Source organism: Actinomycetota bacterium, from assembly GCA_035765775.1.
Lineage (GTDB): Bacteria > Actinomycetota > CADDZG01 > JAHWKV01 > JAOPZY01 > DASTWV01.
Map to the genome: position 1 here is coordinate 1 of DASTWV010000026.1, position 113,057 is coordinate 113,057.

General features: G+C 71.2%; 110 protein-coding genes, 1 tRNA gene and 1 pseudogene (1 of these 112 running past the window's edge). 45 read left to right on the forward strand and 67 right to left on the reverse strand.

Annotated features, from left to right (window positions below; translation table 11 throughout):
• Together VFW71_05160 and VFW71_05165 are read right to left on the reverse strand one after the other, a co-directional pair.
• On the reverse strand, positions 1–382 hold a 382-nt coding region (locus VFW71_05160; GenBank protein ID HEU5002152.1), incomplete at its 3' end, for a hypothetical protein.
• Positions 383–755: 373 nt separating this feature from the next.
• Positions 756–2,183, reverse strand: a complete 1,428-nt coding sequence (locus VFW71_05165) for a trypsin-like peptidase domain-containing protein (GenBank protein ID HEU5002153.1) — start codon at positions 2,181–2,183, stop codon at positions 756–758.
• Between the two features lie 445 nt (positions 2,184–2,628).
• Between VFW71_05165 and VFW71_05170 the strand changes: the two genes are divergently transcribed.
• The 8 genes from VFW71_05170 to VFW71_05205 all read left to right on the forward strand — a co-directional run bounded on the left by VFW71_05170 (position 2,629) and on the right by VFW71_05205 (position 15,590).
• The gene (locus tag VFW71_05170) at positions 2,629–3,135 is read left to right on the forward strand and encodes a MarR family transcriptional regulator (GenBank protein HEU5002154.1); all 507 of its coding nucleotides are present in this window, start codon (positions 2,629–2,631) and stop codon (positions 3,133–3,135) included.
• Positions 3,136–4,821 carry a chloride channel protein gene (locus tag VFW71_05175; GenBank protein ID HEU5002155.1) on the forward strand — a complete coding sequence of 562 codons (1,686 nt, stop codon included), beginning with the start codon at positions 3,136–3,138 and terminating at the stop codon, positions 4,819–4,821.
• 114 nt (positions 4,822–4,935) lie between these two features.
• Entirely contained in the window at positions 4,936–6,582 is a 1,647-nt protein-coding gene (gene murJ, locus VFW71_05180; protein HEU5002156.1) for a murein biosynthesis integral membrane protein MurJ, read from the forward strand.
• 401 nt (positions 6,583–6,983) lie between these two features.
• The gene (locus VFW71_05185) at positions 6,984–9,770 is read left to right on the forward strand and encodes a hypothetical protein (protein ID HEU5002157.1); all 2,787 of its coding nucleotides are present in this window, start codon (positions 6,984–6,986) and stop codon (positions 9,768–9,770) included.
• 111 nt (positions 9,771–9,881) lie between these two features.
• A complete protein-coding gene (locus VFW71_05190; protein HEU5002158.1) occupies positions 9,882–10,910 on the forward strand; it encodes a GNAT family N-acetyltransferase in 1,029 nt (342 codons plus the stop codon).
• A 201-nt stretch (positions 10,911–11,111) separates the two neighbouring features.
• Complete coding sequence (locus VFW71_05195) at positions 11,112–14,099, forward strand: AAA family ATPase (GenBank protein ID HEU5002159.1); 2,988 nt, start codon at positions 11,112–11,114, stop codon at positions 14,097–14,099.
• Positions 14,100–14,263: 164 nt separating this feature from the next.
• A complete protein-coding gene (locus tag VFW71_05200; protein ID HEU5002160.1) occupies positions 14,264–15,025 on the forward strand; it encodes a DUF5995 family protein in 762 nt (253 codons plus the stop codon).
• A gap of 64 nt (positions 15,026–15,089) precedes the next feature.
• On the forward strand, positions 15,090–15,590 hold the full coding sequence (locus tag VFW71_05205) for a hypothetical protein (GenBank protein HEU5002161.1): 501 nt from the start codon (positions 15,090–15,092) through the stop codon (positions 15,588–15,590).
• Between the two features lie 49 nt (positions 15,591–15,639).
• Here VFW71_05205 and VFW71_05210 read toward each other — a convergent pair whose 3' ends face one another.
• A complete protein-coding gene (locus tag VFW71_05210) occupies positions 15,640–16,167 on the reverse strand; it encodes a hypothetical protein (GenBank protein ID HEU5002162.1) in 528 nt (175 codons plus the stop codon).
• A 141-nt stretch (positions 16,168–16,308) separates the two neighbouring features.
• The gene (locus VFW71_05215; protein ID HEU5002163.1) at positions 16,309–16,731 is read right to left on the reverse strand and encodes a metalloregulator ArsR/SmtB family transcription factor; all 423 of its coding nucleotides are present in this window, start codon (positions 16,729–16,731) and stop codon (positions 16,309–16,311) included.
• A gap of 124 nt (positions 16,732–16,855) precedes the next feature.
• Between VFW71_05215 and VFW71_05220 the strand changes: the two genes are divergently transcribed.
• From VFW71_05220 to arsM, 5 genes are all read left to right on the forward strand, one after another.
• The gene (locus VFW71_05220; protein ID HEU5002164.1) at positions 16,856–17,743 is read left to right on the forward strand and encodes an IS1595 family transposase; all 888 of its coding nucleotides are present in this window, start codon (positions 16,856–16,858) and stop codon (positions 17,741–17,743) included.
• Positions 17,744–17,864: 121 nt separating this feature from the next.
• The gene (locus VFW71_05225; protein HEU5002165.1) at positions 17,865–18,674 is read left to right on the forward strand and encodes a hypothetical protein; all 810 of its coding nucleotides are present in this window, start codon (positions 17,865–17,867) and stop codon (positions 18,672–18,674) included.
• Positions 18,675–18,804: 130 nt separating this feature from the next.
• Complete coding sequence (locus VFW71_05230) at positions 18,805–19,566, forward strand: MIP/aquaporin family protein (protein HEU5002166.1); 762 nt, start codon at positions 18,805–18,807, stop codon at positions 19,564–19,566.
• 50 nt (positions 19,567–19,616) lie between these two features.
• On the forward strand, positions 19,617–20,051 hold the full coding sequence (locus tag VFW71_05235; GenBank protein HEU5002167.1) for an arsenate reductase ArsC: 435 nt from the start codon (positions 19,617–19,619) through the stop codon (positions 20,049–20,051).
• Positions 20,044–20,811: an arsenite methyltransferase gene (gene arsM, locus VFW71_05240; GenBank protein ID HEU5002168.1), complete on the forward strand. Its 768-nt coding sequence runs from the start codon at positions 20,044–20,046 to the stop codon at positions 20,809–20,811. Before VFW71_05235 ends, arsM begins: the two co-directional genes overlap by 8 nt.
• Here the strand turns inward: arsM and VFW71_05245 are convergent.
• From VFW71_05245 to VFW71_05255, 3 genes are all read right to left on the reverse strand, one after another.
• Positions 20,795–21,172, reverse strand: coding sequence for a hypothetical protein (locus tag VFW71_05245; protein ID HEU5002169.1), 378 nt, complete (start codon positions 21,170–21,172; stop codon positions 20,795–20,797). The genes arsM and VFW71_05245 overlap by 17 nt on opposite strands.
• A 20-nt stretch (positions 21,173–21,192) precedes the next feature.
• Positions 21,193–22,911 carry a carbamoyltransferase C-terminal domain-containing protein gene (locus VFW71_05250; protein ID HEU5002170.1) on the reverse strand — a complete coding sequence of 573 codons (1,719 nt, stop codon included), beginning with the start codon at positions 22,909–22,911 and terminating at the stop codon, positions 21,193–21,195.
• A gap of 64 nt (positions 22,912–22,975) precedes the next feature.
• Positions 22,976–24,379: a cytochrome P450 gene (locus tag VFW71_05255; protein HEU5002171.1), complete on the reverse strand. Its 1,404-nt coding sequence runs from the start codon at positions 24,377–24,379 to the stop codon at positions 22,976–22,978.
• 103 nt (positions 24,380–24,482) lie between these two features.
• On the opposite strand from VFW71_05255, the gene VFW71_05260 reads away from it, so the two are divergent.
• From VFW71_05260 to VFW71_05270, 3 genes are read left to right on the forward strand one after another with little or no spacing between them, the layout of a single operon-like run.
• Positions 24,483–25,175 carry a metal-dependent transcriptional regulator gene (locus tag VFW71_05260; protein ID HEU5002172.1) on the forward strand — a complete coding sequence of 231 codons (693 nt, stop codon included), beginning with the start codon at positions 24,483–24,485 and terminating at the stop codon, positions 25,173–25,175.
• The gene (locus VFW71_05265) at positions 25,168–26,529 is read left to right on the forward strand and encodes a divalent metal cation transporter (protein HEU5002173.1); all 1,362 of its coding nucleotides are present in this window, start codon (positions 25,168–25,170) and stop codon (positions 26,527–26,529) included. Before VFW71_05260 ends, VFW71_05265 begins: the two co-directional genes overlap by 8 nt.
• Complete coding sequence (locus VFW71_05270) at positions 26,526–26,768, forward strand: hypothetical protein (GenBank protein HEU5002174.1); 243 nt, start codon at positions 26,526–26,528, stop codon at positions 26,766–26,768. The genes VFW71_05265 and VFW71_05270 overlap by 4 nt, the downstream gene beginning before the upstream one ends.
• Positions 26,769–26,787: 19 nt before the next feature.
• Here the strand turns inward: VFW71_05270 and VFW71_05275 are convergent, their stop codons facing one another.
• Positions 26,788–28,920 carry a hypothetical protein gene (locus VFW71_05275; GenBank protein ID HEU5002175.1) on the reverse strand — a complete coding sequence of 711 codons (2,133 nt, stop codon included), beginning with the start codon at positions 28,918–28,920 and terminating at the stop codon, positions 26,788–26,790.
• Between the two features lie 605 nt (positions 28,921–29,525).
• Here VFW71_05275 and VFW71_05280 point away from each other — a divergent pair.
• Positions 29,526–29,732 (forward strand): HypC/HybG/HupF family hydrogenase formation chaperone, encoded by a 207-nt coding sequence (locus tag VFW71_05280; protein HEU5002176.1) that lies wholly within the window; start codon positions 29,526–29,528, stop codon positions 29,730–29,732.
• 79 nt (positions 29,733–29,811) lie between these two features.
• Here VFW71_05280 and VFW71_05285 read toward each other — a convergent pair whose 3' ends face one another.
• Complete coding sequence (locus VFW71_05285; protein HEU5002177.1) at positions 29,812–30,465, reverse strand: response regulator transcription factor; 654 nt, start codon at positions 30,463–30,465, stop codon at positions 29,812–29,814.
• Positions 30,462–32,162, reverse strand: coding sequence for a GAF domain-containing sensor histidine kinase (locus VFW71_05290; GenBank protein ID HEU5002178.1), 1,701 nt, complete (start codon positions 32,160–32,162; stop codon positions 30,462–30,464). The genes VFW71_05285 and VFW71_05290 overlap by 4 nt, the downstream gene beginning before the upstream one ends.
• A 552-nt stretch (positions 32,163–32,714) precedes the next feature.
• On the opposite strand from VFW71_05290, the gene VFW71_05295 reads away from it, so the two are divergent.
• The 12 genes from VFW71_05295 (at position 32,715) to VFW71_05350 (ending at position 44,269) form a co-directional block, all read left to right on the forward strand.
• Positions 32,715–33,794 carry a hydrogenase expression protein HypE gene (locus tag VFW71_05295; GenBank protein ID HEU5002179.1) on the forward strand — a complete coding sequence of 360 codons (1,080 nt, stop codon included), beginning with the start codon at positions 32,715–32,717 and terminating at the stop codon, positions 33,792–33,794.
• A gap of 43 nt (positions 33,795–33,837) precedes the next feature.
• Positions 33,838–35,607 (forward strand): nickel-dependent hydrogenase large subunit, encoded by a 1,770-nt coding sequence (locus VFW71_05300; GenBank protein HEU5002180.1) that lies wholly within the window; start codon positions 33,838–33,840, stop codon positions 35,605–35,607.
• Between the two features lie 155 nt (positions 35,608–35,762).
• Positions 35,763–36,698, forward strand: coding sequence for a NifU family protein (locus VFW71_05305; GenBank protein ID HEU5002181.1), 936 nt, complete (start codon positions 35,763–35,765; stop codon positions 36,696–36,698).
• A gap of 17 nt (positions 36,699–36,715) precedes the next feature.
• A complete protein-coding gene (locus VFW71_05310) occupies positions 36,716–37,501 on the forward strand; it encodes a DUF5947 family protein (GenBank protein ID HEU5002182.1) in 786 nt (261 codons plus the stop codon).
• Position 37,502: 1 nt separating this feature from the next.
• Positions 37,503–38,189, forward strand: a complete 687-nt coding sequence (locus tag VFW71_05315) for a DUF6084 family protein (protein ID HEU5002183.1) — start codon at positions 37,503–37,505, stop codon at positions 38,187–38,189.
• Positions 38,182–39,726, forward strand: a complete 1,545-nt coding sequence (locus tag VFW71_05320; protein ID HEU5002184.1) for a hypothetical protein — start codon at positions 38,182–38,184, stop codon at positions 39,724–39,726. The genes VFW71_05315 and VFW71_05320 overlap by 8 nt, the downstream gene beginning before the upstream one ends.
• Positions 39,723–40,274: a hydrogenase maturation protease gene (locus VFW71_05325; GenBank protein HEU5002185.1), complete on the forward strand. Its 552-nt coding sequence runs from the start codon at positions 39,723–39,725 to the stop codon at positions 40,272–40,274. Before VFW71_05320 ends, VFW71_05325 begins: the two co-directional genes overlap by 4 nt.
• A gap of 227 nt (positions 40,275–40,501) precedes the next feature.
• On the forward strand, positions 40,502–40,783 hold the full coding sequence (locus VFW71_05330) for a hypothetical protein (protein HEU5002186.1): 282 nt from the start codon (positions 40,502–40,504) through the stop codon (positions 40,781–40,783).
• A gap of 152 nt (positions 40,784–40,935) precedes the next feature.
• Entirely contained in the window at positions 40,936–41,205 is a 270-nt protein-coding gene (locus VFW71_05335) for a HypC/HybG/HupF family hydrogenase formation chaperone (protein HEU5002187.1), read from the forward strand.
• Between the two features lie 19 nt (positions 41,206–41,224).
• Complete coding sequence (hypD, locus tag VFW71_05340) at positions 41,225–42,352, forward strand: hydrogenase formation protein HypD (GenBank protein ID HEU5002188.1); 1,128 nt, start codon at positions 41,225–41,227, stop codon at positions 42,350–42,352.
• Positions 42,349–43,587 (forward strand): hydrogenase expression/formation protein HypE, encoded by a 1,239-nt coding sequence (hypE, locus tag VFW71_05345; GenBank protein ID HEU5002189.1) that lies wholly within the window; start codon positions 42,349–42,351, stop codon positions 43,585–43,587. Before hypD ends, hypE begins: the two co-directional genes overlap by 4 nt.
• Before the next feature lie 49 nt (positions 43,588–43,636).
• A complete protein-coding gene (locus VFW71_05350; GenBank protein HEU5002190.1) occupies positions 43,637–44,269 on the forward strand; it encodes a hypothetical protein in 633 nt (210 codons plus the stop codon).
• A 57-nt stretch (positions 44,270–44,326) separates the two neighbouring features.
• Here VFW71_05350 and hypB read toward each other — a convergent pair whose 3' ends face one another.
• The 5 genes from hypB to VFW71_05375 form a co-directional block, all read right to left on the reverse strand.
• Complete coding sequence (gene hypB / locus VFW71_05355; protein HEU5002191.1) at positions 44,327–45,094, reverse strand: hydrogenase nickel incorporation protein HypB; 768 nt, start codon at positions 45,092–45,094, stop codon at positions 44,327–44,329.
• 2 nt (positions 45,095–45,096) lie between these two features.
• Positions 45,097–45,429 carry a hydrogenase maturation nickel metallochaperone HypA gene (gene hypA, locus VFW71_05360; protein HEU5002192.1) on the reverse strand — a complete coding sequence of 111 codons (333 nt, stop codon included), beginning with the start codon at positions 45,427–45,429 and terminating at the stop codon, positions 45,097–45,099.
• Positions 45,430–45,431: 2 nt separating this feature from the next.
• A complete protein-coding gene (locus VFW71_05365) occupies positions 45,432–46,592 on the reverse strand; it encodes a hypothetical protein (GenBank protein HEU5002193.1) in 1,161 nt (386 codons plus the stop codon).
• Between the two features lie 28 nt (positions 46,593–46,620).
• Positions 46,621–46,926, reverse strand: coding sequence for a hypothetical protein (locus tag VFW71_05370; protein ID HEU5002194.1), 306 nt, complete (start codon positions 46,924–46,926; stop codon positions 46,621–46,623).
• 111 nt (positions 46,927–47,037) lie between these two features.
• Positions 47,038–47,892, reverse strand: coding sequence for a hypothetical protein (locus VFW71_05375; GenBank protein ID HEU5002195.1), 855 nt, complete (start codon positions 47,890–47,892; stop codon positions 47,038–47,040).
• A 96-nt stretch (positions 47,893–47,988) separates the two neighbouring features.
• Here VFW71_05375 and VFW71_05380 point away from each other — a divergent pair, with 96 nt between their 5' ends.
• Positions 47,989–49,179, forward strand: a complete 1,191-nt coding sequence (locus VFW71_05380) for a VIT1/CCC1 transporter family protein (protein HEU5002196.1) — start codon at positions 47,989–47,991, stop codon at positions 49,177–49,179.
• 37 nt (positions 49,180–49,216) lie between these two features.
• On the opposite strand, the gene VFW71_05385 is transcribed toward VFW71_05380, so the two are convergent.
• Complete coding sequence (locus VFW71_05385; GenBank protein ID HEU5002197.1) at positions 49,217–49,609, reverse strand: MauE/DoxX family redox-associated membrane protein; 393 nt, start codon at positions 49,607–49,609, stop codon at positions 49,217–49,219.
• Positions 49,610–49,698: 89 nt separating this feature from the next.
• On the opposite strand from VFW71_05385, the gene VFW71_05390 reads away from it, so the two are divergent.
• The gene (locus VFW71_05390; protein ID HEU5002198.1) at positions 49,699–49,905 is read left to right on the forward strand and encodes a hypothetical protein; all 207 of its coding nucleotides are present in this window, start codon (positions 49,699–49,701) and stop codon (positions 49,903–49,905) included.
• An 83-nt stretch (positions 49,906–49,988) separates the two neighbouring features.
• On the opposite strand, the gene VFW71_05395 is transcribed toward VFW71_05390, so the two are convergent.
• The 4 genes from VFW71_05395 to VFW71_05410 form a co-directional block, all read right to left on the reverse strand.
• A complete protein-coding gene (locus tag VFW71_05395) occupies positions 49,989–51,173 on the reverse strand; it encodes a S8 family serine peptidase (protein HEU5002199.1) in 1,185 nt (394 codons plus the stop codon).
• 230 nt (positions 51,174–51,403) lie between these two features.
• On the reverse strand, positions 51,404–53,515 hold the full coding sequence (locus tag VFW71_05400; protein HEU5002200.1) for a fibronectin type III domain-containing protein: 2,112 nt from the start codon (positions 53,513–53,515) through the stop codon (positions 51,404–51,406).
• Between the two features lie 159 nt (positions 53,516–53,674).
• Positions 53,675–55,912: an IPT/TIG domain-containing protein gene (locus VFW71_05405; GenBank protein HEU5002201.1), complete on the reverse strand. Its 2,238-nt coding sequence runs from the start codon at positions 55,910–55,912 to the stop codon at positions 53,675–53,677.
• A 403-nt stretch (positions 55,913–56,315) separates the two neighbouring features.
• Complete coding sequence (locus tag VFW71_05410) at positions 56,316–56,993, reverse strand: hypothetical protein (protein HEU5002202.1); 678 nt, start codon at positions 56,991–56,993, stop codon at positions 56,316–56,318.
• Between the two features lie 72 nt (positions 56,994–57,065).
• On the opposite strand from VFW71_05410, the gene VFW71_05415 reads away from it, so the two are divergent.
• Genes VFW71_05415 through VFW71_05425 form a run of 3 tightly spaced genes read left to right on the forward strand, consistent with a single transcriptional unit; the run spans position 57,066 to position 59,211 of the window.
• Positions 57,066–58,625, forward strand: a complete 1,560-nt coding sequence (locus VFW71_05415) for an ATP-dependent DNA ligase (protein HEU5002203.1) — start codon at positions 57,066–57,068, stop codon at positions 58,623–58,625.
• Between the two features lie 57 nt (positions 58,626–58,682).
• Entirely contained in the window at positions 58,683–58,925 is a 243-nt protein-coding gene (locus VFW71_05420; GenBank protein HEU5002204.1) for a DUF2630 family protein, read from the forward strand.
• Positions 58,926–58,932: 7 nt separating this feature from the next.
• Positions 58,933–59,211, forward strand: coding sequence for a UBP-type zinc finger domain-containing protein (locus VFW71_05425; GenBank protein HEU5002205.1), 279 nt, complete (start codon positions 58,933–58,935; stop codon positions 59,209–59,211).
• Between the two features lie 18 nt (positions 59,212–59,229).
• Here VFW71_05425 and VFW71_05430 read toward each other — a convergent pair whose 3' ends face one another.
• Both VFW71_05430 and VFW71_05435 read right to left on the reverse strand, forming a co-directional pair.
• Complete coding sequence (locus tag VFW71_05430; GenBank protein ID HEU5002206.1) at positions 59,230–60,372, reverse strand: glycosyltransferase family 4 protein; 1,143 nt, start codon at positions 60,370–60,372, stop codon at positions 59,230–59,232.
• The gene (locus VFW71_05435) at positions 60,369–61,475 is read right to left on the reverse strand and encodes a lysylphosphatidylglycerol synthase transmembrane domain-containing protein (GenBank protein HEU5002207.1); all 1,107 of its coding nucleotides are present in this window, start codon (positions 61,473–61,475) and stop codon (positions 60,369–60,371) included. Before VFW71_05435 ends, VFW71_05430 begins: the two co-directional genes overlap by 4 nt.
• A 566-nt stretch (positions 61,476–62,041) precedes the next feature.
• Between VFW71_05435 and VFW71_05440 the strand changes: the two genes are divergently transcribed.
• The 4 genes from VFW71_05440 (at position 62,042) to VFW71_05455 (ending at position 65,325) form a co-directional block, all read left to right on the forward strand.
• Entirely contained in the window at positions 62,042–62,695 is a 654-nt protein-coding gene (locus VFW71_05440; GenBank protein HEU5002208.1) for an MOSC domain-containing protein, read from the forward strand.
• A gap of 28 nt (positions 62,696–62,723) precedes the next feature.
• Positions 62,724–62,990, forward strand: a complete 267-nt coding sequence (locus VFW71_05445) for a hypothetical protein (protein ID HEU5002209.1) — start codon at positions 62,724–62,726, stop codon at positions 62,988–62,990.
• A 301-nt stretch (positions 62,991–63,291) separates the two neighbouring features.
• Positions 63,292–64,854, forward strand: a complete 1,563-nt coding sequence (locus VFW71_05450; protein ID HEU5002210.1) for an O-antigen ligase family protein — start codon at positions 63,292–63,294, stop codon at positions 64,852–64,854.
• A 3-nt stretch (positions 64,855–64,857) separates the two neighbouring features.
• Positions 64,858–65,325, forward strand: coding sequence for a hypothetical protein (locus VFW71_05455; protein HEU5002211.1), 468 nt, complete (start codon positions 64,858–64,860; stop codon positions 65,323–65,325).
• Positions 65,326–65,441: 116 nt separating this feature from the next.
• Here the strand turns inward: VFW71_05455 and VFW71_05460 are convergent, their stop codons facing one another.
• The 19 genes from VFW71_05460 to whiG form a co-directional block, all read right to left on the reverse strand.
• Positions 65,442–65,783 (reverse strand): hypothetical protein, encoded by a 342-nt coding sequence (locus tag VFW71_05460; protein ID HEU5002212.1) that lies wholly within the window; start codon positions 65,781–65,783, stop codon positions 65,442–65,444.
• Positions 65,784–65,863: 80 nt separating this feature from the next.
• A complete protein-coding gene (locus VFW71_05465) occupies positions 65,864–66,067 on the reverse strand; it encodes a DUF3565 domain-containing protein (GenBank protein HEU5002213.1) in 204 nt (67 codons plus the stop codon).
• A 51-nt stretch (positions 66,068–66,118) separates the two neighbouring features.
• Positions 66,119–67,027, reverse strand: a complete 909-nt coding sequence (locus VFW71_05470) for a DMT family transporter (GenBank protein ID HEU5002214.1) — start codon at positions 67,025–67,027, stop codon at positions 66,119–66,121.
• A gap of 99 nt (positions 67,028–67,126) precedes the next feature.
• Positions 67,127–67,825 (reverse strand): putative 2OG-Fe(II) oxygenase, encoded by a 699-nt coding sequence (locus tag VFW71_05475; protein HEU5002215.1) that lies wholly within the window; start codon positions 67,823–67,825, stop codon positions 67,127–67,129.
• 167 nt (positions 67,826–67,992) lie between these two features.
• Positions 67,993–68,077, reverse strand: a tRNA-Leu gene (locus VFW71_05480).
• A 56-nt stretch (positions 68,078–68,133) separates the two neighbouring features.
• A complete protein-coding gene (locus VFW71_05485; GenBank protein ID HEU5002216.1) occupies positions 68,134–69,759 on the reverse strand; it encodes an ABC transporter substrate-binding protein in 1,626 nt (541 codons plus the stop codon).
• Positions 69,760–69,773: 14 nt separating this feature from the next.
• Complete coding sequence (locus tag VFW71_05490; GenBank protein HEU5002217.1) at positions 69,774–71,447, reverse strand: ABC transporter substrate-binding protein; 1,674 nt, start codon at positions 71,445–71,447, stop codon at positions 69,774–69,776.
• A 97-nt stretch (positions 71,448–71,544) separates the two neighbouring features.
• Positions 71,545–71,781 (reverse strand): preprotein translocase subunit SecG, encoded by a 237-nt coding sequence (gene secG / locus VFW71_05495; protein HEU5002218.1) that lies wholly within the window; start codon positions 71,779–71,781, stop codon positions 71,545–71,547.
• Between the two features lie 78 nt (positions 71,782–71,859).
• Positions 71,860–72,630 (reverse strand): triose-phosphate isomerase, encoded by a 771-nt coding sequence (tpiA, locus tag VFW71_05500; protein ID HEU5002219.1) that lies wholly within the window; start codon positions 72,628–72,630, stop codon positions 71,860–71,862.
• Positions 72,631–72,655: 25 nt separating this feature from the next.
• On the reverse strand, positions 72,656–73,846 hold the full coding sequence (locus VFW71_05505; protein HEU5002220.1) for a phosphoglycerate kinase: 1,191 nt from the start codon (positions 73,844–73,846) through the stop codon (positions 72,656–72,658).
• A 73-nt stretch (positions 73,847–73,919) separates the two neighbouring features.
• Positions 73,920–74,942, reverse strand: coding sequence for a type I glyceraldehyde-3-phosphate dehydrogenase (gene gap / locus VFW71_05510; GenBank protein HEU5002221.1), 1,023 nt, complete (start codon positions 74,940–74,942; stop codon positions 73,920–73,922).
• Between the two features lie 304 nt (positions 74,943–75,246).
• Positions 75,247–76,530, reverse strand: a complete 1,284-nt coding sequence (locus tag VFW71_05515; GenBank protein HEU5002222.1) for a M50 family metallopeptidase — start codon at positions 76,528–76,530, stop codon at positions 75,247–75,249.
• Positions 76,527–77,699, reverse strand: a complete 1,173-nt coding sequence (dxr, locus tag VFW71_05520; protein HEU5002223.1) for a 1-deoxy-D-xylulose-5-phosphate reductoisomerase — start codon at positions 77,697–77,699, stop codon at positions 76,527–76,529. Before dxr ends, VFW71_05515 begins: the two co-directional genes overlap by 4 nt.
• A 23-nt stretch (positions 77,700–77,722) precedes the next feature.
• Positions 77,723–78,640: a phosphatidate cytidylyltransferase gene (locus VFW71_05525; protein ID HEU5002224.1), complete on the reverse strand. Its 918-nt coding sequence runs from the start codon at positions 78,638–78,640 to the stop codon at positions 77,723–77,725.
• A 7-nt stretch (positions 78,641–78,647) separates the two neighbouring features.
• A complete protein-coding gene (gene frr, locus VFW71_05530) occupies positions 78,648–79,220 on the reverse strand; it encodes a ribosome recycling factor (protein HEU5002225.1) in 573 nt (190 codons plus the stop codon).
• 58 nt (positions 79,221–79,278) lie between these two features.
• Positions 79,279–79,983, reverse strand: a complete 705-nt coding sequence (pyrH, locus tag VFW71_05535; protein ID HEU5002226.1) for a UMP kinase — start codon at positions 79,981–79,983, stop codon at positions 79,279–79,281.
• 29 nt (positions 79,984–80,012) lie between these two features.
• Positions 80,013–80,615, reverse strand: a complete 603-nt coding sequence (gene tsf, locus VFW71_05540) for an elongation factor Ts (protein ID HEU5002227.1) — start codon at positions 80,613–80,615, stop codon at positions 80,013–80,015.
• 65 nt (positions 80,616–80,680) lie between these two features.
• Positions 80,681–81,661, reverse strand: coding sequence for a 30S ribosomal protein S2 (gene rpsB / locus VFW71_05545; GenBank protein ID HEU5002228.1), 981 nt, complete (start codon positions 81,659–81,661; stop codon positions 80,681–80,683).
• 148 nt (positions 81,662–81,809) lie between these two features.
• Positions 81,810–82,658 carry an RNA polymerase sigma factor WhiG gene (gene whiG, locus VFW71_05550; protein HEU5002229.1) on the reverse strand — a complete coding sequence of 283 codons (849 nt, stop codon included), beginning with the start codon at positions 82,656–82,658 and terminating at the stop codon, positions 81,810–81,812.
• Between the two features lie 280 nt (positions 82,659–82,938).
• Between whiG and VFW71_05555 the strand changes: the two genes are divergently transcribed.
• Positions 82,939–85,740, forward strand: a complete 2,802-nt coding sequence (locus VFW71_05555) for an HD domain-containing phosphohydrolase (protein HEU5002230.1) — start codon at positions 82,939–82,941, stop codon at positions 85,738–85,740.
• Positions 85,741–85,806: 66 nt separating this feature from the next.
• Here the strand turns inward: VFW71_05555 and VFW71_05560 are convergent, their stop codons facing one another.
• From VFW71_05560 to VFW71_05580, 5 genes are all read right to left on the reverse strand, one after another.
• Entirely contained in the window at positions 85,807–86,892 is a 1,086-nt protein-coding gene (locus VFW71_05560; GenBank protein ID HEU5002231.1) for an aldo/keto reductase, read from the reverse strand.
• A gap of 10 nt (positions 86,893–86,902) precedes the next feature.
• The gene (dprA, locus tag VFW71_05565; GenBank protein HEU5002232.1) at positions 86,903–87,853 is read right to left on the reverse strand and encodes a DNA-processing protein DprA; all 951 of its coding nucleotides are present in this window, start codon (positions 87,851–87,853) and stop codon (positions 86,903–86,905) included.
• Between the two features lie 5 nt (positions 87,854–87,858).
• Positions 87,859–89,391 (reverse strand): YifB family Mg chelatase-like AAA ATPase, encoded by a 1,533-nt coding sequence (locus tag VFW71_05570; GenBank protein HEU5002233.1) that lies wholly within the window; start codon positions 89,389–89,391, stop codon positions 87,859–87,861.
• Positions 89,392–89,679: 288 nt separating this feature from the next.
• Positions 89,680–90,645: a hypothetical protein gene (locus VFW71_05575; protein ID HEU5002234.1), complete on the reverse strand. Its 966-nt coding sequence runs from the start codon at positions 90,643–90,645 to the stop codon at positions 89,680–89,682.
• 25 nt (positions 90,646–90,670) lie between these two features.
• Entirely contained in the window at positions 90,671–91,021 is a 351-nt protein-coding gene (locus VFW71_05580; protein HEU5002235.1) for a YraN family protein, read from the reverse strand.
• 23 nt (positions 91,022–91,044) lie between these two features.
• Between VFW71_05580 and clpS the strand changes: the two genes are divergently transcribed.
• Together clpS and VFW71_05590 are read left to right on the forward strand one after the other, a co-directional pair.
• Entirely contained in the window at positions 91,045–91,347 is a 303-nt protein-coding gene (gene clpS / locus VFW71_05585; GenBank protein HEU5002236.1) for an ATP-dependent Clp protease adapter ClpS, read from the forward strand.
• A gap of 28 nt (positions 91,348–91,375) precedes the next feature.
• The gene (locus VFW71_05590; GenBank protein HEU5002237.1) at positions 91,376–91,843 is read left to right on the forward strand and encodes a DUF2017 family protein; all 468 of its coding nucleotides are present in this window, start codon (positions 91,376–91,378) and stop codon (positions 91,841–91,843) included.
• Between the two features lie 38 nt (positions 91,844–91,881).
• Here the strand turns inward: VFW71_05590 and VFW71_05595 are convergent, their stop codons facing one another.
• The 8 genes and pseudogenes from VFW71_05595 to rpsP all read right to left on the reverse strand — a co-directional run bounded on the left by VFW71_05595 (position 91,882) and on the right by rpsP (position 96,014).
• The gene (locus VFW71_05595; GenBank protein HEU5002238.1) at positions 91,882–92,205 is read right to left on the reverse strand and encodes a DUF2469 domain-containing protein; all 324 of its coding nucleotides are present in this window, start codon (positions 92,203–92,205) and stop codon (positions 91,882–91,884) included.
• 10 nt (positions 92,206–92,215) lie between these two features.
• Entirely contained in the window at positions 92,216–92,962 is a 747-nt protein-coding gene (locus tag VFW71_05600; GenBank protein ID HEU5002239.1) for a ribonuclease HII, read from the reverse strand.
• Between the two features lie 71 nt (positions 92,963–93,033).
• Entirely contained in the window at positions 93,034–93,705 is a 672-nt protein-coding gene (gene lepB, locus VFW71_05605; GenBank protein ID HEU5002240.1) for a signal peptidase I, read from the reverse strand.
• Positions 93,706–93,723: 18 nt separating this feature from the next.
• A complete protein-coding gene (rplS, locus tag VFW71_05610; protein ID HEU5002241.1) occupies positions 93,724–94,071 on the reverse strand; it encodes a 50S ribosomal protein L19 in 348 nt (115 codons plus the stop codon).
• A 159-nt stretch (positions 94,072–94,230) separates the two neighbouring features.
• A complete protein-coding gene (gene trmD / locus VFW71_05615; protein ID HEU5002242.1) occupies positions 94,231–94,965 on the reverse strand; it encodes a tRNA (guanosine(37)-N1)-methyltransferase TrmD in 735 nt (244 codons plus the stop codon).
• Between the two features lie 13 nt (positions 94,966–94,978).
• Positions 94,979–95,476 (reverse strand): annotated as a pseudogene (gene rimM, locus VFW71_05620) (ribosome maturation factor RimM).
• A gap of 22 nt (positions 95,477–95,498) precedes the next feature.
• Positions 95,499–95,735, reverse strand: coding sequence for a KH domain-containing protein (locus VFW71_05625; protein ID HEU5002243.1), 237 nt, complete (start codon positions 95,733–95,735; stop codon positions 95,499–95,501).
• A gap of 24 nt (positions 95,736–95,759) precedes the next feature.
• Positions 95,760–96,014 carry a 30S ribosomal protein S16 gene (gene rpsP, locus VFW71_05630; protein HEU5002244.1) on the reverse strand — a complete coding sequence of 85 codons (255 nt, stop codon included), beginning with the start codon at positions 96,012–96,014 and terminating at the stop codon, positions 95,760–95,762.
• A 35-nt stretch (positions 96,015–96,049) separates the two neighbouring features.
• On the opposite strand from rpsP, the gene VFW71_05635 reads away from it, so the two are divergent.
• Complete coding sequence (locus tag VFW71_05635) at positions 96,050–97,006, forward strand: hypothetical protein (protein HEU5002245.1); 957 nt, start codon at positions 96,050–96,052, stop codon at positions 97,004–97,006.
• 13 nt (positions 97,007–97,019) lie between these two features.
• Here the strand turns inward: VFW71_05635 and ffh are convergent, their stop codons facing one another.
• The 3 genes from ffh to smc form a co-directional block, all read right to left on the reverse strand.
• Complete coding sequence (gene ffh / locus VFW71_05640; protein HEU5002246.1) at positions 97,020–98,366, reverse strand: signal recognition particle protein; 1,347 nt, start codon at positions 98,364–98,366, stop codon at positions 97,020–97,022.
• A 62-nt stretch (positions 98,367–98,428) separates the two neighbouring features.
• A complete protein-coding gene (gene ftsY / locus VFW71_05645) occupies positions 98,429–99,256 on the reverse strand; it encodes a signal recognition particle-docking protein FtsY (protein ID HEU5002247.1) in 828 nt (275 codons plus the stop codon).
• A gap of 400 nt (positions 99,257–99,656) precedes the next feature.
• Positions 99,657–103,199, reverse strand: a complete 3,543-nt coding sequence (gene smc, locus VFW71_05650; GenBank protein HEU5002248.1) for a chromosome segregation protein SMC — start codon at positions 103,197–103,199, stop codon at positions 99,657–99,659.
• A gap of 90 nt (positions 103,200–103,289) precedes the next feature.
• On the opposite strand from smc, the gene VFW71_05655 reads away from it, so the two are divergent.
• Positions 103,290–104,489 carry a 2,3-bisphosphoglycerate-independent phosphoglycerate mutase gene (locus VFW71_05655; GenBank protein HEU5002249.1) on the forward strand — a complete coding sequence of 400 codons (1,200 nt, stop codon included), beginning with the start codon at positions 103,290–103,292 and terminating at the stop codon, positions 104,487–104,489.
• Here VFW71_05655 and VFW71_05660 read toward each other — a convergent pair.
• From VFW71_05660 to recG, 9 genes are all read right to left on the reverse strand, one after another.
• Positions 104,473–105,171: an alpha/beta family hydrolase gene (locus VFW71_05660; protein HEU5002250.1), complete on the reverse strand. Its 699-nt coding sequence runs from the start codon at positions 105,169–105,171 to the stop codon at positions 104,473–104,475. The genes VFW71_05655 and VFW71_05660 overlap by 17 nt on opposite strands.
• Positions 105,172–105,181: 10 nt before the next feature.
• The gene (gene mutM, locus VFW71_05665) at positions 105,182–106,027 is read right to left on the reverse strand and encodes a bifunctional DNA-formamidopyrimidine glycosylase/DNA-(apurinic or apyrimidinic site) lyase (protein ID HEU5002251.1); all 846 of its coding nucleotides are present in this window, start codon (positions 106,025–106,027) and stop codon (positions 105,182–105,184) included.
• 150 nt (positions 106,028–106,177) lie between these two features.
• Positions 106,178–106,939, reverse strand: a complete 762-nt coding sequence (gene rnc, locus VFW71_05670; protein HEU5002252.1) for a ribonuclease III — start codon at positions 106,937–106,939, stop codon at positions 106,178–106,180.
• A gap of 1 nt (position 106,940) precedes the next feature.
• Positions 106,941–107,117 carry a 50S ribosomal protein L32 gene (gene rpmF / locus VFW71_05675; protein ID HEU5002253.1) on the reverse strand — a complete coding sequence of 59 codons (177 nt, stop codon included), beginning with the start codon at positions 107,115–107,117 and terminating at the stop codon, positions 106,941–106,943.
• 2 nt (positions 107,118–107,119) lie between these two features.
• Positions 107,120–107,671, reverse strand: a complete 552-nt coding sequence (locus tag VFW71_05680) for a DUF177 domain-containing protein (GenBank protein HEU5002254.1) — start codon at positions 107,669–107,671, stop codon at positions 107,120–107,122.
• A gap of 54 nt (positions 107,672–107,725) precedes the next feature.
• The gene (locus tag VFW71_05685) at positions 107,726–108,292 is read right to left on the reverse strand and encodes a hypothetical protein (GenBank protein HEU5002255.1); all 567 of its coding nucleotides are present in this window, start codon (positions 108,290–108,292) and stop codon (positions 107,726–107,728) included.
• 41 nt (positions 108,293–108,333) lie between these two features.
• Positions 108,334–108,825, reverse strand: a complete 492-nt coding sequence (gene coaD, locus VFW71_05690; protein ID HEU5002256.1) for a pantetheine-phosphate adenylyltransferase — start codon at positions 108,823–108,825, stop codon at positions 108,334–108,336.
• The gene (gene rsmD / locus VFW71_05695; GenBank protein ID HEU5002257.1) at positions 108,822–109,556 is read right to left on the reverse strand and encodes a 16S rRNA (guanine(966)-N(2))-methyltransferase RsmD; all 735 of its coding nucleotides are present in this window, start codon (positions 109,554–109,556) and stop codon (positions 108,822–108,824) included. The genes coaD and rsmD overlap by 4 nt, the downstream gene beginning before the upstream one ends.
• Entirely contained in the window at positions 109,483–111,753 is a 2,271-nt protein-coding gene (recG, locus tag VFW71_05700) for an ATP-dependent DNA helicase RecG (GenBank protein HEU5002258.1), read from the reverse strand. Before recG ends, rsmD begins: the two co-directional genes overlap by 74 nt.
• 21 nt (positions 111,754–111,774) lie before the next feature.
• Here recG and rpmB point away from each other — a divergent pair, with 21 nt between their 5' ends.
• Entirely contained in the window at positions 111,775–111,966 is a 192-nt protein-coding gene (gene rpmB / locus VFW71_05705; GenBank protein ID HEU5002259.1) for a 50S ribosomal protein L28, read from the forward strand.
• 33 nt (positions 111,967–111,999) lie between these two features.
• Here the strand turns inward: rpmB and VFW71_05710 are convergent, their stop codons facing one another.
• Complete coding sequence (locus VFW71_05710; GenBank protein HEU5002260.1) at positions 112,000–112,497, reverse strand: hypothetical protein; 498 nt, start codon at positions 112,495–112,497, stop codon at positions 112,000–112,002.
• A 93-nt stretch (positions 112,498–112,590) separates the two neighbouring features.
• Here VFW71_05710 and VFW71_05715 point away from each other — a divergent pair, with 93 nt between their 5' ends.
• A protein-coding gene (locus VFW71_05715; GenBank protein HEU5002261.1) for a hypothetical protein crosses the window boundary here: on the forward strand, positions 112,591–113,057 show its 5' portion. It continues 124 nt past the right edge of the window; the window shows 467 of its 591 coding nt (coding positions 1–467); the start codon lies at positions 112,591–112,593; the stop codon falls past the right edge of the window.

The following is a 113,057-nucleotide window of genomic DNA, read 5'->3' on the forward strand; positions in this document are numbered from 1 at the left end:
TCACGCACCGGGGGGCGACCCGGTGCACCTGGGCCAGGCGGCGCAGGCCGGTGGTGGTCATCTCCTCGGGGGAGACCAGCACCACGTCGGGTGCCTCGGCCACCACCTGCTCGACCACCTGGGTGGGGTGGTCCACCAGGATCACCTTGGGCTCCGGGGACTGCTGGCGTGCCGCCCGCTCGATGTCGTGGGAGAAGGTTCCCTTGCGGTCCACGACCAGGATCTTCATCGGCCCGGTCACCATGGGTGGCGGCCCGTCGCCGGCGGCGCGGTCGGTCCAGTGCACGTCGTGCCAGGGCACCGGTTCGGCGACGGACCAGTGGCGGGCGAACAACCCCCGGCCCCCGCTGTGGTTGTGGTCGTTGTGGTCGTCGTTGTGCATTTCCCGCACGCCTCCTCGACCCACCCGAAATTGACCGCCGACAATGACTGACCTGATGGCCTCGGCGTATGCCGCACCCGCCGAGAGGACTCTCACTGGGAAATATCGGAACCCCGCCAGCGGGCCTGCATAGTCGCTTCGAACCGTCTTTCACAGCCCCATGTGCGGGCAGGGGTGCCCCATTTGCGGGAGGCCGGGGTGGCCCGGGGGAGGCGCACGGCTAACCCGCCCGGCCCGGCCCGGAACCGCTGGGCACGCAGCCCCGCCGCGGACGCGCCGGAGCCCCGGTCGGCCTCGACCGCGGGAGGGGCGGGAGGCCGGTGCCGGGGCTCCGGGCGTTGTTCGGGGCGATCCGGGCTGGTGCTGGGAAGGTCTAGTTCACCGGCCCCGTCCCCAGGGTGATGTGCGCCGAGTGGCTCCTGGCCGTGCCGTCGGTCCAGCTGACGTTCACCGAATCGCCCGGATGGTGCGCCTGCAGCGCCGACGTGAGGTCGCTCGCCGAGTCGATCGTCTTGCCGTCGGCCGAGGTGATGGTGTCACCCGCCTGGATGCCCGCCGAGGCTGCCGGCGTCCCGGAGAGGACCTGCTGGACCAGGGCTCCGCCGCTGCTCCCGGAGACCTCGACGCCGAGGAACCCGGCCTCACCGATATGCACCGAGCCGGACGTCTTCCCGGACTCGATCTGGTGGGCGATCGACAGGGCCGTGTTGATGGGGATGGCGAACGACACGCCGCCGGCGGCGTTGAAGCGGAAGTTCTGCGAGGCGGCGGTGTCCATCCCGATGACCTTGCCGGCCGAGTTCACGAGCGGGCCGCCCGAGTCGCCGGGCTGCAGCGGGGCGCTGGTCTGGATCAGCCCGCTCAGCTGCTCGGAGTTGCCGCCGTAGTCGTCCGAGGCGGTGATGGCCTGGTTCAGCTGCTGCACCTGGCCCTCGACCACGCTGGGCGTCCCGCCCTGGCCGAGGGCGTTGCCGATGGCGACCACGCTGTCGCTCACCGCGACCTTGTTGGAGTCGCCCAGCGCGATGGTCTTCAGCCCCGACGCGTTCGCCATCTTGATGATGGCGACGTCATCGGACGGGTCCGTGCCCAGCACCTTGGCGCTGTAGGACTGGCCCGTGGTGACCACCGTCACCCGGATGCTCGTCGCCCCGCTCACCACGTGGTTGTTCGTGAGCACCTCGCCGTCGGCGCTCAGGATCATGCCGGTGCCGGCCGCGGTGCCCTGCTGGTAGCCGAGCACGGTGTTGACGTCCACCACCCCGGGATCGACCTTGGCCGCCAGGGCGAGGGCCTGGGCGGAGGCGGTGCCGTTCTGGGTGACCTGGCCGCCGTTGCCCCCGCCGAAGATGTTGCCGAACGGGTTCCGGTTGTTGGCTGACGGCGTCGTGGTTTGCCGGGTGGCGAGGCTGATGCCGAGGACTGCTGCCACGAACAGCGCCACGGCGGTGAGCGCCGCGGTCCAGGCGTGCCGGCTCCTGCGGGGGGGCGGGCCGCCCGGCTGGCCCCACGGCGGCTGGCCGTAGGGATAGCCCGGGCCGCCATAGCCGCCGTATCCGCCGCCGTAGCCCCCGCGGTACTGCTCCCCGTAGGGGGGCGGGTAGCCCGAGGGATTCCGGTAGGGAGACCCGTAGCCGGGGCCCGGGCCGTACGGGGATCCGTAGGGCGGGGCCGCCGGGTATCCCGGCGCCGGAGGCTGACCCTGGCCGCCCCCTCCCATCGGGCCGGGCGGGGTGGGCGGGGTGGGCGGACCCGCCGGGGTGGGCGGGGGCAGCTGGTGCGGGGCCCACGCCGCCGGCACCGGCCACGTCCAGGCACCGGCCCCGCCCGGTGGAGGGACCTGCGGCCCCGGAGTGGGCGCCGCGGGCTGGGGTGCCGGATCGCCGGGACCCGCATCCCGGGGACCACTCGGCCTGTCCATGGGCTGGGTCTGCGCGCCCCACCCGGCCCACGGTCCGGGAGCGGGCGTGGGCTCGGTACGGTCGCCCTCCCCCGCCGGATTGAACCCCGGTCGGGGCGGAGGCGTCCACACGGGGCCCGTGGGGGGAGTGTCGTGGTCCATTGCCATCTCCATTGTTCCCGGCCCGCAGCACCTGATCGGGGTCGCTGAGCCGCTCGTGGCCGTCTCGGACTTCGTCGATCACCAGTGAAGCGCACGGACCGCAGCGTTACCTTTGGTTTTCCTGTTGATTTCCTGAGAACACATCGGCCAGGCCCGCGCCACCTATAATTGCCGCCGACAATCTTTGTCGAGAGCAATTCTGGGGGGCGCCGTCGACACCGATGAGGAGACGCTGGTCAGCGCGGTGCTGGTCGCCTCCCGGGTCCTCGTCGCCGTCGCTGCGCGGTCGCTGGCTGCGGCACCGGCTGACATTACCCTGGCGCAGTACCGGGTCCTGGTGGTCCTCGCTTCCCGCGGGCCGCAATTCCCCACCGCGCTGGCCGGGGAGCTCCGCTCCTCCCCGTCGTCGATCACCCGCCTGTGCGACCGCCTGGAAGCCAAGGGCCTGCTGACCCGGGCGTCGGCGCCGGACAACCGCAAGCAGGTGGTCCTGGCCATCTCGGCGGCCGGGAAGCGGGTGGTTGATGCCGTGACCCGGGTGCGCCGAGCGGAGATCGCCGGCCTGGTGGCGGCGGTGGTCCCGGGCCGCCGGGGCGCGGTGGTGGCCGCCCTGAACGATCTGGCGGCCGCCGCCGGTGAGGTGCCGGACCACTCGTGGAGCCCCTCATGGGCAATCGGTTGGGAAGCCTGAGTGGGCGTCGCCGCCCGGGCGGAGCAGCTCCGGGCACTGGGCCGGCGCGGCCGGCTGGTGCTGGTCATTGCCGGGCTGACCGGCGGCGCCACCGGCCTGGCGGTGGCGGGCTTCGAATGGGTGACGCGCGACGCCCTCTTCGGCCTCCTGGCGCACCAGGCGGTCGCGGTGCGGGTCCTGGCTCCCCTGGCCGGGCTCCTGGTGGCCGCCGGCGCTCTCCAGTGGATTGCCAAGAACCCGTCGCCCGCCACTGCGGACGAGTACATCCGCAACGTGCACGAGGTGGGCCGGCGCATGGACCTCCGGCCGCTCCCCGGGCGCATCCTGGCCAGCATCGCCACGCTGGGCTCCGGGGGATCGATGGGCTACGAGGGACCGTCGATCTACCTGGGTGCGGGCATCGGCTCCGCCCTGCAGGCCCGGTTCAGCCGGATGTTCTCCCGCGACGACGCCAAGGTGCTCCTGGTGGCGGGGGCTGCCGCCGGCGTGTCCGCCATCTTCCGGGCGCCGGCCACCGGGCTGGTCTTCGCCCTCGAGGTGCCCTTCCAGGAGGGCTTCGGCCGGCGCCACCTGCTCCCGGCGGGTGTGGCGGCGGCGACCAGCTACCTCGTCTACGCCGCCTTCTACGGCACCGCGCCCCTCATCCCGGTCAGCGGCTCACCCCCCTTCAACCTCACCGACCTCCTGGGCGCCGTCGTTCTCGGAGCGGTCTGCGGGTTGGCGGCCCGGTGGTTCGCGCGGGCCCTGGTGGGGGCCAAGCACATCGCCTCGCGATGGAACCCCTGGGCCCGGGCGCTCGCCGGGGGGCTGGGCCTGGCGGCCTCGGCCAGCCTCGCCTACGCGGTCTTCGGGTCGCCGTACACCCTGGGGGCGGGCTACGACAACCTCGACTGGGCCTTCAACCCGCACCGGGCGGTCGCCCTCGTGGTGGGACTCCTGCTGCTCCGGGGCGCCGCCACGGTCCTGACCGTTGCCGGCGGGGGTTCGGGGGGGCTGTTCATCCCGCTGGTGATCGAGGGCGCCCTGGTCGGGCGCAGCATCGGGGGTCTCTTCCGGACCTCGTCCACCGCCAGCAACTTCTTCCCGCTCATCGGCGTGTCCGCCTTCCTGGGCGCGGGCTACCGGGTGCCCCTGGCCGCGGTGGTCTTCGCCGCCGAGGCGACCGGCCGGCCGGGCTTCATCGTCCCCGGGCTCCTCGCTGCAGTCGTGGCGCAGCTGTTCGTCGGGTCGGCATCAGTCTCCCCCTTCCAGATGGCGGCGCAGGCGGGACACCTGGAGCGGCGCTTCCCGCTCCCCATCGCCAGCGTCCTGAACCGTGACATCGCCAGCACGCCCCCGGACACCACGCTGGAGGAGTTCGTCAAGGTCCACGCCCTCCGCCGCCGGGAGCACGCCGTGCCGGTGCTGGACGCCGGCGGCACCTACCGCGGCATGGTGCGGGTTGAGGAGGTGATCGAAACCCCGAAGGAGGACTGGCCGACCGTCACCGTAGCCGACCGTATGCGCACCGACTTCCCGGTCGCCGAACCCACCTGGCGGCTCCGGGACGCTCTCCGGGCGATGGAGCAGGCGGACGTCGACCTGTTGCCGGTGGTGGAGCAGGGACGTTTCATCGGCGTGGTAACCACCGCCGAGATCTTGAAGCTCGACGACATCCTGAAGATGACCACCGGCGAGGAGACCTGAGAGCCAAAAGACGAGATCTGAGGCCGCGTCGGGTTCCGGCCCATCCAAGCGCCGCATGGGGAAGCTGTCGCGGATTTCCCGGACTGCTCCCCGCTTCCCGGTAGCCTTTCCAGCATGACGCAGCGGAGGGCTCGCCCGCCCGGGCGGGGGCGCGGGGACCCGCTGGCCGCCACCCGCGGCATGGCACTGGGCACCCTGGCATCCCGCGGCACCGGTTTCATCCGCACCCTGGTCATCGCGGCCGCCATCGGCACGACGGTCGGGGACGCCTACAACATCGCCAACACGATCCCCAACATCATCTACGAGCTCCTGCTGGGCGGCGTGTTGACCAGCGTGGTGGTCCCGCTGATCGTGTCCGCCGCCAAGCGGGACGGCGACCGGGGGGAGGCGTACGCCCAGCGCCTTCTGACCCTGGTTGTGGTGGGCCTGGCGGCGGCGAGCGTCCTGGGCGTGGCCTTCGCCCCCCTGATCAGCCGGGCCTACTTCGGCAGCGGTCCGGAGGTCGCCCGGCGAGTGGCCCTCGCCACAGTGTTCGCCCGCTTCCTGCTCCCCCAGATCCTCTTTTACGGGGTGGGAGCCCTCCTCGGGGCGATCCTCAACGTGCGGGGGAGCTTCGCCCCCCCGATGTGGGCACCGGTCCTCAACAACATCGTGGTGATCCTCACCGGGGGGCTTTTCATCGCGGTGACGAGCGTGGCCGGGGTGCAGGCGGGCCGGCTCACCGCAGGGCAGGAGTTCCTGCTGGCCGGCGGCACAACCCTGGGCATCGTGGCGCAGACCGTGGCCCTCCTGCCCGCCCTGCGGCAGGTACGGTTCCGGATCCGGCTGCGCTGGGACCTGCGCGGGGTGGGGCTCGCCCAGGCCGGCCGGCTCGCCGGGTGGGTCTTCGTCTACGTGCTGGCGAACCAGGCGGCCTACCTGGGCATCACCCGGCTGGCGGCGCACAGCAGCTACGGCGGGGCGGGCGGTGGCGTCTACAGCATCTACACCTACGCCTTCATCCTGGCGCTCCTGCCCCACTCGGTGGTGGCGGTGTCGGTGATCACGGCCCTCCTGCCCCGGATGAGCGCCAGCGCCGCCGAGGGCCGCCACCAGGCCGTGGCCGACGACCTGGCCCACGGCATCAAACTCTCCGCCGTCGTCCTGGTGCCGGCTGCACTGGCCTCGATCGCCCTCGGCCCCCTCATCGGCACCGTCCTGTTCGCCCACCACGCCAACAGCCTCTCGACCGGCCGGCTCATCGGCGCCACGCTGGCCGGGTACGCGGTCAGCCTCGTCCCGTTCTCGGCGTTCCAGCTCCAACTGCGGGCGTTCTACGCCCTGCACGACACCCGCACCCCGGCACTGGTCAACATCGCCCTGGCGGCCATCAACTTGGCGGTGGACGGCGTCCTGTTCCTCGCCCTGCCCCCTCGGGAGCAGGTGGTGGGGCTGGCCCTCGGGTACTCCGCCTCCTACATCGCCGGCTATGCCTGGTTCTCGGTCGTGCTCCGCCGCCGGCTGGGCCGCCGCCCGCAGGCCCGGGTGGGGCGCACCCTGGTCCGGCTGACCCTGGCCGCCGGGGTGGCGGCGGTTCCCGCCTACCTGCTGGCGAGAATGGTCACCACCGTGATGGGCCTCGGGATCATGGGATCCCTGCTGGGCATCGGCGCCGGGCTGGCGGTCGGGACGCCCGCCTACCTGGCGGTCGTCGAGCGCATGCGCATCCCCGAGCTCGCCGAAGTGAGCGATCTGGCCCGGGCGCGGTGGCGGCCCTAATCGGCGGGTTCACCAGTTGCCTTGAGGCCTGAGCGTCCGATGAAGGAACTTTAACGGGAGATGTGGGGTCCGAACGGGATAACTTGGCCAACGAGCCACATCGCGGTTCATGTCCTGCTTTCGGACCGGTATGGCGGTGTGAGATGGTTGGGTCCGACGTGCTGGGCCGAGTCCGGCTAGGGTCACCGACGCATCGCCGGGGGGCAGCGTGCTGGTAGAGGCTGTACGAAGCAAACGAAACATCCGTCCGGGGGCAACGCCCCCATCCCCCGCGTCACCGTGGACACCGGTCGCGCGCGGGCTGTCCGTATCAGCCATCTGAGTCATGGGTCTGTATTCAACGGTCTGATCTACAGGGAGGGGTCGATCCAATGGGGCGTCACCGCATCGAGGGGGGAACCGTGAGGAGAAAAGCACTCGGCATCCTGCTGCCCGTCTGCGTCATCGCCGGTGCCGTGGTGGGTGGTGGCCTCTTCATGGCGACCGCGGGCGCGGCCCAGCCCACGCCGACGTTCCACCAGTGCCCGAGCGTGGGCTTCGACACCGGGTGCCAGATCCTCATCTGGATCGACGCCACCGGCACCGTCCACTTCCTCACCGATCCCGCCCAGCCCACCTTCAACGGTAGCGAGGACACGCTGATCGGGGTCCAGAACGACTCGAACTCGACCCTCGGAGCCATCACGCTGCAGGGTACCGGGACCGACTCCCAAGGCAACGCGGTGGGCGACTTCGCCTTCGACCAGGACGGCGTGTGCTCCGGCGACAACGAGTCGGGCAACTCCGGCTTCGTGGCGCCCCCGGCGGACTGCCCCTACGACCCGTCGGGCTACGCCGGGCCGAACAACACCTTCACGAACATCACCACCGTGACGACGACTGCAGATCAGGGCACCGTGCAGTTCAAGGTCGCCATCATCCCGGGGGGCAGCACCTACTTCTCGCTCGAGGGCAACATCAACACCGCCAACCTCCACGTCATCAAGGCCTCCCCCACCCTGACCACCAGCACGCCTTCCACGGCGGCTTTCGGCTCCACCCTGGGTGACACGGCCACGCTGAGCGGGGCCACCACCCCCACCGGCAGCGTGGTCTTCTCGCTCTACGGCCCCAATGACCCGCACTGCACCGGCGCCACCGCCTACACCAACACCGTGCCGGTCGGCAACGGCACCAACCTCGCCTCGGGAAACACCGGCACCAACCTGGCGCCGGGGCTCTACGAATGGGTCGCCACCTACGCCGGTGACGTGAACAACAACCAGGCCACCAGCGGGTGCGGCAACGAGCCGGTCACCGTCGGGCAGGCGACCCCGACGCTGTCCACCAACGCCACGGTCAGCGTCACGGCCGGCAGCGCCATCTCGGACGCCGCCGTGCTGGGCGGCGGCTCGTCGCCGACCGGCGCCATCACGTTCGCCGCCTTCGGCCCGAACAACAACTCCTGCACCGGCACGGCCGCCTACACCTCGGTCTCGGTGACCGTCACCGGCGACAACACCTACCACTCGTCGCCCGCCTTCGTCCCCACCGCCCCCGGCACCTACCAGTGGGTGGCGACGTACAGCGGCGACGTCACCAACACGATGGTCACCGACCCGTGCGGCTCGGCCAACGAGTCCAGCATGGTGATGATGGCGGCCCTCGCCAACCCGACCGTCACCACGACGGCCCATGGCGCCGGAGCCATCGGCGGGACGATCAGCGACACCGCCTACCTTGCGGGGGGCAACAACCCGACCGGCTCGATCTCCTTCAAGGTCTACGGCCCGGGCGACACCTCGTGCAGCACTTCGCTGGCCACCCTGGCGGCGACCGTCAACGGCAACGGGACCTACCAGTCGGGCCCCTACTCGCCCACGGCCGTTGGTACCTACCGCTTCGTCGCCACCTACGCCGGCGACAACGCCAACAACCCGGCGCATACCGGGTGCTCTGACCGGGGCGAAGCGGTGACGATCATCAAGGCTCACCCCAGCCTCACGACCACGGCGTCGCTCAACGGCACCAGCACCACCGACGTGGGCCACCTCACCGGAGGGTTCAACCCCACCGGCATGATCCACTTCAAGCTCTACGGGCCCAACCCGACCACCTGCACCCAGTCGATGGGCGGTTCGGACAACACCGTGAGCGGCAACGGCAACTACACCTCGTCGCCGGTCAGCGTGACGGCCCCGGGCACCTACACCTGGACCGCCACCTACAGCGGGGACAACAACAACGACGCCACCACGGTCACCGGGTGCGGCACTGACCCGAATGAGACGGTCAACCTCAACAAGGCCCGGGTCACCATCACCACCCAGGCGTCGAAGAGCGTCGCCGTGGGGGACAACATCCACGACACCGCAACCATCTCCGGCGGCAACAACCCGGGCGGCACGCTGCAGTTCGCTCTCTACGGTCCGGGCGACACCAACTGCAGCCAGGCTCCCTACTACACGCCGCAGCCCGTGCCCGTGAACGGCGACGGCAGCAACTACTCCTCGGGCGACTACACCGCAGCGGTCGGTGGCACGTACCGCTGGGTGGTCACCTACAGCGGCGACGGCGCCAACCTGCCGGCGATCAGCCCGTGCAACGCCCCCAACGAGTCCGTGGTGGTGGTGCCGACGATCATGACCGGGCGCTCCTACGCACTGCAGGCGCAGGTCAACCTGCTGGGCATCCTCGGCGTGGACATCCCCCCGGTGGCCGACACCGGCCACATCGAGACGCCCGACGCCTCCCAGACCGCACCGTGCACCGTGGTCACTACCGGCCTCATCCAGGCCAGCGTGCTCTGCGGCAGCGTGGTGACCTCCACCCGGCCCGAGGACCACTCGGTGGCACAGGCCCACGTGGCGAACGTGACCATCCACCTGGGTCAGATCGTCAACATCCTCAACCTGGGTGACATCACCGCCGACGTGATCGACACCACGTCGACCACCAGCTGCGACGGCTCCCATGGCGAGATGACCGTCGCCAACCTGCGCATCGGCGGCGTCCTGCACGCCCTGGTGACCGTGGCGCCGAACACCGGCATCGAGATCGAGCCGGGCATCGAGCTGGAGCTGAACGAGCAGAACCCGGTGCCCGGCGGCCTGCAGGTCAACGGTTTGCACCTGTCGATCGACCTGCTGGGTATCAGGGCCGATGTGGTCATCGCCTCCGCCACGAGCGACATCCACAACTGCCCGTAGGCACCACCGTGTAGGCAGTCCGAGGGCCGCCCTTCCGGGGGCGGCCCTCCGGTTTTGTGGGGCCTCTTCCCCTTCCGGCTCCACTGTCTTTCCCCTGCGGTAGCGTGCGGTATGGACGAGGTTGAGCGCCGCCACCTGGAGCGCACCCTGGCTGGCGCCGAGGCCGCCCTGGTGCGCTTCGGGACGGTCACCCAGCACAAATCCCGTTGGCGGATAGCCGCCACCCTGTGCACCAAGGGGGTGACTCTCGTGCAGCTGGGCCGCTACGAGGAGGGCCTGGCGGTGTGCTCGGAGGTGCTGGCCCGCTACGGGACCGCCGACGAGGCGCCTACCCGGGCGTTGCTGGCCGGGGCCCTGCGCTACCGGCGTGCCGCCCTGGCCGGACTCGGGCGCACCGAGGACGAGGTGGCGGCGTGCGACGAGACCGTCGCCCGCTTCGGCGAAGCAACGGACCCGATCCTGCGCGACCAGGCGGCCGCCGCCCTGGTGGACAAGGGTGACCTGCTGGCCGCTGCCGGCCAGGAGGCCGGTGCGGCGACCGCCTGGCGGCAGGCCCTCCAGCGCTACAGATCGGCAGGCGACGCCACCCCCGAGCTGGGCCCCGCGCTCGAGCATGCCCGGCGCCGGTTGGCTGCGCTGCCGGTGGACCTGCGCCCGTGCCGTCCCGACGACGAGGAGGCGGCGGCCGCGCTCATCATCCGGGCATTCGAGGAGTTCCGGCCCGAGATCAGCCAGCAGTTCTGGGAGCGGTTCGTCGCCGGGGCACACCAGCAGGCCACCCGGCCGCGGGGCACCGAGCTCGTCGTCGCCGAGCAGGCGGGGACGCTGCTCGGTGCGGTGACCTACTGCCCGGCGGGGGGCAGGTACGGCGGGGCGTCCTGGCCCGCCGTGTGGAGCGCCATCCGGCTGCTGGGCGTCGACCCCAGCGCCCGCGGGCTGGGCGTGGGGCGGCTCCTGGCGGCCTGGTGCGTGGCCCGGGCCCGGGAGCTGGGCGATGAGGCGATCGGCCTGCACACCTCCGGGTTCATGATTCCCGCCCGGCGGATCTACGAGGCCCTAGGCTTCGAGCGCTGGCCCGACCTGGACGTCACCCCGGAGGGTGCCCCCCCGGCGCTCGCCTACCGCCTGCTGCTGGCCTGACCGCACCGGCTCCGCAGGTTACGTGCGAGATTCGCCGCCATTTTGGCGGTCAAACTCGCAGGAAACGCTCGGGTCCCCGGGCTAGGGCCTACCTCGATCGGGGCGGCGCTCTGCGCCCCAAACCCGACCTGCGCCGGAAACCCGGACACTCCGTATACTTCGCCGCCGAGCGACCGGGATGCTCGGGGAGGAGGGTCCGCGGTGCCGGGACGGCAATCGAGCCCCGAGCTCATCGGGCGGACCGGCGAGCTCGGGCAGTTGGTGCGTGCCCTGGAGCGGGCGTCATCGGGGGCCGGCACCAGTGTCCTGCTGACCGGCGAGTCCGGGGTGGGCAAGACCCGGCTCCTCACCGAGTTCGTCGGCCAGGTGCGTGACCGGGCGACAGTCCTGGCGGGCGCCTGCCTGGATATCGCCGACGGGCCGCCCCCCTACTGGCCCGTCCTGGACGCGCTGGGCACCCTTCCCGAGGCCGTCGGCCTCCCCGGCATCCCGGGTACGGGCGCCCCCGATGTCTCCGTCGATGCCGGGTCCGCGCTGGATGCCGCCGGGCTGCAGCGGGCGCAGGAGCAGCGCTTCGCCCTCCTGCTCGAGGCCCTGCGGGCCGCCGCCCGGCGCCGCCCCGTGGTGCTGGTGATCGAGGACCTGCACTGGTCCGACCGGTCGACCCGGGACCTGCTCACATACCTGGGCGGCCACCTCCCGGGCACCGCGGTGCTCCTGATCCTCAGCTACCGGTCGGACGCGGTGGCCGCCGACCGGAGCCTGGTGACCTGGCTGGGGGAACGGCTGCGCGCCGGCACGGAGTTCATCGATCTTCCCCGCCTGACCCGGCCGGAGGTGACCGCCCAGCTGACCAGCATCCTCGGGGGGCCGCCCAAGCCGGAGATCGCCGACGCAGTCTGGATGGGCTCGGAGGGCAACGCCTTCTTCGCCGAGGAGATCCTGGCCGCCCTGGTCTCGGGCCGCTCCGAGATCCCGGCCACACTGCGCCAGGTGCTCTCCGGCCGCCTCGCCCTGCTGAGCGGCCCGGCGGCGCAGGCACTCGCGATGGTGAGCGCGGCGGGGTCGCCGGTCCGCCACGACCTGCTGGCCGCCATCGGCCTGATGAGCGAGGCCGACCTCCTCAAGGCGACCCGGGAGGCGGTGGAGCACCAGGTCCTCCTGGTGGACAGCCGCACCGGGGGCTACAGCTTCCGCCACGCCCTCCTGCGCGACTCGGTCGACGAGCAGCTGCTCCCGGCGGAGCGCACCACCCTCCACCGGCTGTGCGCCCAGGCGCTGGAGGCCGATCCGCAGCGCGCAGTGGGCTCAGCCCGGGCGGCCATTGCCGCCCACTGGTTCGCCGCCGGGGATCCGGAACGGGCGGTCCCCGCCCTCCTGGAGGCGGCCGCCGAAGCGGAGGCCGGCTCCGGCTTCGCCGAGGCCTGCCTGCTGCTGGAGCGGGCCCTCGGCCTCTGGGACCGGGCGCCGCGGGCCACGGGTGGGCTGGACCACGCCCAGGTGCTGCTGCAGGCGGCCGAGCTGGCCAACCTGGCCGGCGACCACGACCGCGCCGTCCAGCTGGCGGAGCGAGCGATCGACGTGCTGGGCCCCGACCAGCCCTCCGCCCGCTCGGCGGGTGCGTGGGAGCGCCTCGGGCGGTTCCAGTGGGACGCCGGCGCCAGCGAGGACGCCCTGGCCGCCTACCGGCGGGCGGCGGAGCTGACCGCCGCCGACCGGGAGAGCCCGGTCGGCGCCCGGGTGCTGGGTGCCCAGGCGAGCGCCCTCATGCTGGCCGGGCGCTACCAGGAGTCCCAGCCCGCTGCCGAGGAGGCCCTGGCCCTGGCCCGCCGCCTGGGGCTGCGCCGGGAGGAGGGCGAGGTGCTGGCCGTGCTGGGATTCGACCTCGCCTACCTGGGCAACCCGGCGGGCACGTCGCTCCTGCACGACGCCCGGGCGATCGCCGAGGCCGACGGGGACGCGGACGCCATCGCCCGTTCCTTCATCCACCTCGCCCGGCTGCTGTCCGAGCCGCTCAGCCTGTTCGACGAGGCGATCAGCGTCGCCGACGAGGGCATTGCCCGGGCGCGCGACCTCGGCCTGGAGCGGTTCCACGGCGCCGCCCTGCAGGCGCTGGCGGTCAACACCCTCTTCCGGGTCGGGCGCTGGGGGGAGGCGGGCCAGCGCCTCCAGGAGGCCTTCGACCGCAACCCGGAAGGGGCCGCAGCGCTCGACCTGGCGCTGGCCCGGGCCAAGATCTCCATGGCCACCGGCGACTTCGCCGGGGCTGCCGCCGACCTCCGGGCGGTGGCCGCAGGCTCGACCCGGGCGGTGGACCCCCGGTTTCTCGCCCCGGTCCTCACGCTCGAGGCCGGCCTCGCCCTGTTCGAAGGGCGCCTGGACGACGCCCGCCAGGCGGTGGCCGAGGGCATGGCCCGGCTCAGCGCCAGCCAGGAGGTGTGGTTCGCCGGGCCGCTGGTGTGGCACGGGCTCCGGGCGGAGGCCGACCGGGCGCAGCAGGCCCGGGTGCACCGCGCCACCGGCGAGCTGGAGGGTGCCCGGGCGACCGGGCGGGACCTGCTGGAGCGGCTGGGCCGCCTGGCGGCCACCCTCGATCCCGCCGCCCAGACTGTCCACCGCACCGTGGCTGCCTACCAGCTCATGTCCGAGGCGGAGTGGACCCGACTGGAGGGGCGCAGCTCGCCCGACCTGTGGGTCGAGGCGGCGGCCACCTGGGTGGCCCTGGAGCAGCCGTACCCGGCGACCTACGCCGGCTGGCGGCTCGCCGAGGCGTACCTTGCCACCCAGGCCCGCTCGGCGGCCGCAGCCCAGGCGGTGCGGGAGGCCCATGCCCAGGCGGTCGGCCTGGGCGCCGAACCGCTCCGGCGGGAGGTGGAGGCTCTGGCGGCCCGGGCGGGCATCAAGCTGGCCTCCCCCGCGGGCGGAACGCCGCCCGCCCAGAGCATGCCCCCGGCCCGCTCGGATCCCGCAGCCGGATCCCTGGCCCCCCTCACCCCGCGGGAGGTCGAGGTGCTCCGCCTGGTCGCCCGGGCGCACACCAACCGCGAGATCGCCGACCTGCTGTTCATCTCGGTGAAGACCGCCGGGGTCCACGTCTCCCACATCCTCGAGAAGCTGGGGCTGCGCAGCCGGGTGGAGGCCAGCGCCTACGCCCAGCGGGCGGGCCTGCTGGACGACCCGGGCGCCTGAGCCTCACGCCGAAGTAAGGCGTCCCGGCACCGAGAAATACGGCGTTCTCCCGATGTGGCGAGCCCCCCTGCGCTGCGATCCTCATGCATGCCGGATCGATGTTCGATCGAGCCCACATCGAGCCCCACGTGGGGGCCGGATCGTCGAAGAGGGGGGAACGGAAGATGGCACCTCAGCAACTGGTTGGAGCGGTCTTTCCCGCCCCCTCGCCGTACAGCGCCCCGCCCGTCGCCGCGCTGGCCGACGCCATCGGCCGCCTGGAGCAGATCGAGGCCTACGCCGAGACCCACGAGCCCCGGGGCCAGCACGACGGCCTGGCCTGCTTCAGCTCTGTGCTGCACGCGGTGCTCTGCCGGGTGTGGGAGGGCGTGCACATCGGCACCTTCGACCACCCCGAGTTCCTGGCCCAGCTCAGTGTCGTCCTCGCCAACCGGTACTTAGGGGCGCTCCAGGCGAATGTGGTCGCCGCCTCGGCGGTACCTGACGCCTGGTCGGCGCTCTTTGAACGCCGGTCCGACGCCCACGTCACCCAGCTCCAGTTCGCCGCCGCCGGCGTCAACGCCCAGGTCAACTTCGACCTGCCCCTGGCGGTCGTCGACACCTGCGCCCGGCTGGGCTGCTCGCCCGGCTCGGCCCCCGTCCTGGCCGCCTGCCACGAGCTCACCCGGATCTATGCCGAGGAGATGCGGGCCACCAGGACCCGGTTCGAGCACCGCTGGGAGCGCCTCATCGAGCCCGCGGTCCTGGCCCGGGTGACCGCCAAGATCAACGACTGGACGGTCATCGCCGACCGGGCAATCGCTTGCGAGGCCGCCCAGCGGCTGTGGGAGCTGCGCTCGCAGCGCCAGGCCGAGCGGGCGTTCGTCGACCGGTTGGACACCATCGCCGCCGGCCTGAGCCGGGGCGTGCTCATCCCCGTCCTCTAGGCCTTACCTGGGCCTCACCCGACTAGCCCTGACCCAACCCTTCGCCCCGACAAGGAGACCCGCGATGCCCGAGACCCCGGTGGTGTTCCTGGTGACCGACACCGACGTGCTGATGCAGGAGGAGGCCACCAAACTGTGGCGGTCGGTGGGCTCACCTGGTGTCCCGGACCGAGCGGGTGCCGGGGACGTCATCTCCCTGGCTGCCACGCAGCTGCGCGGCCTGCGCCGCGACCAGGCCCGCCGCGTGCACCCCGCGGGGTCCGCCCACCGGAGCGCCGACCGGGCCACCGACGGTCTCCGGCTGGAGATCTATAACCCGCTGACCAGCACCTGGGCTGCGGTCCCGCCGGCAGCCGGGCGGGCCCGGGTGGGCGACGCGTTGTGCTCCCGGCTTCCCGACGGCCGGGTGCTCATCGCCCAGGCTGGGCGGGCGTCCTCGGGGCCGTGTGCGGTGTACGACCCGACAACCGGTCAGTGGTCGACTGCGCCGGGACGGGAGCCGGCTGGACCGCGCCGGAGGGGCAGCGCCGGCCCGTCGGTGATCGCGGTGCGGCGCAGCGAGTAGTCGGGTCTGGGCGTGACGAGGTGCAGGTCCCGGCCGGGGGGGCCGGGGGTCAGTAGGTGGGACGGCGGCGGGTGCGCGGGGGGTCCCCGTCTGCGGGGGGCCTCTGCCAGGGAGCGAAGCGCCCGGTGTTCGGCTGCTGGGGGGCGGCCGGGGCGGCCGGCCCGGACTCCCGGGGTGCACCGCCGCCGCCGACCCGCCTACGGCCCGGGTTCGCCAGGTCACCGCCGGTCTGCGCCATGGGGAACGGGTTGACCGCCGGCCGGGTGGGCTGGGCAGCCGGGGGGGTCCACTGGGTGCCGGCCCCGGTGGCGGTGTCCCGGCGGACCATGCTGCCCAGGGAGCCCGCCGACCCCCGTTGCGCGGCCGTGGGCCCACTCGGGGAGACGGGGCGGGCGCCCGGGTTGTTCCGGGCCAGCTGGCCCTGCAGGCCGGTCAGCCCGTCGGCCACCTTCCGTACCCGCTTGCCCAGGGCCTTGAGCTCCTCGGTGGACATGCGCTCCATCCAGGAGTCGTCCGGCCGCGCGGCCAGGCGCTTCAGTTCCTCGACCTGAGCCAGCAGGCGGTCCATGTCACTCATGCGAAAAAGCCTAACATCTCGCGGTTCATACCCGGCTTCTACCCCGGTTCCTACCCCGGTGCTTTCCTCGAGGTCCGCCGGAGTCGGGATGGACGGGGGCTGCCCGACCCCGGATGTGGCGCAGTGTAGGCACGCGGTGCGTCACCGGGCGGCGCTCGCCGGCGCGCCGGCCTCCGCCAGGGCCGACCGGAGGGCCGCAATCCGGCCGGGTGCCACCCAGTACCAGACCCAGCTTCCCCGCTTCTCCCGCTCCACCAGCCCGGCCTCGTAGAGGACCTTCAGATGGTGGCTCACCGTCGGCTGGGAGCGCCCGAGGGGCTCGACCAGGGCGCAGGCGCACACCTCACCCTCGGGCTGGGCCGCGATCAAGCTGAACAGCCGCAGGCGGGCGGGGTCGGCGAGGGCGGCAAAGCCCCGGGCCAGCCCGGCGGCGTCCGCCTCCTGGAGCGGTGCGGCGAGGATCGAGCAGCAGCCCTCGGCGGACGCGCCCGGGTCGCCGATGACCGGTAGGTGCTTGGCCATGGATTCATATTGACACTGCTCGATGGCCGTGGCAACATCCATATCGACATCGGTGGGAACTATAAAGTTGACGCATGTACTTGTTCCATGTTAATATACACCCATGGGAAAGACAAATCGCAACGACCCGGTACGAGCGAAGTCATCTGAGTCCACGACTTCACTCATGGAATTCGACCGCCAGTTCCCCGACGATGCTGCCTGCCTCGACTGGCTGGTCGGCTACCTCTATCCGGTCGGGGTGCACTGCCCCACGTGCGAGAAGGTCACCAAGCATCACCGGGTGAAGACCCGCACCTGCTTTGCCTGCCAGTTCTGCGGGCACCAGGAGTACCCGATGAAGGGGACGATCTTCGAGGGCTCCTCCACATCCCTCAGGCTGTGGTTCTACGGGATCTACCTGATGGCAAGCACTCGTGGTGGGATCTCCGCCAAGCAACTTGAGCGCGAGCTCGGGGTGTCCTACCCGACCGCGTGGCGAATGTTCAACAAGATCCGCTCGCTGATGGGTCAGGACGCCGATGCCCCCATGGAGGGGACCATCGAGATGGACGAGGCCTACATCGGTGGCAAGCCACGGCTGGGCGACGTGCGCAACAGGCAGGACGCACGCATGTGGGCCGAGAAGAAAGCCAAGGTCTTCGGCATGGTCCAGCGGCAGGGGCAGATCGCGGCGCACGTCGTTCCGAGCACTCGCTCGGCAACGGTCATGGAGCATGTCGAGGCGCGGGTGCTTCCCGGCTCGCTGGTCTACACCGACGAGTCCCCGATCTACACCCGTGCGGTGCCTGCGGCTGGGTACGAGCACCGCCGGGTGCATCACGCGGCCAAGGTCTACGTGGACGGGGACGTGCACACCCAGACCATCGAGGGCTTCTGGGCTCTGTTCAAGGGGGGCCTGACCGGCGTCTACCACTCGGTATCTGAGAAGTACCTCCAGGACTACGTTGACGAGTACGTGTTCCGGTACAACCACCGGAGGGTCAACGTGTTTGAGGCGATTCTTTCCCGGATAGAGAAGGCTCCTGACGCCCCCCCTGGGCCGCCTGCTTGAGCAGGGACTCGAACTCCTCCTTGGTCGGCACGGGGATCTCCAGACCCTTGTCCGTGGTCTGTGAGGGCTCGTCTGGCCTCGTGAGCTTTCGACTTCGTGGCATGGTGCCTCCAGTTTAGTCATGGCACGACTCGGGAGCGTTGATGGGAAGATCGAATGGGCCGAACAGCACTTGGGTGATCTTGAAGCCCAGATCAGGGACTTCCATGGGCGCAAGCCCTATGAAGTCGTCACCCAGCAGCACCCCCAGCAATCGGACCAGAGCCAGATGGTCCTGCGGATCCGCGAGGAGATCCCTGACGCCATTGCTCTTCGAGCCGGAGACATTGCCCACAACCTGCGGTCCGCCCTCGACCACCTTGGATGCCTCGCTGTCAAACGTAACAGCGGGGCCGTTACCAGCGACACCGCGTTTCCTATCCGCCGCCGAGAGGGTACGCCGACGGCCAATGAAACGAAATCCCTCGTGTATAGCAAAGTAAAAGGTGCCTCGGCTGCCGTCATCCAAGAAATGCTCCGCCTGCAGCCATACGAGGAAGGGAACGACGAGAGCCTCTGGGCTCTTAACTACCTCGATATCGTCGACAAGCACCGCATCCTGATCGCTGGCCTTGCAACCCATGAAAGCGTAAACATTGATTTCGGCGCACGGATGCAAGAAACCCTCCGAGGTATCCCCGAGTTTGCTGACTGGCAGGTTCCCAAATTGGTTCTTGGGCTCCGACCGGCTGAGCGCTTTCCGCTCCACGAGGGCTATGTGCTCTATGAAGCTCCCACCGAAGAGGTAGCGAAAGGCAATCCGAGTTTCACGTTTGACATAGCGCTCGGCGAGCCGCAGATCCTTGAAGGAAAGCCCATGCTTCCAGTGCTCACGGACTTGGCGCAAGCGGTCAGAGCCACCGTCGACTTGTTCCGACCGCTTCTGTATTGACCGCTCAGAGGCAGGGTTCATGCCTGCCTCTTGCGCGCGCTGGCCCGGGTTAGGATATCGTTAGTCATCGATATCCTGCCGTACATGTAGGAACTTGATAGTTCCCACATCGGTCGATGCGAGGAGGGACATGCCAACGAGTCGCCAGATCGGCATTGGGCAGCCCCACGCAGGCTCGCCGCTCGCCAGCCGCCTGCTCGCCGAGTTCATCGGCACCGCGCTACTGGTGGCAGCCGTGGTCGGTTCGGGCATCGCCGCCTCGCACCTCTCCCCAGGCGACGTCGGCCTGCAGCTCTTCGAGAACGCGGCGGCCACGGCAGCCGCCCTCGTGGCCATCATCCTGGCGCTGGGCCCGGTCTCCGGGGCGCACCTGAACCCGGTGGTCACCCTGGCCGACCGCTACTTCGGCGGCATCAGCTCCCGGGACGCCGGGGGCTACATCGCTGCCCAGCTCGCCGGTGGCGCGATGGGGTCGGTGGTGGCCAACCTCATGTTCTCGCTGCCGGCAGTCGAGGTGTCGACGAAAGCCCGCAGTTCCGGTGGCCTGTGGTTCGCCGAGGTGGTGGCCACCTTCGGGCTGGTGCTGGTCATCTTCGGGGTGGTGCGCTCCGGGCGGTCGACCGCCGCCCCGTTCGCCGTGGGCGCCTACATCGGCGGGGCCTACTTCTTCACCGCCTCCACCAGCTTCGCCAACCCGGCGGTGACCGTCGCCCGGACCCTGTCCGACACCTTCGCCGGGATCCGCCCCTCGTCCGCTCCCGGGTTCATCGTCGCCCAGCTGATCGGCGCCGCCCTGGCGGTGGTCAGCGTCCGGGTCCTGTACCCGGCCATGGGGCGCAGCGCCGGCGACGTCATCCTCCCGCACGCCGCCGCCGGCGGGGGCCGGGGCTGAACCGTCGGCCCCGGCGACCATCCGCAGCCAACCAGGAAAGGAGCAGGCCAGTGAGCGACACCCCGGAGGTGCTGTTCGTGTGCGTCCACAACGGCGGGCGCTCCCAGATCGCGGCGGGCTTCCTGCAGCACTACGCCGGCGACCGGGTGCGCGTCCGTTCCGGGGGCTCCGCCCCTGAGGATCAGGTCAACCCCCTGGTGGTGGCCGCCATGGCGGAGGCCGGGATCGACATCTCCGCCGAGGTGCCGAAGAAGGTGACCGACGCGGCGGTGGAGGCGGCCGACGTGGTGGTCACCATGGGCTGCGGCGATGCCTGCCCCTTCATCCCCGGCAAACGCTACGAGGACTGGGATCTCAGCGACCCGTCCGGCACGACCATCGAGGAGATTCGCCCCATCCGCGACGACATTGAGTGCCGGGTTATCGCCCTGCTCGACGAACTGGTCGGGGCGCAGACCGGGGAAGGAGCCATCAGCAATGGATGACCGCACTGTGCGGGAGGCAGTCCGAACCCGCTACGCAGAACTCGCCGTGCTGGCCTCCACGCAGGCGGTGAGCTGCTGCGGGGAGGGTGAGGCCTGCTTCGGCACCGCCGGCTACTCCGGCGCCGAGCTGGCCGACCTCCCGGAGGCCGCCGCCCTGGCCTCCCTGGGCTGCGGCAACCCCACCGCCGTGGCCGAGCTGGGCGAGGGCGAGGTGGTCCTGGACCTGGGGTCGGGCGGAGGCATCGACGTCATCCTCTCTGCCCGCCGGGTCGGGCCGGCCGGCAGGGCCTACGGGCTCGACATGACCGACGAGATGCTGGCCCTGGCCCGGGCCAACGCCGCCGAGGCGGGGATCGCCAACGTAGAGTTCCTGAAGGGTCACATCGAGGCCATACCGCTGCCCGACGCCAGCGTGGATGTGGTGATCTCCAACTGCGTCATCAACCTGTCCCCGGACAAGGGCGCCGTGCTGGCCGAGGTGGCCCGGGTGCTGCGCCCCGGGGGCCGCTTCGCCGTCAGCGACGTCATCGCCGATCCCGACCTCGACGAGGCCACCCGGGCGGACATGGCGGCCTGGACCGGCTGCATCGCCGGCGCCCTCACCGCCGACTCCTACCGGGGGCTCCTGGCGGCGGCCGGCCTGGGCGACGTGGAGATCCGGGAGACCCACCGGGTCCACCCGCAGGCGGGCTCGGCCGTCATCCGGGCGCGCAAGCCGGGCGGCGGCCTCCCCGCCCCGCCCGCTACCGGGCGGGCATAAAGCGCAGGCCGCTCCACACATCGTCCACCGAGATGGCCGACACCACCTGCCAGCCCCGGCGGGTCAACCCCTCCCAGCCCCGGTCCCGGGTGAGGTCGGTGGCCACCTTGGCGCTCTGCTTGGGGTAGCAGCACCACAGCACGCCGTTCGGCACCAGGGCGGCGAGGGCCTCGTCCACGTGGCCGGCCAGGCCCGCCTGGTCGGGGCAGAAGAACTGCACCACATCCGCCGGGCCGGCGGGGACGACCTCCGCGCCCTCGGGCAGGCTGCCCAGCCGGTCGGCGTAGCCCAGCGGCGGGTGGACCAGCAGGAGGCTCCCGCCCGGTTTGAGCAGCAGCTTCTCGGGCAGCGTCTTGCTCATCGGCCCGAGGTCAGCCTCGGTCAGCCTGGGTCCGATGGCGGCCCAGCCGTCGGAGCCGGCCGCACCTTTTCCAGGACGTAGTTCCCGATCACCAGGGCGTCCAGGCCGGTGGAGAAGTAGGTGCGCACGGCCTCGCCGGGCGAGCTCACGATGGGTTCGCCCTGGTCATTGAACGAGGTGTTCAGCACCATAGGGACCCCGGTGCGCCGGTGGAACGACTCGATGAGCCGGCGGAACAGCGGGTTGGCGGACTCGGTGACGGTCTGCAGGCGGCCGGTGCCGTCCACATGGGTGATGGCGGGCACCTCCTTCTGGCGTTCCGGACGGACCGGCAGGCAGAGCAGCATGAACGGCGAGGGCGCCACGGGCTCGAACCACTGGGGCGCCTCCTCGGCCAGCACCGAGGGCGCGAACGGCCGGAAGGGCTCCCGGTGTTTCACCTCGGCGTTGATGGTGTCCTTCATGTGGTCCGGCCGGGGGTCGGCCAGGATCGACCGGTTCCCCAAGGCCCGGGGCCCCACCTCGGCCCGCCCCTGGAACCATCCGGTGATCCGGCCCCGAGCCAGCAGCTCGGCGGCGGCGTCGGCCGGGTCCGCCACCTCCCGGTAGGTCAGCTTGCGTTCGTCCAGCGCCCGGCGGATCTGGGCGTCGGTGAAGGCCGGCCCCAGGTAGGCGTGCTCCATCTGCCAGTCCCGGGGCTTGCCGGTGTCGTGGTGCCAGGCGGCGAGCGCGCCCCCGATCGCATTGCCCGCATCGCCGCACGGCGCCGGGATAAAGACCTCGTCGAAGGGGCCGTCCACCAGTAGCCGGGCGTTCATCACCGAGTTCAGGGCCACGCCCCCAGCCAGGCACAGGGATTTGGTGCCGCCCGACTCCCGGTAGGCCCAGCGGGCCAGATGCAGGGCCACCTCCTCGGTGACCGCCTGCACCCCGTAGGCCACATCCTCGTGGTGGGCGGTCAGCGGCTCCCCCGGCGGGCGGGGCGGGCCGAAGCGCGTGAGGAACCGGGGCGAGACCCAGCCCCGCTCGGTGTGCCAGCCCGCCCAGGACAAGTCGATGCGGAAGTCGCCGCCGTCCAGGAGGCGCACCATCGAGCGGAAGTCGTCCAGGTAGGTGGGCCGCCCGAACGACGCCAGGCCCATGGTCTTGCCTTCGTCGTAGTTGGGCTTGAACCCGAGCCACCAGGTGACCGCCGAGTACAGCTCACCCAGGGAGTGGGGGTGGCGCACCTGGTGGATGGTGCGCATGCTCGTGCCCTCGCACAGGAAGGCGGCGGTGGACAGGTAGTCACCGCCCCGGTCGATGCTGAGCGTGACCGCCCGGTCGTAGGGCGAGGTCAGGAACGCCGCCGCCCCGTGGGTGTCATGGTGGCCGAGGAACCGGATCTCCTTGTGGAAGCCGTGCCGCCGGCGAAAGTCCCGCGCCTTCCAGACGTGGCGGCCGTCCACGTAGGTCTGCTTGGCCCAGTGCTTGGCCGAGCGGGGCAGGTGGGGCAGGATGTCGAAGGCCATCCCCCGGGCGTAGTCGAGGGCGGGGCGGTAGTCGAAGGTGACGACGTCGATGTCCGCCATCTCGAGGCCGCCGGTTTCCAGGCACCAGCCGATGGCGAGGTCGGGGAACTTCCAGGTGTGCTTCTCCCGGCTGAGGCGCTCCTCCTCGACGAAGGCCACCACCTGGCCGTCCATCACGAGCGCCGCCGCCGTGTCGTGGGCGAGGCAGTTCAGACCGAGGATGTTCACCGGGCGGCATTCTACGGGCCGGCCCGGGAAGCAGCCGGCGGGCCGGCCCGGAGCACGGCGTCGGTCAGCGCGGGGTGAGGTGCGCCGGCATCGGCTGGTTCGGCCGCAGCGTGATGCCCTGGAACAGCTTCACCTTGCCGTCAACGGTCTTCACGTCGTAGTTGCGCATGAGCAGCGCGGTCACGAAGACCGACTCGAGCATGGAGAAGTACTGCCCGATGCACGCCCGGGGCCCACCGCCGAAGGGGAAGTAGGCATACCGGTGGCGGGCCTTCTCCCGCTCGGGGGTGAAGCGGTCGGGGTCGTAGCGGCCGGGCTCGTCCCAGAACGCCGGGTGGCGGTGGGTCACCCACGGGCTGGGGACCACCACGGCGCCGGCGGGGATGCGGTACCCGCTGATGACGTCGTCGGTGACCGCGGTCCGGGGCGTGCTGTGCGCCGAGGGGTACAGCCGCATGGCCTCCTTGATGGTCTGGGTGGTGTACTGCAGCGCCAGGGCCTGTTCCATGGTCGGCTCACCGTCACCGAGCACCTGGTCGACCTCTTCGTGCACCCGGGCCTGCACCTCGGGGTGGAGGCCCAGCAGGTGGAGCGTGAAGGTCAGCGCCGTGGCGGTGGTCTCATGGCCGGCCATGAGGAAGATGAGGGCCTGGTCGCGCACCTCCTCGTCGCTCAGGCCCTCGCCCCCCTCGGGGTCCTGCGCCCGCAGGAGCATGTTGACCAGGTCATCGCCCCCGGTGGGGTGGGCCCGCCGGGAGGCGATCAGCTCATCGACCACGGCGTAGATGTCTGCCTTGTACGCCGCCGCCTTCCTGTTGGAGGGCAGGGGCCAGTCCTCGGGCACCCGCACGGGCATGACGCCCCGCTCGAACGCCCGCCGGCTCAGGTAGGGAACCGAGTCCTTGAAGACCGGGATCATGTGGTCGACGTCGGTGCCGAACACCGCCCGCCCGACCACCCGCAGCGTGACCCGCGTCATCTCCTCGTGGAGGTCGACCGGGGTGCCAGCCACCTGGGCGGGCCGCCACCGGTCCACGACCGTCTGGGCCTCGTCGGCGATCAGCGGGACGTAGGCCGCCACGCGCTTGTGCGTGAAGAGGGGCTGCACCATGCGCTTCTGGCGCTTCCAGACGTCGCCCTCGCTGGTGAGCAGGCCGTTGCCGAGGAGGTTGCGCACCTCCTCGTATGCCTGATCAGACTTGTCGTAGTTGTCGGCGTTCCCGGCCAGCACCCGCTGGGCGCCTTCGGGGTGGAAGATGCCGAAGGCCTCGAAGGCGTACTTGCCGAACCCGGCGGCCACCCGCACCACGTCGCCGTACTCCAGCATCCCCGAGTGCATGAATCCCACCAGGTCGCGCCGCATCTGGATGGCGGGCCCGAGCAGCGGGAGTCCCTTCGGACCGGGCGCCATCGGTGCCGCCGCGGCATTCGCCTTCTGGATGACCCGGTCCTGCGATTCGACAGCCATGACTTCCTCCTGACGCGTCCATTACATCGCAAACCGCTACATCAGATGGTGTCATATTAGGCCCACGGTCGGGGCGGTGTCAAAAGCCGGCTACAATTTCGGTGTGCCTAAATTTGTTTCCCAGGGTCGCCCAACTTCTCCCGCCCAGGAGGACTACCTGAAGGCCATCTACCGGCTGGCGGGCTTCGCGGGGAGCGCGGCAGTCTCGACCTCGCAACTCGCCGAGGAGCTGACCGTCAGCCCCGGGTCGGTCAGCGAGATGTTCGGCAAGCTCGCTGCCCTGGACCTGGTCACCCATGACCCCTACCGGGGAGCCCGCCTGTCCGCCGCCGGATTGCGCATCGCCATCGAGATGACCCGCCACCACCGGCTCATCGAGACCTACCTGGTGGTCGCCCTCGGGTACGGTTGGGACGAGGTCCACGAAGAGGCCGATCGGCTGGAGCACGCCATCTCCGAGCGGCTGGAGGAGCGCATGTGGCGGGCGCTGGGCGAGCCGGCGTTCGACCCGCACGGAGACCCCATCCCCACCCCGGATTTCGAAGTCCACCAGCCGCCCACCCAGCCGCTGCACGCGGTCCCGACCGGGGCCACGGTCCGTATCAGCCGCATCTCGGACCGGGACCCGGCAAAACTGCGGGCGGTCCAGGCCCTGGGCCTGACCCCTGGGCGCCCGGTGCGCATCGTCCAGGCGAGCCAGTGGGAGAGCCCCGTGGTGGTGGACCGGGAGGGCGAAGCCATCCCGGTTGCGCTCGGCCTTGCCCGCGCCATTTTCGTGGAGGACCGGCGTGGCTGACCTGAAGGACCGCCCCCCGGGCGCCCCGGTGCTCACGCCGGAGGACCTGCGCCGCTCCTCGGACCGCCAGCAGGTCTACGCCGCCCGTCGGGCAGGGCGGCGGGTGGCCCTGCTCTGGTTGCTGGTGGGACCGGGTGTGCTGGTCATGCTGGGCGAGAACGACGGCCCCAGCATGCTGTCCTACGCGGCCAGCGGCGCGACCTACGGCATCGGGTTCTTCTTGCCCTTCATCCTCGTGACCTTCGCCGCCGCGGTCGTCATCCAGGAGATGTCGATGCGGGTGGGGGCCGTGACCCACCGGGGCTACGGCAAGTTGATCTTCGAACGGTTCGGCCCCTTCTGGGGCTGGGTATCGGTGGGCGACGTGGCGGTCACCAACCTGATCACCCTGATCACCGAGCTCATCGCGGTGCGGGTGGGCATGGGGTACTTCGGGGTCCCGCCGGCGGTCGCGGTGGGGGCGGGGCTGGGGCTCGTGGCGCTCAGCGTCGCCGGCGGTCGCTACCGGCGCTGGGAGCGCATCGCCCTCGGGCTGGCCGCCTTCAATCTCCTCTTCGTGGTGGTCGCCGTGCTGGCGCACCCCCACCCGGCGGCGATCGGCCGGGCGCTCGCCACCTGGGGCCCGTTCCCGCACGGATCGCTCCGGGTCTTCCTCCTCCTGCTGGCATCGAATATCGGGGCGACCCTCACGCCCTGGATGCTCTTCTTCCAGCAGAGCGCCGTGGCCGACAAGGGCATGACCCCCCACGACATCCCGCAGGGCCGCATCGACACCCTGATTGGCGGGAGCCTGGCGGCCATCGCCGGCTGCGGCGCGCTCATCGCTGCCTCGGTCCTGTTCGCCCACCACGTCGACACCAGCCACCTCCAGGGCGGAGCGGGCTTCGCCACCGCCCTGCGGCCCCTCATCGGGCCGGCGGGCGCCGGGCTGTTCGCCCTCGGGCTTATCGAAGCCGGCGCACTGGCCACGATGACTATCTCCGCCAGCACCGCCTATGCGCTGGGTGAGGCCATGGCCGGCCCGCACAGCTTCAACCGGCGGCTGTCGGAGGCGAAGGGGTTCTACGGGCTCAACTTCGGCGTCGCGGTATTGGCGGCGGCCATCGTGCTGATCCCGGGTGCCCCCCTGCTCTCCATTACCCTGAACGCCAACCTGCTGGCGGTCGTGCTCCTCCCCGCCGCCCTCGTCTTCCTCCTGCTGCTGGCCAACGACAAGGAACTGATGGGACCGCGGTCCAACCCCCGCTGGCTGAACCTGTCCGGGGGGGCGATCGCCGCCTTCGTGGGCCTGGCGGGCAGCGCCTACGCCATCGTGGCGTTTGTCGATGCGGTCGCCGGCCACGCCGGGCCGTGACCGCCATGCGCCACCTGGAGCCCGAGCACCAGCATCACATCTACGTCGGCGAGCCCGACGAGGACCTCATCGAGGCTCTCGAGCCCGACCAGCTCGTTGAGGCGGTGGACATCCCCGTGCCCCGGCGCACACTCGGGCGCGGCGCAGCCGCCGGGCTGTGGGGCCTGCGGATCCTGCTGCTCGCCGTCGCCGGGATGGTGGTGTACGTCTTCGTGGTGGGAGCCCTGCGCGGCACCTGAGGGCCGGGTCGGGCGCAGGCTACGAGGCGGACTTCGGCGTCGATCGCTTGGCTGCCCGCGGCTTGGCTGCCGTCTGGGCCTTGGGCTTCGTGGAGGCGGCCTTGGGCTTCGCGGAGGCGGCCTTGGGCTTAGCGGCCACTGGCTTCGCTGCGGGCTTGGCCGCCGACTGGGCGCGCGGGGCAGGCTGGGCCGCAGGCTTCCGGCTCCGGGTCGATTTGGCAGCCGGCTTGGCCGCCGAAGATGTGGCCACCGGCTTCGCTGCCGGCTTCGTGGCGCGCCCGGGCGGGCTCGAGCTCTTCGTCGCTGCCTTGGGCTTCGTTGCAGCCCGAGGCTTGGAGGCCGACGTCGCTCCCCGCTTGGGTTTGGCGGCCGCCGATGCAGCAGGCTTGGACGCCGCCTTGGGCTTCGCTGCCACCTTGGGCTTCGCTGCCACCTTGGGCTTCGCTGTTGCTGCAGTTTTCGACGTGGCCCTTCGGGTGGGCTTGGGCCCTGAGGTGACCTTCGGACTCGCCGCGGGCGCGGGGGCTGCAGCGGCCTTCGACCTGGGAGCGGACTTTTGCTGGCGCGCGGCAGAAGTCGCCGCCCCCGTCCGGGCGGCGGCCTTGGGCGCTCGCGGAGCCGCGGTTGGTGTTGCCTTAGACGTTGGCTTTGCCTTCGCTCTCGCTTTCGCCGTTCGCTTGGGCTGCTCCGGAGCGGGCTCGGGCTTTATGAGGTCCGGGGTAGGGCGGGGCGCCGCGGCGGCCGCCCGCTTGGCGGACCGCCCGGGGGCGCGGGCGGGCTTGTCGGCTGAGGCCGACGCGGGTTCGGCGGCCGGGTGGGCGGACGACCCGGCACGACTCCCGAGGACGCCGGGCATCCGCCGGCGCGGTCCTGGTGGCGGAGCCTCGGCCGGTTCGGGGACCACGGTCTCGATCTCGACCACGAGCTGGCCGTCCACCAGCTCGACGGTCTCGACGAGGATCTCGCCGTCCTCCATCTCCACCGCCTCGACCCCGAGGACCTCTACCTCGGGCTCGGCCACCACCTCGTCCACTTCCACCACCAATTCGCCGTCCACCAATTCGACGGTCTCAACAACGATCTCGCCGCCCTCGAGTTCCACCGCCTCCACCGCCAGGATTTCGACCTCCGGCTCGGTCACCGCCGAGGGTGGATCGGTGGCACCCAGGACACTCGGCATGCGGCGCCGGGGGCCGCGGCCGGGGGGCTCCGGCGGCTCGTCGTCGTCGTCTTCCGCCACCGTCACCGACACCTCGTCGATTTCCACCACCAACTGGCCGTCCACCAGTTCGACGGTCTCGACCACCACGTCGCCGTCATCAAGCTCCACGGCTTCCACGCTCAGCACCTCGATCTGGGGCTCGGCCGGGTCGGAGGCACCGGTTCCGCCGGCATCGCCTCCGCCGAGCACGCTGGGCATGCGCCGCCGGGGCGCTCGCCGGGGAGGCTCGGGCTCCGTTGGCTCTTCGGCGGCCTCCAGCACCACGGCGCCGGTCACGACCCCGACCGGGGTGATGTCCGCCAGCGAGACGCCGGCGTATAGGTCCACCGGTTCCGGGCCAGGTGCCGCGGCAGCCTCAGGCCGCGGGTCAGACGCGGGTAGGGACGCGGGTTCGGGGCCGCCGAATCCCAGGACGCTGGCCATCCGGCGCCGGCGCCCGGAGGCCTCAGACTGCGGCGCGGCTGCCGGTGCGCTGGCAGCAGGGGTCTCCGGCTCGGGTGCGGGTTCCTTGGATCCGAGCGAGCTGGCGCCGCGCCGGCGGCGAGCGGGGGCGGGTGGTGCCGGCTCGGGTTCGCTGGCAGCCGCGGCCCCAGCCTTGGCCCCGCCCAGGACGCTGGGCATGGTGTGGCGGCTGGCGGAGACTGGTTCGGGAGCAGGCCGGGAGGGAGTCGGCGGGGCTGCCTTCTCCTGCGGGCTCATGCCACCGAGGATGGCGCGCTGGATGATGACACTGATCACAGGCTGGGCTATGCGGAGGGCCGACGAAGCCACCTTGCGCACCTGCTCGTTCTGCGCCGCCTTGGCCACAAGGGCCTGCACCTCGGGCGACTGTGCCGCCTTGGCGACCACTCTTTGGGCGGCCTGCAGCCCCTCGCCCGACGCTCCAGCTTTGCCGGTGATCCGGTTCACCACATCGGCGAACGACGCCATCTACGACCTCCTCTCTCGGCGCAGCGACACCCTCAGGAAGTCCTACCCGCAGACGCGCACAGGCCCCTCGTCGCAAGGCCGAAGCGCCCAGCAGCGAGGGGCCCGTGCGAAGTGCGGAAGCTACATGTCCCGCAACTGCTTGTAGCGCTGGAAGTCGGGAACCGACTGCATCACCAGCATCGCGACCAGCAGCAACAGAGCTCCTCCAACGACACCTTTCATCTATCGCCTCCTCTCTCGTCCTACCCCGATTGCGAGCTTCCCCTCTGCGGCGAATGCAAACTGTGGATCCCCGGGCGGGCGGCGGAACGCAGGAACGGCGGGAGGGAGCATGCGCCCACCCGGTCGGCAGATCCTGCGAATCGGGTAGCGGCCACTTCCCCTCGCATCTCCCCTGCTCCAACGCTCCCGCGGTGGGCCACTAGTATCTTCCGGCCAGGTCTCGTTTGTCTATGGCCGGCTTTTTGTGGCCCGGCCTCAAGCGTCTACACTCGGAGCCTAGGCCAGGCCGACCAGAGGGAGGCATTGCAATGGCGACCCGTAGCGGCGACGTTCCTTCCGGGCGTGTATCCCTGCCCGTCATCGGCCCGCCCCCTCCCCGCCCGGTGGTGCCCGAGTGCTACGGCGACGTCTGCATCACCTGCTCGGACGAGGCGCTCCCCGTCACCATCGTCGAGCTGCTGGCCGACGAGCTCGCCCGGGTGGACACCGGCCAGAGCGTCGAGGTGGTCAGCGTGGCCCTGGTGGACGCCGGCGTGGGCGACGTGATCCTGGTCCACGCCAAAGAAGCAATCGCCGTCATCAGGGAGTAAGGCGCCCCAGACAAACCCGTAGGGCGCATGCCCGGCCGTCTCGCGTTCGGGGGTAGCCCGGGGCAGACTCCCCCGGATGTCAGGGGTTGAGCGGGCCCAACTCCCGGCGCAGGGCGGCTCGCACCATCTCTGCCTGCGAGTGCAGGCCGAGCTTCTTCATCAGGTTCGAGCGGTGGCTCTCCACCGTGCGGACGCTGATGAACAGACGCTCGGCGATCTGGGCGCTGGTGTAGCCCTGCCCCACCAACGTCAGCACCTCGCGTTCCCGCACCGTGAGGGCGGCATCGTCACTGGGCGCCTGGCCCTTGGCCCGGTGGGCATAGGCATCCACCGCGTGCTGGGAGAGCGGTGGGCTGAGGTAGCGCCTCCCCTGGCACACCTCGCGGATGCCGCGGATCAGCTCGCCGGCCTCCGACTGCTTCAGGACGTAGGCGCCGGCCCCGTTCTGCAAGGCGTCGAGGACATAGGCCTCATTGGCATACATGGACAGTACGACCACCCGGGTGTCGGCCCCCCGCCGGGTGAGCTCGCGGAGGGCGCTCAGGCCCCCGATCCCGGGCATCACGAGGTCCAGCACCAAGACGTCGGGCCGGAGCCTCTCCACCATCGGGCACACCTCGGAGCTGTTGCCGGTCTGGCCCACCACCTGGAAGTCGCCCTCGGCCTCGAGCATGGCGCGCAGGCCCTCCCGGACAACCGGGTGATCCTCGGCCAGGAGCACCGAGAGGCTCATCGGATGGCCCCCACGGTCTCCAGGGCCTCCATCGCCGCCCGCGCCCCCGAGGCCGACGCAGCCGGGTCGGGCGCGGCCAGCAGGCCACCCTGGACAGGCAGGCTGGCGACGACCCGCGTGCCCCGCCCGGGAGACGACTCGATTCGGAACTGGCCGCCCAGCAGCCGGGCCCGCTCCTGCATCCCACGCAGACCGCTGGTGGTGTGCGGGCGGACCGCGCCCGGCTCGAAGCCGATGCCGGAGTCCCGGACCTCGATGTACATCTCCTCGTCCTCGAACAGGCAGCGGACGTGCGCCGTCCCGCTGGCGGCGTGGCGCACCACGTTGTTCAACGCCTCCTGCACGATGCGGTAGGCCGCAGTCTCCACCTCCCAGGAGAAGCGCCGGTCCAGGCCATGGTGGTCCAGCGCCACGTGCAGGCCGGTCTGGGTGGAGAGCACGTGCTCGGTGAGCCACAGGAGTGCGGGGAGCAGCCCGAGGTCGTCCAGCATGGCGGGGCGTAGCGACAGCGAGAAGTCGTGGACCCGGGACACCAGTTCCCCCATCCCGGCCCGCGCTTCCCCGAGGGCGGCCCGGAGATCGGCCGGTGCGCGGTGCTCCAGGCTGGCGAGGCTCAGGGCCAGACCGGTCAAGGCCTGGCCGATCTCGTCGTGCAGCTCCCGGGCAATGCGCCGGCGTTCGGCCTCCTGGGCGGCGACCACCACCCGGGAATGGGCGTCGAGCTCCTCGCGCAGCTCCCGCTCCCGGTCGCCGGCCCGGCGCAGGGCGTCCTGCACCTTCTTGGCGACGATGGCCTCGGCCAGGACGTTGGCGATGGCCTGCAGGAAATGGACGTCGTCCCGGCTGAAGCGCCGGTGCCGGGCGGTGTGGGTGCACAGCACCCCCCACGGCCGGCCCTTGCCGCGGACGATGACGCTCATCCCACTGGCTACCGACCGCTTGACCCACGGGGGCCCGGCGAAGCGGGTCTCGGAGTCGAAGTCCTCCACCACCACCGGCATGTCGGACACCAGGGTGTAGGCGGCCTGGGATGTGAGCCGGAGGTCGATGCCCGGCGACCCGGACTGCTCCTCCCAGCCGACGCCGGCCCGCACGGTGAAGCTCTTGCCGTCCCCCGCGAGCTCCAGGACGCGGGCGAACTCGACCTCCAGCACCCGGGTGATCACGTTGACCGCGGCATCCATGAGGTCGGGCAGCTCGGCGCCCGCCAGGGCCTGCTGGCCGAGGTCGGCCACCGCGGCCTGCTGGAGGGTCCGGGTCTTCAGCTGGCGCTCCGCCCGCTCCTGCTCGGAGCGGTCGGAGAAGATCCCGATGCTCGCCAGCCGGCCAGCGACCTCGATGGTGCCGGCCGCCGCCTCGACGTAGACCCGCTGGCCGCCCTTATGGACCAGCGTCCACTCGAACTCGTGCATGAGCTGGAACTCGAACGGCGGCACCTCGATGCCAGCGCCTTTGTGATCACCGTTCAGGGTGAGATCGCCGCCCCGCGCAACCGGTGGGGGCACTGCGGCGGCCATGCCGGCCAGATGCGCCGGGCGCCGCACGCCCAGCTCCTCCGGGGTGTAGCCAATCATCTGGCTGAACAGCGGGCTGACGTAGATCGGGATCTCGTCGTCCCAGACGACGACGGCGACGCCCAGGTCGCTTAGGACTTTGGGGAGGTTCCCGAGCCAGGAAGGGGTGGCGTCGCCAATCACAGCGGGAAGCTCCGGTGATTGATCCCGCGCGGGCAGGCGGGCTTCCCGATCGATCACCGCCCGTGCCATCGCTTCGTTCGCCCTTCCGCCCGCGCCAGGCCTTCCCGTCGCTCCGGGCGCTGCCCTCTTCGTACTCCTCGCGTGGCTCCCCGTCAAGCGATGCTTGGCTGAGTTGGCGAGATGCACCGAGACGCATGACCAGCGACGGTTTCCTCTCCTTTGCGAGCGGGAATGGACCAACCGACCTGAACGCACTGTAAACGGTCGTGTTCCCTGCGTAGAGATACGGAGACAGATTCAGTAAAGACACGGATAGATCCGGCCACGGGTGGGTTAGAGAATCATCGCGTCGCCCTTTCGCGGGGTGCTTTGCCGTATAGCTCCGAACGGCAACCGCGGCCGGGTGCGGGGTGCATCGCTTGCGAGCCGACGGGGAGGGGGACAGAGTCAGGAAGGCGGGGTTTGTCGAGGAGTTGATCCTCAGATCGCTTCAAGCTCGATCGGGGGCCTGATCCCCACCAGGGGGGTGGCTCCCAGAAGGAGGTGAAGTGGATGGCAGCAGCGGCAAGGCGTGGCAGGGCAGCCCCACCGGCTGAGGCAGAAGCGCCCGTCGTACACATCCTCTGGATGAACGGGGGGCTCTCCTGCGACGGTGACTCGGTGGCGCTCACCGCAGCGACACAGCCGAGCATCGAGGAGATCGTTCTAGGTGCACTCCCCGGGCTTCCCCAGCTGGCAGTGCACTGGCCGCTGATCGATTTCGAGTGTGGACCCCAGGAAGGGGCCGACACATTCATCGAGTGGTTCTACAAGGCGGAGCGTGGCGAGATCGACCCCTTCGTGCTCGTGGTGGAGGGCTCCATCCCCAACGAGGCCATCAAGTCCGAGGGCTACTGGTGCGGGTTCGGCAACAACTTCGAGACCGGCCAGCCCATGACCACCAGCGAATGGCTGGACCGCCTGGCTCCCAAGGCCCTCGCCATCGTGGCGGTCGGCACCTGCGCCACCTACGGCGGCATGCACGCCATGGCCGGCAACCCCACGGGCGCCATGGGCGTCCCCGACTACCTGGGCTGGGGCTGGCGCTCCAAGGCGGGCCTTCCCGTCGTCTGCATCCCGGGTTGCCCGGCGCACGGCGACAACATGTCCGAAACATTCCTGTACCTGCTGTACATGGCCACCGGCCAGGCCCCCATCATCCCGCTGGACGAAGCCCTTCGTCCCCGCTGGCTGTTCGGCGCCACCGTGCACGAGGGCTGCGACCGTGCCGGCTACTACGAGCAGGGTGACTTCGCCACCGAGTACGGCTCACCGAAGTGCCTGGTGAAACTGGGCTGCTGGGGCCCGGTGGTCAAGTGCAACGTCCCGAAGCGGGGCTGGATCAACGGCGTGGGCGGCTGCCCGAACGTCGGCGGCATCTGCATCGGGTGCACCATGCCGGGCTTCCCCGACAAGTTCATGCCGTTCATGGACGAGCCCCCGGGCGCCAAGGTGTCCACCGCGGCCAGTGGGGCCTACGGCGCAGTCATCCGTGGGCTGCGCAGCTTCACCATGAAGACCACCGACACCGAGCCGTCGTGGCGCAAGCCGGGTCCCGACCTGCTCACCGGCGCAACCAAGACCTGGTCGTAGGGCCACCTACACGCACCGACAGCTACGAAGGGAGGCTCCAAGCATGGCAAAAGGCGATGTCGTCGAGATGGTGTGGGACCCAGTAACCCGGATCGTGGGGAGCCTGGGCATCTACACCAAGATCGACTTCTCCCAAGGCAAGGTGCTGGAGTGCTACAGCACTTCATCCATCTTCCGTGGCTACAGCATCTTCATGAAGGGCAAGGACCCTCGGGACGCCCACTTCATCACCAGCCGCATCTGCGGCATCTGTGGTGACAACCACTGCGCGGTGTCCTGCTACAACCAGCAGATGGCCTACGGGATCCACCCCCCGGCCATGGGCGAGTGGATCGTCAACCTGGGCGAGGCCGCGGAGTACATGTTCGACCACAACATCTTCCAGGAGAACCTGGTGGGTGTGGACTACTGCGAGAAGATGGTCGCCGAGACCAACCCCGGCGTCCTGGAGTTGGCCAACAAGACCGAGTCCCCCCACGCCGCCGAGCACGGCTACCGCACCATCGGCGACATCATGCGGTCCCTGAACCCGCTCTCGGGCGAGTTCTACCGGGAGGCCCTGCACGTCAGCCGGTACACCCGGGAGATGTTCTGCCTCATGGAAGGGCGCCACGTCCACCCCTCCACCCTGTACCCCGGAGGCGTCGGCACCGTCCCGACCATCCAGCTGTTCATGGACTACCTCACCCGCCTCATGCGCTACCTCGAGTTCATGAAGAAGGTCGTGCCAATCCACGACGACCTCTTCGACTTCTTCTACGAGGCGATCCCGGGCTACGAGGAAGTCGGCCGGCGGCGCGTGCTGCTGGGCTGCTGGGGCTCCCTCCAGGACCCGAACGTCTGTGACTTCAAGTACGAGAACATGTCCACCTGGGGCGACGCGTGCTTCGTCACCCCCGGCGTCGTGGTCGACGGCAAGCTCGTCACCCACGACCTCGTGAAGATCAACCTGGGCCTGCGCATCCTCCTCGGCTCCTCGTACTACGAGGATTGGGAAGGCAAGGAGGTCTTCGTCAAGAACGACCCCCTGGGCAACCCGGTGGACGTCCGTCACCCGTGGAACCAGCACACCATCCCGAGGCCGCAGAAGCGCGACTTCACCGACAAGTACAGCTGGACCATGTCGCCCCGCTGGTTCGACGGCAAGGACTACCTCGCCCTCGACACCGGTGGTGGCCCCCTGGCCCGCCTGTGGCCGACCGCCCTCGCCGGGCTGGTCAACACGCCCTACGTCAAGTCGACCGGGCACAGCATCACCATCGACTTCCCGAAGACCGCGACCAAGGGCCCGGCCCACTTCGAGTGGGTCATCCCCGAGTGGTCCAACGCCCTCGAGCGCAACCGGGCTCGGACCTACTTCCAGGCCTACTCTGCCGGCCTGGCGCTGTACTTCGTTGAGGAAGCCCTGAAGGAGCTCCGGGCTGGTCACACCCAGACCTGGACCCCGTTCAAGGTGCCGGACGAGGCCATCTCCTGCGGGTTCACCGAGGCGGTCCGGGGCGTGCTCTCCCACCACATGGTCATCCGGGGCGGGAAGATCGCCAACTACCACCCGTACCCCCCGACCCCGTGGAACGGCAGCGTCCGTGACATCTACGGGACCCCGGGACCCTACGAGGACGCGGTGCAGAACACCCCGATCTTCGAGGAGAACGAGCCCGAGAACTTCAAGGGCATCGACATCATGCGGGCCGTCCGTTCCTTCGACCCCTGCCTGCCGTGCGGGGTGCACATGTACCTCGGCGGGGGCGCGGGCAAAGGCAAGGTCGTCCGCCGGATGCACTCGCCTACCGTCCTGCCCCTGGAGCGCTAGGAGCGTCAGGTCAAACGACGAGAGCGGTAAGCTCGACGCACTTCCGAAGCAGCCGGGGGGGCCAACTGGCTCCCCCGGCCCGGCTTCGGGCCACGCGTCGGGTGTACGGGTGAGAGCTACAGGCAGGGAACCCAGCGAACACAAGAGGGAGTGCGATGGCCTCGGGTCAAGGTAACGGTCACAGCAACGTTCGCCAGGTTGGGGACCGCATCGAAGTGCTGCTGGGCGAGCTCCGCTCGTCGGCGTCGCCCGAGGTCTCTACCAAGGTCGAGGAGGTCGTCGGCCTCCTTGTCGAGCTCTACGGGGCCGGGCTGGAGCGGATCCTCGAGGTCGTAAACGAGGACCAGGATGTGGCCACCCCGCTGCTGAAGCGCTTCACCGACGACAAGTTCATCGAGAGCCTCCTGGTGCTGCACGGCATCCACCCGGTGGACGTCGACACCCGGATCGAAACGGCCCTCGACCAGGCCCGGCCCTACCTCGGGTCGCACGCCGGCGGCGTCCAGTACCTGGGCGTCGACGAGCAGGGGGTCGCCCACCTGAAGCTCGAAGGAAGCTGCCACGGCTGCCCGTCTTCGACGGTCACGGTGAAGCTGACGCTCGAGCAAGCCATCGCCGAGGCCGCTCCGGAAGTGCTCCGGGTGGAGGTCGAGGGCGTGGCCGAGGCCCCTACCGGGCCGAGCCAAAATTTGCTGCAGATCCAGACCCGCCCGGGCGGCCCCGTCGATGCCACCGCCGCCGACGCGGCCAGCGCCTGGCTTCCCATCGACGCCGTCGGGCTGCTGCCCGGCGAGAAACGGGTGCAGGTGGTGGAGGGCATGGAGGTCTTCATCTGCTCGGCGGTGGGCAACCTCTACGCCTACCGCAACGCGTGCGCCTCGTGCGGCGCGTCGCTGAAGGACGCCGCCCTGCTGGATGAAGCCTTGCGCTGCTCACGCTGCGGCACGCTCTACAACGTGCGCCTCGCCGGGCGCAGCGTGCACTCCTCAGACAGCTCGGTGGTCCACCTCGACCCGCTGCCGCTCCTGCAGGACCAGCACGAGTGGAAGGTCGCCATCCCGCCGGGCGCCCGCTCGGTGGTCCGCTCCTGAGGGCCCCGGCGGAGAACATGGGCCAGAGCAACGGCAACGCCGGTCCGGCACCGGCTGCCCCCAGCGGGCTGCGCCGGTTCGTCAAGGGCCTCCCTCCGGCGGGCGCCTCCGAGGAGCTGCTGTCCCGGTTCGAGGAGTCCCGCCGCCCGCGCCCCAAGCCGGGAGAGGCATGCGAGATGTGCGCCGCCCCGATCCCCGAGGAGCACGGCCACGTCGTCCACATCGAGAACCGGGAGTTGATGTGCGTCTGCCGCCCGTGCTACCTGCTCTTCGCCAAGGACGGCTCGGGCCAGGGCAAGTACCGCCAGGTCCCCGACCGGTACCTGTTCGATCCGTACTTCGTACTCGACGACGCCCAGTGGGAGGACATCCAGATCCCGGTGTCGATGGCCTTCTTCTTCAACAACTCCACGCTCGACCGCTTCGTGGCCTTCTACCCCAGCCCCGCCGGGGCGACCGAGTCGCTGCTCGACCTGGAAGCCTGGGGCAAGGTCATGGAGGCCAACTCCTCCTTCGAAGGGATCCTGCCCGACGTGGAGGCGCTGCTGCTGCGCAAGGAGGACGACACCTTCGCCGGCTACCTCGTCCCGATCGACAAGGCCTACGAGCTGACCGCCATCGTGCGCATGCACTGGAAGGGCTTCAGCGGCGGCGAGGAGGTCTGGGACGCCATGAACCGATTCTTCGAGGATCTGCGCGGCCGGAGCGCGGTCGTCGGCTGGGGGCCACGCGGGCCACGGCCGGCCGCGGCGGCGGATCCGGCACCGCAGGACGCGGCCCCCGACCACTCTGAGGGCGGGTGAGATGAGTGAACTCGTCTTCGACCTCCTGGGTGTGGAACCAGAGCCATACGCCGCGTCCCCGACGCTCAACTTCGGCCTGCGCATCTCGGAGACCACCGGCATACGGATCCATGCCATCCTCCTGCGCATCCAGATCCGCATCGAGCCGAAGCGGCGCCGCTACTCGCCCGCCGAGGCGGAGCGGCTGCTCGACCTCTTCGGCGAGACCAAACGCTGGGGCGACACGGTGAAGCCGATGCAGTTCGCCTTCGCCGACGCTGCCATCCCCGGTTTTGACGGGTCGATCGAAGTGGACGTCGCGGTCCCCTGCACCTACGACTTCGAGGTGGCCAGCGCCAAGTACTTCCACGCCCTCGACGAGGGCGAGATCCCCCTGCTGATGCTGTTCTCCGGGACGGTGTTCACCAAGGGTGAAGGTGGGTTCGCCGTCGAGCAGGTGCCCTGGCACAAAGAGATCAGCTTCGGGGTGCCGGTGGCCACCTGGGACAAGCTGATGGACCTCTACTTCCCCGGACAGGCCTGGGTGCGCATGCAACGCGAGACCCTGGACGGCCTGCAGCGCTTCAAATCCCACCGGGGCCTCACCGGCTGGGACGAGACCCTGACGGTCCTGCTGGAGGCGGCTGGGGACAGCGGGGCGGGAGCGCCAGGGAAAGCGGAGCCGGAGAGGCCGGTCGTCCATGAGTGACGACGGGGAAGGCCCCGACATCTTCGCCCTGGCGAAGAAGATGGCCGACGCCATCCTCTATGAGGGCTACGTGCTGTATCCCTACCGGGCCTCGGCAGCCAAGAACCAGGTCCGCTGGCAGTTCGGCGTCCTGGCACCGAATGCCTGGAGCCAGTCCGGCGGGCCCGAGCCGTGGGAGCAGCAGGTCCAGCTCCTGGCCGAGCCGGAGGACGGTGCCGTCCTGCAGCTGCGCCTCCGGTTCCTCCAGGTGCAGGCCAAGCGGGTTGAGGAGCGCCGGGGGGACGGCAGCTTCTCGCCGGTGGAGACCCTGACGGTGGGCGGGACCCAGCACATCACCTGGGAAGAGGCCGTCGAGCACCAGCTGGACTACCGCTTCCCCATCGCCGACCTGGCCGCCGACGAGGCCACCATCGCACTGAAGATCGCCGGGGGCGAGGACGCACCCGAGTCGGTCAGCGATGCCGAGGGTGGCGTGGCTGGGCGCATCCTGCGCCGTCGCCAGCAGCTCCAAGGCCTGCTGCGGGTGTCGGCCGAACCGCTGCCCGGGCCCTTCGGCGCCTACCGGCTGAGGCTGCGGATCGAGAACCTCACCCCCTACGACGGTTCGCCCGACGACCGGAGGGCGGCGATGAGCTACTCGTTCATTGCCTGCCACACCCTGTGGGCGCTCACCCCCGCCCGCCACGGCCGCTTCATCTCCCTGCTGGAGCCCCCGGCGTGGGCGAAGGCGGAGGCCCAGGCGTGCGAGAACCTGCACGCCTTCCCGGTGCTGATCGGCGACCGGCAGGCCCGCGACGTCATGTTCGCCTCGCCCATCATCCTGTACGACTGGCCCCAGATCGCCCCGGAGAGCCCGGGCGACCTGTTCGACGGCACCGAGGTGGACGAGTTGCTGAGCCTCAACATCATGACGATGACCGACGAGGAGAAGAAGGAGGCCCGGGCCACCGACCCCCGCGCCAAGGCGATCATCGACCGGGTGGACGCCATGCCGCAGGAGCTGCTCGACCGCCTGCACGGCGCGGTGCGCTACCTGCGCGACGTGACCGGCGAGCTGGACGACATCCCCGAGTTCGGCACCGGTGCCGACGGGCTCCCGGTGTACGGCGAGGAGCGCCCCATGTCTGGGCGCTCCGCCCCCGGCTCCGCGGTCTTCGGACGCGAGTTCGACGACCGGCGGCCCGCCGGCTACCAGAACGCCACGGCGCCGGCCCCCGATCCGGCCCAGCCCTGGTGGGAGCAGGAGGCCAACTTCAAGCCCGACACCGACACCGCCGTCATCAACGGCGTACCGGTGGCGGCCGGGGGCAAGGTGATCCTGCGCCCGGGGACCCGGCGCGCCGACGCCCAGGACATGTTCCTCGCCGGCAAGGTGGCCGACGTCCAGGCGGTGTTCTACGACCTGGAGAACAAGCAGTTCCTGGCGGTGACCCTGGAAGAGGACCCCAACGCCGACCTGCAGGTGGAGAATGGGCGCTTCCTGTACTTCGCCGCCGACGAAGTCGAGCCGGTCGTGTCCGGGGAAGTCCCGGCATGACCGACGCCCCGCGGATCCTGGTCGCCGGCGTCGGCAACATTTTCCTCTCCGACGACGCCTTCGGCTGCGAGGTCATCCGCCGGCTGGGCGAGCACCCGCTCCCCGAGGGGGTCACCGTGGCCGACTTCGGCATCAAGGGGGTGCACCTTGCCTACGAGCTGCTGGAGGGCTACGACGCCGTGGTCATCGTCGACGCCGCCCCGTGCGGCGGCCAGCCGGGCGACCTCTACCTGATCGAGCCGCAGCTCGACGAGGTCGAGGAATCGCCGCTCGTACAGGCGGCCGCCGAGGGCGAGTCCGCCCTGGTGGATGCCCACGGGCTGGAGCCCGACGCCATCTTCGGCATGCTGAAGGCCCTCGGCGGGAGCGTGCGCCGGGCACTGGTCGTCGGCTGCGAGCCGGAGACCGTCGAGGACGGCATGGGGCTCACCCCGGTGGTGGAGGCGGCGGTGGAGCCCACCGTTGCCCGGCTGATTGACATCGTGGGGCGCCTGCACGTCGAGCAGGACGTGGCGCTCACCACGCTCGCCCGGAAGAACCCTTCCTGAAAGACCGCTTCCTGAAGAACCCTAGCCAACGAGAGGAGGAGAACCCATGTTCAAGCTTGTGAAGGCCGCTGTGCTCGCCGGGGCTGCCGCCCTGCTCGTCACGTCGCTCCCGGACATCAAGCGCTACCTGGAACTCAAGAACATGTAACGAAGCTGCAGGTGCAGCCCTCGTCAGACAAAGAGCTGGGCAGACCACGGACCGAGACCGAACAGGAGGGGTAGAAGCTATGGAAGCGCTCGTCGGCTTCGCAATCGGCTACTGGACCGGAACCCGCGACGGGCGGGAGGGCCTGCAGAAGGCCCTGAACGCCCTGGACGCCATCACCAAGTCCGAGCAGTTCAAGTCGCTGGTGAATTCAGGCCTCTCGGTCGGCGGCAACCTCCTGGCGAAGGGCATGCAGAACGCCAACGCCGGCGGCGTGGCCTCCACCGTCAGCCGGGGCGTCGTCGGCGTCGTCGCCCAGCGGGCGGGCAAGGCCCTGGTCGGCGGGCTGCGCCGGGCAGCGTAGGGACGCACGCAGGAGCAGCAACATCGGTCGATTCTCTCCCCGGTCGGTGGGTACGCCAGCCCACTAGGGAAGAGCAGGAGGAGCAGAATGAGCAGCGATCGCCTGCACGCCTGGGTTGATCGCCCGGAGATGGTGGGGAGGAGGGGGACCGTATGTGCCTTGGGATTCCCGGTGAGGTGATCGAGCTCCTGGACCGCAACGACCTGGCGAAAGTGGATGTCAGCGGCGTGCGGCGGAGCATCAACATCGGTCTCCTCGAGAACGAGAACGTGCAGCCCGGCGACTGGGTGCTGATCCACGTCGGCTTCGCTCTGTCCAAAATCGACGAGGACGAGGCGGCCGCCGCGCTCGCCTTCCTCGAGGGCGTTGGCCAGTCCTACACCGACGAGCTCGACGCCCTGGCCCAATCCAGCATCGATTAGACGAAGGGGGTGATGGGCAGTGAGATTTGTTGACGAGTTCCGTGACGCAGAGAAGGCCCAGGCCCTCTCGGCCCAGATCGCCAGCCTGTGCGAGCCGGGCCGCCACTACAGCTTCATGGAGGTATGCGGGGGCCACACGCACACCATCTACAAGCACGGCCTCGAGGACTACCTCCCCGAGAGCATCTCGCTGGTCCACGGCCCGGGCTGCCCGGTGTGCGTGATCCCCATGGGGCGCCTGGACGACGCCATCTACATCGCCGAGCAGCCCGACGTGATCATGACCTCCTTTGGCGACATGATGCGGGTGCCGGGTGGCAAGGGCTCCTTCTTCGACGCCAAGGCCAAGGGGGCCGACATCCGGATGGTGTACTCGCCCCTGGACTCGTTGAAGATCGCCCGGGACAACCCGAACAAGAAGGTGGTCTTCATGGCCATCGGCTTCGAGACCACGGCGCCCTCCACCGCCATGACGGTGCTGCGGGCGAAGGCGGATGGCCTGGAGAATTTCTCGATCTTCTGCAACCACGTCACGATCATCCCGGCGATCAAGGCGATCCTCGACTCGCCCGACATGCGCCTCGACGGCTTCCTCGGGCCGGGCCACGTCTCGACCGTGATCGGCTGCAAGCCCTACGAGTTCATTGCCCGGGACCACAACAAGCCCCTGGTGTGCGCCGGCTTCGAGCCGCTCGACATCCTCGCCTCGGTCTACCAGCTGATGGTCCAGGTCAAAGAGGGCCGCTCCGTGGTGGAGAACCAGTACACCCGGGTGGTCCCCTGGGAAGGCAACCTCAAGGCCCTGCAGGTCATCAACGAGGTCATGGAGCTGCGCCCCTACTTCGAATGGCGGGGCCTGGGCTTCATCTCGCACTCGGCGCTCAAGGTGCGGGACGCCTACAAGCAGTTCGATGCCGAAGAGATCTTCCACATCCCGGGTATCCGGGTGGCTGACCCCAAGGCCTGCCAGTGCGGCGAGGTCCTGAAGGGCGTCATCAAGCCCTGGGAATGCAAGGTCTTCGGGACCGCCTGCACCCCGGAGACGCCCATCGGCACCTGCATGGTGTCCCCTGAGGGCGCCTGTGCCGCCTACTACAACTTCGGGCGGTTCACCCGGGAGCGGGTCAAGGAGGCGACACGGAGGTGACGCCGGACGCGCCGAGCGGCGCATCCGGGCTGTCCGCCCAGGACATGCTCCCGGGCGGCGGCGAGGGCTCCGAGCGCTCGGCGGACTGGGCCGAGGCAGCGGTCGCCGAGGCGGCTGCCCCCGAGGACCACGAGCTGGCGCAGTACGAGCTGGGGGCCAAGACGCTCACCCAGGAGGAGCAGGTGCTCCAGCGGATCGACCGCGCCCGCCGCCGGAAGGCCCGCCTGAAGGAGGAGCGCGTCACCCTGGCGCACGGCGCCGGCGGGAAGGCCACGCACACCCTGATCGACGCCCTCTTCCTGGAGGCGTTCCGCAACCCCATCCTGGAGGCGATGGAGGACCAGGCGACGCTGACGGTCAATGGCACCCGCCTGGCCTTCACCACCGACTCCTTCGTGGTCCACCCGCTGTTCTTCCCGGGCGGCAACATCGGCGACCTGGCGGTGAACGGCACCGTCAACGACCTGGCGGTGTCGGGGGCGCGGCCCCTGGCGCTGTCGGCCGGCTTCATCCTGGAGGAGGGCTTCCCGGTGGCCGACCTCCAGCTCATCGCCTCCTCGATGGCGGCCGCGGCCGCCGCCGCCGGGGTGCAGATCGTCACCGGGGACACCAAGGTGGTGCAGAAGGGCCTGGCCGACGGGTGCTACATCAACACCTCCGGCATCGGGGTCATCGAGCGGGACGTCTCCCTGGGCGCCGCCAACGTCCGGCCGGGCGACGCGGTGCTGGTCTCCGGCCCGATCGGCGACCACGGCATCACCATCATGCTGGCCCGGGGCGAGCTGGACATCGAGTCCGACATCACCTCGGACACCGCCGCGCTCCACGACCTCATCAACACGCTGCTCGATGCCACTTCCGGCGTGCGCTGCATGCGGGATGCCACCCGGGGTGGCGTCGCCACCATCTTGAACGAGGTGGCCCGGGCGTCCAACGTGGCGGTGGTGGTGGACGAGCGGGCGGTGCCCACCCGGGCCGAGGTCCGGGGGGCGAGCGAGATCCTGGGCATCGACCCCCTCTACGTGGCCTGCGAGGGCCGTCTGGTGATCATCGTGGACGGGGCCGAGGCGGACGCCGCCCTGGCGGCGCTGCGCTCCCACCCCCTGGGCGAGGGCTCGGCCATCATCGGCACCGTGAAGGACGACCCTCCCACGCTCGTGCTGCTCAAGACCGAGTTCGGCGGTACCCGGATCGTCGACATGCTCATCGGCGACCCCCTGCCTCGCATCTGCTGACCAGCTCCGCCACAGCCGTTGCCCAGCGGGCGCCGGTAGGATCGAGTCCATGACTCGTTCTGCCGGTGCCCGTTTCGCGGCCGGGCTCCTCGTGGCGCTCCTTGGCCTGGCCGGCTGCTCGGACACGAAGTCCCCCGGGGCCAGTAGCACCACGCCGGCGAGCGCCCCGGCGCCGCCCGGTCCCCTGGTGACCATCACGACGTCGCCGCCCACGGTCGGGAGCCCGGCCCCCAGCCCGGCCCCGACTCCAACCGGCGTTGCTATCGCCAAGGTGGCCCCCAGCCACGCCACCCCGGCGGGCGCCAACGCCGGATTCCTGGACGCCAGCATCAACGGTGACTTCGACACCGCCTGCTCGTACGCCCTGCCGAGCGAGCAGGCGAACTGCCAGACCGTCCTCCCCAAGGGCCAGAACACAACCGTGCAGAACGGGCCGCTCACCCTCGGGAACGTCTTCACCAGCGGCAACCAGGCGTTGGTGACCCTGATCGGCACGATCTGCGCCCCGGGCGTCGGCTGCGTGACCAACACCAACCCCAGCACCGGCCTCCCGGCCAACACCGCCGGCTTCCCCGCCGCCTACCAGGACGCCCTGTCGAACTTCAACCTCACCCAGCCGTGCGAGCAGTCCGGCGGCCAGTGGTACGTGGACCTGGGCGGCGACCAGGGCGTGACGGTCTAGGTCAACGTCACGCACGTCACCGTCAAGGACCGGCGGGCGGCGGGCCGGCCTTACCCCTCAGCGCTGAGCGCGCAGCCAGTCGTACCAGCCCTCCAGGCCGTCGCCCCGGGTGGCCGACACCGACACCACCTCCAGTTTCGGGTTGATCTGGCGGGCGTAGGTGATGCACTGCTCGACGTCGAAGTTCACGTAGGGCACCAGGTCCACCTTGTTGATCACCATCAGCTCCCCCGCCCGGAACATCTGCGGGTACTTGAGCGGCTTGTCGTGGCCCTCGGTCACCGACATGATCACCACCTTGGCCCGCTCCCCCAGGTCGAACAGGGCCGGGCACACGAGATTGCCGACGTTCTCGATCAGCAGGACGGAGCGGTCCTCGGGGGCAAGGACGGACAGGCTTCGGGACACCATGCCGGCATCCAGGTGGCAGCCCGAGCCGGTGTTGATCTGGACCACGCGGGCGCCCGCCGCCTTGATCCGGTTGGCGTCCAAGAGCGTCTCCTGGTCGCCCTCGACGACGGCGAGCGGGAACTCGCCGGACAGGTCCCGGATCGTGCGCTCCAGCAGCGTGGTCTTGCCCGAGCCCGGGGAGCTCATCAGGTTGACGACCAGCATCCCCCGCTCCCGGAACCAGGACCGGTTCTGGTCCGCCAGGGCGTCGTTCTTGGCCAGGATCGCCTGCTCCAAGACGATGGTGCGCCCGGTGGGGTCGGCGTGGACGTGCGGGGCCGCCTCGCCATCGTGGTGGTGGTGGGTGTGTCCCGCGGCGTCCCCGAAGCCGGTGACCACCGCGTCCTCGCTCCCGCATCCGCACGTCGTGCACATGGCTACTCCGCCACCTCCACTTCCTTGATCTTGAGCTGCTCGCCGCCCAGGATCTCCAGGTCGGCGCTGCCACACTCGCACAGGGCGATCATGTCCTCCAGCTCCAGGTCGGCGCCGCACGTACGGCAGCGGGCCCGGCCGGGGATCTCGACGATCTCGAGCTTGGCGCCCTCCAGCGGGGTCCCCTCGCTGCACATCTCGAAGTAGAAGTACACCGATTCGGCCACCACGCCGGACAGCTTCCCGATCTCCAACGTCACCCGCTGGACGCCGCGCTCCCCCACCTTCTCGGTGACGGCGCTGATGACGCTCTCGGTGACCGACAGCTCGTGCACGGCTACTCCGGCTCGCCCAGGGAAGCTGGTGGCGTCACGGACCGGGAGCGCCGGGCGCTGGTGCCGCCGCCGAAGTTGCTGGGTGGCCGGGCGCCCCGGTTCATCGACCAGGTGACCGCCCCCAGGCGGCCCTCCTCGACCTCCTCGGCCCCCCGGTCGGCATAGTCCCGGGCGAGTATCGGCGCCGGGTCCATCCCCTGGTTCATCGCCCGGCACGGCTCCTGGTAGGCGCACCCCGGGCAGTGGGCGGGGCTGGGGTGCGGGTAGATGGGCAGGGTGGGCGACGTCATGTCCCGGGCCTCGGTGGCGATCTGCACACCGCAGGCGGCGAGCTCGGCCCGGGAGCGGGTGATCCGCGTCCGGCGGAAGGCATCGGTCCCCGAGACCGAAACCCGCTCGTCGGGCAGCTGGGCGGCCTGCATGTACAGGCGCCGGCGGCCGGACAGGCCCTCGGCGGCGGGACCTGACGCCACCGGCGATTCGCCCGGGGGAGGCACCGCCGCATCGAGGCGGAGCTCGTTGTAAATGGTCCCTGCGATCTGCATCCCGTAGTAGAAGATCTCCCAGGCCCAGCAGGCCCCCACGCCCCGCTCGTCAAGCAGCAGCTGGTCCAGCTCCTCCCAGCCGCCGTCCACGAGCCGGTGGTCGACGATCCAGTAGGCGTCGTAGGCGTCCACCACCAGCAGGTCAACCCGTCCCTTGTAGTGGATCGCCCCCCGCGGCCCGACCAGGTCGAAGCCCGGGGTGCCCGGCTCCGGGATGTTGGCGTCGAAGTCGGTGTCCACCCGCACCGGGGTGAAGGCGTCCGCCCCGGGTGCCCAGGAGAAGTAGTGCTCCAGCAGCCGCCGGCCCCGCTCCCGGTCCGCCTCCCAGGCGATCTCCTGCTCCGGGGCGACCCCGGCCCGGGCGGCATAGGAGTCCAGCTGCTTGCGCATGGACTTCTCGAAGCCCTCCATGGCGAAGCGCAGCACCAGGGAGCGGTCCCATTCCCACATCCCGGGGAAGTACCAGAGCGCCATGGCGTCGTGGACCGCCCGCTCCAGGTCGTAGACCTGGCGGGGCCGGAGCGGCTCGAGGTTCTGGCGCGAGCGCGAGCCCAGGTCCCACTGCCGCCGGCAGCGTTTGAACGACGGGCGTTCGTCCTCGCGGACCACGTCCTCCATCGCCTTGAGGCCCCCGCTCCCGCCCCGCTCAGTGCAGGTGCGGCCAGGGATCGTTGGGGTCCCACCGGCAGCGGTCGTAGCCGCCGGTCATGGACTCCAACTCCGCCAGCAGGTCGTCGAAGAAGGCGGGAACCTTGTCGGGCTGGTCCACCGGCCACTTGCCCGAGTAGTACATCCAGGCGTCCGGGAAGCCGCCGGGCTCCGGAGTGTCCACCTCGCCGCCCGGGTCGGTACGGGTCCAGTTGTAGTCCTCGCCGCGCCGCTCGATGTAGACGAGGTCACCCGCCTCGGGGCGGGCAGCCATGATGTCGTCGACGAGCTGGGCTCGGTTCACACGCGCATCCTCCCGGCGAAGATCCTGCCCTGCCAGCCTACCCCACGCACTCCCGCTGACGCCCCCCGGCGTGGGCGGCCACAGCGCGTTGCGGTCGATGTGCCTGCGCGCTCATGCTCCGCGCAGCTGGAACGCCACCCCCTGGGCGGTCTCGAAGGGCCCGGCCCGGAACTCCCAGCCCACCCGCGCCAGGCCGGCCACGCCCTCGTCGGTTGCGGTCACGCTCGTCAGCTTGCCGGCGGGCTGGCCGGCCACCAGCAGGTCCTCCCCGGGCGACACCGGCTCGCCGGTCTCCACACCCACCACGACGGTCCGCAACGGTCCGCCCGGCCCCGCCGCCAGCGCCTGCTCCCGCCCCGGGAACGGGCCCTTGGCGGAGTCCACGTAGGCACCGAGACCGGCCTCCGCCGGGAGGTCGCCCTCCACCGCGTCGATGCCCAGCCGGGCCCAGCCATTGTCGATCCGCCACGCCTCGAGGTCGTCGGGCGTGGCCAGCGTGAAGGCCTTGGAGAGCGACGTCACGAACCGGGGATGGTCCTCGGGCAGGCACGTGATGTCGGCGCCCGGGCCGAGGGCGGAGGGCGAGTAGAAGGCCGTGCCCCCGAGGTCGGGCGCCGCCGGGCGGGCGGGGAAGGCGAAGAGGCCGATGCGCGGGCTGCGGTCCTCGAGCTCGACGTCGGCGCTGCCGATTGCCAGGGCCAGGACGTCGACGACGTTGGTGGCCTGGACCGGGTCCTGCACCACCAGGAGGCTGGACCCGGGCACGGCAATGGTGACGTCGGCCAGCAGGCCCCCGGCGGCGTCCAGCAGGAGCGCGCGCTGCGAGCTGCCCGGGCGGAGGTGGTTGAGGTCCGTGGTGGTGAGCCCGTTCAGCCAGCGCACCGCGTCCACCCCGGTGACGGAGATCTTCCGCCACCCGGAGAGGTCGGCGAACGCCTTGGCCTTGGTCAGCGCCTCGAGGATCATGTCGGGCCATCATAAGCTGCGAGATATCCTCTACACGGGGAGGCGTCAGCGGCTTTTGGGAACCTTAGGAAAGAGATCCAGGCGAGGAGCGACTCGGTGAGCGAACGCGAGGGGCCCGACGGGCAGCCGCTGGTGCGCGCCACCCCCGAGGTGACCCGGCGGCTCCTGGACGCCTGGCGGGGCGAGATCGAAGCCCGGGCGGTGTACGAGGCATTGGCCGCCCGGGAGAAGGACGAGCGCCGGGCCAGCGTGCTCCGGCGGATGGCCGGCGGGGAGGCGGGCCACCTCGAGCGGGTGGAGAACCGGATGCGGGCCCTCAACATCCCCATCCCGGACCCCGCCCGCGTGCGGCTGTCCTCCTGGCAGCGCCTGCAGGTCCGGGTCGCCCCGGTCGAGCGGGTGCTCGCCGCCCGCGAGGCCGCCGAGAACGACGAGATCGTCACCGGCTACGGCGAGCCCACCGGCGACCCGGCCACCGACGAGCTCTTCGCATCGATCCGGCGCGACGAGCAGGCGCACGCCCGCCACATCGGGACCCTGTCCGGGGAACTCCCCCCTTCGCTCGGGGGCGGGACGAACCAGCCCAAGCGCCGGCTGGACCAGATCCTCGCCCGCGAGAGCTGGCACCAGCGCGGCTCCGGGTGGATCTCCGGGGCCATCTACGGTGCCAACGACGGCCTGGCGGCGGTCTTCGGCATTGTCTCGGGCGTCTCGGGCGCCACCGGCGGCTCGCACTTCGTGCTGACCGCCGGGCTGGCGGGCGCCCTTGCATCCGCCCTCTCGATGGCCACCGGGGCGTTCCTGGCCGAGCGCTCGATCGCCGAGGTCTCCGCGGCCAACGTCGAGCAGGAGCGCCGGGAGGTCGAGCAGAACCCCGACGAGGAGCGGGAGGAGGTCTCGCTCTACTACCAGCTGAAGGGTCTGAGCGAGGCGGACGCCAACGAGCTGGCGGGCAAGCTCGCCCGCAGTAAGGAGGGCCTCCTGCCCGTCCTCATCGCCGAGGAGCTGGGGGGCGCCCAGGGGGGCGAGAACCCCACGCAGGCGGCGCTGGCCGCCGGGCTCAGCACCGGGCTGGGGGCCATGGTGCCGGTGCTCCCCTTCTTCTGGCTCCACGGCATCACGGCGGTCATCTGGGCCGCCGTCGTCTCCCTGATCGCCCACTTTTTGGTGGGCGCCGCCAAGTCGCTGGTCACGCTGCGCACCTGGTGGTCGGCGGGCTTCGAGATGACGATGGCGGGCGTCATCGTGGGCGGTTGCACCTATGCGGCCGGGCTCCTGTTCCACTGACGCCGCCCGCCGCCGGGCGACCTCCCAGGCATCCGGCTCAGAGCCGGGCCAGCACCACCGCCGCCAGCGCCATCAGGAGTAGGTTCCGGCAGAGGGTCTTCCACCCGATGGTGGCGATGTGCAGGGAACCGAAGCACCGGCAGTCCGGCCGACGGCCCACTGCCATGTTCCAGCCGATGCCCAGGGCGAAGGCCCCGACCAGCCCCAGGGCGGCCCAGGCGGCCCACCAGGCCAGCGGGCCGATCAGCAGGGCCACCCCGATGGCCAGCTCCAGGCCGGGCAGCAGCGTGCCGATGGGGCGGGCGAGCGAGTAGGGCAGACCAAAGTCCACCACCTGCTGGCGGGAGTCGTCGAGATCCTGGAGCTTGCCGATGCCGGCGCCGGCCAGAACGATGGCGAGGAGGATCCGGCACACCAGCACGAGGGTCATGCGCACAGTTTGCCGCAGGCCCGGCCACGGTGCCCTTTCGCGTGCGGGGTAGGATCCCGGGGTTGAAGCCGCCCCCAACGGAGGTCCCGATGCCGACGGAGCACGATTTTGTGGAACGCATCCTCGAGGCATTCTCGTCGCTGCGCAGCCGAGCCGCCTTCGAGGTGATCCAGAACCAGTTCGAAGCCGGCGAGCTCACCTTCATCGTCGACCGGTACGGCATCCGGATCCACCTGGACCAGATCGACCCGGAACCGACGTCCGAGAGCGACACCCTCGAGGAGATGGACATGTAGCACGCGCCGGGGGCGCCGCCGAAGCGACGCCCCCGATCAACCCGAGGCAACCCGAGGCTCGCTGGGAAGCGGCCTGGATCCCGCTAGATCCCGAGTGCGTTGAGCAGTGCCACCAGCGGGTTCGGCGAGGAGGCTGCACCGGCGCCCGACGGGGCCGGTGTGGCAGGCCCGCCGACCGCCTTCGAAAGGTCGAGCAGCCCCGAGCACGCCTGCCCGCAGGCAACGCCCTTGTCCGCCGAGCTGAGGATCTGGGAGACCGCGCCACCCTGGGTGTAGCCCATCGAGAGCAGGTCGGCGACCGCCCCGGTCACGTGCGGGGTGGCCATCGAGGTGCCGGCCAGGGTGGTGTACTGGTTGGTCTTGCCGTTCACCCAGTAGGTCGACATGACGTCGTCTGCCTTGTTGCCGTCGTTGGCGCCACCGGGCGCCACCACTGCCCAGTTGTCGCTGGTGAGCTGGCTGGAGTAGTTGGCGACGGCGCCGGTGGGGCCGGTGGCGCCCACGATGAGGGCGGTGAGGGTCCCGTACGCGGCCGTGGCCCCCAGCAGCTGGCCGAGCAGCCCGCTCCCGACCCCGAACCCGGTGTTGCCGGCGGCCAGCACCGGGACCGCCCCGTGCTGCCAGGCGTAGTTGATGCCGTCCAGCAGTGGCTGCGACAGCCCGGTGGTGCCACCCAGGCCGAGCGGCAGGGTGCCGCCATCTCCAAGGCTGAGGTTGACCACCTGGGCGCCCTTGTTGACCACCCATTCGATGCCCGCCTCGACGTCGGCGTCGGCACCGGCGCCCGTGCCGTCCAGGGCCTTGGCCACCAGCAGCTTGGCGTCCGGGGCCACGCCCGCGATCCCGGTCCCGTTGTTGGTGTCGGCGGCGATGATGCCCGCCACGTGGGTGCCGTGCCCGTTGTCATCCTGGGCGCTGCCCGTGCACTTCGTCGGGTCGGCGTTGGCCCCGATGCAGTTGGTGGAGGCGACCACCTTGCCGGCCAGATCCTGGTGACCCAGGTCGATCCCGGTGTCGACGATGCCCACAGTCACGTTCTTGCCCGTGGCGAAGCTCCATGCGTTCGGCGCCCCGATCTGCTGCAACCCCCACTGCTGCGAGAACAGCGGATCGTTGACTGCGACTGCGGCGAGCGCCGACGGCGGGAGCGCCATGACCAAGCCGAAGACGCTGGCCAGGAGTGCGAGGGCTACCCGGAGCCCGGTGCTGGGTGAGAGACGGACCTGTGCGGCGACACCATGGTGCGCTACCTCGATGCTGTGACCCATCCGGTGCATTCGACCCCCTCAGCCTAGGCCTGAAACCAGCGGACGAATTCTAGCGTAGTTCTTCGGATTTGCGCGTTAGAATCTTCTAAGGGAAAGATGGTCGAGCACGGGTTAACTCCGTGCAACCGGCCGTTAGTCCAAACGAGGCGCCCGAACCCTGCCGACACCCGTGGGGGGGCTTGGGTCACCGGTCCTCCCGGTCCCCACCGCTCCCAACCGGTCTCACCGACTCATCCCGCGGCCCCCACGACCGGCCTGTTGAGCGGCCTGCCGCCCGCCGAGCCCTCGAATGAGGCGTCGCCGTAGTTGAAGATCCCGCCGTCGGAGGCCACCAGCCAGTACCCGGCGCCGTCCGGTGGCACGGCCAGGCCCACGATGGGCCGGTTCAGGTGGATGCTGCCGGCCGAGCCGAGGAACGGGGTCCCGTAGTTGAAGATCCCGCCGTCGGAGGCCACCAGCCAGTACCCAGCCCCTCCGGGGCCGGGAGCCATACCCACGATCGGTTGGTTGAGGTGGATCGCCCCGGCCGACCCGGCGAAGGCCGCGTCGCCGTAGTTGAAGATGCCCCCGTCGCTGGCGACGAGCCAGTACCCGCCGCCGCGGGGAACGGCCGCCATGCCCACGATCGGCTTGTTCAGGTGGATGGCGCCCGCCGAGCCGAAGAACCCGGCATCGCCGTAGTTGAAGATCCCCCCGTCGCTGGCCACCAGCCAGTAGCCCTGGTCGGGATTGCCTGCCGGGGGAGGCCCGCCCGAGGCGACCGGGGTCACGGCACTGGAGGGCGATGACGGCAGGCTGGTGCCCTGGCCGTTGCTGGCCGTGACCGTGAAGGTGTAGGCGGTGCCGTTGGCCAGGCCGGTGACCACGAGGCGGGTCGCCGACGGTCCCACGGTGACCGGCGCCAGCGCCGAAGTCCCGCCATGGGGCGTCACGGTGAAGGCAGTCAGGGCGCTGCCGCCGGTGTCCGCCGGCGGGGTCCAGGTGACGGAGGCGTAGCCGTTCCCCGCCTGGGCGGCCACGTTGGTGGGGGGCGCCGGGACCGCCACCGGGGTGGCCGGGTTGGACGTGGCCGCCGGGCTCGTGCCCAGGCTGTTCGAGGCCACCACCTCGAAGGTGTACGAGGTCCCGTTGGTGAGGCCGTTGATCACGGCCTGGAGGGTGGACCCGCTCACGGTCTGGCTGACCCCGGCCTGCGCCACCCCATTCACCATCGGGATGACGGTGTACGTGCGGGGAGGCCGGGTGGCGGAGGCGTTCCAGGACACCTGGACCGCCCTGTTGCCCGCCGTGGCCACGACCCCGGTGGGGGCGGCGGGCGGCGTGATGCAGTAGACGGTGCCGCGGTCGGGTGACCCTCCCGGGGTGACGAACGAGAAGTCGGCGCTTCCGGGGGCCAGCGTGAGCGCCAGGACGCCGGGCGTGCCCGACTCCTGGTACACCGCCGGGTGGCCGCTCTGGATGGAGTCGGAGGGCGCCCCGCCGGTGCCCACGACGAACTCGGTGAGGCCCTCGGGCAGGTCCGCGACCCCGCCGGTGTTCATCGGCACCAGGTGCTCGTAGTCATGGGCGTGGCCCCCGAGCACGATGGCGGCGTGGGCCTTGTACAGGTCGTTCCAGAACGCAGCGAACTCGGAGTCGTCGCCCAGGTTGGAGTTGGTGAACGCCGGGGTGTGCCAGTAGGCAAGGATGCAACTGTTGGCCGCCGCCGCCAGGCTCTGGCGCAGGAACGTCTCCTCGGCCGAGCCGGTGCCGCAGCCGCCGACCGCGGCGCACTCGCTGTCCAGTGCGATCACGGTCCAGGACCCGACGCTGTACGAGTACCAGTCGCTGCAACTGGTGGCGCGCGACCCGCAGTTCACGCTGCCGGTCTCGTTCGTGCCGGCGTTGGCGCCGCCCGGGAAGTCCCGGGAGAAGTACGAGAAGTAGGCCGGCTGCTGCTGGAGCGGGCCGCTGTCGGTCTCCGCCAGGTCGCCCCAGTCGTAGTACCCCGGCACCGGGCGGGCCACCGCGTTGTAGCCCGCCCAGCCGCTGTTGGCGTACTCCGACTGGTACATCGTGAGCGTGGTGCCGGTGCCCTGGAAGGCGTTCGAGTTCAGCCAGGCGGCGCCCGGGTAGCCCGACGGGTACTGCTCGTCACCCAGCAGTGCCAGGGCGCTGATCGATCCGAGCCCGCCCAGCAGGCCGGCGGTGGTGTCCTGGGCGCACGCGTTGTCGCAGGAGATGTCCCCCGCAGCCACCAGGAGCGGGCCGGAGGCCGCCCGGCCGGCGGCGCCCGGGACCTCGACTGCCGCCGGGGCCAGGAGCAGCCCGGCGCTCAGGAGTACTGCGAGGACGGCGGCCACCCCCGGCCGCCAACGACGGCCAGCGACCACGCCACACCGGGCCTCCACGCGCGCTGTCCCCCCCACCATCGCAGAACCTTCACCGCGCGGGCAGGAGGTTTCCAGCGCCCCGCCCGGCGCTCAGAGGTGATGATACCCAAGGAGGGACAGGGCGAAGCGTTAATTTGCGGAGAAGAGCGCCCCGATCGACGAGAATGTGGAGTTGCTGTCCTGGACGGCAGTCGGCGATATCGAGGCCGATACCGAGGGCTGGGCCACCACCTCGTTGGACCGCAGGTCGTTGCCGTACACGCAGCCCCAGGTGGAGCCGCTTCCGGCGTTGCCCGACACCGCCAAGTAGCCGAAGTAGCCCTCTGCGGTGGAACTCGGATTCAGGGTCGGGAGGGCCGGGCTCCTGCTGGAGCTGCCGTCGTCCACCTCTCCGGTCTTGTCGGCGGTCCACACCGTGGAGCTGCCCTTCGACGAGTGGAAGACCACGGCGTCCAGCGACTCGGCGCTCTCGGGGTCGCTCATCGTCTCGGTGGTGACGGGATTGAAGCTGACATTGACCGTACTGGAACCCGAACTCGTTGCCTCACCCCACCACAGCTCGATCTCGTGGACGCCGTCGTTGGTGAAGTACGAGTCGGCGTTGTGCCAGGAGGAGACGTGGCCGCCGGTGACCCCGCCGACCGAAAACGCCGTATCGGTGGCCCCCGGGAATTTGGTTTCAATCGCCAGCGCGACCAGATCACCGGAGACCGGACTCACATCGGCCTGGATCGACGTCGCGGCGGGCTGGTTGTTGGCATAGATGAAGTCACCGCTCTTCGTGATGGTGGCGGGTGCGGTGCTCGAGTAGGTGAAGTGGTCCGCCCCGCCGGTGGCGCTGGTACCCCCAGGCCCGGTGAGGGTGACGTCGACGGTCCCGTTCGATCCGGCCGGCGACTGGGCGAAGATCTGCGTGCTGGACTGGTCGAGGATCGTCCCGGGCACCGACCCGAACCTGACGCCGTTCACCCCGCTCAGGTTGCTGCCATTGATGGTCACGTAGGTGCCGCCGGCGGTCGAGGCCGTGGAGGGAGCGACCTTGGTGACCGAGGGCGGCGGCACCTGGTAGGTGAACTGGTCCGCCGTCGTGGACGAGCTGGTGCCGTGCGCCGTGGTCACGGTCACGTGCACCGTGCCCGCGCCCTCGACCGGTGAGGTGGCGACAATCTGGGTGCTGGTGTCGCTGGCGATCGTGCCCCCCGTGGTGCCGAACTTGACCGCGGTGGCCCCGGCCAGGTTCTGGCCGGAGATCGTGACTGAGGTGCCGCCGGTGGTCAGCCCGTGGGTCGGCGAGATCCCCGAGACGCTGGGCGCCCCGACGAAGTAGGTGAAACGGTCGGCGCTCCCGGTGCCACTGGTCCCGAACTGCGTGGAGACCGTGATGTCCACGCTGCCCGCTCCCTGCGCCGGGGCGGTGGCCACGATCTGGGAGTCGGCGTCCGAGACGATGGCACCCGCCACTGTCCCGAATCGGACCGCGGTGGCCCCGGCGAGGTGCTGGCCGGTGATGGTCACCGCGGTGCCCCCGGTGGTCGCCCCTCCGGTCGGGGCGACGGAGGTCACCACCGGTGGGACGGGCGGCGAACCCGCCGTTGAGCCGGTCCCGGCCCCTGCTGCGCCCACGATCGGAGCGGCGAGCGTCAGGGCTCCGGCGGATCCCTGGAAGCCGGCGTCGCCGTAGTTGAAGATCCCGCCGTCGCTGGCCACCAGCCAATAGCCGCCGCCGTCCGGGGTGGGGGCCATGCTGACGATCGGCCGGTTCAGGTGGACGGCGCCCGCCGAGCCGTAGAACGGCGTGGAGTAGTTGAAGATGCCACCGTCCGATGCCACCAGCCAGTAGCCCGAGCCGGCGCCGCCCGGGGCCATGCCGACGATGGGCTTGTTGAGATTGATCGCGCCCGCCGAGCCGAAGAACCCGGCGTCGCCGTAGTTGAAGATCCCACCGTCGGAGGCCACCAGCCAGTAGCCCCGGCCATCTGCGGTGGAAGCCATGCCCACGATGGGTTTGTTCAGGTGGATGCCGCCGGCCGAGCCGGAGAACCCGGCGTCGCCGTAGGTGAAGATCCCACCGTCGGAGGCCACCAGCCAGTAGCCGTTCCCATCGGCGGTGGCGGCAAGGCCCACCACGGGCTTGTTCAGGTGGATGGCGCCGGCGGAGCCGAAGAACCCGGCGTCGCCGTAGTTGAAGATCCCGCCGTCGGAGGCCACCAGCCAGTAGCCCTGGCCCGAGGCCGGCGCGGCCCCGGCGGCCGGATCGGCGGCGGGGGTGGTCACTGCGGCGGGAGCTGCCCCGGGCGCGGCGGCCCCGGCGGGGGCTGCCAGGCCGGCCATGCCGGCGGGCAGGAGGACGATGACGCTCGCAGCCAACGCACCCCGCGCCCTCCGCTCGCCCCGAAAGTACCCCGCCGCGCGCCTCAGCCTGCCCATCTCGCTCCTCCAGTCCTCGCGACCAGCCAACGCAGCCCCAGGGCCAGCGTGCCTGCGCCTCCCTACCGGCGTCCCCCTACGTGGTGCCTGCCGGACCGGGATCCTATCGAGCGCTGGCCCACTACTGAGGCATTTCGGTCGCCGTACCCAGTCCTGCCAACCGGTGGCCGTGCCCGAAGCACGCGTGAACTCCCTCCCCAGGGCCCCCCACGGTCCCACGCGCCCGCGGCCACGGTCGCCGACGGTTGCAGTGAATGTCGGCGCGTTGCCCAGGGATCTGAAGCCCTTAAGACGGCAAATCGCGGGCCCTGGCTCAGGCTGGCTCAGGCCGGCTCAGGCTGGCTCAGGCCTGGTCGGGGTCCATGAGCGGCAGGTCCAGGCGCAGGCGGATGCGCTGGGCCGGGCCGAGGTTGGCGTCCAGCCATTCGTGGTTCAGCTCCATGGCGTCGAAGTCCTTCCAGATGCGCTCGTCCCCGGCACAGCTGTACTTCCGGCAGATCCCCGGCCGGTCGGCGTAGACCCCGCAGAACCCGGTGGCCCGGTCGTTGTGCGTGCAGTACCCGTCCCGGTCATGGCGGATCATGTAGGGCCACCCGAGGTCGAAGCGCACCGCCCCGGCGTCCACCTCCCCGCCGGTGAGGGCGAAGTGCAGCTTGCAGCACACCGCGTGGCAGACGTGCATGCGCTCGCCACAGTTGACCTCGCGGGTCGGATCCGGCCGGGCGCCTTCGGCCCGCATGGCGATGGTGGGCCAGGGGACACCCTCCGGCGATCCATCCGGCTCCCCCGCCCCGCCGGGGGCGGGGTCCCCTTCCGGGAGCGCCACCTCCGCGGGCACGACGCCGGCGGCGCGCAGGGTGCCCACCAGGTCATGGAGCTCGCGCTCGATGCGGGTGGAGCGGGCGGCGATGCGCTCGAATGCGGCGTGGGTGAAAAGGCTACCCCGCTCGACCATGCGGTCCAGCTCACCCACCCGGTCGGGCGCCGCATCCGCCGGGGAGGGGGTCACATCATCTGCCATGGGGGGCGTCGGTGTCATCGTCGGGGAGACCTCCTGCGGCCAGTATGACCGCCGGTGGCGGAGAATCGGCACATGGGGACCACGTTGGGGACCACGTTGCTGTCCGACCTCGCCACCACATCGGAGGCGGTGGCGGCCACCCCCGGCCGCCGGGCGAAGATCGGCCTCCTGGCAGCCACCCTCCGCCGCCTGGCCCAGGACGAGGCCGCAGTGGCGGTCGCCTACCTGTCCGGGGCGGTCCCCCAGGGCGCCCTGGGCGTCGGGTGGGCGTCGGTACGCGACCTGCCGCCAGCCCAGTCGGCTCCCCCGTCGGTCACCATCCTCGACTTGGACGCCACCTTCGCCCGGCTGGCGGCCACCGCCGGGACCGGGTCGCAGGCAGCCCGCCGGTCCGAGCTGCACGCCCTCTTCTCCCGGCTGACCTCCTCCGAGCGCCGCTTCGTCCTCGGGCTCCTTTCCGGCGAGCTGCGCCAGGGGGCCCAGGCGGGGGTCGTGACCGAATCGGTGGCCCAGGCGGCCGGGGTGCCAACCGCCGAGCTCCGCCGGGCGCTGCTCCTCGCCGGCGACCTCCCGGCGGTCGCCGGCGCAGCCCTTGCCCACGGGAGCGACGGGCTGCGCCAGTTCCGCCTCGAGGTGCTCCGCCCGCTGAAGCCGATGCTGGCGCAGAGCGTCGCCGACCCGGCCGCCGCCCTTGCCCGCATCTGCCCGGCGGCCGTCGAGTGGAAATTCGACGGCGTGCGCATCCAGGTGCACCGCCTCGACGCCACCGTGCGGGCGTTCAGCCGCACCCTGGCCGACGTGACACCCCGGGTTCCGGAGCTGGTCCGGGCGATCCAGGCCCTCCCCACCGGCTCGCTGATCCTGGACGGGGAGCTGCTCGCGCTGCGCCCCGACGGCCGCCCACGCCCCTTCCAGGAGACGATGAGCCGCTTCGGCACGCAAGAACCCGCAGCAGCCCGACCCGGGCGGATTGCCGGCCCGGTTGCCGGCACCCTGGCGATGGTGTTCTTCGACTGCCTGCACGCCGACGGCGAGGACCTGATCGACCTGCCGGCGGAGGAGCGGTTTGCGGCCCTGCGGGGCCTGGTCCCCGCCGATGTGGTGGTGCCGCACGCCCTCGTGGCCGATGCCCCCGGCGCCGAGGCCTGCCTCGACGCCGCGCTGGCCGCCGGGCACGAAGGCGTGATGGTGAAGGACCCGGCGGCGCCCTACGAGGCCGGCCGGCGGGGAGCGGCCTGGCTCAAGGTCAAACGGGCGCACACGCTGGATCTGGTGGTGCTGGCCGCCGAGTGGGGCCACGGCCGGCGCCGGGGCTGGTTGAGCAACCTGCACCTCGGGGCGCGCGGGCCGGGCGGCACCTTCGTGATGCTGGGCAAGACCTTCAAGGGGATGAGCGACGCCGTGCTGGCCTGGCAGACCGCCGAACTCCTGGCCCGGGAGGTGCGCCGGGACGAATGGACGGTCTACGTGCGCCCCGAGCTGGTGGTCGAGGTCGCCTTCGACGGCATCCAGTCCAGCTCCCGCTACCCGGGCGGCGTGGCCCTCCGCTTTGCCCGCATCAAGGGGTACCGCACCGACAAGCCTGCGGCCGGGGCCGACACCATCGAGACCATCCGCTCCCTCAGCACGTGAACCGGTCAATAATGGACGGACCGACGCAGCGGGACGGGGCGAGGTCCAGGAGGGGGCATGGACGACCAGGAGATCTTCGACCGCATCAATGCCATGGCGCACGAGGAGCACCAGCTCTTCGAGAAGGAGTCCCGGGGCGAGGCAAGCCGGGAGGAGAAGACCAGGCTCGCCGAGCTCGAGGTCGCCCTCGACCAGACCTGGGACCTGCTCCACCAGCGGCGGGCGCGGCGCAGCGCCGGTCTGGACCCCGACCAGGCGCAGGTGCGTGACCCGGGCACGGTCGAGGGGTACCTGGGATGAGCAGCCGATGAGCGACACCGAGCGGCTGGCCTGCACGCACCTCAACCGGATCCAGGAGGTGACGCCCCGGACGACCGGGTGCGAGGAGTGCCTGGCCACCGGGGACCTGTGGGTGCACCTCCGACTGTGCATGACCTGCGGGCACGTGGGCTGCTGCAACAGCTCCCGGAACCGCCACGCCGCCCAGCACTATGCCGAGACCGGGCACCCGGTGATGCGCTCGTTCCAGCGGGGGGAGACCTGGTACTGGTGCTTCGCCGACGAGGTCGAGTTCGAGCTGGAGTAGCGCCGAGGCACGGTCACGTCAGGGCCGTGATGCGGCGGCCGCAGCTTCCAGCCGGGCGAGGTACGACGCCAGCCCGGCGGCCAGGGTGTCATAGGAGAACCGGTCCACCGCCCGGCGGCGGGCCTCGGCCCCCATCCGGGCGCGCAGGTGGGGATCGCCGAGCAGGCGGCCCAGGGCCTCCGCCACCCCCCGGGGATCCTCCGGATGGTCCACGACCAGCCCGGTCTCGCCGTCGGCCACCGCCTCGGGCGCCCCGCCGCTGTTGCCCGCCACCTGGGGCACGGCGCATGCCGCCGCCTCGAGGAAGACGATCCCGAACCCCTCCTGCTCGAGGCCGCCCCAGCGGGTCCGGTTGGGGGCGGCGAACACGTCGGCGCACGCATAGAGGTCCGCCAGCAGGTCATCCGGCACCGACCCCAGGAAGCGCACCGGCGCCCGCTGCCGGCGGGCGCGCTCCTCCAGCCGTTCCCGGTCCCGACCCGTACCAGCGACCGCCACCGTCAGGCCGGAGAAGTCCCGGGACACCCGGGCGGCGGCGTCGATCAGGACATCAGCCCCCTTGCGGGGCACCAGCCGCCCGACGTTGACGACCAGCGGCCCGTCCGGCAGGCCGAACTGCCTGCGGGCAGCCTGGCGGGCCGGCTCCTCGAGAGGCCGGAAGCGCTGGGTATCCACCCCGGGGGGCACGACGGCGAGGTCGAGGTCGCGCCCCGCCGCCCGCTGGACCTCGCTCGCCACCCACGACCCGGCCGCCACCGCCCCCGCCGCCCGGCGCAGCACCCGGCCCACCGGTGCCCGGCTGACCGGCAGGCGGCCCGGCACCGTGATCTCGGCCCCGTGGGCCACGACCGCGTAGGGCCGCCCAAGCCGGGGACCCAGGGCGCCGAGGGGCAGGACCGGGTCCAGGACGACCAGCGCCGAGCCCGTCTCCCCCGCCAGGCGTTGGATCCGGCGTTTCAGGTGCCCGGATGGCCACAGCACCGTGCGGGGTACCCGCTCCACCCGGAAGGGCTGCGACGCGTCGAAGGCGGCGTCGCCCGGGTGCACCGTGGTGAGGACGGAGAAGCTGTCCGGCGGCAGGCGGCGCCACAGCTCCCAGAGGTAATTCTGGATGCCGCCGACCTTGGGGGGGAAGTCGTTGGTGACCAGCAGGTGGGTCACGAATCGACAGCGGTCTCCGCCTGCTCCGGCCGCCCCTCGGGGACGCGGTGGCCGACGCGCAGCGAGAGGTACGACAGGCCCCCGACCGGGATCGGCAGCCAGAAGCTCACCAGCCGGTAGGCGATGACCCCGAGACCGGCGACGTCGTGCGGGGCACCGAAGACGATGAGGGTGGAGGTGAGGACGAACTCCACCACCCCGATGCCGCCCGGCGTCAGGGGGATGACGGCGACGATGTTGCCCAGGGAGTAGCAGATCAGCAGGGCGTCGGGCTGCAGGTGGTAGTGGAAGGCCGCCAGCATCACCCACAGGGCGCCGGCATCCAGGACCCAGTTCAGGGAGGCGAAGCCCACGGCCTGGCCCAGGAGCTTGCGGTTGGCGGCCATGAGCCGGAGCTGGTCCGCCACCCGCTCCACCAGGGCCACCACGGACTCCTCGTCCAGGAACTTGACCCGCCGGCACACCGCGCGCACCACGCGCAGGGACTTCTCCTCGCCCCGGGTGAGCCCGAACACAACGAAGCCAAAGAAGCCCACCAGCACCACGCCGATGAACGCGGCGGCGACGTAGAACACCTTCGGGATGGCCGAGGTGTCCCCGGCCGTGTGGGTGAGCGCCCGCAGCGGGATGGACAGGACCAGGCCCACCCACAGCAGGCTGTTGAGGATGACCGCCGAGCCGATGCTCTGGACCGCCAGGGTCAGGCCGGCATCGCTCTTGCGGACGCCGGCCTCGGTCAGCAGGCGGAAGCCGAGGCCGGTGCCCGCCGCCGACCCGCCCGGGATCACCCGGGTGACCGCCAGCGTGGCCAGGTCCACCCGCAGGATACGGGCGAGGGTGGGCGTGGGGCCGAACTGGGTGAGGACCGACCTCGTCAGCAGGGCGTAGGCAACCAGCGATGCCGCCTCCAGGACCAAGCCGGCGGCGACGAAGCCCAGGTTGATATGGGTGAGGAGGCTGACGTGGCCCTTCTGGGTGCTGAGCTTGACGAGGACGTAGTAGATGAGGACGACGGCGATCGCCACGCCCACGACGCGGCGCAGCATCTTCGGGATCCGGAAGCGGTGATGCCGGCGCTGAGCGGCGGGAGCCGGGGCACTCATGGCGTGGCCTGCGGGTCCGGGAGGGGACGCGTCTCCCCCCGAAAGTCACCGCGCGAGTTCACGGACCGGCACCTCCTCGACGCCCGGCACCAGCCGACCGGCCAACGCCGGGCGGCGACGCCCAGACCATTTCAACACACGGAATTTACCGCGGTGTGGTTTGTCGGCATCCGTCGCCCTGCAGGCTGTCGCCCAGGCTGGTTTTCGACCATGGCGACAGCACAACGCCGGGTGCGCGTCGGGGCCTCGGTGGGGGCCGGGCCCTACCTGCACGCGTGGTACAGCCAGGGGATGTACTACTCCACCAACTATCCCGCGGATGAGGGGTGAGGTCCGATTTCCACCAGCCCGGTCTGGCCGTAGCCGGGCCGTGCGTGCGGTCCCGTGGGGTCAGGCCAGTGGAGCGGGGGATCGGCAGGAAGCGGAGCCGGTCAACGAAGCCCTGCTGCAGGTCCTCGGCCACCGCCGCCGCCGAGCCCATGCCCCGAACAGCATTGAGGAATGCGCGGCCGCCCACCGGTGTTGCTCCCCCCGTAGCCTGCACCGCAGGCGGAGCCGGAGGGACGATGGACACGCAGGCCAGGGCGCGGGTGGTGTCGGTGAACGTGGGCGGGGTCCGGGAGGTCACCTACCGCGGGAAGCCGCGGACGACGGCCATCTGGAAGGACCCGGTCGAGGGCCCGGTCGGCGTGAGCAACGCCGGCGTCGTGGGCGACCGCCAGGCCGACCCCACCGCGCACGGCGGCCCCCGCAAGGCGGTGTACCTCTACGGCACCGACGACCTGGCCTGGTGGGAGGCCGAGCTGGGTGAGCGGGTCGGGCCGGGCACCTTCGGCGAAAATCTCACCGTGGCGGGCGTGGTGATCAATGACGCCCGCATCGGCGAGCAGTGGCGGGTGGGGAGCGCCCTGCTGGAGGTCACCCAGCCCCGCTTTCCGTGCTGGAAGCTCGGGTTCCGCATGGGGGACCCCCGGTTCCCGAAGCGCTTCCTGGAGGCCGGGCGGGCGGGAACTTATGTCACCGTGCTGAGCGAGGGTGCGGTGCAGGCAGGCGACGCCATCGAGGTGGTCACCCGGCCCACGCACCCGGTGACGGTGGGCCTGGTGGCCCACCTGAACCACGCCGACCGGGAACTGGCCCTCCTCCTGCTCCAGGCCGCCGAGGCCGGGATCTCGCTGGACGAGTGGCAGGACCTCCTGGGCCAGGCGGGAGTCGGCTGACCCGGGCGGCGAGCGGCTGCCTGAACCGATGGCCACGCCGGACGAGATCCTCGCCGCCGCCCGGACGGTGGTGCTGGTGGACTGCCCGAGCCGATCGGTCCCGGAGGCCCTGGCTCGCGCCGGCTTCACCGTCGGCGTAAAGGGCGGGGCGGGACCGGCGGACTTCTCGGTCTTCGAGGTCGACGAGGCTCCCGGAGGTCCCGCCAGAGGGGGTCCCGCCACCGGCGAGATCGGCGCAGCGGGAAGTTCCCGCACACTTCCCCGCCTCGCCGAGCCGCAACGGTCCGGTGTCTAGTTCGGATGACCTGCTCTCACGATAATTAAAGAAGACCTGGCATCCAAAAAACCCAACAAACCCCTTGACAGATCCGGCGTCTGCCCCCTAGTGTCGGCTGGCAAGGAGACATCAAGTGCTTCGGCCACCTGCGGGGCCTCTGACCACTCGGGGGCTCTGAGCGTCGCTCATGTGAGCTCACAGGGTACTTCGTCGCATTCTGCCCCGCTTCCACCGTCCCAAACCCGTCCAATAGGAGCTTGGTGGGGATGCGCCACGGGAAGTTCCCCTGGCGCCGGACCGGAGGTCACGCATGGCACATATGGCACCCGTAGATGCAGTGGCACCCATCCACGTGGCGGCCCCGCCGGTCGGCGTGCGACCGGCGCCCGCCGGTGTCGTGCACCCGCCCGGTGCCAGGCGGGCGGCCACCGCCCAAACCGCGCACCTCCCGATCCCCGCCCTCCTGCTCCTGGCGGGCCTTGCCACGGGCGCCGCGGCGCAGGGTGGGTACCACACCGCAGGCCAGATCGGGATGGCGGGCTTCCTCGGTGCCGCGCTGGTCGCCTCAGTTGCCGCCTCGTTCTCCGCCCGCCGCCCGCCTTGGCGGATCCTCTCCGCGGTCCCGGTCCCCGCCGCCGCCACCCTGGCGGCCTGGGCGGTGGTGAGCGGAGCCCGGGCGGGCGACACCCGGGCCGCCCTCTCCATCGTCGGCCTGCTGGCCGGCGTTGCGGCGGTGGTCATCGTGTGCCAAGCCCTGAGCGGCCCGCAACGCGAGCTCCTCGTGTCCGGTGCCGTCGCGGTCGGGGCCCTCGTGGCGCTCACCGGCTGGGCCGGCGTCGCCTTCCGCTCCGCACCCTGGGCTCTGGAGAGCAGCGGGCTGTGGCGGGCCGCCACCACCCTCACCTATGCCAACGCGGCAGCTGGGCTGCTCGTACCCCTGGCCCTGGTGGCGATGGCCGCCTTGTGCGGGGCAGCGCTGCCCAAGCCACCGGTCACCCGTCCCGGCCTGGGGCGGGCCCCCTCTCCCCTGCTGGGCGCCGGCGCGTTCGTGCTCACCCTGGGCGCGGTTGCCACCCTAAGCCGGTTCGGTTTCCTGACGCTTTGCCTGGGCTTCGCCATCCTGGCGGCGCTGCTGGGCCCCGGGCGCTTGGTACGCCATGCCGCGGCCCCGGTCCTGGGAGCCGGCCTGGCGCTCGCCACCCTGCTGCCCTCGGTTCCGGGAGACCACCCCGCCCGGCCGCTTCTGGCGGCTGCCGGGCTCCTTGCCGGGCTCCTCATCGCCGTTGCCGGGCCCGCGCCGGTCGGCCACCTCGGGGAGGCCCTCGGGCGGCGCCGGGCCGCCGTGGCCCTCGTCGCCCTGGGCGTGGTAGCCGCGGGCACCCTGGCGGTGCTGGCTCCCACGCTGCACGCGGTCTCGGCCGTCCGCCTCAATCTGGCGTCGCCCGCCCGGACCCAGTCCACCCAGGCGGCGCTCCGGCTGGCTGCCGGCCACCCGCTCACCGGCGTGGGGCCGGGCAACGCCGGCCTGAGCTGGGCGGGGCCGGGCGGGTCCCGCCTCTTCTCCCGGTACGCCCACGACGAGTACCTCCAGACCCTCGCCGAGTTGGGCGCCATCGGGGCCGGCCTCTTGCTGGTGCTCCTCGTGTCCGCCGCGGGTCAGGTTGCTCGAGGCCGCCGGCTGGTCCCCAGCCGGGCACTGTGGGCCGGTGCGGTCGCCGGTCTCGCCGCCTTCGCCCTGCACAGCGGCGCCGACTTCCTGTGGCACATCCCGGTCATCCCCCTCACGGCAGCACTCCTCATCGGCATCACGGCACCACCCAGAACCACCGCCGTCGCCACTCCGGGTGGCGGTTCCGCCAGTCCCTCGAACCAGGAGGTGTGAACCATGCTTCGACGACGTTGGCTCACCGTCGCAGTGACGCTCGCAGCAGGCACCACCCTCGGCCTTGCCCTCCCGCACCTGGGTGCGGTGGCGCAGTCCTCTCCCCCGTCATCGCCGCCTGCGGCGATGGTCCACATCGATGGCGCCACGCTGGCCGCCAAGGGCGCCGGGGTGACCGTGGACCTCTCGGTCACCTGCCCCACCAACGCCCAGTTCGCGTTCCTGAGCACGCAGGTGGTGGAGCGTAACGGCAACGGCGTGGCCTCCGGGGTCGGAGGGACGCAGACCAACATCCCGTGCACCGGCTCGACGACGACCACGACCGTCACCGTGCCGGCCACCAGCCCGGGCCGAGCGTTCAAGAAGGGCCCGGCCCTGATCACCGCGACCCTCTCCTTCTGCGACTTCTCGGTGCCGAGCAACCCGTGCACCTCCGTCGCAGACAGCCAGACGGTCGATATCACGCGCTAGCCCGGACCCACAGCACCCACGAACCGCGGGATCCCGGTCCCGCGGTTCGTCGCGCGCTGGCCTGGACCTCGGCCGCAGCCGCCAACCGGTGCGACCAGCTGGAGGCGGCGCGGTGCCTACATCCCGGGGAGAGCGAGATAGGGCAGGACCTCCATGCCCGGCGTCCCCGGCGACCGGAGATGCGGGTGGCCGTCCACGAGGGCCGTGGCCGCCTCCAGCGAGTCCGCCTCCACGATGCTGTAGCCGCAGACCTGCGAGCTGCTGGAGCCCACCGAGCCCCCCTCCAGGTGGTTGCCCGGCCCGATCGGGGAGCCGAGATCGACGAGCGCCGGGCCGCAGGATGCCGCCCACTGCTGCCACAGCGCCATGCCGGCCGCCGACTGCTCCGGGGTCAGGTTGGTCATCATCTGCTGGACGGTGGCGGGATCCGCGGTGTAGAGCACGATGAACCGGGCCATGGCGCCTCCTTTTTTCGTGTCGCCTCCCCAGACAGCCTGAGCCAAGCACCCGGCCGAGAGCGCGTCAAGGGGGAGACGGGTCAGCCCTCCAGTCCGCCGGCCGGCTCACACCGGGGGCAGTCCAGTTCCATGCCGATCCGCCCCGCCCGGCCTTCGTCGGTCTCCACCCAGGGGCGCAGCTGGAACGGAGGGCGGTGGCGGACGTGTTGGGTGTGCCCGCAGTCGAGCTCGGCCACCCAGTCCCCCTCCTGGTCCTGGTGGAAGCCGACGATCAGGCGGAGCACGGCGCAGCCTCAGGTGGCGGGATGCCGGGAGGACGGCTCCGGCGCCAGCCGCTAGACGGGTACATGACCCGACTCCAGGGAGGCGAGGCCTGCGGGGGCTGACGGTACGTCCGTCAGCTGTCCAACGAGTGCGGCACCCAACAACAAGGCCCCTCCCGCCAGGAGCGGCCATCCCAGGCTCTCGCGACCGAAGGCGACCGATAGGGCGCCCGCCACCACGGGCTCCAACGACAACACCAGGGCCGTCGGCACGGCGCCCATCCGAGCCTGCCCGTACAGCTGGGCTCCAAAGGCCACCAATGTCGCCAGGAGCCCGGCAAACGCGGCTGACGCCAGCAGTCCCGGGGTCGCATGGACCCGGCCGATCGAGCCCTTCAGCACGCAAACCACGGCGGCCAGGGCCGTGACACCGACGAGTTGCATGGCCGTGAGGTCGACGATCTCCTGTGCCCGAACCACCCTTTCCGCCACCAGGAGGTAGCCGGCGAAGCCCAGGGCACACAGGACGGAGAACGTATCCCCCGCCGTGAAGTGGTTGAGAGACTTGAGATAGATGATGCCCGCCCCGATGGCGGCGAAGCCCACCGCCACGAGCGTCCCGGCCTTAGGGCGCCGCCCCCGGAGGAGGGCATCGACGGCTGGGACGATCACAACCGAGAGGCTGGTGAGGAACGCGACCCGCCCCGGCGTGGACAGTCGCAGTCCCTCCGTCTGAAGGGCGAGGCTGGCGTAGAGGAGCCCGGCCAGGATCCACCCGCCGGGCCTTCGCCACACTGGTCGGTGCAGCCCTTTCCACCACAGCAGCGGGATGATCCCCAGACCGGCCACAAAGAAGCGCAGCGCAAGGAAGGCATCGACGGGAGTGGATCCCAGGCCGCCCTGAATGACGGGGAAGGATGCTCCCCAAATGACGACTGCCACGAGGAGCGCCCCGAGTCCAGAGAACCTGGGCGACCTCATATCACCCGGGATCCTACGATCACTCGGCCGCGCTCAGGAGCAGGTCCTGGTGAGCACCAGGACGGGTCTCTCGAGCGCTCCCGGTGGCCGGGACGACCGTTAGGTGGCGCTGTAGCCGAGCAGCTGATCCCCTTGGAGACCGTGCACGCTGAAGTTGAAGGAGATGATGACCCGCTCCAGGTCGCCCTGGTAGGGCAGCGCCATGTGGGCCAAGTAGGAGGGGAACAGCAGCAACTGGCCCACAATCGGCTCGATGTCGTGACTGGGCGGCATCAGGTAGGCGTTGCCGGCGTCCACAAAGGCACCGCCCAGGTGGGTGAAGTTCTGGCCGTAGAGCCGGGTCACCCCGTTGGCCGCCCCGTAGACCGGGTTCTGGATGCGCTTCGAGGACTCGTCGATCTGCACGATGTACACACCGGACCACGAGCAGTTCCCGTGCGTGTGCACGTCATGGAACGTGCCGCTGCTGCTGCACTGGAACCACATGCCCTCAATGCCCACGCTGACCTTGGCAATCTGGCCCGCCCACGCCTGCTGGTTGGCCGCGGTGACGGTCTCGTTGACGCTGCCGACCAGCCACTCCACCCAGTGCCGCCAGCCGCCCAGCCTCACGACCTGGAGCAGGTCGTCGTCACTGGCGAAGAACGCCCCGGGCTCCTGGCCACGCTTGCGCTGCTGCACGGCCCGGATCTGCCCGAAGGCCTCGACAAGCTGGGGATTGAGCTGGGCGGCCTCCGGGTACCGGTGCACCCCGATGGGGGTCGGCCACAGCAAACGAAGTCCGCCGTTCTGGGTCATTTCCGTCCCTCCTTGTCGCCGCGCGTACAGCAGGCCATGATAGCCGAGTACGGTTCTTGCGCCCGCGTCACAGGGAACCGAGCTCACGCGGCCGCGCCCCGCAGGTTCTTGCGCGGGGAACTGGGTGCTCCGAGGACAGCACCAGGCGTGGCTGCTCCCTCAACTTGTGTCGGAGAGGGGATTTGAACCCCTATGAGCTTGCGCTCACTAGGCCCTCAACCTAGCGCGTCTACCAGGTTCCGCCACTCCGACCCGGAACCGCCCAAGTATAGCGACCGCATCGGGGGGCCTCTGCCCGGCCCGGATGCCTACGGCGCCAAGCTCAGCCGGGATACTTCGAAGCCGCCCAGCAGGTCCACGTAGAAGCCGTGCACCCGGGCGTCGGCGGCGTCGTGGTTGCGGTAGAAGCCGATCGGGGCCACGGCCATGTCGGACAGCACCTTGCCCTCGACGTAGCGGTACAGCAGCAGGCTCTGCGCGGTGTCGCTGACCCCCCGGGCGGCATGGAGCACGTACTGCACCGCCCCGTCGGAGTAGCCGGTGTGGTTGTCCAGCGACTGGCTGGAGAACAGCGGGGTCAGGAACCAGTCCGCCAGGGGGTAGTCGGCCACCCACACCAGGAGGAACATCTCCTGGCTGTTGGAGTTGAGCATGGCCAGGTAGTCGGCAGGCGAGTGCGGCCGGAGCTGCAGGGTGATCCCCACCGCCTTCAGGTCGGCGGCCATGGCCTGGGCGAGGGCGTCGCTCGGCCCCCCGGCCGGGTAGTCGAAGGCGATGCTCGGCCCGCCATTGGAAGCGTTGGGGAACGCCGCCTTCACCAGCGCCCTGGCCTGGTCGGGCTGGTAGGTGCAGGTGGTGGCGCACGCCAGGTCGCTGTGGCCCGGGAGCCCGGGGGGGACGATGCTCGTCGCCGGGGTGAGCACGTTGCCGTACACCTGGGACGCCAGCGACTTCCGGTCGAGGGCGAAGCTGACCGCCTCCCGCAGCCGGGGGTCGCTCACTGCCGGGTCCTGGAGGTTGAAACCCAGGTAGAGCCCCCCGGCCAGCGGGCCGAAGCCCCGGCTCCCGAACTGGGCCACTGCCGAGGACATGGCGTCGGGCGGGACCTCACCCACGTCCACCCGGCCGGAGTGCAGGTCGTTCAACACCGCATTGGGCGACGGGCTGACCACCAGCGTCACCTCAGGGATCGCGGGCGCCGGCCCCCAGTAGTCGGGCGACCGGCGCAGGGTCAGCGGGCCTTTCAGGCCGCTGTTTGAGGTGAGCTCGTACGGTCCCGAGCCCACCGGGCGCTTCATGAACCCGCTCGGGTCGGCCTGGACCTGGTCGGCGGGCAGCGGGGCGGTTGCCGGATCGGTCAGGACGTACGGGAAGTCCACCCAGGGGCTGGTGATCGTGATCTGCAGTGTGTGCGGGTCCAGGGCCTGGACGCCGGACAATGAGGTGGCCGTGGCGGAGACGTTGACGTCATCGAAGCCCTGGACCGGTTTCAGCAGGTAGGCAAGGCTGGAGTCGGTGGCCTTCTGGGCGAGGCGGTTGAGGGCGAAGGCCACGTCGCCCGCGGTGACCGTCACCCCGTTCTGGAACCGGGCGTCCGGGCGGAGGTGGAACACGAACCGGGTGCCATTGTCCTGCACCTCCCAGCGCTCGGCCAGCTTGGGGACCAGGGCATAGGTCTGGCGGTCGTAGCCCACCAGCGGCTCGAAGATCTGCTCCGCCACCAGCAAGTCGGAGGGGTTGACCCGCAGGGCCGGGTCGAGCGTGGTGGGCGGCCGGATGCCGATCCGCAGGTCGCCCGGTGGCGGGGTGGGCCGGGGTGAGGCCGGTTTCGCCCGCGGATGCCCCGTGAAGATGCAGGCCGGGAGGCAGACCGCCAGCACCAGGACCAGCGCCAGACGGCCGCGAGCCCGGCCGTGGCCGGCCCGCCAAGGCAATCCGCACCCCACGATCAGCCCCGCAGCGCCACGGTGCGCAGGGTCGGGTCACCGAAGGGGTCCATCCCCAGCCCCGACCAGCGGGCCAGGCGGGCGAGGCGGACCCCGCCCGGCCAGAAGAGCGGGATCACCGGGAGGGTGGCGAGGGCGTCCCGTTCAGCCTGCGTGTAGGCGGAGGCCCGGGCTGCCGGGCGGGTGATCGCCCGGGCTGCGGCCAACGACGCGTCGAGGGCCGGGGAGGAAAAGCCAGTGAGGTTCAGGTCCCCCCCGGTGCCCGCGACGCGGGCGAGGGCGGCGTCGGGCGTCGGGTAGCGCAGCACCGCATCCACCGCCACGCCGGCGGGGGTGGGGCCCTGGACCGCGGCGGCGGCCTCCCCGCGGACGAGGGCCACCCGAGGCTGGACCGCCACCGGAACGGCCTGGGCGTCGATGCCGAGGGTCACCCGCAGGTCGCCTGCCACCGCCTGCATCCAGGCATCCTCCCCAACCCCGGCGGCGTAGTACAGCGGGAACCTGCCGGCAAGCGCCACCCGGGCGGCAGCGAGCAGGCGCCGGGCCTGGGCAGGGTCATAGGCACAGGCGGTGCACGGCGCGCCCGGCCCGGGCGCCACCACGATCTGGTCCGGGAACTGCTGGCCGGGGGTGGGGCTGGCCAGGGCGGTGGAGGCCGAGCCGGGCACGGTGGGCGGCACCAGCCCGACCGCCGGGGCGGCGCTCCCCCCGAAGACTGACGCCGCGATCCGGGGCCGGTCGATCGCCCGGGAGAAGGCCTCCCGCACGTCCGCCGCCGCGCTGGACGTCGGCGGGGCGAGCGCCCCGAGGCCCACGGCCAGGAACGCGGTCGCCCCCAGCGGCCCTTCGATGAAGCTCTTCTTGCCGAGTGCCTCCACCTGGGCCGTGGCGGTGGGCACCACCGGCGCCCAGTCCACCGCGCCGGCGTCCCAGGCGCTCTCCCCCGCCCAGGTGGAGGGGTAGACCCGGGCCACGACCTCGGCGACATGCGGCGTGGGCGTCGGGTGGTGCCTGTTCGGCACCAGGACGACCGAGGGGCTGTGGAGCCACCCCCCCGCCGGCGTCGGTGCCAGGGCGAACGGCCCGTCCCCCACCGGCGAGTCCGCCCAGGACGGCTGCGCGTCGGCGACGGTTGCCGGGCTGGGCACGGGGAAGAACGGCGTGTCCCCGCACCGGATGAGGAACTCGGCGTCGGGAGCGCTGAGGTGGATCCGCAGGGTGTCCGTGCCGAGCGCCCGCGCACCGGACAGCGTGGTGGCCCGGCCTCTGGTCACGTCGCCCGCCCCGGCGATCCCGTCCAGCTCCCCGCTCAGGCTGCCCGGGGCCGCCGCGATGGCGGGGCTGAGCGCCCGGGTCATCCCCCGGACGAAGCTGGCGGCGGTGACCCGCTCCCCGTCCGAGAACCGGGCGTCGGTGCGCAGGTGGAACGTGAAGACGGTGTTGGCGGGGTTGACGTCCCACGACGTGGCCACGTCGGGCATGACCGCCTCGGTGGTCGGGTCGTAGCTCACCAGCCCGTCGAACAGCGCCTTGACCAGCAGCGATTCGGAACCCGAGGATGCCAGGGGCGGGTCGAGTGTGGCCGGCTGGTCGATCGCCATCCGGAAGGTGCCCCGGCCGCCGGACGCCGTCCCGGCCCGCGAACAAGCGGCCGCCACCAGGGCGAGGCTGACCACCAGCGCGCCGCGCGCCAGGATCGACGGGCTCAGCGAGGGGCACTCCCTTTCGTGGAACGGCGGGACCGGTGGCTCACCGTTGCGGCGGCGCGGACCTCTACTTCAGGCGCAGGGCCAGCAGGATGGTGGTGACGGCGAAGATGCAGCCCAGGATGACCGTCATGCGGTCCAGGTTCTTCTCCATGGCCGACGACCCGGAGAGGCCCCCGCCCATCCCACCGCCGAACATGTCCGACAGCCCGCCGCCCCGCCCGGCATGGAGCAGGATAAACAGGATGAGCCCGAAGCTCACGAGGACATGGATCACGACGATGAGGTCGGTCAGCCAGTGCACGGATGGGTCTCCTGCCGCGGACGAAAAGACCTGAACTGGTACGAGGTCAGCGCCGAGTGTAGCACGCAGGCCCCAGCATCAGTCCGCCTGATCGTAGCGAACGATCCGGGCGAACTCCTCCGGATCGAGGCTCGCTCCGCCCACCAGGGCACCGTCGATGTCGGGCTGGCTCATGAACCCGGCGACGTTGGCCGCCTTCACGCTGCCCCCGTACTGGACCCGCACCTCGTCGGCAACGTCGCCCGCCACCGAGCGCACCGTGGCCCGGATCACTGCGATGGTGGCCTGGGCGTCGTCCGGGTAGGCGTTGCGCCCGGTGCCGATGGCCCAGATCGGCTCGTAGGCGATGACCAGCGAGGCCAGCTTGCCGGCCGGCACCCCGGCCAGCCCGGCACGGACCTGCCCCTCGACCTTCGCCTCGGTGCCGCCGGATTCCCGCTCGGCGAGCGTCTCCCCCACGCACATGATGGGCACCAGGCCGTGTTGGAAGGCGGCCTTCACCTTGCGGTTGACCCCCTCGTCGGTCTCGCCGAACACCTCGCGGCGCTCCGAGTGCCCGAGGATCACGTAGGTCATCCCCAGCTTGGTGAGCATGGGCGCCGACACCTCTCCGGTGTACGCCCCGGACTCCGCCCAGAACATGTTCTGCGCCCCCAGGCCGACGGCCATCCCGGCGCTGTCCACCGAGGTCTGCACCGTCCGCAGGGCGGTGAACGGCGGGCAGATGACCACCTCCACCCGCTCATAGTCCTCGGCGCCCAGGCGGTTGCGCAGGCTCTCGACGAAGTGCATCGCCTCGAGGTGGGTCTTGTGCATCTTCCAGTTGGCGGCGATGACCGGCCGGCGCATGTCCGAATTTCCTGACGGAGACCGGCTAGCGCGCCGCGGGGATGCTGGCCTGCAGCGCTTTGATGCCCGGGAGCTCGCGGCCCTCCAGGAACTCGAGCGAGGCTCCGCCGCCGGTGGACAGGTGCGAGACGGACTCGGTGAGGCCGAAGGCCGCCAGGGCGGCCGCCGAGTCCCCGCCCCCCACGACGGTGAAGGCGTTGGACCTGGCCACCGACTGGGCCACCGCCTTCGTCCCCTCGGCGAAGCTGGCCCACTCGAAGACGCCCATGGGGCCGTTCCACAGCACGGTGGCCGCCCGGGCGATCCAGGCGCCGAAGCGGGTTGCCGAAGCCGGACCGATGTCGAGAGCCATGCCGTCCGCCGGGATCGCCGACACCGCCACGACCGATGCCTCGGCATCCCTGTCGAAGGCGGTGGCCACGACGACGTCGGTGGGCAGGACGATCTCAACCCCGGCCTTCGAGGCCGCCGCCAGGGTCCGGCGGACCTCCTCGATGCGGTCGGGCTCGATCCGGGAGGCGCCCATGTCCTCGCCGGTGGCCGCCAGGAAGGTGTTGGCCATCGCCCCACCGATGAGGATGGCATCCGCCCGGCGCAGGAGGTTGCCCACCACCGCGATCTTATCGGAGACCTTGGCCCCGCCCAGCACCACGACGAACGGCCGGTCGGGGGATGCCGTCAGCCGGGAGAGCACCTGGACCTCCCGCATCAGCAGCAACCCGGCGGCGGACGGCAGGAGCTCTGCCACCCCGACCACCGAGGCGTGTGCCCGGTGGGCCGCCCCGAAGGCATCGTCGACGTAGGCGTCGGCCAAGGAGGCGAGGCGGGCGGCGAACTTGCGGTCGTTGGCCTCCTCGCCCGGGTCGAAGCGCAGGTTCTCCAGGAGCCCGACCTCGTCGGGGCCCAGGCCCTCGAGATCCTCCGCCGGCCCCGCCGGCCCCGAGGTGAGACGGACCTTCATGCGCAGGAGGTCCGACAGGGCCTGGGCCACGGGCGCCAGCGAGTACTTCTCGGTGGGCACCCCCTTGGGCCGCCCGAGGTGGGAGCAGCAGATCACCGTCGCCCGCCGGTCGATTAGCGCCCGCAGGGTGGGCAGGCTGGCCCGGATCCGGGTGTCGTCGGACACCTCGCCGCCCGACAGCGGGACATTGAGGTCGCAGCGCACGAGGACCCGCCGCCCGGCCACGGGCAGCGAATCAAGCGACGGCAGGTTCACGGCGCCCAGTATGGGAGCAGCGCCGGCTCGGAGCGCAAGTCGAGGATCCGGTGGTCCAGCGGGATGGGCCGGGTCACGGAGCGATGTAGCCGATCAGGTCGATCAGGCGGTTGGAGTACCCCCACTCGTTGTCGTACCAGCCCAGCACCTTGACCATCGAGCCCATCACCATGGTGCACAGCCCGTCGATGGTGCATGACGCGGGGTTGCCCACGATGTCGGAGGAGACGATCGGGTCCTCGGTGTAGACGAGGATGCCCTTGAGGCGCTGCGAGGCGGCGGCCTCCTGGAAGACCCGGTTGACCTCATCGGCGGTGGCTGGCTTCTCCAACACGCACACCAGGTCGGTGACGCTGCCGACGGGGATCGGGACCCGCATCGCCATCCCGTGCAGCTTGCCCTTCAACTCGGGGATGACGAGGAAGGTGGCCTTGGCGGCGCCGGTGGAGGCCGGGACGATGTTCAGGGCGCCCGAGCGCATGCGGCGCAGGTCCGGCACCCCCTTGCGGGTGGTGGCCACCTGGTCCTGCAGCTGCTGCTCGGTGGTGAAGGCGTGGATGGTGGTCATGAGGCCGCTGACGATGCCGAAGTTGTCCATGAGGATCTTGGCCATCGGAACGACCGAGTTCGTGGTGCAGGAGGCCGCGGAGAGGATGTTGTGCTTCTCAGGGTCGTACTGGTCGTCGTTGACCCCCATGACGATGGTGATGTCGGGGTCGGTGGCGGGAGCGGAGATGAGCACCTTCTTGGCGCCCGCCTCAAGGTGCTTGCTGGCACCCTCCCGGTTCGTGAAGATCCCGGTGGACTCGACGACGACATCGACGCCGAGCTCCCCCCAGGGCAGAGCCGCCGGATCCCGTTCCGCCAGCACCTTGAACGCGGTGCCATTGACCGCGATGCCTTCGTCGCTCACCTTGACCCCTGCCTCCAAGGGTCCCATCACGGTGTCGTAGTGCAGCAGGTGAGCCAGGACCTTCGCATCGGCGAGGTCGTTGACCGCCACCAGTTCCACGTCCGCTTCGGGACGCTTCAACAGTGCTCGGGTGAAGTTCCGCCCTATCCGCCCAAAACCGTTGACGCCGATGCGTACTGTCATGACGCCCTCCCCATTCCCGTGCCGTCCGCCAGCAAGGCGTGCATACCCCCAAACACCAGTGGTAGGCGGGAATGTTAACGACTTGTTGATAGTCCTTTTCAACCCGGTCCCAGCCGGGCGGGAGAGTCCCCCAAGAATCACCCCGTAGGGTGAGAACGAATCGAGATTTTGTCTGGATTGCGGCACCCATGGGCGGCTCGCGCACGCCACCGCCGCCCACACCTCTCTCCCCGCAACCGTATCCAGACTTCTAACCGGCCCGCCTCATCCCCCGTCGCCCGGCGTGGGCCGAGGGATGGGCGGCCTACTGGAACGGGTTGGCTGCCGGGTGGAACACGTCGAGGTACAGCACCACCAGGCTCAAGGTCACCAGCAGGCTCAGCACCAGGGCGGCCACCGGGGCGACCTTCCGGGAGTCCACCGCCCGGCCGCGGAGCTTCTCGATGCCCAGAATCAGCAGGTGGCCCCCGTCGAGCGGGGGCAGCGGGGCGAGGTTGATCACGCCGAGGAAGACGATGAACACCGCCAGCACCTCGATGAGGGCCTGACCCTGGCCGGTCTTGGCGGCGTCGCCTGCCAGCCGGGCACCCCCCACCAGGCCGACGGCGGTGCTCCCGGACGACGAGTTGGTACCCGACGCGCCGCTCGACCCGGATGGCTGCTGGCCGTTGCTGACCGCCGAGAAGAGCTGGTGCAGGCCCGAGGGCGAGAACAGGTCGCCGATCCCCTGCACGCTGGTCCACATCAGGGTGCCCACCCCGCTGATCCCCGACCACGCCGCCTTAGGCAGGGCCTGGCGGTCCTCCTTGACCCGGGCCGAGACGCCGATGAACCCGATGGTCTTGGGCTCGGCCTTGGCGTCCGGGTTGGGCTTGGACTCCGGCGTCACCGTCAGGGTGATCAGCCGGCCGTGCCGGCGCACCTGCAGGGTCACCGGCTCGTTGGCGTGGCTGCGGATCACCTTGGAGAACGCATCCCAGTTGGCCACCGGGGCGCCGTCCGCCCCGACGATCGTGTCGCCGGGCTGCATGCCCGCCCGCGCCGCCGGCCCGATGGTGCCGGTCAGGGAGCCCTGCGTGGCGCTGACCGAGTTGAGCGTGGTGGTGGGATTGCCGATGGTGCCCAGGGCGGCGAAGGAGAAGGTCAGCAGGAGGAAGGCCAGGATGAAGTGGGTGGTGGACCCGGCGACCAGCACGATGGCCCGCTGCCAGGCGGGCTTGTTGCGGAACATCCGGTGCTCCTCGGAAGGGTCGCCCGAGGTTTCGACCACCCGCATCCGGGTCCGGCCTCCCCCCTCCCGGTTGCCCTCCCGGTTGCCCTCGTGCTCGCCCCGGCCAGGGTCGGCGTCGTGCACCAGCTGCAGCTCGGCCATGCCGGCGATCTTCACGTACCCGCCGGCCGGGATCGCCTTCATCCCGTACTCGGTCTCGCCCCGGCGCCAGGAGAACAGCCGGGGGCCGAAGCCGAAGAAGAACTCCTCGATCTTCATGCCGAAGGCGCGGGCCGCCAGGTAGTGCCCGGTCTCGTGGAACATCACCAGGAACACCAGGGTGGCGATGAAGATGATCACGCCCAGGGTGCCGCTCATCCACGCATCTCCTCGATCAGGGCGGCGGCGCCGGCCCGGGCTCGGGCATCGGCATCCAGGACCGCCTCCAAGCTGGCTGCAGCCGGTTCGTGACCCTCCAGCACGCCTTCCACCACGCCGGCAATGCTCGGGAAGGTGAGCGCCCCGGCCAGGAAGGCCTGCACTGCCACCTCGTTGGCGGCATTCATCGCCGCCGGGTAGGTGTCGCCCTTCCGGCCGGCGTCGTAGGCCAGATCCAGGCAGCGGAAGGTTGCCCGATCCGGGGCCTCGAAGCTGAGCGCCCCGAGCGACGCCCAGTCCAGATGCTTGGCCTGCTGGCTCCCCCCGGGCGAGAAGCGGTCCGGCCAGCCGAGGGCGACCTGGATGGGGAGGCGCATGTCGGGGGGGGCGGCGTGGACGAACACCGCCCCGTCCAGCGTCTCGACCAGGGCGTGCACCGTGCTCTGCGGGTGGATCACGACCTCGATCTCGTCGTAGGTGAACCCGAACAGGAAGTGCGCCTCGATCACCTCGAGGCCCTTGTTCATCAGCGTCGCCGAGTCCACGGTGATCTTCGGCCCCATGGACCACACCGGATGGGCCAGCGCCTGCTCGACGGTCACGGACTCCAGCTCGGCGGCCGAGCGACCCCGGAACGGGCCGCCGCTGCCGGTGAGGATCGCCTTGCGCACGTGGTCGGGCCGGGTGGCGGCGAGGAGCTGCCAGAGGGCGGAGTGCTCGCTGTCCACCGGCCGGATCTGGCCGGGCCCGGCCTTGGCCATCACCAGCTCGCCGGCGGCCACCAGGCTTTCCTTGTTGGCGAGGGCGAGGATCCGCCCGGCCCGGAGGGTGGCCAGCGTGGCCTGCAGGCCGGCGGCACCCACCACCGCATTCAGCACCACGGTGGCGCCCGCCTCCTCGGCGACCTCCGCCGCCGCCCCGTCGCCGCTGACGGTCCGCACATGGTCGGGCAGCCCCCCCAGGTCGCCGGAGGTCAGGCCCACCAGGCCAACATCGAACTCCTTGGCCTGCTCGAGGAGGGTGTCGCGGTCGGAGTGCGCGCTCAGGGCCGCCACCCGGAACCGGCCCGGATGGTCCCGGACCACATCCAGCGCCTGGCGGCCAATCGACCCGGTCGAGCCGAGGACGGCGATGGGCACTGGCTCGTCGTCGCCGAACAGATCTTGCACCTCGAGCCCCATCCCCTCGTCCACTAGCGGAGCCCGAAGACCCGCAGCGACAGGTAGGCGACCGGCATGCAGAACACGATGGCGTCGATGCGGTCGAGCACCCCGCCGTGGCCCGGCAGGATGGACCCCATGTCCTTGATCCCCAGGTCCCGCTTCAGCACGGACTCGAACAGGTCGCCCAGCGGGGCGGCGAGGGCCACCAGGGCGCCGAGGAGCGCGGCCCCGCCGATCCCCCACGGGCCCAGCAGCGGGGCGATCATGGCGCTCAGCACGATGACGGCCACCGTGGCGATGGCGGCGCCCTCCCGGGTCTTCTTGGGCGAGATGCGCGGGGCCAGGGGGTTGTGCCCGAAACTGCGGCCCCCGAAGTAGGCGGCGATGTCGTAGATCGCGGCGGCGCCGATCGTGGCCAGGAGGATTCCCCGGCCCTTGTGCAGATGGAGGGCGGCGGCGGCGAAGCTCGCCAGCAGGGGGATGTAGGCGACGCCGAGCATCGTGACGGCCAAGTCGGCCAGCGCCCGGCCCTTCTCCCGGCCCCAGGCGTGCCAGACGAAGGCCAGCGCCAGGGTCAGGAAGGCCACGACGGGCACGACCGACTCGCCCCGGCGGTAGGCGGCGACCAGCAGCGTGGCCCCGGCGACGAGGCCGAGGGCGGTGGCCGGCTGGTACCCGGCCTTGCGGACCGCCAGGTAGAACTCGCCCTGGGCGACGCCCACCAGGGCCACCAGGAGCACCAGGAGGGCGGGGGGGCCGATGACGCCGAGCCCGATGGCGACGCCGGCCAGGACCACGCCGGTGACGAGCCGGGAGACCAGGTCGCCGCCCTTCCTGGGCGGGTGGGCACCGGGCGCGGGCACCGGCGCCTCCGGGGCGGGGGTGGGCCGGCGGACCGGTGCGAGGTGGGGCCGTGGTGGGCGCGGCGGCTGGGGGGTGTCGGGCATGGCCCGGTCAGACCTCCTTGAGCTCCTGCTCCTTGGCGACGACCACTTCGTCCACCTCGGCAATGAAGCGGTCGGTCACCCGCTGCAGCTCCTTCTCGTGGCGGCGGAGGTCGTCCTCGGAGATCTCGCCGTCCTTCTGGCGGTGCTCCATGTGTTCCTTGGCGTGCCGGCGCACGTTGCGCACCGCCACCCGGCCCTCCTCGGCCCGCTCCCGGACGACCTTGATGAGGTCCTTGCGCCGGTCCTGGGTGAGGGGCGGGAATGTGAGGCGGATGATCGTGCCGTCGTTGCTGGGATTGATCCCGAGATCGGAGGACTGGATGGCCTTCTCAATGGCCCCCAGGGCGCTGCGGTCGTAGGGCGTGACCACCAGCATCCGTGCCTCGGGCACCGAGATCCCGGCGATCTGGTTGAGCGGGACCTTGGAGCCGTAGTACTCCACGTCGATCCGCTCGACGAGGCGGGGCGACGCCCGTCCGGTGCGGATGACCGAGAGCTCCTCCCGGGTGACCTGCAGGGCCTTGCGCATCTTCTCTTCGGCGTCGAGCAGCTCCTCGGTGTCGTCCACGGTCTCTCCCATCCTCGGCCCTGTGTCGGTTCCGTCCCTGTGGTTGGGCTGGCAACCCCCGGGGCCTGCCTTACGCCGGTGGGCGGGCGCCCACCCGGGTGCCGACATCCTCCCCCAGCACCACCCGCTGGAGGTTTCCGTCGACGGTGAGGTCAAACACAATGATCGGCAGGGCGTTGTCCATGCATAAGGAGATGGCGGTCGAATCCATCACCTTGAGGCCCCGGCTGAGGACGTCGATGTACTCGACGTCGTGGAAGCGCTGCGCCTCCGGGTGGTGGCGGGGGTCGGCGTCGTAGACCCCGTCCACCCGGGTGCCCTTCAGGATGGCCTCAGCCCCCACCTCGAGCGCCCGCACCGAGGCGGCGGTGTCGGTGGAGAAGTACGGGTTCCCAGTCCCGCCCCCGAAGACGACGATGCGCCCCTTCTCCAGGTGCCCGATCGCCCGGCCCCGGATGAAGGGTTCGGCCACCTCCTGCATCCAGATGGCGCTCTGCACCCGGCACTCGGCCCCCACCTGCCCGAGCGCGTCGGCGAGGGCCAGGGCGTTGATCACCGTGGCGAGCATGCCCATGTAGTCGGCCCGGGCGCGCTCCATCCCCATCTCGGCCGCCTGGGTGCCGCGGAAGATGTTGCCGCCGCCCACCACGACGGCGATCTCCACGCCCAGGTTGTGGACCGCGGCCAGCTGCTTGGCCAGCGAGCTCACCACCCCGGCGTCGATGCCGAACCCCGCCTCAGCCCCCGAGAGCATCTCGCCCGAGAGCTTCAACATGACCCGCCGGAAGACCGGCTGCACGCCGGCTACTCCCCTCCGGCGCCGGGATCGGGTCCGGCCTCGTCCGCCTCCCCTACCTTGAAGCGGGAGAACCGGCGCACCACGATGTTCTCCTTCATGGTGGCGGCGACCTCGCCCACCAGATCCTCCACCTTCTGTTTGCCGGTGGAGTCCTTGATGTAGGGCTGCATGAGCAGCACCCCGCCCTTGCCCTCGAGCACCGCCTTCACCCGCCCGTCCACGATCTTGTCGACCACCTGCTCGGGCTTGTTCTTGACCGCGTCCGAGTTGCGGGCGATGGCACGCTCCGCCTCGATGAAATCGACCGGGACGTCCTCCCGGCGGACCCACTTGGGCTCCGAGGCGGCCACCTGCATCGCCAGGTTGCGGGCCAGCTCCCTGAACTCGGGGGTCTTGGCGACGAAGTCGGTCTCGCAGTCCAGCTCGATCAGGACCCCCACCTTGGGTGGCAAGCCGCCCACCTCATGGATGTAGGCGCTGACCAGACCCTCGGAGGCGGTCCGGCCGCTGCGCTTCTGGTTGTCGGCCAGGCCCCAGGTGCGCAGCAGCTCCTTGGCCCGGGCCAGGTCGCCCGCCGACTCGGTCAGGGCGCGCTTGCAGTCCATCATCCCGGCGCCGGTGCCGTCGCGCAGGGCCTTCACGTCGGCCGCCTTGATGGCGGGGGGCTCCGGGCTCACCGCCGCCTCCCCTCCTCCTCGTCCTTGTAGATCACCTTCAGCTCCTCTTCGATGTCCTCACCGGGGATGGGGGCGTCGTCCAGCAGGGGCCGGCCCTCGGCGGGTTGCTCCTCCTCGGCGCGCTCGGGCTCGGGCGCCGCCCCGGCCGGGGCATCCTCCTTGGCCTTGCGGGCCTTCTCCGCCTCTTCCTGGGCCAGCATGATCTCCCACTCGGCGGGCGGCTCCTCGCCCCCGGCGGTGTAGGTCACACCGGACGCGGCGGCCGCCTCGGCCGCCGCGATGACCTCCGGCGGGCGGGCGCCCAGACCGGCGGCGGCGGCGTCGGCGATCACCCGGGCCAGCAGCGAGCCGGACCGGATGGCGTCGTCGTTGCCCGGGATCACGAAATCGACCACGTCGGGGTCGCAGTTGGTGTCGACCACAGCGATGATCGGGATGCCCAGCTTGCGGGCCTCCTTGACCGCGATCTCCTCCTTGCGGGTGTCGATGACGAAGATCGCATCGGGCCGCCGGGAGAGCTCACGGATGCCGTCGAGGTTCTTCTGCAGCTTCTCCAGCTCGTGGCGCAGCCGCAGGGCCTCCTTCTTCGGCAGCTCCTCGAAGATGCCCTGCGCCTCCTGGGTCTCCAGCTCCCGCATGCGCCGGATCCGCTTGTACATGGTCTGGAAGTTGGTGAGCATGCCGCCCAGCCAGCGGTAGTTCACGTAGGGCATACCCACCCGCTTGGCCTCGTCGGCGATGGCGTCGGCGATCTGCTTCTTGGTGCCCACGAAGAGCACGACGCCCCCCCGGGCAGTGAGGTCCCGGACGAAGGAGTAGCTGGCCTCGATCCCCTCGAGAGTCTTGAGGAGGTCGATGATGTAGATCCCGCTGCGCTCGGTGAAGATGTACCGGCGCATCTTCGGGTTCCACCGGCGGGTCTGGTGCCCGAAGTGGACTCCGGACTCCAGCAACTGCTTCATGGTGACGACGGCCACAAGGCCCCCTTTCGGTTCCTGGCCGGATTCCCGGCCCCTCCGCCCACGTTGACCCCCGGCTCGCGCCCGGGGCACCGATCCTCGCAGTTCGTGAGCGTGCGAATTTGGACTGCTGGCACTGCTGGTGGTGATGCGGGGTGAGTGTAGCTCAGTCTCGCCGGCTGTCGGCCATTCTCGAGCGCAGCTGCAGGACCGCCTTGGTGTGCATCTGGCAGATCCGGGACTCGGTGACCCCCAGCACCTGGCCGATCTCGGCCAGGGTCAGGCCCTCGTAGTAGTAGAGCGTGACGACGATCTTCTCCCGGTCGGGGAGTTTGTTGATGGCGTCCAGAAGGATGCGCTTCATCTCCTCGGACTCGAAGGCGGCCACCGGGTCGGCCGTGCCGGTGTCCTGCAGGGTCTCGATGAGCGGCAGGCTGTCGCCCTTCTCGCCCCCGACGGTCATGAGCTCGTCCAGGGCCACCAGCGAGACGAAGGAGATCTGCTGGTAGAGGCCGCGCAGGTCGCCGACGGTGATGCCCATCTGGGCGGCGATCTCCGGATCGGTGGGCACCCGGGCCAGCTCGTTCTCCAGCTTGGCGATCGCCTTCTCGATCTCGCGGGCCTTGGACCGTACCGACCGGGGCACCCAGTCGATGGCCCGCAGCTCGTCGATGATGGCGCCCCGGATCCGGCTGATGGCGTAGGTCTCGAACTTGTTGCCCCGGCCGGGTTCGAACTTTTCGATGGCGTCGATGAGCCCGAAGATGCCGTAGGAGACCAAGTCGGCCTGCTCGATGTTGGCCGGGAGGCCGGTGGAAACCCGGCCCGCCACGTACTTCACGAGCGGGGAGTACTGCAGGATCAGCTTGTCCCGGGCGAGCGGGGAGGCGGTGACCTTGTACTCGGCCCACAGCAGCGCCAGGGCATCCTGCTGGCCCCGCCCGTCGCCGTTGCGGGAATCATCGCTATCGGTGTCCGAGGGGGCGGCACCTCGCTGTGTAACCGACTTTGCCATGGGACCAGGCTCCCGTGCACGCTCCGACGGAAGGCCCCGAAACCGGGACTCCCTCCGAGTATAAGCCGGGCGACTGGGGGTCCCAACGTTTCTGCTGCCTGCCGACCTTTAGGCCCGAACCAGGACAATGGAGGCGAGATGGGAGCAATGAGAGTACTCTAACCGCATCCGGATAGATAAATAGCTGCAAGCCGGTCACACCTCCGTCTGAGGGGTCCGACGGGGGGGTAGACTGGCGCAATTCCGCTACGGTTGGGGGCCCGCGGCAGACTCTATGAATATGCACAACTACGACGACCCGTACGATCATTCGGCCGGGCAACCGAGGACGCTCGCCGAGGTCCAGCCGCCGCCGCCCCATCCGGTCTGGCTGACGTTCGCCGCGACCTTGGGCGGGTTGATCATCCCGGCCGCGGCGGCGATCGCCGCCGCCATCCTACTCGGGCCACCGCACGTCCCCCACGCCTCCCGGGCCGCCTCGCTGGCCGCCGCCGCACTCACGGTGGCCGAGGCCATCTTCGCCGGGCTGGGAGCCGCTGCCCTGGTCGAGGCCGGCTGGCGCCGGGTCGGCATGCCCGGTTCAGGGCCGGCCAACTTCCTCCCGCTGCGCTACCTGCGCCACCGGATGGCCAACCGGCACGTCAAGGAGCTGATCGCACAGCTCCGCGACGCCCCGGCCCAGCCCTCCCGGGAGTCGGTGCGCGCCCTGCTGGACCTCTCCCGCGAGCTCGCCCGCCGGGACATCTACACCCGGGCGCACTCCGGGCGGGTCTCCCGGCTGTCGGTCGAGGTGGGCCAGAAGATCGGCCTGTCGCCCGAGGAGTGCGAGATCGCCCGGCTGGCCGGCCTGCTCCATGACATCGGCAAGCTGGAGATCCCCTCGGCCATCCTGAACAAGCCCGGCCCCCTGGACCCCGACGAGGCGGAGCTGGTCCGCAACCACCCGAACATCGGGGCGGCCCTGGTGGCCCCCTACATCGGGGCGGACGTGGTCGAGGCCGTGCGCCACCACCACGAGCGGGTGGACGGTGCCGGCTACCCCGACGGGATCGACGGCGACGCCCTCCCGATCATCTCCCGGCTGGTGCCGGTGGTGGACACCTACGACGCCCTCATCTCCGACCGCTCCTACCGCCCGGGACGCTCCCGCGAGGAGGCCTTCATCGAGCTCCGGGCGGTGGCCGGCACCCAGCTGGACGCCGAGCTGGTCGAGGTCCTCATCGAGCTGGAGAGCGCCAAGGCCCCGATGGGCGGGGCCCTGCTGGGGCTCGCCCCCATCGGCGCCCTCGCCCGCAAGGCCGAGCACCTGCTGCACAACTCGGCGGCCCCGGCGGCCGCCGCCATCACCGCCATCGCGGTGGCGGGAGCCGGCTGGCTCGGGGTGATGTCGGCCTCGACAAAGACCAACGTGTCGGCTGAGCGGCCCAGCACCGTGAACACCCTGCCCACGCCGACGCCGTCGGTGCCGGCCCAGGACCAGCCTGCCGCCCCGGCGCCCAATACCGAGGTGATCCCCACCCCGACCGCCACCGCCAGCGCCCCGCCGCCCGTCGCCCTGTTCTTCCCGGGCCCGGGCACCAAGGTGGGCAAAACCGCCAAGAGCGGTGGCGTCGTGGTCGTCCCCAAGTCCACCACGGCACCCTCCAAGGCCGGCGGCACCACCACCACCACACCGACCAAAGTGATCGTCATCCCGAACCCGACCACCGGAGCGGGGGGCAGCCCGGCCCCCGCCCCGAGCCCCACCAGCGCGAAGCCGCCGCCCCCGCCGCCCGCCCCGAGCATCAGCGGCATCTCGCCGACCGGGGGTCCGGCCAGCACGCCCGTGACCATCAGCGGCGCCAACTTCTCCGGCGCCACGTCGGTCAAGTTCGGGTCCACCGTCGCCTTCTTCACCATCAACGACGCGGGCCATATCAGCGCCACCGCCCCGGCGGGATCCGGGACGCAGCCGGTGACGGTCACCGGGCCGGGCGGGACGTCGAACGGGGCCAACTTTGCCTACGTCGGCCCGAAGCTCACCTCGATCAGCAATTCGGGCCTCACCGGGATCAAGGACGGCGACATCTACGGGGCGCTGAACGGGGGGACGTCGGTCACCATCCACGGATCCGGGTTCTCGGCCGCCACCGCGGTGAAGTTCGGCAACGACCCGGCGAACAGCTTCCAGGTCAACAGCGACAGCCAGATCACGGCGTCAGCGCCGGCGTTCTCCGGGACGGCCGAGGAGACCGTGTCCGTCACCACACCGGCCGGGACGGGCACGACCCAGTCGGGCAACAACGAGTTCGACTACGACCCGAACCTCGCCAGCATCAGCCCCTCCAGTGGCCACGCCGGGACCACCGTGAAGATCACCGGCAGCAACTTCAGCGGGGCCACGGGCGTGTCCTTCGGCAACAACCAGGCCATCAGCTTCAGCGTCGGCTCGGGCGGGACCCAGATCACCGCGGTTGCCCCCTCGCCGGCGTCGGCGTCGGTCGACATCGTGGTCACCAACGATGCGGGCGGCAGCGACACCATCAGCGAGGACGTCTTCCGCTACAACAACCCCAACATCACGGGCATCAGCTCCTCAGGCAACGACGGCGACCCGCTCACCATCTCCGGTTCCGGGTTCACTGCCGCCAATGCCGTGCGGATCGGCGCCGTGACCCTGGGGCCGTCGTCGTTCAGCGTGAACGGGGACGGCAGCATCTCGACGACGGTGCCCGCCGGGATCTACAACACCCAGCCCATCACGGTGACCACCCCGGTTGGCTCGAGCAACACCAGGTCGTTCACCTTCCAGGCCCCACCGCCCCCACCGCCGTCCATCACTGGGGTGAACCTCGTGCAGGTGCCGACGTCAACTGTGGCGAGCGGCTACAGCGTCACGATCGTGGGGACCAACCTGGCGGGCGCCAGCGCCGGGGCGACGGTGGTGACCTGGAATGGCAGCACCATCTCCGGGGCGCACGTCACCAACTCCCAGATCACATTCGACGCCCCCCTGGGGACAGCGCCCGGGGAGAGCGTCACCGTGGTGGTCAGCACCACAAGCTCTCCGCCGTCTGCGTCGAACACGTTCGTCGTTCCGTAGTGCCGGCGCCTGCACGCGGGCGCGCATAAACGGCTGAATCGTACGGAGCGCTTTTTCGCCGGTGCCTTAGGTCTGGCTGGGCGTGCGGGATGCGAGGATCTGCTGCTGGAACGGCTCCCGGCGGCGGGTCTTGCGGGCCATCCAGGGGGGGTTCCAACCCCGGTCCGCCCGCTCCACGATGCTGCCCGGCGCCACGATGCGGTCGATGGCGTCCAGCGTGTCGGCGTCCAGGCGGATCATCGCCCCGCCGATGAGGTCCTTCAGCTGCTCCACCGTGCGGGGGCCGAGGATGGTGGCGGTCACCGCCGGGTGGACCAGCGTGAACGCCACGGCCATGTGGGTCATCGTCAGGCCCGCCTGCTCCGCCACCGTGGCGAGCTGCTCCAGCAGATCCAGCTTGTTCTGGTTCCCGGGCCGCTGCAGGTGGTAGCGGGCGGCGCCCTTCGGCCCCCAGGTGGCGGCCCGGGCGATGCGGGAGTCCTCGGGGATAGGGCGGCCCCGGGAGTACTTGCCGGTCAGCCAGCCCCCGTCGAGCGGGCTCCACACCAGGACCCCCATCCCGTAGCGCTGGGTGACCGGGAAGACGTCCCGCTCGGGCTCCCGGGCGAAGATCGAATAGGGGGTCTGCTCGCACGTCACCCGGGCGAGGCCCCGCTTGTCGCTCACCCAGTAGGCCTCGACCAGCTCCCATCCCGGGAAGGTTGAGGACCCGACGTAGCAGATCTTGCCCTGGTGGACCAGGTCGTCGAGGGCGGTGAGGGTCTCCTCGATGTCGGTGGCCGGGTCCGGCCGGTGGAGCTGGTAGAGGTCGAGGTAGTCGGTCTTCAGGCGGCGCAGGCTGGACTCGACGCTGCGCATGATCCACAGGCGGGAGTTCCCCCGCTCATTGGGCCCCTTGCTCATCGAGGAGTACATCGTGGCCAGGACCACCTCGTCCCGGCGGCCCCGCAGCGCCCGGCCGATGATCTCCTCGGACTGGCCGTGGGAGTAGATGTCGGCGGTGTCGATGAAGTTGATGCCGGACTCGAGGGCGAGGTCGATCATCCGGGTGCACTCATCGACATCGGGGTTGCCCCAGTCCCCGAACATCATGCCGCCCAGCCCGTAGCTGCTGAGCCTCACCCCCGTGTGCCCCAACGTCCGGTATTCCACGGCGCACACCCTACCGCCTGCGCGGGGAGACCCCGGCCACCCCGACCGGCAGGGCGAACCGGCCGCCCGGGTGGCGGGACACCAGCCCGCTCAGCTCCAGGCGGGACAGCACTGCGCCGGTGGCCGACGTGGGCAGGCCGGCGAGGTGGGCCACCCGGTCCAGCAGCAGCGGGTGGCCGCCGAGCACCTCCAGCACCCGGCGCTCGTCGGCAGTGACCGGCGGCAGGGCCAGCGCCTCCTGGACCGGGCCTCCCGGGGGCACCCCGGCCCCCCCGACGCCCCGGCCGGGGGAGCAGCCCAGGTCCTCGAGTACATCGGCGGCGCTGGTCACCAGGCGCGCCCCGTCCCGGATCAGGGCGTGCGGCCCCTCCGAGGTGTCGGCGTGCACCAGCCCAGGCACAGCGAACACCTCCCGGCCGAACTCCAGGCCCAGCCGGGCGGTGATCATGGCCCCGCCGTCGCGGCGGGCCTCGACGATGACGATGCCCAGCGACACCCCGGCGATGATCCGGTTGCGGGCCGGGAACTGCCACGGGGCCGGAGCGGTCCCGGGCGGGTACTCGGACACCAGGGTGCCCCGCAGCATGATCTCGCCGTAGAGCGCGGCGTTGGCCCGCGGGTAGCAGATGTCCAGCCCGCACCCGAGCACCGCCAAGGTGGCGCCCCCGCCCTCCAGGGCGCCCCGGTGGGCGGCGGCGTCGATCCCGGCGGCGAGCCCGCTGACGACCACCACACCTGCGGCCGCGAGCTCGCGGCCGATCCACGTGGCCGCCTCCACCCCGTACTTGCTGGCCCGCCGGGTCCCCACCACTGCCACACACGGGGCCGGCTCCAGCCGCTCGCCGGCCAGGTACAGCTGGCTGGGCGCCCCCGGGGTCTCGGCGAGCAGCGCCGGGTACTGGGGATCCCCCCGCACCACCGTCCGGTGTCCGGGCAGCGGCCGGGGGGACCGGGTAGCCACCCGGGTCACACCTCCCACACGGTGCGCCGGAACTGGAGCGCCTCGGCGACATGGGCCTCCCCCACTGCGCTCTCCCCCGCCAGGTCGGCGATGGTGCGGGCCACCCGCAGGATGCGGTGGAACGCACGGGCCGAGGTCGGCTGGGCGGCGAGCGCCCGCTGCAGGAACTGCTGCGTGGCGGCGTCCAGGCTGCAGGCGTCCTCGATATCGCCGGCGTCCACCGCTCCGTTGAGACCCTCAGCGCGGAGCAGTTGCGCCCGGCGGGCCGGGAGGACACGCGCCCGGACCGCCGCCGAGGGCTCGGAGGGATCCAGGTCCAGCAGCTCCCCGTCGCTGAGGGCGGCCACCTCGACGTGCAGGTCGATGCGGTCCAGCAGGGGGCCGGATAGGCGGGACCGGTAGGTCTCCAGCCTCCCGGGCGGGCACGTGCAGGACGCCGGCCCGTTCTGCGGGCGCCGGCACAGGCACGGGTTCGCCGCGGCGACCAGGGACACCCGGGCGGGGAACCGGGCCGTGCCGCCCCGCCGGGCGACGATGACCTCCCCGTCCTCCAGGGGCTGGCGCAGCGCCTCCAGGACGCCCCGGGCGAACAACGGCATCTCGTCCAGGAACAGCACGCCCCGGTGGGCCATGGAGATCTCGCCCGCGCCTGGTGTGGGGCTGCCGCCACCGACGACGGCGGCTGCCGAGGCCTGGTGGTGGGGGGACCGGAACGGGCGCCGGGTCACGATGGGCTCCCCCTCGGACAGGAGCCCCCCGATGGACCACAGGTGGGTCACCTCCAGGGCCTCCTCGCTGGAGAGGGGCGGGAGGATCCCCTGCAGGCGGCGGGCGAGCATCGTCTTGCCCGATCCCGGCGGGCCCACCATGAGCAGGTTGTGGCCCCCGGCGGCGGCGATCTCGAGCGCCCGCCGGCCGAGGGCCTGGCCCCGGACGTCACTGAGGTCGGGGCCCGCCTCGGCGGCGTGCGCCAACAGCTCATCGATGCGGGGCGGCGTGACCCGGGCGTTCAGCTCCCCGGCGGCGACGGCCATGGCGTCCCGCAGCGTGGCCACCCCGTTGACCTGCACACCGGGCACCAGGGCCGCCTCACAGGCGTTCTCCACCGGCACCACGAGCCCCCGCCCCATCTCCCGGGCAGTGAGGGCCGCGGCAACCGCCCCCCGGATCGGGCGCAGCCGGCCGTCGAGGGCGAGCTCTCCGGCGAACACGAGCCTGTCCATCTGCTTCGGAACGACGGCCCCGATCGCACGGAGGACCCCCAGGGCGATCGGCAGATCCAGGAGCGGACCTTCCTTCCGGACATCACCGGGCGCCAGGTTGACGGTGATGCGCCGCGTCGGCCATTCCGCACCGGAGTTGATGACTGCCGCGCGCACCCGCTGCTGCGCTTCTCGAACCCCGACGCTGGGCAGGCCAACGATGTGGAACGCGGGCAGCCCTGGCTCCAGGTGGATCTCGATGTCCACATGGCGGGCCTGCATCCCGACCAGGGCGACGGAAGAAACCCGGGCGAACGTCGACGTCTGCTGTTTCATGCGCCATAGAATATGCGTGGGTACCGACAAAAACTCTAGAGTATTGCTGAGATGGTGAAAAAAGTTTGTCGCTGTTTTGTGGTGCACCCATACGGGCACAGCGACTTCCATCCCGCGCCAGCCTTAGTTGGCGGAGCAGTACATCCCCTGGCTGTACCACGCCGCCAACTAGGTCCTGAGGGAAGACAGGCCCGCCGTGGAGCGCCCGCCGCATACCTGGTGACCGGGGATACACGCACGGGGTGACGGGGGACGCCTGTGGCTGCGGCCGGACACCGGGGCTGATGCTCAGCCCGACACCACCGGGGCCCAGCCCGTCACCCCGTCCGGGGAGCTGTAGATGACCCGGTCACTGGCGATGGCGTAGATCCGGCCTCCGTCCTGGGCCAGGCCTTCGGTGTTGAGCCGGAAGCTGGTGAACGTCCAGCTGCGGCCGCCGTCGGTGGAGACGAGGATCCCGCCGTCCGTTCCGACGAAAAACCGCTTGGGATTGGCGACGTCCATGAGGATCGCCTGGATCGGCGTCCGCAGCAGCTGGTGCCAGGTGGTCGCCCCGTCGGTGGTCTCCCAGAGACCCGACACCGGCCCGCCCGCCAGGAAGGTGTTGGCGTCGGTGGACGAGGCCGCCAGGGCACGCAGCCCGGAGGGCTCCGAGCGACCGGGGAGCAGGTCCTCGACGATCCCGTCCACGCCCACCCGCATGACCCGGTTGCCCTGACCCACGATGACGACCCCGCGTTCGTGGGCGGCGATCACCGTGCCGGTCGCCCCGGAGGCGACGTCGGTGTACGTCTTCAGGTCGGTGGTGGTGTGCACCAGTCCGCCCGCCAGGACGTACGCGGTCGAGCCGTCGTTGGCGGCCACGGCGACCAGCTCGGCCGGCAGGTGGGCGACGGACCACGTCCGGCCATCGGGGCTCACGGCCAGGCCCCCGGTGGTGCCCACCAGGTACCCGGCCCGGATCACCGCCAGAGAGGCAACCGGATCGGCCCCCGGCACGGCGTCGGCGTTGCCCCGGGAGCCGAGGATGGCGAACAGCAACGCCCCGACGAACAGGATGATGACCGTGACCCCGGCCCAGAGGATGCCCCGGTGCCGGGTCCGGCCGGCGAGCCCCGGAGGACGGCTCCGGACCGGCCCAACGGCCGCCCCGGGCTCCTCACCGTTCGTCGCCAGAGCAGCCCCGTCGGCCGCATCCGCCGCCGGCTCAACTGCCGGCTCCTCCCCGGTCGGCCGTCCATCCGGCCCGTCCATCGTCATGAGAAGGCTCCCGGCGTCATCAGAAGGCTCCCGGCCAGTGCGTCGTCTGCACCCCATCCTCGCCAACGACCACCGAGATCACGTCGAACCGGCAATCGAGGAACCGGGGGCGCTCCATGGCCAGGTAGGCGGCGGCCACCCGCCGGAGCTGGCGCTGCTTGCGCCCGTCCACGCCCAGTGCAGGGTCCACGAAGCTCGGCGCCCGCCGGGCCTTCACCTCGACGATGGCCAGAACACCATCCTTGAGTGCCACCAGGTCCAACTCCCCGATCTTCAGGCGCCAGTTGCGGTGCAGCACACGCCAGCCGTCGGCTCGCAGCAGCGCCGCAGCGGCATCTTCCCCGACCTTCTGCACAGCCTGGTTGCCCATCCACAGAACGATAGGCTGTAGGTATGACATCCGCGGCGCCGGCCGAGCCAGAGATCATCAACCGACCCGGCAATGACGAGGTCGTCGAGCCCGCCCTGCCCTGGATCGTCATCGTCTGGAACGACCCCATCAACCTCATGTCCTACGTGGTCTTCGTCTTCCAGAAGCTCTTCGGCTACTCCCGCGACAAGGCCACCAAGCTCATGCTCGACGTCCACCACCGGGGCCGGGCGGTCGTTTCCTCCGGGCCCCGAGAGCGGGCCGAGATGGACGTCTACCGGCTCCACGCCCACGGGCTGTGGGCGACCATGTCGCAAGACCGATAACGGTACCCGACCAAGGCCACCGAGCAGCGTGTTCAAGAAGCGACGCGGCCTCATCCGGCTTACCATCGGCGAGGAGGAGGCCGAACTCCTCCGCACGACCATCCGGGAGTACGTCGAGTTGCTCGACGCCCCCCCGTCGCTGGGCGACCCGGTGCTGGCACGGCTCTTCCCTTCCGCCAGCCTGGATGACCCCGCCCTCGAGATCGCCTTCCGGGACCTGTCGGCCTCCGACCTCGACGCCCACAAGCGGGCGACGGCCGGACAGGCTCTGGCTTCCCTGGATGCCGACCGCAAGACGCCCCTGACGCCCGAGCAGCAGGAGGCCTGGCTCGTCCTCCTGACCGACCTCCGGCTCGCCATCGGCGTCCGCCTGGGGGTCACGGAGGAGACCTATGAGACCTACCCGAACCCCAATGACCCGGCGCAGTGGCCGCTGGCGGTCCTGGACTACCTGGGGGCGCTCCTGGAGAGCCTGGTGCAGTCCCTCCAGGGCTGAGCGACCGGGCCGGCGACCGGCCGGAGGACGAGCCGGACCTACGAGGTCAGGTCCTCCAGCCCCTCGGCGGTCTTGTCGGGGTGTTTCAGCTCCTCGATGTTGACGTCCCGGAAGGTCCGCACCTGCACGTGCGAGACGAAGCGGGTGGGCCGGTAGACATCCCACACCCAGGCGTCGGAGAGGCTGAGCTCGAACCAGGAGTCTCCCCCGTTCTCGTGCTGTTCGACGGTGTACCCGTTGCACAGGTAGAACCGCCGGGCGGTCTCGACGACGTAGCGGAACATCGGCAGGACATCCCGGTATTCCTTGTAGAGAGCCAACTCCAGGTCGGTCTCGTAGCTCTCCAGGTCCTCTGCGCTCATGGGTGCAACCCTACCGCTCCCGCGCCTCGGGGACCGGGGCACTGCCCATGGCCAGCAGCCGTCCCGGCACCCCTTCCTCGACCAGCTTGCGGATCGGGGCGTACAGCCGGCGGTGGATGGGGCACGGCCCGTAGGCCGCCAGGCCCCACAGGTGGCGGGGAGCCGGGTAGCCCTTGTTGGCCTCGAAGGCATAGGCCGGGTACAGCGCCGCCAGATCGGACATCAGCCGGTCCCGGGCCACCTTCACGACGATGGAGGCGGCGGCGATCGAGACCGACTCGCAGTCGCCCCGGACCACCATGCGGGCCCGCTCGCCGATGAAGTTCCACTTGCCGTCCACCAGGAACACCTCGGGGGTGACCGGCAGGGCGGCGACGGCCCGTGCCCCCGCCCGGCGGATGGCCTCGGAGAGCCCGACCTCATCGATTTCCACCGGCCAGGCCATGCCGACCCCCCACCCCAGGCACCGGCCCCGTACCCGGTCGGCCAGCCACGCCCGCCGCTCGGGGTCCAGGAGCTTCGAGTCCCGGAGCTTGTAGATCCGGTCGCTGGGGTCGAGCACCACGGCGCCCACCGCCACCGGGCCGGCCCAGGCGCCGACGCCCACCTCGTCGATCCCGCCCACCAGCTCGGCACCGCCGGCGACGAGCGACCGTTCAAGGTGCAGGCCGGGCGCCGGCCGGGTGCGGGCGAGCTCGCCCTTGCGCACGTAGGTGCGGGTCCGGTAGGTGGCCTTGTAGGCCGGCTTCGGGGTCATTGCCCCGCAATTATGCGGGTCGGGCCAGCCCGGAGGCAGCACCGGGAAAAGTCAGCAGGAACTAACGGCGACTAGAAGAAGTGGAACCGGCCCGGCGGCCAGATCCGCATGAAGGCCTCGCCGATGACGCTCGATGTGGGGATCGCTTTGAAGAACCGCGAGTCGTCTGAGTCGCCGCGGTTGTCCCCCATGACGAAGAGATGGTTCTTCTCCACCGTGATGGGGCCGAAGTCCGGCATGGAGGAGGGATTGTGGTCATGCAGGTAGGGCTCCTTCTTGGCCTCCCCGTCCACGTAGAGCGTGGCGTTGCGGATCTGCACCGTGTCCCCCCCGACGGCCACCACCCGCTTGATGAAGTCGCGTTGGGTGGATGGGAGACCGAGGGCCTCCTTCATCGAGTTCAGGAATCCAGAGAGCCCGGTGGGGGCGGGGGGCACATCGCCCAGGGCCGCCGCCGGGGCCACGAACACGACGATGTCGCCCGGATGGGGGGTGCGGAAGTCGTAGATGAACTTCGAGACCAGGACCCGGTCGTTGACGAGCAGCGTGTTCTGCATCGACGCCGACGGGATGAAGAAGGCCTGGACGACGAAGGTCTTGATGAGCAGGGCGATGGCGAAGGCCACCAGGATGAGGATGGGGATTTCCTTGATGAAACCGCCGCTCTTGAGGGCGGCGTGCTTCGGCCCTCTCCGGGGCGGCGGGTTACTGGCCACGTCGTAGCGGTCTTCCTGGCTGCGCATTGACGGTTCGGGGAGACCTTAGATGCGCTTTTCTTTGACCTTGGCCGCTCGGCCCACCCGGGAGCGGAGGTAGTAGAGCTTGGCCCGCCGTACGTCGCCGTGCGTGACGATCTCCAGCTTGGCGATCATGGGCGAGTGCACGGGGAAGGTCCGCTCGACGCCGACGTTGTTGAACGAGATCTTGCGGGCGGTGAACGTCTCCCGGACCGAGGAGCCCTGCCGCCGGATGACGACGCCCTGGAAGACCTGGATGCGCTCCTTGCCGCCTTCGCTGACCCGTACGTGAACTTTGACCGTGTCGCCCGGGCGAAAGTCCGGGAGGTCCTCACGCAGCACCGGGCGCAGGAGCGCGTCGGTCTTATCCATTGCTCCTCCTTCGAAGCGGGGCACACCGTCCAGGGCCGCAGCGAGAGTGCTCGCCGGATCGGGAGGCCTTGAACTATCGCACTATCCAGGTACCGGAACCACGATGATAGCAGAGGGCGATCGGGCCCCGACTGAACTCCGCCTGAGCGCCAGCTGGGGTCACTCCCCCGGCGACTCGCCCTCCCAGGCCGCCAGCTGCGCCCGATCCGCCTCGGTGAGATCGGCGCCCGCGAGCAGCTCGGGGCGCAGCGCCAGCGTCCGCCGCAGGCGCTCCCGGCGCCGCCAATCCGCCACCCGGCCGTGGTCGCCGGACAGGAGGACCTCGGGCACCCGTGCTCCTGCCAGCTCGGCCGGCCGGGTGTACTGCGGGTACTCGAGCAGCCCGCCGGTGAAGGACTCCTCGGTGAGCGACTCCAGGTTCCCGAGCACCCCGGGCACCAGGCGGGCCACCGCTTCGACCACCAGGAGCGCCGGCACCTCGCCGCCCGCCAGGACCACGTCGGCCACCGACACGGACTCGGCGCCGGCGAGACCGGTGACCCGGTCGTCGATGCCCTCGTACCGCCCGCACACCAGGACCACCTGCGGTGCCCCGGCCAGCTCGCTGGCCAGCTGCTGGTCGAACCGGCGGCCGGCGGCGGCGAGCAGCACCACCCGGGCCCCCTCCCGGCGGACGGCGGCCACGGCCTCGAGGATGGGCCCGGCCGCCATGACCATGCCGGCGCCGCCCCCGAACGGTTCGTCGTCCACCTTGCGGTGCGGGCCGACGCCCCAGTCCCGCAGGTTGTGCACCCCGACCTCCACGATCCCGGCCTGGACCGCCTTGCCGAGCAGGCTGGCGCTCAGGAACGGCGCGAAGACCTCAGGGAAGATGGTGATGACGTCGAACCGCACCGGCGCCGCCACCTCAGGCCCGGGCCGGGAACAGCCCTTCGGGCGGGTCAAGCACCACCCGGCCACCGGCCAGATCAACCTGCCGGACGATCGCCGGCACCGCCGGCACGAGCACCGGGCCGGCCGGCGACTCCACCTCCCACAGATCCTGCGCCTCCCGGCCGAGCACCTGGGTCAGCACGCCGAGGTGCGCCCCCGTCCCGTCCACCACCTCGAGTCCGGCGAGCTCGGACTCCCAGTACTCGCCGTCCGGCAGGACGGGCAGGGCCTCGGGCGGGGCGAAGATGCGGTGGCCCCGCAGGGATTCCGCCTCCGTCCGGCCGGGTACCTCGTCGAAGCCCACGAGCAGGCGATCGATCTGGTGGGGGCGGCTGGAGACCACGGACATCGGGACGGCTCCCTCGGCTTCCCGGCCCACGAGCACCTCGGCGCCCGGGGCGAAGCGGTCCGGGTTGTCGGTGAGGGGACGAACCACCACCTCACCGCGGATGGCGTGCGCCTTCAGGATCTCGCCGACGAGGACGAGGCCGCCGTCAGTCGACGATTTCGACGAGGGCGTTGCGGTTCTCCTTGGCGGCCGCCGCCTTCACCACGGTGCGGATCGCCCGGGCCACCCGCCCGCTCCTTCCGATCACCCGGCCCACGTCGTCCGGGTGCAGGAAAAGGTCGTAGATGACGGTTCGCCCGGAATCTTCTTCCTCGACCCGCACGTCGTCGGGGTGCTCGACCAGCCAGGAGACGAGGTATTCGAGGGTGTCGCGTGAGCCCATAGATCGCCGCGGGAACCTGCGGGGCTACGCCTTGGCCTTGGGGATGACCCCGGCGACTTCGAGCAGTCGGGTGACCGACTCGGTGGGCTGGGCGCCCTTGGATATCCAATCGAGTGCCTTGGGGCCATCGATTTCTATCTCCGAGGGGTTGGGCCCGGGGTCATACCGACCGATATTCTCGATGAAACGACCGTCGCGCGGAGAACGGGCGTCAGCCACGACCACCCGGTAGGTGGGGGCGCCCTTCTTGCCGATGCGTCGCAACCGGATCTTCACCATGTCGTCGGCGAGTGTACCAGCAGAGGGGGGTCAGGATGGCGGAGCAGGGCAGATGTGGCGCACTCCGGACCGACCTCCGCACCCGACCGGGCGCACTCCGAGCCAGCGCCGCTGCCGGCGCGGCAGCCCTCCTGCTGGCCGCCTGCGGGTCGCCACGGCCCTCGCGGGCAGTAGGCCCCAGCGCGGCCGACCTGGCCCAGGCCCGGGTCGTGTCCATCATCGCCGCAGCCCCGGCCGCCACGCTGGCCCAGGGGACGGCGTCGGTGTCCCTGACCGCCACCCGGGACGCATCGGGCGACAACGTCACCATGGTGGGCGTGGACGATTTCGCCACCCACCGCCTCCAGGCGCAGCTCGCCATCCCGGGAGGAGGCACCATCGCCGGGGTCTTCGACAACGGCGTGGTCTACGAGAAGATCCCTGGCCTGGCCGCTCAGGACGGCGGCAAACCCTGGCTGAAGATCGACCTGCCGGGTCTGGAGCAGAACGGAGGCGCGCTTGGGGGCCTCGGCCAGATGCTGGAGCAGGAACTCAGCACCACCCAATCCAACCCGGACCGCCAGCTCGACCTGCTGAACGGCGTGAGCGGGACGGTCAGCACCGTGGGCGACGAGCCCATCGGTGGCGTACCAACCACGCACTACTGGTTCACCACCGACCTCAACAAGGTGATCGCCAGCCTGTCGGGCGACGCCCGGTCCGCCTTCCAGCAACTGGCCACTGCGCTGGGGACCGGGAGCCCGCTGGTGGACGTGTGGATCGACGGCCAGGGAGTGGTCCGGCAGTTGCACATCGCCGAGACCTATGACCCCAAAGCCGGCGCAGCGCCCTACGGCCTGCCGGCGAGCGCGCTCCCGAGGGCCGTGGGACTGACCATCACCTACTCGAACTTCGGAGCGCCGGCGGTCATCACCGACCCGCCGCCCGGCCAGACGGCCGACCTGAGCCAGCTCCTCCCCGGATCACCGAACGGCGGGACTCCAGCGGTCTAGAGCTGAGCGCACCCTAGAGCCCGAAGCCGGGCGGCAATCCGATGGCGCCGGGCCGGCCCTTCTTGCCCTTGCCCCGGGTGAAGCCCCGCATCATCTTGCGCACCTGCTCGAACTGCTTCAGCAGCTCGTTGACCTCCCGCACGTGGGTCCCCGAGCCCCGGGCGATGCGGGACCGGCGGCTGCCCGAAATGATGCGGGGGTCGGTGCGCTCCTTCGGCGTCATAGACCGGATGATGGCCTCGATGCGGCTCATGTCGGCGTCGCCGATCATGCCGTCCTTCAGCCGGCCAACCCCCGGGATCCCGGGCAGCATCTTGATGAGGCTGCCGATGCCGCCCATCTTGCGCACCTGCTGCATCTGGCTGAGGAAGTCCTCGAGCGTGAAGCTGGCCTCGAGGATCTTGCGGGCCTGGACCTCGGCGTCCTCCTTGGAGACCGCCGCCTCGGCCTTCTCGATCAGGGTGAGGACGTCGCCCATCCCGAGGATCCGCGAGGCGATCCGGTCGGGGTGGAAGGGCTCGAGGTCGCCCAGCTTCTCGCCGATGCCGGCGAACTTGATGGGCTTGCCGGTGACCGTCACCGCCGACAGGGCCGCACCGCCGCGGGCGTCGCCGTCCAGCTTGGTGAGGATGATCCCGGTCAGCGGGATGGTCTCGGCAAAGGCCTTGGCGGACACGAGGGCGTCCTGACCGGTCATGGCGTCGAGGACGAACAGGACCTCGTCGGGCTGGGCGACGGCGTGCACCCGGGCCACCTGGTCCATCATCTCGGGGTCGACGTGGAGCCGGCCGGCGGTGTCGAGGATCACCACGTCGGCGTCCCGCCGGCCCTCTTCGAGTGCCCGGCGCACCACGGCCACCGGATCGGTCTCGCCGGTCTCGGCGTGCACCGCCACCTTGGCCTGCTCGCCGAGCACCTGGAGCTGGCGGATGGCGGCGGGCCGCTGGAGGTCGGCAGCCACCAGCAGCGGCCGCTGCCCCTGGCGGCGCAGGAGGGCGCCCAGCTTGGCCGCGGTGGAGGTCTTGCCCGAGCCCTGCAGGCCGGCCAGGAGGATGACCGTCGGGGGCTTCGCCGCCCGCGCCAGCCCGGCGGTCTTGCCGCCCAGCATGGCGATCAGCTCTTCGTGGACGATCTTGACTACCTGCTGGCCCGGCGAGAGGGACTTGAGCACCTCCTCGCCCAAGGCCGCATCCTTGACCCGGTTGAGGAAGGCCCGGACCGCGGGCAGGGCAACGTCCGCCTCGAGCAGGGCCACCCGGATCTCCCGGAGGGCCTCGTCGATCTCCTTGTCGGTCAGCCGGCCCTTGGACCGGAGCTTCTTGAAGATGCTGTCGAGGCGGTCGCCGAGGGTGTCGAACACCGGCTCATTGTACGGGGAGCCCTCGCCGGTCCCGCGGGGCCCGTGGGGCCCCCTAAGGTCCTCTAGTCGGTACCGACGAGGGCGTCGACGAAGCTCGCTGCGTCGAAGAGTTCCAGGTCGGTCATCCCCTCGCCCACCCCCACGGCTTTCACCGGGATGCCCAGCTCCTCCTGCACCGCCACCACGATGCCACCCTTCGCCGAGCCGTCCAGCTTGGTCAGGACCACGCCGGTGACCGACACCGCCTCGCCGAACGTGCGGGCCTGGGCAATGCCGTTCTGGCCCACGGTGGCGTCGAGCACCAACAGCACCTCGGCGACCTGTGCCTTGCGCTCGGCGATGCGCCGCACCTTCTTGAGCTCCTCCATGAGCGGGGACTTGGTGTGCAGGCGGCCGGCGGTGTCCACCAGGACCACATCGATCGACCGGGCGATGGCGTACTCGACGGCGTCGAAGACCACCGCCCCGGGGTCCGCCCCCGGGGCATGGCGGATCATGTGCACGTCCAGGCGCTCTGCCCACGTCCCCAGCTGCTCGATGGCGGCCGCCCGGAAGGTGTCGGCCGCCGCCAGGACGACGCTGTGGCCCTCGTCCTGCAGGAAGCGGGCCAGCTTGGCAATGGAGGTGGTCTTCCCGGTCCCGTTGACCCCGGTGACGAGCCAGACGCTGGGGGCCTTCTCGGCGAAGCGGAAGGTGCGGTCGGTGCGCTCCAGGATGCCGACCAGCTCGGCGCGGAGGGCCGCGCCCAAATCCTCCGGCTTCAGGCGCTGGCGGCGGAGGGACTCCAGGATGGCATCGGTGGCCTGCACCCCGACGTCCGCCCGGATGAGCGCCTCCTCGATCTCGTCCCAGGCCTGGTCGTCCAGCTTGCCCCGGCCCACAATCGCCACGAGCTTGTCGCCGATGGCCTGCCGGCTTTTCGTGAGGCTGCGGAGCAGGCGGGCGGCCCGGCTCTCCTTGGGCGGGGCGACCGGCGGTGTCGGGGGGCTCTCCGCTACGGGCGGAGCGGGCGGAGCGGGCGGAGCCGCAACCGGCGGTGCTTTGGGGGGAGCCGCAACCGGCGGCGCCGGTGGAGCCTTCGGTGGGGCGGTCGGTGCCTTTGGTGGAGCGCCGGGCGCCTTTGCTTCCGGCTTCGGTGCCGGCTTGGGCGGGGCGGGTGGCTTCGCCGGCGGCGCCTTGGGTGGAGCGGCACTCCCTGACCGCCCTACCGCGACACCAATGCCCATCACGATAAACGTGACGAGAGCGCACGCGATGATAAAGCCAACTGGGAACGTCATTGCAGTGTAGTTACCCCCCCGACGGCAACAGGCTCTGGGAAGCCCCCTCGCCGACCCGTCCGGATCCCGCTTGGTGCCCACCCACCCCGGGCGGGGCGCTCAGGCGCTCCGAGATTACCCGGCTGGCCCCGTCCGAGCGAACGGAGACGCCGTAGAGCACGTCGGCGACCTCCATCGTCCGTTTCTGGTGGGTGACGACGATGAGCTGCGACGATCCCCGGAAGTCCTGCAGCAGGCCCAGGAAGCGGTGGAGGTTGACGTCGTCCAGGGCCGCCTCGACCTCGTCCAGCACGTAGAAGGGGGAGGGGCGGGCCCGGAAGATGGCGAACGCCAGGGCCAGCCCTGCCAGCGCCCGCTCGCCGCCCGAGAGCAGCGAGAGCCGGCGGAGGCTCTTGCCTCCCGGCTTGGCCTCGACCTCCACCCCGGTCTCCAGCGGGTTGGCCGGGTCGGTCAGGCGCAGGCGGCCGGAGCCGCCGGGGAAGAGGGCGGCGAAGACCTGCTCGTATTCCCGGGCCACGTCGGCGAAGGCAGTACCGAACAGCTCGTGGATCCGCTCGTCGACGCCCGCCACGACTTTGAATAGGTCCCGGCGGCTCGACTTCACATCGGCGATCTGTTCGGTCAGGAACTGCTCACGTTCCGAGAGCGCCTCGAACTCCACGGCGGCCAGGGGGTTCACCCGGCCCATGCCAGCCAGGTCCCGCTCCAGCCGGGCCTGGCGGCGGGCGAGGACCTCGGTGGCCGATGCCGCGGTCCGGTCCCACGGATCCTGGAGCAGGCTGGGGTCCTCCTCCTCCAGGCGCCGGCCGAAGCGTGCCACCAGGCCCTCGACGTCGCGCTCCCCGGCTGCCAGTTGCTCCTCGACAATCCGGCCGCGGATGCGGAGCTCGGCCCGGGAGAGGTCCTCGGCGCGGGCCTCCTCGCGGAGGCGCTCGAGCTGCCGGGACTGGGCGCTGCGCCGTGCCTGCAGGTCCCCGACCAGCGCCTCCGCCTCCCCCGCCTCCCGGCCCGCGAGCACGTGGCGCTCTTCGGCCTCGGCCAACCACTCCCCCGCTGCCCGTACCAGCCCGCTGGCCTCGAGCCCCACGGTGCGGGCCCGTTCGAGCCGGGCGGCCAGCTCCGCCCGCAGGCCCCCGATGGCCGCGGCCCGCTCGGCGGCCTCCTCCCCGGCCGCCCGCAACTCGGAGCACCGCTCAACCAGGAGCCGCCAGCGCTCCGCCGCCCGGGCGGCGACCAACCGGGCCTCGTCGTAGGCCGCCCCCGCCTCGGAGCGGACGCGGGCAGCGGCACCCTGCTCGTCGGCGTGCTCGTGGACGTCCCGGCCGGCCGCCTCGGCCCGCTGGTCGGCGGCCGCCGAAGCCACCCGCAACTCCGCCAGGCGGGCGGCCAGCGAGGCGATCGCCCCCGATCCCCGGTGATCGGCCTCGACCAGCACGGCGGCCTCCCGCTCCAGAGCGTGGAGCTCGCGCTCCGCCGAGGCCGCCCGGTCGATGGCGGCAGCGATGTCGGCATCTGCCTTGTTCAGGGTTGCGGTGGCCACCTCGGCGGCCCGGCGGCGCTCGGCGATGGCCGCGTCGATCCCGGACAGCCGGTCCCGGGCAGCACTGAGCACCGCCTCGGCCTGGGCTGCTCGGGCGGCGGCCGCGGCCGAGGTCCGCACCAGGAGCCGGCCCGTGGCCATGACCCCAGCGAGGGTGACGAAGACGACGTCGGGCCGCTCGGCAGCGAGGCGGGCGGCCTCCTCGGTGGAACCGGCGACGTAGACGCCTCCCAGGGCGGACTCGCCGTGCTCGTCGTTGGGCGCCACCAGCTCCACCAGCGCATCCCCGGCGAAGCCGGCCTCCACCCGGGTGTCGCCGATCAGCAGGCCGAGGGGCTCGCCGCCCCCCGCCGCGGTCAGCACCCGCTCGGCCGCCGCCGGGTCGGCGACCACCAGGACGCTGCTCGCGGGACCCACGAGGGCCTCGAGCGCGGCCTTGGACTCCTCGGGAACCTCTACGAGGTCGGCCAGGACGCCCAGGACCCCCTCCAGGCCCATGGAGGCCAGCCGGCGCACCTCCCGGGGCGACGCTCCCGCGCGGACCTGCGCCCGGGCCCGCCAGGTCGCGGCCTCCCGCTCGGCCTCACCTAAGGCGTCCAGCGCGGCCTGGCGCTCGGCGGTGGCCGCCTCGAGGCGGTCCTCCAGCTCGGCCAGCGCCTCCATCTCCGGCGCCTCGGCGTCCTCGAGGGCGGCCAGCGCCGCGGTCGACTCCTCCAGCACTGCGGCGGCCGACTGGCGGGCGCCGTCCACCACGCCCCGGCGCTCCGCAGCCCGGGCCTGCTCCCGCTGGGCGGCCTCAAGTGCAGCGGTCCCTGCCGCCAGCTCCCCGCGCAGCTTGACCGTCTCGGCCTGCGCCTCGCGCTGGGCGGCGCGCAGGGGGGCGAGCCGCTCCTGCACCTGGGCCAGTGCCGCCTCGGCGGCCGTGCGCGCCGCCAGGCGGTCCGCTGCCCGGGCCTCCGCCGCCTCGGCGGCCTCGGTGGCCTCGTCCAGGGCGGGCTGGGCCGCCGCCAGCTCCCGGGCCAGCTCGTCGAGCCGGGCCTGGGCGCCCGCCTCAGTGATACCGGCGAGCTCGGCCTCCAGCGTGCGTTCCCGCTCGTGCGCCAGTCGGGCCAGGGCCTGGCACCGGTCCACGAGGCGGTTCAGGGACCACGCGACCTCCCGGGCGGCCTCCCGGCGCACGGCCGCCTGCTGGCGGCCGGACCCGGCTGCCTCCAGCGCGGTCTCGACCTCCTGCACCTCCCGTTCCAGCGCCCGGATGGGGGCCTCGAGGTCGCGGTCCCCGGCCGGGCCGAGGGCCTGGCGGAGCTCGAACAGCTCCCGGGCCCCGGTCACGACCCGCACCCGCTCGAGCTCATCGACCATCGCCGCGTGGCGCTGCGCCAGCTCGGCCTGCTCCCGGAGGGGCCGGAGCAGCCGCCGCACCTCGGAGAGGACGTCGCCCAGCCGGACGAGGTTGGCGTCCGCCGCCGCGATCCGGCGCAGGGCCCGCTCCTTGCGCCGGCGGTGCTTGGCGATCCCGGCGGCCTCCTCGATGGCCGACCTGACCTGGGTGGCGTCGGCGGTCAGGAGCTCGTCGAGCTGGCCCTGGCCGATGATCGTGTGCTGCTCACGCCCGATCCCGGTGTCGGACAGCACCTCCCGGACGTCGAGGAGGCGGCAGGGTTGGCCGTTGAGGCGGTATTCGGACTCACCCGAGCGGAACAGGGTCCGGGCGATGGTCACCTCGGAGAACTCCAGCGGGAGGCGGCCGGCCGAGTTGTCGATGGTGAGGCAGACCTCGGTCATCGCCAGGGCCGGCCGGTGGGGCGACCCGGCGAAGATCACGTCCTCCATCCGCCCCCCGCGCAGCGAGCGCGGCCCCTGCTCGCCCAGCACCCATGAGATGGCATCGATGAGGTTCGACTTGCCGGACCCGTTGGGGCCGACGATCACGCTGATGCCGGGCTCAAGCGCCAGCGTGGTGCGGTCGGCGAAGGATTTGAAGCCGCGCAGAGTCAGGGTCTTGAGGAACATCTGGGCCCGATGCTAATCGATGTCGGCCGCGATAACACCGGTGTAATTTCAAGAGTGGGAAGATCCGTTCGGCTATGCTCCCGCCCCGACGTGCCTGAGCTCATTCCCCGCCTCGCCACCGCCGCCACCACGAAGATCGTCCTGGTGGTGATCGACGGCCTGGGCGGGTTCCGGTCCGACGCCCGGGGCTCCGAGCTCCACGCCGCCCGCACCCCCAACCTGGACCGGCTGGCGGCAGAGGGCTCCAGCGGCCTGCATACCGTGATCGCCCCGGGCGTGACCGCGGGCAGCGGGGCGGGCCACCTGGCGCTGTTCGGGTACGACCCGCTGGTCTATGAGCTCGGCCGGGGGGCGCTCTCGGCCGCCGGGGTACAGTTCCCGCTGAAGGCGGGCGACGTGGCCGCCCGGGTCAACCTGTGCACCCTCGACGATGCCGGGATCGTGATCGACCGGCGGGCCGGCCGGATCGCCACCGAAGAGAACGCCCGCCTGCTCGCCCGGCTCCGGGAGAAGCTGCAGGCCCCCGAGGGGGTTGAGGTCTTCCTGGAGACCGAGCGCGACCACCGGGCGCTGCTGGTCCTGCGGGGCCCGGGTCTCTTGCCCGACCTGGAGGACACCGACCCCCAGGTCACCGGGGTGCCGCCGAAGGACCCCACCGCCCGCTCGGCCGAGGGGGAGGCCACCGCCGCGGTGCTGCGCACCCTTCTGGCGCAGGTCCGGGAGATCCTCGCCGGCGAGCCCGCCAACTTCCTCCTGCTGCGGGGCTTCGACACCCTGCGCGACCTGCCGCTGTTCCCTACCCGCTACCGGGTCCGGCCGCAGGGCATCGCCGTGTACCCCATGTACGCCGGCATCGCCCGCATCCTGGGCATGGACGTGGCGGTGGCCGCGGGCGGCCTGCCCGAGGAGCTGGACCTGCTGGCCGCCGCCTGGGCGGACCACGACTTCTTCTACTTCCACCACAAGGCGGCGGACTCCGCCGGCGAGGACGGCGACTTCGACCGCAAAGCCGCCGCCATCGAGGCAGTGGATGCGGCGATTCCGGCGATCCTCGACCTCGGCCCCGACGTCATCTGCGTCACCGGCGACCATGCCACCCCCAGCCAGCTCCGGGCGCACTCCTGGCACCCGGTCGCGGTGGTGATGCGGGGCCCCCGCATCGCGGTGGACGGCGTGACCGCCTTCGACGAAGAGGCCGCCCGGGCCGGGGGCCTCGGCCACGTCCTAGGCAAGGACCTGATGGCGCTGATGCTGGCGGGGGCGGGCCGCCTGATCAAGTACGGAGCGTAGCCAGCCACTCCACCACGACGGCCGCCAAGCCGGCCATCACCTCCGGTGCCGCCGCAGCCTTCCCGTCGGGAGATCGGGCAGCGCTGACCCCCAGCGAGTGGTCGCCTCCTTCCACCACGTGCAGGGTGGCTGGGGCGCCCAACGCCGGCAGATGCCGGCGCAGCAGCTCCAGGTTGCAGAACGGGTCGGCGGTCCCCTCCAGGAAGAGGCAGGGCACCCGGATCGACGGCCAGTGCGCCACCCGCACCGACTCTTCCCGCCCGGGGGCGTGGAGCGGGTACCCGTAGAACACCAGCCCGGCGGCCTCCAGGCCCCCGGCCACCGCCAAGGACGCTACCCGGCCGCCGTACGATTTCCCCCCGACCACCCAGGGGCCCGCCAGCACCTGCCGGCGAGCGTCCTCAATGGCTGCCCGGTACCCGTCCACGCTGCGCTCGGCGGCGGGCGGGGTGGCCCGGCCCGCCTCCCGGTAGGGCAGGTTGAACCGCAGTGCCAGGTACCCCCGGGCGGCCAGCCCACCCGCCAGGGCGGCCAGCCCGGCCCCTTGGAGGTCTCCGCCCGCACCGGGCGCCAGCGCCACCCCCAGCCGGGCCGCATCCGCGGCGGAGCGGTCGACCAGGGCGCTCACCAGCCCGTCCGGGGCGGGGGGGCCGGCGGCCAGGCGGAGCCGGCCGGCGCTCATGTCTGGCATCTTATTTTTGGCAAGACGGGCAGAAGTGTGTCGAGCGGTTGGTCCACCGGGCCCGGACGATCGGCGTCCCGCACCGGGCGCAGGGCTCACCTTCCCGGCCGTACACCATCAGGTAGCGGCGGTTGTCCCCGATGAGCCCGTAGGCATCCCGGTACTGCTCGTCGTCGGTGGAGGTCCCCCGGTGGTCGATCGCCGCCTGCAGGACGGGGTGGATGCTCCGGCGCAGCCGGTCCGATTCCGCCCGGGTGACCTCCCCGCTGAGGCGCAGCGGGCGCACCCGTGCCCGGAAGAGCGCCTCATCGGAGTAGATGTTGCCCAGGCCGGCGATCACCCGCTGGTCCATCAGCCGGGCCTTCACGGGCGTCCGGCGCCCGGTCAGCAACCCGGCGAACGCGGCGGGGCCGGGGAGGGCGTCCAGCGCGTCCGGCCCGAGGGCGCCGAGGGCCGGGACCAAACCGTCGGGCGCCACGTCGGTCAGGAACAGCTCCCCGAAGGTCCTCGGGTCCACGTAGCGGACCTCCTGCCCATCGGCGAGGGAGAGCACCACGTGCGTGTGGGGAGCGAGCGGGTCGGCGGCGCCGGCCACCAGCAGCCGGCCCGACATCCCCAGGTGCACCACCAGGGCGTACGGCCGGTCGAGGCGCACGATGAGGTACTTCCCGTGGCGGTCCACCGACTCCACCGTCGCCCCGCTGAGGCCGGCGGCCAGTTCGTGGGGGAACGGGTGGCGCCGGAGGACGCGACGGGCGTTGGGGGAGTCCAGCACCTCGCCCGCCGCAATCGTGGCACCGGGCAGCACGCCGGCGAGGTCGCGCCGGATCACCTCCACCTCAGGCAGCTCGGGCACGGGGCGAGTCTAGTGGCCCGGTTCCCCGCGCAGCCACGCGCCTATGCCATGCGAAACGTGTGGACATGACCGCCAATTTGAGCGGTCAAAAATACGATGGATTCCACATGTTTCCTCGGAACGCCCCGGCCTGGGGCCTGCCCCGGGGCCTTACGACTCCAGGCCGGCGGCCCGGGCAGCCTGGTCGAGCGCCCGTTCGGCCTCCTGCTGCGCCGAGGCGGCCGCCAGCGCCGCGAGGGCCTGCTGGGCGGCGGCCTGCTCCGCCTCCTTCTTGGAGCGGCCCCTACCCACGCCCTGCAGCTCGCCGTGCAGGAAGACCTTGGCCTCGAAGTGCTTGGCGTGGTCCGGGCCGCTCGAGGTGATGCGGTACTCCGGCACGTGGCCCCAGCTGCGGGCGGAGCGCTCCTGCAGGCTGGTCTTGTAGTCCCGGACGAGGCCCTGCTCGACGTGGGTGCGGATGTACTCCCCCACCAGAGCCGTGATCACCCGGCGGGTCCCCTCGATGCCCTGGTCCAGGTAGACCGCTCCGATCAGAGCCTCCAGGGCGTCGGCCAGGATCGATGACTTGTCCCGGCCGGAGGAGAGCTCCTCGCCCCGGCCGAGGTAAAGGTGCTCGCCCAGGCCGAGCTCCCGGGCGATGTCCGCGAGGATGACCATGTTGACCGTGGCCGCCCGCAGCTTCGCCATCTCGCCCTCGGGCAGGTGCGGGAACTGGGTGAAGATGATGTCGGTGACCACCAGGCCCAGGACGGCGTCGCCCAGGAACTCGAGGCGCTCGTTATTGGTGACGCCCCCGTGCTCGAAGGCATAGGAGCGGTGGGTCAGGGAGTCACGCAGGAGAGCGGGATCCCGGAACCGCAACCCGAGTCGATCCTCGAGGGACCTGGCGTCCCCGTCGTGTGCCAGACTCAAACTACTCGATCTCGACTACCTCGCGGCCGGCGTAATAGCCGCACCGTCCGCAGACCCGGTGGGGCATCTTCGGCGCGTGACACTGCGGGCAGGACGACTTCCCGGGCACCGCCAGCTTCCAGGTGGCCCGACGGCTGCGGGTGGTGGACCGCGACTTCTTGCGCTTCGGCAGTGGCATTCCTACGAACTCCTCTCCATCCCCAGCTCGCCGAGCGCCCGGAGTGCATCCAGGGGAGCCCAGCGCAGGTCCTCCAGCTTCTGACTGTGCCCGCAGTCCACCACGTTCCGGTCGCCGCCGCACGTGGGGCACAGGCCCTGGCACGCCTCGTCATGCAACGGGCGGGTCGGGATGGCGAGCACGATCACGTCGCGCACCAGCGGCTCGAGGTCGATCCGGTCGTCGCGTACCTCATAGCCCTCATCCTCACCATCGTTGCCGCTCCCGGCGAAACCGAACCACTCGTCCACCGGTTGGCGGAAGGCCTGATCGAAGGTCACCAGGCACCGCGAGCAACTCAGGTGCATGGTGCCCGACAGGGTCCCGCCCACCACGATGCCGTCGGTCACGCCGTCGGCGACGAGATCGAGTTCCACCACATCGGACTCGCCCAGCCAGCCCAGCGCCCCGCGCAGACCGGGGAGTGCCACGCCCCGGCGGATCACCTTCCTCCCGCCCGCGGGAACCCCGGGACGGGCGATCAGCTCCGAGACATCAACGACCAAGCCAGACATGTCGATCACAAACCTCCGCGCAATGATACCAGGCAGGTCCGGGCAGGCCCGGAGTTACCGGCGGCGGGCCCGCAGGTTCGGCGAGGTCCGGTTCGGATCCGATCCCACCCCGGGGAGCTCGCCGGACTCGTTGGGGTCCAGCGCTGCGATGGTCCCCGCCTCGAGGCGGCCCCGCAGGGATTCCCGGCCCCGGCCCACCGCGGTCAGCGTCTTCTGCAGCACGATCTCGAAGTTCGCCAGCTTGGCGTCGACGTAGTCCTCGGCCTCCATGCGGATCTCCCGGGCCCGGACCTTGGCATCCTCGATGATCCGGTCGGCCTCCCGGCTGGCCGCCGTCACGATCTCCGTCCGGGCGACCAGCTGCGCCCGCTCCGCCCGTGCGGCCCGCAGGATCGACTCCGCCTCCTCCCGGGTCTGGGCGATGGTGTCCTGCCGGTCGGCGACCACCCCCTGGGCCTGCCGGATGGCCTTGGGCAGGTTCAGGCGGACCGCTTCCAGGCGCTCGATCAGGTCCTTGCGGTTCACCATGGCGGAGGTCGAGAACGGGACGGGTTTGGCGGCGCGGATCTCGTCGATTACCGCCCCGAGATCCGTCGCCACATCAACCGAGGTGTCGCTCACGCGGTCCATCGTCCGGGAACCTTACCGCGCTTCAGCGGCCCTCACGCATCAATTGCCGTGCCATAACAGCGGGCCAATGCCCGGGCCACGCCCTCAGGCACGAAGCTGCTGACATCGCCGCCGTAGCGAGCAACCTCCTTGACCATGGAGGACGAGACGAAGCTCCACTGCGGGCTCGAGACCACGAACATGGTGTCCGCGGCGGGCAGCAGGGTGGCGTTGATCGTGGCCATCTGCAACTCGTACGGGGTGTCCGAGGTGTTCCGCAGCCCCTTGAGGATGACGCTGGCGCCCCGCTCCCGGACGAGGTTGACCAGCAGGCCCTCGTAGGCCTCGACAGACACTTTGGGCAGGTGCGCCAACGCCTCCTCCAGGAGGGCTACCCGCTCCTTGGGCTCCAGCAGGGACTGCTTGCCGGGGTTGCCCACCACCGCCACCAGCACCCGCTCGAAGTGGCGCGACGCCCGCTCGATGACGTCGACGTGGCCGTTGGTGGGCGGGTCGAAGGACCCGGGGCACACGGCGAGGGTCATGCGCTGACCGCCTCGGCGGCCCGGAGGAACACGAGGGCGGAATCCCCGTAGCGCCGGTGGTCCACCACCTGGAGCCCCGACCCATCGCCCACCGGCGCGGCGGCCGCCACTTCCACCACGACGAGCCCCCCCGGGGCGAGGTGCCCCCCGGCGGCGAGGGCCGCCACCACCGGGGCGGGGAACCCGGCGCTGTAGGGCGGGTCGAGCAGGACCAGGCCGTAGGTCGCCGGGGGCGGCGACACCGCGCTCGCCGGGCGGGCGGCGAACCGCTCCGCCGTCGTGTGCTCCACCCGGGCTCGGGCCTCCAGCCCGGTGGTGGCCAGGTTGGCGCGGATGGTGGCCACCGCCTGGCGGTCGCTGTCCACGAACACCGCGCGGGCGGCGCCCCGGGACAGCGCCTCGATGCCCAGAGCCCCGGTCCCGGCGTAGAGGTCGAGGACCGCCTTGCCGGCGATGCCCGGGCCGAGGGCGTTGAAGAGCGCCTCCCGGAGCCGGTCGGTCGTGGGCCGCAGCCCAGCCGCGCGCCCCGCACTGCGCGGGGCGGTGAGGCGCCGCCCTTTGGCCTCCCCCGCGATCACCCGCATGGCGCCAAGTCTACGGGCGGGGAGGCCGGAGTCCCCGCCACGCCCGAGGACCGCGTTCGCCCGCTCACCCCGGTCAGGACTGGAAGAGCCAGTCGAGGCGGTCGGCGTAGCGGCCCTCCATCTCCTGGCGGACCAGGGGGTGGCCACGCAGCTCGGGGTCGGCGTCGATCAGCTCGAACGCCTCCGCCCGGGCCTCGGCGAGGATCGCCCGGTCGCGGAGCAGGTCCGTGAGCCGCAGGTCGGAGAACCCGGCCTGGCGCTCGTCCAGGATGGTGCCCGATCCCCGGATCTCGAGGTCCTTCTCCGCCAGGTCGAAACCGTTGGTGGTGGATGCCACCGCCTCGAGGCGCAACTTGGCGGTGGTCCGCTCCTCCTCACCGGCCACCAGGCCCTCGCCCTCGGGCGGCGCCAGGGCGGCGCTCAGCAGGAGGCAGGTCCCCGGGTGGGCGCCCCGCCCGATGCGTCCCCGCAACTGGTGCAGCTGGGAGAGGCCGAAGCGGTCGGCGTCCTCGATGAGCATCACGGTGGCGTTGGGCACGTCGACGCCCACCTCCACCACCGTCGTCGAGATCAGCACGTCGATCTCCCCCGCCCGGAAGCGGGCCATGACGCCCTCCTTGGCGGCCGGGCGCATCCGCCCGTGCAGGAGGTCGACCCGGAGGTCGGGGAACACCTCGGTCGCCAACCGCTGCGCCTCGGCCTCGGCCGATTTCACCGCCAGCTTGTCGGACTCCGCCACCAGGGGCGTGATCACATAGGCCTGGCGGCCCTCTTTGACCTCCCTTCGCACCTGGTCATAGGCCGCCTGGCGCCCCACCTCATCGGTGACCACCCGGGTGGTCACCGGCCGCCGCCCCCGGGGCAGCTCGCCGAGCTCACTCACGTCGAGGTCGCCGAACAACGTCAGGGCGAGGGTCCGGGGGATGGGGGTGGCAGTCATGATCAGCAGGTCGGGGACCTCCCCCGAGGCCCGCTTGTCCCGCAGCACCATCCGCTGGTGGACACCGAAGCGGTGCTGCTCGTCGATGACCGCCAGGCCCAGGTTGGCGAAGGCGACGCCTTCCTCCAGCAGGGCGTGCGTCCCGACGATGATCGACGCCGACCCGTCGGCGATCCGGGCGAGCGCCGCCCGGCGCCGGGCGGCGGGCAGGCTGCCGGTGAGCAGCACCACCCCGGGACCACCGGGGGCGCCGAACAGGTCCAACTGCCCCTCTCCTTGCCCCTCTCCTTGCCCCTCTCCTTTCCCCTCTCCTTTCCGCTCGCCCTCGCCGGAGCCTGAGCCCGGGCGGATGCCGGCCAGCGGCCGGAGGAGGGCTGAGATGGTCAGGAAGTGCTGGCCGGCCAGGACCTCGGTCGGCGCCATGATGGCCGCCTGGTACCCGCCCTGGGCCGCGGCCAGAGCGGCATGGAGGGCAACGACGGTCTTGCCCGACCCCACGTCACCCTGCAGGAGGCGGTGCATGGGGGCAGGGGCGGCCAGATCCTGCGAGATCTCGGCGATCGCCACCCGCTGGGCGCCGGTCAGGCTGAACGGGAGGGCGTCGAGGAATGTCCTCGTCAGCTCCCCCTCGACCTGCTGGGCGATGCCGACCTCCTCGCTCTGGAGGCGCCGCTTGTGGTAGGCGAGCCCGCTCTGCAGGGTGAACAGCTCGTCGAAGACCAGACGGCGGCGGGCCTCCCACATCTGCGCCATCTCGGTCGGGAAGTGGTACGCCGACAGCGCCTGGGTCCGCTCCATCAGGCGCCGGCGCCGGCGCAGGTCGGCCGGGAGCGGGTCGGCCACCGGCGTGTAGTCGTCGAGGGCGGCGCGGATGATCCGGCGCAGCCACACGGTGGTGATGTCGGCGGTGGCCGGGTAGAGGGGCACGATCTTCACCGCCTCGTTGGCCTCGCTGATCACATCGACCATCGGGGCGTTCATCTGGCGGACACCCCGGAAGCTGGTCACCTTCCCCTTGGCGGCGATCCTGGTGCCCACCGCCAGCTGGCGGGCACGCCAGGGCTGGTTGAAGAACACCAGGGTGATGGTGGCCGCGCCATCGGAGAGGAGCACCTTCAGGGGCATCCGGCGTTTGGAGGGCGGCGGCGCCATGACCTTGCGCACGACGCCGATGACGGTGACCTCGTCGCCCAGGCCCAGCTCCCGGATGGCCTTCATCTCGGAGAAGTCGAGGTGGCGGCGGGGGTAGTGCTGCAGCAGGTCCTGCACCGAGCGAATCTGGAACCGGGAGTCCGCCAGCGTCTCGGCGTGCTTGGGGCCCACCCCCCGCACGAAGCGCACGGCCACCTGGCCCCGGGGCGGGGCATAGAGCAGGAGCGGCTCGGCGTGGTCGCCCTCGCTCACGTCTCTGCTACCATCATGTCCATGCCAGCCGTCTGTGAGATCTGCGGGAAGTCACCGTACTTCTCCAAGCAGCTCAGCCACTCGCACCGCCGGACCAACCGGCGTTGGGACCCGAACATCCAGACCGTGCACCCGGTCATCAGCGGGAACCGCAAGCGGATGCACGTCTGCACCTCCTGCCTCAAGGCAGGCAAGGTCCCCACCGGGCGCTGAGCCCGGCTCTCCTTCAGGTCCCGTCAGCTCGGGTCAGCTCCTCGTAGGAGCCGTCATCCAGCGGCGCAGGCGCGTCGGGAGGTCGGCGGCATCGCCCCGGGGCGGCTCTTTCTTGTCCAGCCAGGAGGCCCGCTTCTTGGGCTCGTCCAGCACCACCCACTCGTAGCCGTAGGTCCTCGGGCCGCCCCAGTAGGGGGGCTGGACCCAGGTGTCCTCGCCCAGCTGGGCCAGGACGGCGAAGCCGTAGCGTGGCCGCCCCTTCCAGAAGTCGGCGATGCCGTGGATGGCCGAGCCCCGGGTGCGAGCCCGGACCTCCTCGATGTTGGAGTACTCCATGACCGTGCCGATGCGCACCTTGGCCCTCGCCACGATCAGGCCGCCGTGGAGCTGCAGCCACACGACATCGCCCTCGAAGGCCCCCTCCTTGTACGCGGGACCAGGGCGATCCCGGGTTTCCACGGCAAAGCCGAGGGTCGGGGCCTTCGATGAGCCAGTGAGGTGTTCGAGCTTCCGGACGATGACGTGGTCCACGTGGACCTAAGAGTACCAAGTGCGGGCCGCCAGGATGGGCCCGACCGGCACAGACCCGGTGGCGGGCCGGCCCGCCCCGGTAGTGTGCGCGGCGTGCGCGTGCGCCGGGTCTCCAGCGGCTGGCTGCAGGCGGCGTTCCTGGCCGCCCTGGCCATCATCGGCTTCGTCGCCTTCCGAGGGGCCATCGCCCGCAGTTCGCTGGCGGGCCAGACCTTCGCCTACACCTTCGTCGGCGTCACCGCCGTGCCGATGGTGAGCGAGCTGCGCCGGCGCTCCCGCCAGCCCGAGGGCCAGCCGGTGCGCTGGCTCCCCGTGCCCGACCGCGCCACCCGGGACGGGCGGTGGTCGCTCCGGCCCCTGGTGTGGGCGGTGGCGCTCGTCCTGTGGATCCTCATCCCTCTGGCCGCCCTGGCCGCCGCCCTCAACCTGGCGGTCGGCGTGATGGTGCACGACGTCGCCGGCTCGCTGGGTGGGGTGCTGGCGGCGGCCGACGGGGCGATGGCCGGGCTGGCGGCCTGGCAGGCGCTGCGCACCGTCCTCGTGTGGCGGGTGGCGGCGCC

Excerpts from the sequence above, each read along its gene's own strand:
- smc (HEU5002248.1), bottom strand. The coding sequence starts at position 103,199 with ATGTTCCTCAAGACCCTGACTCTGCGCGGCTTCAAATCCTTCGCCGAC.
- VFW71_05215 (HEU5002163.1), bottom strand. The coding sequence starts at position 16,731 with ATGGATGTTGCCACGGCCATCGAGCAGTGTCAATATGAATCCATGGCC.
- VFW71_05415 (HEU5002203.1), top strand. The coding sequence starts at position 57,066 with ATGGGGACCACGTTGGGGACCACGTTGCTGTCCGACCTCGCCACCACA.
- VFW71_05475 (HEU5002215.1), bottom strand. The coding sequence starts at position 67,825 with ATGACCCAGAACGGCGGACTTCGTTTGCTGTGGCCGACCCCCATCGGG.
- VFW71_05210 (HEU5002162.1), bottom strand. The coding sequence starts at position 16,167 with ATGAGTGACATGGACCGCCTGCTGGCTCAGGTCGAGGAACTGAAGCGC.
- VFW71_05255 (HEU5002171.1), bottom strand. The coding sequence starts at position 24,379 with ATGGCTGTCGAATCGCAGGACCGGGTCATCCAGAAGGCGAATGCCGCG.
- VFW71_05190 (HEU5002158.1), top strand. The coding sequence starts at position 9,882 with ATGGACGAGGTTGAGCGCCGCCACCTGGAGCGCACCCTGGCTGGCGCC.
- VFW71_05350 (HEU5002190.1), top strand. The coding sequence starts at position 43,637 with ATGACTCGTTCTGCCGGTGCCCGTTTCGCGGCCGGGCTCCTCGTGGCG.
- rpsP (HEU5002244.1), bottom strand. The coding sequence starts at position 96,014 with ATGGTGAAGATCCGGTTGCGACGCATCGGCAAGAAGGGCGCCCCCACC.
- rpmB (HEU5002259.1), top strand. The coding sequence starts at position 111,775 with ATGCCAGCCGTCTGTGAGATCTGCGGGAAGTCACCGTACTTCTCCAAG.
- VFW71_05450 (HEU5002210.1), top strand. The coding sequence starts at position 63,292 with ATGGCACCCGTAGATGCAGTGGCACCCATCCACGTGGCGGCCCCGCCG.
- gap (HEU5002221.1), bottom strand. The coding sequence starts at position 74,942 with ATGACAGTACGCATCGGCGTCAACGGTTTTGGGCGGATAGGGCGGAAC.
- VFW71_05205 (HEU5002161.1), top strand. The coding sequence starts at position 15,090 with ATGCCCGAGACCCCGGTGGTGTTCCTGGTGACCGACACCGACGTGCTG.
- VFW71_05320 (HEU5002184.1), top strand. The coding sequence starts at position 38,182 with ATGAGTGACGACGGGGAAGGCCCCGACATCTTCGCCCTGGCGAAGAAG.
- pyrH (HEU5002226.1), bottom strand. The coding sequence starts at position 79,983 with ATGTTGAAGCTCTCGGGCGAGATGCTCTCGGGGGCTGAGGCGGGGTTC.
- VFW71_05410 (HEU5002202.1), bottom strand. The coding sequence starts at position 56,993 with ATGGCAGATGATGTGACCCCCTCCCCGGCGGATGCGGCGCCCGACCGG.
- VFW71_05225 (HEU5002165.1), top strand. The coding sequence starts at position 17,865 with ATGGCACGACTCGGGAGCGTTGATGGGAAGATCGAATGGGCCGAACAG.
- VFW71_05575 (HEU5002234.1), bottom strand. The coding sequence starts at position 90,645 with ATGGACGGGCCGGATGGACGGCCGACCGGGGAGGAGCCGGCAGTTGAG.
- VFW71_05470 (HEU5002214.1), bottom strand. The coding sequence starts at position 67,027 with ATGAGGTCGCCCAGGTTCTCTGGACTCGGGGCGCTCCTCGTGGCAGTC.
- VFW71_05625 (HEU5002243.1), bottom strand. The coding sequence starts at position 95,735 with ATGGGCTCACGCGACACCCTCGAATACCTCGTCTCCTGGCTGGTCGAG.
- VFW71_05525 (HEU5002224.1), bottom strand. The coding sequence starts at position 78,640 with ATGCCCGACACCCCCCAGCCGCCGCGCCCACCACGGCCCCACCTCGCA.
- VFW71_05365 (HEU5002193.1), bottom strand. The coding sequence starts at position 46,592 with ATGGAGGACGTGGTCCGCGAGGACGAACGCCCGTCGTTCAAACGCTGC.
- VFW71_05555 (HEU5002230.1), top strand. The coding sequence starts at position 82,939 with ATGCACAACTACGACGACCCGTACGATCATTCGGCCGGGCAACCGAGG.
- VFW71_05570 (HEU5002233.1), bottom strand. The coding sequence starts at position 89,391 with ATGAAACAGCAGACGTCGACGTTCGCCCGGGTTTCTTCCGTCGCCCTG.
- VFW71_05435 (HEU5002207.1), bottom strand. The coding sequence starts at position 61,475 with ATGAGTGCCCCGGCTCCCGCCGCTCAGCGCCGGCATCACCGCTTCCGG.
- VFW71_05460 (HEU5002212.1), bottom strand. The coding sequence starts at position 65,783 with ATGGCCCGGTTCATCGTGCTCTACACCGCGGATCCCGCCACCGTCCAG.
- VFW71_05455 (HEU5002211.1), top strand. The coding sequence starts at position 64,858 with ATGCTTCGACGACGTTGGCTCACCGTCGCAGTGACGCTCGCAGCAGGC.
- VFW71_05680 (HEU5002254.1), bottom strand. The coding sequence starts at position 107,671 with ATGTCTGGCTTGGTCGTTGATGTCTCGGAGCTGATCGCCCGTCCCGGG.
- VFW71_05230 (HEU5002166.1), top strand. The coding sequence starts at position 18,805 with ATGCCAACGAGTCGCCAGATCGGCATTGGGCAGCCCCACGCAGGCTCG.
- arsM (HEU5002168.1), top strand. The coding sequence starts at position 20,044 with ATGGATGACCGCACTGTGCGGGAGGCAGTCCGAACCCGCTACGCAGAA.
- VFW71_05395 (HEU5002199.1), bottom strand. The coding sequence starts at position 51,173 with ATGGGTCACAGCATCGAGGTAGCGCACCATGGTGTCGCCGCACAGGTC.
- VFW71_05325 (HEU5002185.1), top strand. The coding sequence starts at position 39,723 with ATGACCGACGCCCCGCGGATCCTGGTCGCCGGCGTCGGCAACATTTTC.
- coaD (HEU5002256.1), bottom strand. The coding sequence starts at position 108,825 with ATGACCCTCGCCGTGTGCCCCGGGTCCTTCGACCCGCCCACCAACGGC.
- VFW71_05245 (HEU5002169.1), bottom strand. The coding sequence starts at position 21,172 with ATGAGCAAGACGCTGCCCGAGAAGCTGCTGCTCAAACCGGGCGGGAGC.
- VFW71_05315 (HEU5002183.1), top strand. The coding sequence starts at position 37,503 with ATGAGTGAACTCGTCTTCGACCTCCTGGGTGTGGAACCAGAGCCATAC.
- VFW71_05330 (HEU5002186.1), top strand. The coding sequence starts at position 40,502 with ATGGAAGCGCTCGTCGGCTTCGCAATCGGCTACTGGACCGGAACCCGC.
- VFW71_05445 (HEU5002209.1), top strand. The coding sequence starts at position 62,724 with ATGGCCACGCCGGACGAGATCCTCGCCGCCGCCCGGACGGTGGTGCTG.
- VFW71_05335 (HEU5002187.1), top strand. The coding sequence starts at position 40,936 with ATGTGCCTTGGGATTCCCGGTGAGGTGATCGAGCTCCTGGACCGCAAC.
- rplS (HEU5002241.1), bottom strand. The coding sequence starts at position 94,071 with ATGGATAAGACCGACGCGCTCCTGCGCCCGGTGCTGCGTGAGGACCTC.
- VFW71_05425 (HEU5002205.1), top strand. The coding sequence starts at position 58,933 with ATGAGCGACACCGAGCGGCTGGCCTGCACGCACCTCAACCGGATCCAG.
- rpmF (HEU5002253.1), bottom strand. The coding sequence starts at position 107,117 with ATGCCACTGCCGAAGCGCAAGAAGTCGCGGTCCACCACCCGCAGCCGT.
- VFW71_05420 (HEU5002204.1), top strand. The coding sequence starts at position 58,683 with ATGGACGACCAGGAGATCTTCGACCGCATCAATGCCATGGCGCACGAG.
- lepB (HEU5002240.1), bottom strand. The coding sequence starts at position 93,705 with ATGCGCAGCCAGGAAGACCGCTACGACGTGGCCAGTAACCCGCCGCCC.
- VFW71_05600 (HEU5002239.1), bottom strand. The coding sequence starts at position 92,962 with ATGACCCCGAAGCCGGCCTACAAGGCCACCTACCGGACCCGCACCTAC.
- VFW71_05200 (HEU5002160.1), top strand. The coding sequence starts at position 14,264 with ATGGCACCTCAGCAACTGGTTGGAGCGGTCTTTCCCGCCCCCTCGCCG.
- VFW71_05440 (HEU5002208.1), top strand. The coding sequence starts at position 62,042 with ATGGACACGCAGGCCAGGGCGCGGGTGGTGTCGGTGAACGTGGGCGGG.
- VFW71_05385 (HEU5002197.1), bottom strand. The coding sequence starts at position 49,609 with ATGACCCTCGTGCTGGTGTGCCGGATCCTCCTCGCCATCGTTCTGGCC.
- VFW71_05515 (HEU5002222.1), bottom strand. The coding sequence starts at position 76,530 with ATGAGCGGCACCCTGGGCGTGATCATCTTCATCGCCACCCTGGTGTTC.
- VFW71_05390 (HEU5002198.1), top strand. The coding sequence starts at position 49,699 with ATGCCGACGGAGCACGATTTTGTGGAACGCATCCTCGAGGCATTCTCG.
- clpS (HEU5002236.1), top strand. The coding sequence starts at position 91,045 with ATGACATCCGCGGCGCCGGCCGAGCCAGAGATCATCAACCGACCCGGC.
- hypB (HEU5002191.1), bottom strand. The coding sequence starts at position 45,094 with ATGTGCACGACGTGCGGATGCGGGAGCGAGGACGCGGTGGTCACCGGC.
- murJ (HEU5002156.1), top strand. The coding sequence starts at position 4,936 with ATGACGCAGCGGAGGGCTCGCCCGCCCGGGCGGGGGCGCGGGGACCCG.
- VFW71_05580 (HEU5002235.1), bottom strand. The coding sequence starts at position 91,021 with ATGGGCAACCAGGCTGTGCAGAAGGTCGGGGAAGATGCCGCTGCGGCG.
- VFW71_05305 (HEU5002181.1), top strand. The coding sequence starts at position 35,763 with ATGGCCTCGGGTCAAGGTAACGGTCACAGCAACGTTCGCCAGGTTGGG.
- VFW71_05300 (HEU5002180.1), top strand. The coding sequence starts at position 33,838 with ATGGCAAAAGGCGATGTCGTCGAGATGGTGTGGGACCCAGTAACCCGG.
- VFW71_05310 (HEU5002182.1), top strand. The coding sequence starts at position 36,716 with ATGGGCCAGAGCAACGGCAACGCCGGTCCGGCACCGGCTGCCCCCAGC.
- VFW71_05375 (HEU5002195.1), bottom strand. The coding sequence starts at position 47,892 with ATGATCCTCGAGGCGCTGACCAAGGCCAAGGCGTTCGCCGACCTCTCC.
- tsf (HEU5002227.1), bottom strand. The coding sequence starts at position 80,615 with ATGATGGACTGCAAGCGCGCCCTGACCGAGTCGGCGGGCGACCTGGCC.
- VFW71_05660 (HEU5002250.1), bottom strand. The coding sequence starts at position 105,171 with ATGAGCGCCGGCCGGCTCCGCCTGGCCGCCGGCCCCCCCGCCCCGGAC.
- tpiA (HEU5002219.1), bottom strand. The coding sequence starts at position 72,630 with ATGCGCCGGCCGGTCATCGCCGCCAACTGGAAGATGCACAAGACCCAC.
- frr (HEU5002225.1), bottom strand. The coding sequence starts at position 79,220 with ATGGGAGAGACCGTGGACGACACCGAGGAGCTGCTCGACGCCGAAGAG.
- VFW71_05295 (HEU5002179.1), top strand. The coding sequence starts at position 32,715 with ATGGCAGCAGCGGCAAGGCGTGGCAGGGCAGCCCCACCGGCTGAGGCA.
- VFW71_05595 (HEU5002238.1), bottom strand. The coding sequence starts at position 92,205 with ATGAGCGCAGAGGACCTGGAGAGCTACGAGACCGACCTGGAGTTGGCT.
- whiG (HEU5002229.1), bottom strand. The coding sequence starts at position 82,658 with ATGGCAAAGTCGGTTACACAGCGAGGTGCCGCCCCCTCGGACACCGAT.
- VFW71_05635 (HEU5002245.1), top strand. The coding sequence starts at position 96,050 with ATGGCGGAGCAGGGCAGATGTGGCGCACTCCGGACCGACCTCCGCACC.
- VFW71_05285 (HEU5002177.1), bottom strand. The coding sequence starts at position 30,465 with ATGAGCCTCTCGGTGCTCCTGGCCGAGGATCACCCGGTTGTCCGGGAG.
- VFW71_05220 (HEU5002164.1), top strand. The coding sequence starts at position 16,856 with ATGGAATTCGACCGCCAGTTCCCCGACGATGCTGCCTGCCTCGACTGG.
- VFW71_05275 (HEU5002175.1), bottom strand. The coding sequence starts at position 28,920 with ATGGCGTCGTTCGCCGATGTGGTGAACCGGATCACCGGCAAAGCTGGA.